Annotated in this window: 105 protein-coding genes, 3 tRNA genes and 2 riboswitches (1 of these 110 cut by a window edge); of the genes, 71 read left to right on the top strand and 37 right to left on the bottom strand. The window is 71.1% G+C overall.

The window, feature by feature from the left end; all coding sequences use genetic code 11:
- On the top strand, positions 1 to 612 hold the 3' portion of the coding sequence (locus AB0L89_RS35430) for a YqgE/AlgH family protein (protein WP_365150690.1). 24 nt of this gene lie to the left of the window's left edge; the window shows 612 of its 636 coding nt (coding positions 25–636); the start codon falls outside the window, past its left edge; the stop codon is at positions 610 to 612.
- On the opposite strand, the gene AB0L89_RS35425 is transcribed toward AB0L89_RS35430, so the two are convergent.
- Positions 585 to 1,496, bottom strand: coding sequence for a LysR family transcriptional regulator (locus AB0L89_RS35425; RefSeq protein ID WP_365150687.1), 912 nt, complete (start codon positions 1,494 to 1,496; stop codon positions 585 to 587). The genes AB0L89_RS35430 and AB0L89_RS35425 overlap by 28 nt on opposite strands.
- A gap of 111 nt (positions 1,497 to 1,607) precedes the next feature.
- Here AB0L89_RS35425 and AB0L89_RS35420 point away from each other — a divergent pair, with 111 nt between their 5' ends.
- The 7 genes from AB0L89_RS35420 to AB0L89_RS35390 all read left to right on the top strand — a co-directional run bounded on the left by AB0L89_RS35420 (position 1,608) and on the right by AB0L89_RS35390 (position 11,008).
- Positions 1,608 to 2,789, top strand: a complete 1,182-nt coding sequence (locus AB0L89_RS35420; RefSeq protein ID WP_365150684.1) for an MFS transporter — start codon at positions 1,608 to 1,610, stop codon at positions 2,787 to 2,789.
- A 15-nt stretch (positions 2,790 to 2,804) separates the two neighbouring features.
- Positions 2,805 to 3,104: a DUF3039 domain-containing protein gene (locus AB0L89_RS35415; protein ID WP_079036916.1), complete on the top strand. Its 300-nt coding sequence runs from the start codon at positions 2,805 to 2,807 to the stop codon at positions 3,102 to 3,104.
- A 99-nt stretch (positions 3,105 to 3,203) separates the two neighbouring features.
- The gene (locus AB0L89_RS35410; protein ID WP_365150681.1) at positions 3,204 to 4,829 is read left to right on the top strand and encodes a beta-N-acetylhexosaminidase; all 1,626 of its coding nucleotides are present in this window, start codon (positions 3,204 to 3,206) and stop codon (positions 4,827 to 4,829) included.
- Between the two features lie 364 nt (positions 4,830 to 5,193).
- A complete protein-coding gene (locus tag AB0L89_RS35405) occupies positions 5,194 to 6,099 on the top strand; it encodes an FAD binding domain-containing protein (protein WP_365150678.1) in 906 nt (301 codons plus the stop codon).
- The gene (locus AB0L89_RS35400) at positions 6,096 to 8,114 is read left to right on the top strand and encodes a 2Fe-2S iron-sulfur cluster-binding protein (protein WP_365150675.1); all 2,019 of its coding nucleotides are present in this window, start codon (positions 6,096 to 6,098) and stop codon (positions 8,112 to 8,114) included. The genes AB0L89_RS35405 and AB0L89_RS35400 overlap by 4 nt, the downstream gene beginning before the upstream one ends.
- Positions 8,111 to 10,408 carry a molybdopterin cofactor-binding domain-containing protein gene (locus AB0L89_RS35395; protein WP_365150672.1) on the top strand — a complete coding sequence of 766 codons (2,298 nt, stop codon included), beginning with the start codon at positions 8,111 to 8,113 and terminating at the stop codon, positions 10,406 to 10,408. The genes AB0L89_RS35400 and AB0L89_RS35395 overlap by 4 nt, the downstream gene beginning before the upstream one ends.
- Before the next feature lie 42 nt (positions 10,409 to 10,450).
- Positions 10,451 to 11,008 carry an AAA family ATPase gene (locus AB0L89_RS35390; RefSeq protein ID WP_365150669.1) on the top strand — a complete coding sequence of 186 codons (558 nt, stop codon included), beginning with the start codon at positions 10,451 to 10,453 and terminating at the stop codon, positions 11,006 to 11,008.
- A 4-nt stretch (positions 11,009 to 11,012) separates the two neighbouring features.
- On the opposite strand, the gene AB0L89_RS35385 is transcribed toward AB0L89_RS35390, so the two are convergent.
- Together AB0L89_RS35385 and AB0L89_RS35380 are read right to left on the bottom strand one after the other, a co-directional pair.
- Positions 11,013 to 11,882 (bottom strand): hypothetical protein, encoded by an 870-nt coding sequence (locus AB0L89_RS35385; RefSeq protein ID WP_365150666.1) that lies wholly within the window; start codon positions 11,880 to 11,882, stop codon positions 11,013 to 11,015.
- A 184-nt stretch (positions 11,883 to 12,066) separates the two neighbouring features.
- Positions 12,067 to 12,138: transfer RNA gene (locus tag AB0L89_RS35380), tRNA-Cys, on the bottom strand.
- A 188-nt stretch (positions 12,139 to 12,326) separates the two neighbouring features.
- Between AB0L89_RS35380 and AB0L89_RS35375 the strand changes: the two genes are divergently transcribed.
- From AB0L89_RS35375 to AB0L89_RS35350, 6 genes are all read left to right on the top strand, one after another.
- Positions 12,327 to 12,995, top strand: a complete 669-nt coding sequence (locus AB0L89_RS35375; RefSeq protein WP_365150663.1) for a 1,4-alpha-glucan branching protein — start codon at positions 12,327 to 12,329, stop codon at positions 12,993 to 12,995.
- Positions 12,996 to 13,084: 89 nt separating this feature from the next.
- Positions 13,085 to 13,690, top strand: coding sequence for a DinB family protein (locus tag AB0L89_RS35370; RefSeq protein WP_365150660.1), 606 nt, complete (start codon positions 13,085 to 13,087; stop codon positions 13,688 to 13,690).
- 99 nt (positions 13,691 to 13,789) lie between these two features.
- Entirely contained in the window at positions 13,790 to 15,250 is a 1,461-nt protein-coding gene (locus AB0L89_RS35365) for an MFS transporter (protein WP_365150657.1), read from the top strand.
- A 134-nt stretch (positions 15,251 to 15,384) separates the two neighbouring features.
- Complete coding sequence (locus tag AB0L89_RS35360; RefSeq protein ID WP_365150654.1) at positions 15,385 to 17,184, top strand: DEAD/DEAH box helicase; 1,800 nt, start codon at positions 15,385 to 15,387, stop codon at positions 17,182 to 17,184.
- Between the two features lie 345 nt (positions 17,185 to 17,529).
- The gene (locus AB0L89_RS35355) at positions 17,530 to 18,171 is read left to right on the top strand and encodes a helix-turn-helix domain-containing protein (RefSeq protein ID WP_055702359.1); all 642 of its coding nucleotides are present in this window, start codon (positions 17,530 to 17,532) and stop codon (positions 18,169 to 18,171) included.
- A gap of 37 nt (positions 18,172 to 18,208) precedes the next feature.
- Positions 18,209 to 19,009: a S16 family serine protease gene (locus AB0L89_RS35350; protein ID WP_365150650.1), complete on the top strand. Its 801-nt coding sequence runs from the start codon at positions 18,209 to 18,211 to the stop codon at positions 19,007 to 19,009.
- Between the two features lie 168 nt (positions 19,010 to 19,177).
- On the opposite strand, the gene AB0L89_RS35345 is transcribed toward AB0L89_RS35350, so the two are convergent.
- From AB0L89_RS35345 to AB0L89_RS35320, 6 genes are all read right to left on the bottom strand, one after another.
- Positions 19,178 to 19,780: a helix-turn-helix domain-containing protein gene (locus AB0L89_RS35345; protein WP_365150647.1), complete on the bottom strand. Its 603-nt coding sequence runs from the start codon at positions 19,778 to 19,780 to the stop codon at positions 19,178 to 19,180.
- Between the two features lie 81 nt (positions 19,781 to 19,861).
- Positions 19,862 to 20,830, bottom strand: coding sequence for a glycine betaine ABC transporter substrate-binding protein (locus AB0L89_RS35340; RefSeq protein WP_365150644.1), 969 nt, complete (start codon positions 20,828 to 20,830; stop codon positions 19,862 to 19,864).
- Entirely contained in the window at positions 20,827 to 21,690 is an 864-nt protein-coding gene (locus tag AB0L89_RS35335) for an ABC transporter permease (RefSeq protein ID WP_365150641.1), read from the bottom strand. The genes AB0L89_RS35340 and AB0L89_RS35335 overlap by 4 nt, the downstream gene beginning before the upstream one ends.
- Complete coding sequence (locus tag AB0L89_RS35330; protein WP_365150638.1) at positions 21,687 to 22,982, bottom strand: betaine/proline/choline family ABC transporter ATP-binding protein; 1,296 nt, start codon at positions 22,980 to 22,982, stop codon at positions 21,687 to 21,689. Before AB0L89_RS35330 ends, AB0L89_RS35335 begins: the two co-directional genes overlap by 4 nt.
- Positions 22,975 to 23,622: an ABC transporter permease gene (locus tag AB0L89_RS35325; RefSeq protein ID WP_365150751.1), complete on the bottom strand. Its 648-nt coding sequence runs from the start codon at positions 23,620 to 23,622 to the stop codon at positions 22,975 to 22,977. Before AB0L89_RS35325 ends, AB0L89_RS35330 begins: the two co-directional genes overlap by 8 nt.
- Positions 23,623 to 23,714: 92 nt before the next feature.
- Positions 23,715 to 24,185, bottom strand: coding sequence for an Lrp/AsnC family transcriptional regulator (locus tag AB0L89_RS35320; RefSeq protein WP_365150635.1), 471 nt, complete (start codon positions 24,183 to 24,185; stop codon positions 23,715 to 23,717).
- A gap of 121 nt (positions 24,186 to 24,306) precedes the next feature.
- Here AB0L89_RS35320 and hppD point away from each other — a divergent pair, with 121 nt between their 5' ends.
- Positions 24,307 to 25,455 carry a 4-hydroxyphenylpyruvate dioxygenase gene (hppD, locus tag AB0L89_RS35315; RefSeq protein WP_365150632.1) on the top strand — a complete coding sequence of 383 codons (1,149 nt, stop codon included), beginning with the start codon at positions 24,307 to 24,309 and terminating at the stop codon, positions 25,453 to 25,455.
- Between the two features lie 34 nt (positions 25,456 to 25,489).
- On the opposite strand, the gene AB0L89_RS35310 is transcribed toward hppD, so the two are convergent.
- Positions 25,490 to 26,998 carry a tetratricopeptide repeat protein gene (locus tag AB0L89_RS35310; RefSeq protein ID WP_365150629.1) on the bottom strand — a complete coding sequence of 503 codons (1,509 nt, stop codon included), beginning with the start codon at positions 26,996 to 26,998 and terminating at the stop codon, positions 25,490 to 25,492.
- 107 nt (positions 26,999 to 27,105) lie between these two features.
- Between AB0L89_RS35310 and AB0L89_RS35305 the strand changes: the two genes are divergently transcribed.
- Positions 27,106 to 28,476 carry an FAD-linked oxidase C-terminal domain-containing protein gene (locus AB0L89_RS35305; protein ID WP_365150626.1) on the top strand — a complete coding sequence of 457 codons (1,371 nt, stop codon included), beginning with the start codon at positions 27,106 to 27,108 and terminating at the stop codon, positions 28,474 to 28,476.
- A 100-nt stretch (positions 28,477 to 28,576) separates the two neighbouring features.
- On the opposite strand, the gene AB0L89_RS35300 is transcribed toward AB0L89_RS35305, so the two are convergent.
- A complete protein-coding gene (locus AB0L89_RS35300; RefSeq protein ID WP_365150748.1) occupies positions 28,577 to 29,050 on the bottom strand; it encodes an SsgA family sporulation/cell division regulator in 474 nt (157 codons plus the stop codon).
- Positions 29,051 to 29,316: 266 nt separating this feature from the next.
- Here AB0L89_RS35300 and AB0L89_RS35295 point away from each other — a divergent pair, with 266 nt between their 5' ends.
- Together AB0L89_RS35295 and AB0L89_RS35290 are read left to right on the top strand one after the other, a co-directional pair.
- A complete protein-coding gene (locus tag AB0L89_RS35295; RefSeq protein ID WP_365150623.1) occupies positions 29,317 to 30,906 on the top strand; it encodes an RDD family protein in 1,590 nt (529 codons plus the stop codon).
- 75 nt (positions 30,907 to 30,981) lie between these two features.
- Positions 30,982 to 31,692 (top strand): RDD family protein, encoded by a 711-nt coding sequence (locus AB0L89_RS35290; RefSeq protein ID WP_365150620.1) that lies wholly within the window; start codon positions 30,982 to 30,984, stop codon positions 31,690 to 31,692.
- Between the two features lie 83 nt (positions 31,693 to 31,775).
- On the opposite strand, the gene AB0L89_RS35285 is transcribed toward AB0L89_RS35290, so the two are convergent.
- Entirely contained in the window at positions 31,776 to 32,057 is a 282-nt protein-coding gene (locus AB0L89_RS35285; RefSeq protein ID WP_365150617.1) for a hypothetical protein, read from the bottom strand.
- Positions 32,058 to 32,529: 472 nt separating this feature from the next.
- On the opposite strand from AB0L89_RS35285, the gene AB0L89_RS35280 reads away from it, so the two are divergent.
- Both AB0L89_RS35280 and AB0L89_RS35275 read left to right on the top strand, forming a co-directional pair.
- On the top strand, positions 32,530 to 34,944 hold the full coding sequence (locus tag AB0L89_RS35280; RefSeq protein WP_365150614.1) for an immune inhibitor A domain-containing protein: 2,415 nt from the start codon (positions 32,530 to 32,532) through the stop codon (positions 34,942 to 34,944).
- Between the two features lie 147 nt (positions 34,945 to 35,091).
- Positions 35,092 to 35,421, top strand: a complete 330-nt coding sequence (locus AB0L89_RS35275) for a hypothetical protein (RefSeq protein ID WP_365150611.1) — start codon at positions 35,092 to 35,094, stop codon at positions 35,419 to 35,421.
- A 55-nt stretch (positions 35,422 to 35,476) separates the two neighbouring features.
- On the opposite strand, the gene AB0L89_RS35270 is transcribed toward AB0L89_RS35275, so the two are convergent.
- Both AB0L89_RS35270 and AB0L89_RS35265 read right to left on the bottom strand, forming a co-directional pair.
- Entirely contained in the window at positions 35,477 to 36,061 is a 585-nt protein-coding gene (locus AB0L89_RS35270) for an isochorismatase family protein (protein ID WP_365150608.1), read from the bottom strand.
- Positions 36,062 to 36,210: 149 nt separating this feature from the next.
- Positions 36,211 to 37,539, bottom strand: coding sequence for a nicotinate phosphoribosyltransferase (locus AB0L89_RS35265; RefSeq protein WP_365150605.1), 1,329 nt, complete (start codon positions 37,537 to 37,539; stop codon positions 36,211 to 36,213).
- A 92-nt stretch (positions 37,540 to 37,631) separates the two neighbouring features.
- Between AB0L89_RS35265 and clpS the strand changes: the two genes are divergently transcribed.
- The 10 genes from clpS to AB0L89_RS35215 all read left to right on the top strand — a co-directional run bounded on the left by clpS (position 37,632) and on the right by AB0L89_RS35215 (position 45,604).
- Positions 37,632 to 37,946 carry an ATP-dependent Clp protease adapter ClpS gene (gene clpS, locus AB0L89_RS35260; protein WP_365150602.1) on the top strand — a complete coding sequence of 105 codons (315 nt, stop codon included), beginning with the start codon at positions 37,632 to 37,634 and terminating at the stop codon, positions 37,944 to 37,946.
- 118 nt (positions 37,947 to 38,064) lie between these two features.
- Positions 38,065 to 38,667: a DUF2017 domain-containing protein gene (locus AB0L89_RS35255; protein WP_365150599.1), complete on the top strand. Its 603-nt coding sequence runs from the start codon at positions 38,065 to 38,067 to the stop codon at positions 38,665 to 38,667.
- 341 nt (positions 38,668 to 39,008) lie between these two features.
- Entirely contained in the window at positions 39,009 to 40,502 is a 1,494-nt protein-coding gene (locus AB0L89_RS35250; RefSeq protein WP_365150596.1) for an amino acid permease, read from the top strand.
- Between the two features lie 99 nt (positions 40,503 to 40,601).
- A complete protein-coding gene (locus AB0L89_RS35245; protein ID WP_365150593.1) occupies positions 40,602 to 41,024 on the top strand; it encodes a M67 family metallopeptidase in 423 nt (140 codons plus the stop codon).
- Positions 40,988 to 41,150: riboswitch (cobalamin riboswitch) on the top strand. Its footprint overlaps the gene before it by 37 nt.
- A 42-nt stretch (positions 41,151 to 41,192) precedes the next feature.
- Positions 41,193 to 42,164 carry an ABC transporter substrate-binding protein gene (locus AB0L89_RS35240; RefSeq protein ID WP_365150590.1) on the top strand — a complete coding sequence of 324 codons (972 nt, stop codon included), beginning with the start codon at positions 41,193 to 41,195 and terminating at the stop codon, positions 42,162 to 42,164.
- 104 nt (positions 42,165 to 42,268) lie between these two features.
- A complete protein-coding gene (locus AB0L89_RS35235; RefSeq protein ID WP_365150745.1) occupies positions 42,269 to 43,273 on the top strand; it encodes an iron ABC transporter permease in 1,005 nt (334 codons plus the stop codon).
- Positions 43,270 to 44,064: an ABC transporter ATP-binding protein gene (locus AB0L89_RS35230; protein WP_365150587.1), complete on the top strand. Its 795-nt coding sequence runs from the start codon at positions 43,270 to 43,272 to the stop codon at positions 44,062 to 44,064. The genes AB0L89_RS35235 and AB0L89_RS35230 overlap by 4 nt, the downstream gene beginning before the upstream one ends.
- A 66-nt stretch (positions 44,065 to 44,130) precedes the next feature.
- Positions 44,131 to 44,235: a putative leader peptide gene (locus tag AB0L89_RS35225; RefSeq protein WP_363251067.1), complete on the top strand. Its 105-nt coding sequence runs from the start codon at positions 44,131 to 44,133 to the stop codon at positions 44,233 to 44,235.
- Positions 44,236 to 44,359: 124 nt separating this feature from the next.
- Positions 44,360 to 44,638, top strand: a complete 279-nt coding sequence (locus AB0L89_RS35220; RefSeq protein WP_055696941.1) for a MoaD/ThiS family protein — start codon at positions 44,360 to 44,362, stop codon at positions 44,636 to 44,638.
- Positions 44,639 to 44,650: 12 nt separating this feature from the next.
- The gene (locus AB0L89_RS35215) at positions 44,651 to 45,604 is read left to right on the top strand and encodes a cysteine synthase (RefSeq protein WP_365150582.1); all 954 of its coding nucleotides are present in this window, start codon (positions 44,651 to 44,653) and stop codon (positions 45,602 to 45,604) included.
- Between the two features lie 49 nt (positions 45,605 to 45,653).
- On the opposite strand, the gene AB0L89_RS35210 is transcribed toward AB0L89_RS35215, so the two are convergent.
- Positions 45,654 to 46,115 (bottom strand): type II toxin-antitoxin system PemK/MazF family toxin, encoded by a 462-nt coding sequence (locus AB0L89_RS35210; protein ID WP_365150579.1) that lies wholly within the window; start codon positions 46,113 to 46,115, stop codon positions 45,654 to 45,656.
- 221 nt (positions 46,116 to 46,336) lie between these two features.
- On the opposite strand from AB0L89_RS35210, the gene AB0L89_RS35205 reads away from it, so the two are divergent.
- On the top strand, positions 46,337 to 47,089 hold the full coding sequence (locus AB0L89_RS35205; RefSeq protein ID WP_365150575.1) for an MBL fold metallo-hydrolase: 753 nt from the start codon (positions 46,337 to 46,339) through the stop codon (positions 47,087 to 47,089).
- 4 nt (positions 47,090 to 47,093) lie between these two features.
- On the opposite strand, the gene AB0L89_RS35200 is transcribed toward AB0L89_RS35205, so the two are convergent.
- The 3 genes from AB0L89_RS35200 to AB0L89_RS35190 all read right to left on the bottom strand — a co-directional run bounded on the left by AB0L89_RS35200 (position 47,094) and on the right by AB0L89_RS35190 (position 50,950).
- Positions 47,094 to 47,999 carry a hypothetical protein gene (locus AB0L89_RS35200; RefSeq protein ID WP_365150572.1) on the bottom strand — a complete coding sequence of 302 codons (906 nt, stop codon included), beginning with the start codon at positions 47,997 to 47,999 and terminating at the stop codon, positions 47,094 to 47,096.
- An 88-nt stretch (positions 48,000 to 48,087) separates the two neighbouring features.
- Entirely contained in the window at positions 48,088 to 49,353 is a 1,266-nt protein-coding gene (locus AB0L89_RS35195; RefSeq protein ID WP_365150569.1) for a PTS transporter subunit EIIC, read from the bottom strand.
- Between the two features lie 283 nt (positions 49,354 to 49,636).
- A complete protein-coding gene (locus AB0L89_RS35190; RefSeq protein ID WP_365150566.1) occupies positions 49,637 to 50,950 on the bottom strand; it encodes a PTS transporter subunit EIIC in 1,314 nt (437 codons plus the stop codon).
- Between the two features lie 225 nt (positions 50,951 to 51,175).
- Here AB0L89_RS35190 and AB0L89_RS35185 point away from each other — a divergent pair, with 225 nt between their 5' ends.
- The 4 genes from AB0L89_RS35185 to rdgB all read left to right on the top strand — a co-directional run bounded on the left by AB0L89_RS35185 (position 51,176) and on the right by rdgB (position 53,498).
- Entirely contained in the window at positions 51,176 to 51,409 is a 234-nt protein-coding gene (locus tag AB0L89_RS35185; protein ID WP_055553187.1) for a glucose PTS transporter subunit EIIB, read from the top strand.
- 177 nt (positions 51,410 to 51,586) lie between these two features.
- A complete protein-coding gene (rph, locus tag AB0L89_RS35180) occupies positions 51,587 to 52,336 on the top strand; it encodes a ribonuclease PH (protein ID WP_365150562.1) in 750 nt (249 codons plus the stop codon).
- A gap of 126 nt (positions 52,337 to 52,462) precedes the next feature.
- Positions 52,463 to 52,858, top strand: a complete 396-nt coding sequence (locus tag AB0L89_RS35175; RefSeq protein ID WP_365150559.1) for a hypothetical protein — start codon at positions 52,463 to 52,465, stop codon at positions 52,856 to 52,858.
- Between the two features lie 34 nt (positions 52,859 to 52,892).
- The gene (gene rdgB / locus AB0L89_RS35170; protein ID WP_365150556.1) at positions 52,893 to 53,498 is read left to right on the top strand and encodes an RdgB/HAM1 family non-canonical purine NTP pyrophosphatase; all 606 of its coding nucleotides are present in this window, start codon (positions 52,893 to 52,895) and stop codon (positions 53,496 to 53,498) included.
- Positions 53,499 to 53,565: 67 nt separating this feature from the next.
- On the opposite strand, the gene AB0L89_RS35165 is transcribed toward rdgB, so the two are convergent.
- From AB0L89_RS35165 to bcp, 3 genes are all read right to left on the bottom strand, one after another.
- Positions 53,566 to 53,649: transfer RNA gene (locus AB0L89_RS35165), tRNA-Leu, on the bottom strand.
- Positions 53,650 to 53,719: 70 nt separating this feature from the next.
- Positions 53,720 to 55,216 (bottom strand): glycine betaine/L-proline transporter ProP, encoded by a 1,497-nt coding sequence (gene proP, locus AB0L89_RS35160; protein ID WP_365150553.1) that lies wholly within the window; start codon positions 55,214 to 55,216, stop codon positions 53,720 to 53,722.
- A gap of 122 nt (positions 55,217 to 55,338) precedes the next feature.
- Positions 55,339 to 55,806, bottom strand: a complete 468-nt coding sequence (gene bcp, locus AB0L89_RS35155) for a thioredoxin-dependent thiol peroxidase (protein WP_365150550.1) — start codon at positions 55,804 to 55,806, stop codon at positions 55,339 to 55,341.
- Positions 55,807 to 55,961: 155 nt separating this feature from the next.
- Here bcp and AB0L89_RS35150 point away from each other — a divergent pair, with 155 nt between their 5' ends.
- The 3 genes from AB0L89_RS35150 to AB0L89_RS35140 all read left to right on the top strand — a co-directional run bounded on the left by AB0L89_RS35150 (position 55,962) and on the right by AB0L89_RS35140 (position 57,219).
- Entirely contained in the window at positions 55,962 to 56,288 is a 327-nt protein-coding gene (locus AB0L89_RS35150) for a DUF3618 domain-containing protein (protein ID WP_365150547.1), read from the top strand.
- Positions 56,289 to 56,365: 77 nt separating this feature from the next.
- Entirely contained in the window at positions 56,366 to 56,710 is a 345-nt protein-coding gene (locus AB0L89_RS35145; RefSeq protein ID WP_365150544.1) for a co-chaperone GroES, read from the top strand.
- A 68-nt stretch (positions 56,711 to 56,778) separates the two neighbouring features.
- Positions 56,779 to 56,850, top strand: a riboswitch (guanidine-III (ykkC-III) riboswitch).
- 48 nt (positions 56,851 to 56,898) lie between these two features.
- Positions 56,899 to 57,219, top strand: a complete 321-nt coding sequence (locus tag AB0L89_RS35140; RefSeq protein WP_365150541.1) for a multidrug efflux SMR transporter — start codon at positions 56,899 to 56,901, stop codon at positions 57,217 to 57,219.
- A gap of 18 nt (positions 57,220 to 57,237) precedes the next feature.
- On the opposite strand, the gene AB0L89_RS35135 is transcribed toward AB0L89_RS35140, so the two are convergent.
- On the bottom strand, positions 57,238 to 59,517 hold the full coding sequence (locus AB0L89_RS35135) for a transglycosylase domain-containing protein (RefSeq protein WP_365150742.1): 2,280 nt from the start codon (positions 59,515 to 59,517) through the stop codon (positions 57,238 to 57,240).
- A 736-nt stretch (positions 59,518 to 60,253) separates the two neighbouring features.
- Between AB0L89_RS35135 and AB0L89_RS35130 the strand changes: the two genes are divergently transcribed.
- The 4 genes from AB0L89_RS35130 to AB0L89_RS35115 are packed head-to-tail and all read left to right on the top strand — an operon-like array spanning position 60,254 to position 63,684.
- Positions 60,254 to 61,075, top strand: a complete 822-nt coding sequence (locus tag AB0L89_RS35130) for an ABC-2 family transporter protein (RefSeq protein WP_365150538.1) — start codon at positions 60,254 to 60,256, stop codon at positions 61,073 to 61,075.
- Positions 61,068 to 61,907 (top strand): ABC transporter permease, encoded by an 840-nt coding sequence (locus tag AB0L89_RS35125; RefSeq protein ID WP_365150535.1) that lies wholly within the window; start codon positions 61,068 to 61,070, stop codon positions 61,905 to 61,907. Before AB0L89_RS35130 ends, AB0L89_RS35125 begins: the two co-directional genes overlap by 8 nt.
- 6 nt (positions 61,908 to 61,913) lie before the next feature.
- The gene (locus AB0L89_RS35120) at positions 61,914 to 62,879 is read left to right on the top strand and encodes an ABC transporter ATP-binding protein (RefSeq protein ID WP_365150532.1); all 966 of its coding nucleotides are present in this window, start codon (positions 61,914 to 61,916) and stop codon (positions 62,877 to 62,879) included.
- A 10-nt stretch (positions 62,880 to 62,889) separates the two neighbouring features.
- Positions 62,890 to 63,684, top strand: a complete 795-nt coding sequence (locus AB0L89_RS35115) for a DUF1707 domain-containing protein (RefSeq protein ID WP_365150529.1) — start codon at positions 62,890 to 62,892, stop codon at positions 63,682 to 63,684.
- Between the two features lie 49 nt (positions 63,685 to 63,733).
- On the opposite strand, the gene AB0L89_RS35110 is transcribed toward AB0L89_RS35115, so the two are convergent.
- Complete coding sequence (locus tag AB0L89_RS35110; protein WP_365150526.1) at positions 63,734 to 65,056, bottom strand: SGNH/GDSL hydrolase family protein; 1,323 nt, start codon at positions 65,054 to 65,056, stop codon at positions 63,734 to 63,736.
- Between the two features lie 358 nt (positions 65,057 to 65,414).
- Between AB0L89_RS35110 and AB0L89_RS35105 the strand changes: the two genes are divergently transcribed.
- Together AB0L89_RS35105 and AB0L89_RS35100 are read left to right on the top strand one after the other, a co-directional pair.
- Complete coding sequence (locus AB0L89_RS35105; RefSeq protein ID WP_365150739.1) at positions 65,415 to 66,797, top strand: DUF445 domain-containing protein; 1,383 nt, start codon at positions 65,415 to 65,417, stop codon at positions 66,795 to 66,797.
- 203 nt (positions 66,798 to 67,000) lie between these two features.
- Complete coding sequence (locus AB0L89_RS35100; RefSeq protein ID WP_365150523.1) at positions 67,001 to 67,435, top strand: hypothetical protein; 435 nt, start codon at positions 67,001 to 67,003, stop codon at positions 67,433 to 67,435.
- Here AB0L89_RS35100 and AB0L89_RS35095 read toward each other — a convergent pair.
- From AB0L89_RS35095 to AB0L89_RS35075, 5 genes are all read right to left on the bottom strand, one after another.
- A complete protein-coding gene (locus AB0L89_RS35095; RefSeq protein WP_365150520.1) occupies positions 67,432 to 67,737 on the bottom strand; it encodes a hypothetical protein in 306 nt (101 codons plus the stop codon). The two genes, AB0L89_RS35100 and AB0L89_RS35095, sit on opposite strands and share 4 nt — an antisense overlap.
- 450 nt (positions 67,738 to 68,187) lie before the next feature.
- Complete coding sequence (locus AB0L89_RS35090) at positions 68,188 to 69,249, bottom strand: hypothetical protein (protein ID WP_365150517.1); 1,062 nt, start codon at positions 69,247 to 69,249, stop codon at positions 68,188 to 68,190.
- Positions 69,246 to 69,578 carry a hypothetical protein gene (locus tag AB0L89_RS35085; RefSeq protein WP_365150514.1) on the bottom strand — a complete coding sequence of 111 codons (333 nt, stop codon included), beginning with the start codon at positions 69,576 to 69,578 and terminating at the stop codon, positions 69,246 to 69,248. The genes AB0L89_RS35090 and AB0L89_RS35085 overlap by 4 nt, the downstream gene beginning before the upstream one ends.
- Positions 69,579 to 69,934: 356 nt before the next feature.
- On the bottom strand, positions 69,935 to 70,132 hold the full coding sequence (locus tag AB0L89_RS35080; protein ID WP_365150511.1) for a DUF397 domain-containing protein: 198 nt from the start codon (positions 70,130 to 70,132) through the stop codon (positions 69,935 to 69,937).
- The gene (locus AB0L89_RS35075; protein WP_365150508.1) at positions 70,129 to 70,977 is read right to left on the bottom strand and encodes a helix-turn-helix transcriptional regulator; all 849 of its coding nucleotides are present in this window, start codon (positions 70,975 to 70,977) and stop codon (positions 70,129 to 70,131) included. Before AB0L89_RS35075 ends, AB0L89_RS35080 begins: the two co-directional genes overlap by 4 nt.
- A gap of 176 nt (positions 70,978 to 71,153) precedes the next feature.
- Here AB0L89_RS35075 and AB0L89_RS35070 point away from each other — a divergent pair, with 176 nt between their 5' ends.
- Positions 71,154 to 71,840, top strand: coding sequence for an ATP-binding protein (locus tag AB0L89_RS35070; RefSeq protein WP_365150505.1), 687 nt, complete (start codon positions 71,154 to 71,156; stop codon positions 71,838 to 71,840).
- On the opposite strand, the gene AB0L89_RS35065 is transcribed toward AB0L89_RS35070, so the two are convergent.
- Both AB0L89_RS35065 and AB0L89_RS35060 read right to left on the bottom strand, forming a co-directional pair.
- Positions 71,837 to 74,995: a DUF3427 domain-containing protein gene (locus AB0L89_RS35065; protein ID WP_365150502.1), complete on the bottom strand. Its 3,159-nt coding sequence runs from the start codon at positions 74,993 to 74,995 to the stop codon at positions 71,837 to 71,839. The two genes, AB0L89_RS35070 and AB0L89_RS35065, sit on opposite strands and share 4 nt — an antisense overlap.
- Before the next feature lie 242 nt (positions 74,996 to 75,237).
- Entirely contained in the window at positions 75,238 to 76,275 is a 1,038-nt protein-coding gene (locus AB0L89_RS35060) for a hypothetical protein (RefSeq protein ID WP_365150499.1), read from the bottom strand.
- A gap of 120 nt (positions 76,276 to 76,395) precedes the next feature.
- Between AB0L89_RS35060 and AB0L89_RS35055 the strand changes: the two genes are divergently transcribed.
- From AB0L89_RS35055 to AB0L89_RS35030, 6 genes are all read left to right on the top strand, one after another.
- The gene (locus tag AB0L89_RS35055; RefSeq protein ID WP_365150496.1) at positions 76,396 to 77,211 is read left to right on the top strand and encodes a class E sortase; all 816 of its coding nucleotides are present in this window, start codon (positions 76,396 to 76,398) and stop codon (positions 77,209 to 77,211) included.
- An 11-nt stretch (positions 77,212 to 77,222) separates the two neighbouring features.
- Positions 77,223 to 77,435 carry a DUF3311 domain-containing protein gene (locus AB0L89_RS35050; RefSeq protein ID WP_365150493.1) on the top strand — a complete coding sequence of 71 codons (213 nt, stop codon included), beginning with the start codon at positions 77,223 to 77,225 and terminating at the stop codon, positions 77,433 to 77,435.
- Positions 77,432 to 78,982 (top strand): sodium:solute symporter family protein, encoded by a 1,551-nt coding sequence (locus AB0L89_RS35045; protein WP_365150490.1) that lies wholly within the window; start codon positions 77,432 to 77,434, stop codon positions 78,980 to 78,982. The genes AB0L89_RS35050 and AB0L89_RS35045 overlap by 4 nt, the downstream gene beginning before the upstream one ends.
- 149 nt (positions 78,983 to 79,131) lie before the next feature.
- Positions 79,132 to 79,452: a DUF6412 domain-containing protein gene (locus tag AB0L89_RS35040; RefSeq protein ID WP_365150487.1), complete on the top strand. Its 321-nt coding sequence runs from the start codon at positions 79,132 to 79,134 to the stop codon at positions 79,450 to 79,452.
- Positions 79,453 to 79,587: 135 nt separating this feature from the next.
- Positions 79,588 to 80,337, top strand: coding sequence for a YidC/Oxa1 family membrane protein insertase (locus tag AB0L89_RS35035; protein WP_365150736.1), 750 nt, complete (start codon positions 79,588 to 79,590; stop codon positions 80,335 to 80,337).
- Between the two features lie 115 nt (positions 80,338 to 80,452).
- Positions 80,453 to 81,310 carry a fumarylacetoacetate hydrolase family protein gene (locus tag AB0L89_RS35030; protein WP_365150484.1) on the top strand — a complete coding sequence of 286 codons (858 nt, stop codon included), beginning with the start codon at positions 80,453 to 80,455 and terminating at the stop codon, positions 81,308 to 81,310.
- A gap of 55 nt (positions 81,311 to 81,365) precedes the next feature.
- Here AB0L89_RS35030 and AB0L89_RS35025 read toward each other — a convergent pair whose 3' ends face one another.
- The gene (locus AB0L89_RS35025) at positions 81,366 to 81,833 is read right to left on the bottom strand and encodes a heme-degrading domain-containing protein (protein ID WP_365150481.1); all 468 of its coding nucleotides are present in this window, start codon (positions 81,831 to 81,833) and stop codon (positions 81,366 to 81,368) included.
- Positions 81,830 to 82,927: a Gfo/Idh/MocA family oxidoreductase gene (locus AB0L89_RS35020; protein WP_365150478.1), complete on the bottom strand. Its 1,098-nt coding sequence runs from the start codon at positions 82,925 to 82,927 to the stop codon at positions 81,830 to 81,832. Before AB0L89_RS35020 ends, AB0L89_RS35025 begins: the two co-directional genes overlap by 4 nt.
- A gap of 68 nt (positions 82,928 to 82,995) precedes the next feature.
- On the opposite strand from AB0L89_RS35020, the gene AB0L89_RS35015 reads away from it, so the two are divergent.
- From AB0L89_RS35015 to AB0L89_RS34955, 13 genes are all read left to right on the top strand, one after another.
- Entirely contained in the window at positions 82,996 to 84,129 is a 1,134-nt protein-coding gene (locus tag AB0L89_RS35015; protein WP_365150475.1) for an ROK family transcriptional regulator, read from the top strand.
- A 381-nt stretch (positions 84,130 to 84,510) separates the two neighbouring features.
- A complete protein-coding gene (locus AB0L89_RS35010; protein WP_365150472.1) occupies positions 84,511 to 85,434 on the top strand; it encodes a hypothetical protein in 924 nt (307 codons plus the stop codon).
- 73 nt (positions 85,435 to 85,507) lie between these two features.
- A complete protein-coding gene (locus AB0L89_RS35005) occupies positions 85,508 to 86,308 on the top strand; it encodes a GntR family transcriptional regulator (protein ID WP_365150469.1) in 801 nt (266 codons plus the stop codon).
- Positions 86,309 to 86,446: 138 nt separating this feature from the next.
- Complete coding sequence (locus AB0L89_RS35000) at positions 86,447 to 87,571, top strand: TIGR03364 family FAD-dependent oxidoreductase (RefSeq protein WP_365150466.1); 1,125 nt, start codon at positions 86,447 to 86,449, stop codon at positions 87,569 to 87,571.
- Between the two features lie 5 nt (positions 87,572 to 87,576).
- Positions 87,577 to 88,269 carry a phosphonatase-like hydrolase gene (locus AB0L89_RS34995; RefSeq protein ID WP_365150463.1) on the top strand — a complete coding sequence of 231 codons (693 nt, stop codon included), beginning with the start codon at positions 87,577 to 87,579 and terminating at the stop codon, positions 88,267 to 88,269.
- A complete protein-coding gene (locus tag AB0L89_RS34990) occupies positions 88,269 to 89,321 on the top strand; it encodes an ABC transporter ATP-binding protein (protein WP_365150460.1) in 1,053 nt (350 codons plus the stop codon). The genes AB0L89_RS34995 and AB0L89_RS34990 overlap by 1 nt, the downstream gene beginning before the upstream one ends.
- Complete coding sequence (locus tag AB0L89_RS34985; RefSeq protein ID WP_365150457.1) at positions 89,314 to 90,249, top strand: 2-aminoethylphosphonate ABC transporter permease subunit; 936 nt, start codon at positions 89,314 to 89,316, stop codon at positions 90,247 to 90,249. The genes AB0L89_RS34990 and AB0L89_RS34985 overlap by 8 nt, the downstream gene beginning before the upstream one ends.
- Positions 90,236 to 91,033 carry an ABC transporter permease subunit gene (locus AB0L89_RS34980; RefSeq protein ID WP_365150454.1) on the top strand — a complete coding sequence of 266 codons (798 nt, stop codon included), beginning with the start codon at positions 90,236 to 90,238 and terminating at the stop codon, positions 91,031 to 91,033. Before AB0L89_RS34985 ends, AB0L89_RS34980 begins: the two co-directional genes overlap by 14 nt.
- A 51-nt stretch (positions 91,034 to 91,084) precedes the next feature.
- Positions 91,085 to 92,170: a 2-aminoethylphosphonate ABC transporter substrate-binding protein gene (locus tag AB0L89_RS34975; RefSeq protein ID WP_365150451.1), complete on the top strand. Its 1,086-nt coding sequence runs from the start codon at positions 91,085 to 91,087 to the stop codon at positions 92,168 to 92,170.
- Positions 92,171 to 92,328: 158 nt separating this feature from the next.
- Entirely contained in the window at positions 92,329 to 93,822 is a 1,494-nt protein-coding gene (locus AB0L89_RS34970) for an alkaline phosphatase family protein (protein WP_365150447.1), read from the top strand.
- Positions 93,823 to 93,893: 71 nt separating this feature from the next.
- Entirely contained in the window at positions 93,894 to 94,673 is a 780-nt protein-coding gene (locus AB0L89_RS34965; RefSeq protein ID WP_365150444.1) for an HAD-IIA family hydrolase, read from the top strand.
- Between the two features lie 122 nt (positions 94,674 to 94,795).
- Entirely contained in the window at positions 94,796 to 95,341 is a 546-nt protein-coding gene (locus AB0L89_RS34960; protein WP_365150441.1) for a hypothetical protein, read from the top strand.
- Between the two features lie 16 nt (positions 95,342 to 95,357).
- Complete coding sequence (locus tag AB0L89_RS34955) at positions 95,358 to 96,023, top strand: class F sortase (RefSeq protein WP_365150438.1); 666 nt, start codon at positions 95,358 to 95,360, stop codon at positions 96,021 to 96,023.
- A 286-nt stretch (positions 96,024 to 96,309) separates the two neighbouring features.
- On the opposite strand, the gene AB0L89_RS34950 is transcribed toward AB0L89_RS34955, so the two are convergent.
- Positions 96,310 to 97,068 carry a GAF and ANTAR domain-containing protein gene (locus tag AB0L89_RS34950; RefSeq protein ID WP_365150436.1) on the bottom strand — a complete coding sequence of 253 codons (759 nt, stop codon included), beginning with the start codon at positions 97,066 to 97,068 and terminating at the stop codon, positions 96,310 to 96,312.
- A gap of 158 nt (positions 97,069 to 97,226) precedes the next feature.
- Here AB0L89_RS34950 and AB0L89_RS34945 point away from each other — a divergent pair, with 158 nt between their 5' ends.
- On the top strand, positions 97,227 to 98,258 hold the full coding sequence (locus tag AB0L89_RS34945; RefSeq protein ID WP_365150433.1) for a glycoside hydrolase family 6 protein: 1,032 nt from the start codon (positions 97,227 to 97,229) through the stop codon (positions 98,256 to 98,258).
- A gap of 135 nt (positions 98,259 to 98,393) precedes the next feature.
- Here the strand turns inward: AB0L89_RS34945 and AB0L89_RS34940 are convergent, their stop codons facing one another.
- From AB0L89_RS34940 to AB0L89_RS34925, 4 genes are all read right to left on the bottom strand, one after another.
- Positions 98,394 to 100,331 carry a kelch motif-containing protein gene (locus tag AB0L89_RS34940; protein WP_365150430.1) on the bottom strand — a complete coding sequence of 646 codons (1,938 nt, stop codon included), beginning with the start codon at positions 100,329 to 100,331 and terminating at the stop codon, positions 98,394 to 98,396.
- On the bottom strand, positions 100,328 to 102,322 hold the full coding sequence (locus tag AB0L89_RS34935; RefSeq protein ID WP_365150427.1) for a glycosyltransferase family 2 protein: 1,995 nt from the start codon (positions 102,320 to 102,322) through the stop codon (positions 100,328 to 100,330). Before AB0L89_RS34935 ends, AB0L89_RS34940 begins: the two co-directional genes overlap by 4 nt.
- Positions 102,323 to 102,623: 301 nt before the next feature.
- Positions 102,624 to 103,337 (bottom strand): FadR/GntR family transcriptional regulator, encoded by a 714-nt coding sequence (locus AB0L89_RS34930; protein ID WP_365150424.1) that lies wholly within the window; start codon positions 103,335 to 103,337, stop codon positions 102,624 to 102,626.
- Positions 103,338 to 103,426: 89 nt separating this feature from the next.
- Positions 103,427 to 103,500, bottom strand: a tRNA-Lys gene (locus AB0L89_RS34925).
- Positions 103,501 to 103,720: 220 nt separating this feature from the next.
- Here AB0L89_RS34925 and AB0L89_RS34920 point away from each other — a divergent pair.
- From AB0L89_RS34920 to AB0L89_RS34895, 6 genes are all read left to right on the top strand, one after another.
- Complete coding sequence (locus AB0L89_RS34920; protein WP_365150421.1) at positions 103,721 to 105,097, top strand: peptidoglycan-binding protein; 1,377 nt, start codon at positions 103,721 to 103,723, stop codon at positions 105,095 to 105,097.
- 157 nt (positions 105,098 to 105,254) lie between these two features.
- On the top strand, positions 105,255 to 106,445 hold the full coding sequence (locus tag AB0L89_RS34915; protein ID WP_365150418.1) for an SPFH domain-containing protein: 1,191 nt from the start codon (positions 105,255 to 105,257) through the stop codon (positions 106,443 to 106,445).
- Positions 106,429 to 107,088, top strand: coding sequence for an AAA family ATPase (locus AB0L89_RS34910; RefSeq protein WP_365150415.1), 660 nt, complete (start codon positions 106,429 to 106,431; stop codon positions 107,086 to 107,088). Before AB0L89_RS34915 ends, AB0L89_RS34910 begins: the two co-directional genes overlap by 17 nt.
- 85 nt (positions 107,089 to 107,173) lie before the next feature.
- On the top strand, positions 107,174 to 107,776 hold the full coding sequence (locus tag AB0L89_RS34905) for a lytic polysaccharide monooxygenase (RefSeq protein ID WP_365150412.1): 603 nt from the start codon (positions 107,174 to 107,176) through the stop codon (positions 107,774 to 107,776).
- Between the two features lie 161 nt (positions 107,777 to 107,937).
- Complete coding sequence (locus tag AB0L89_RS34900) at positions 107,938 to 108,405, top strand: DUF3592 domain-containing protein (protein ID WP_365150409.1); 468 nt, start codon at positions 107,938 to 107,940, stop codon at positions 108,403 to 108,405.
- Between the two features lie 58 nt (positions 108,406 to 108,463).
- Entirely contained in the window at positions 108,464 to 110,125 is a 1,662-nt protein-coding gene (locus AB0L89_RS34895; protein WP_365150407.1) for an AMP-binding protein, read from the top strand.
- Positions 110,126 to 110,365: the final 240 nt, after the last annotated feature.

Raw genomic sequence — 110,365 nt, 5'->3', positions numbered from 1 at the left:
GGGCGGCTGCTCGTGGCCACACCGGCCCTGGCGGACCCGAACTTCGACCGCGCGGTCGTGCTGCTCCTCGACCACGACGAGGAGGGCTCGCTCGGCGTGGTCCTGAACCGCCCGACCCCGGTGGGCGTCGGCGACATCCTGGAGGGCTGGGGAGAGCTGGCCGGTGCGCCGGGCGTCGTCTTCCAGGGCGGTCCCGTCTCGCTGGACTCGGCGCTCGGGGTCGCGGTGATCCCCGGCGAGGAGGCCCCGCCCCCCGCCCGGCGCCGCACCGGCGCGGGCGATCCCGGCCCCGGGCCCCGGCTCCGCTCCGGCCGGGGCGATCCGACCGGATTCCGCCGGGTGCACGGCGCGATCGGCCTCGTCGACCTGGAGGCCCCGCCGGAGCGGCTCGCCCCGGCGCTCGGCTCGCTGCGGATCTTCGCCGGGTACTCGGGCTGGGGTCCGGGCCAGCTGGAGACCGAACTGGCCGAAGGTGCCTGGTACGTGGTCGAGTCCGAGCCGGGTGACGTCTCGTCGCCGGATCCGGAGCGGCTGTGGCGCGCGGTGCTCCGGCGCCAGCGCAGCGAGCTCGCGATGGTGGCGACCTACCCGGACGACCCGTCGATGAACTGACCCGACCGGTCGGCGAGGGCGAGATAGCGCTCGGCCAGCGGGTGCGCGTCCCTGGCCGGTACGGCCAGGTGGACGGCGACGGACGGCGCGTTCTTCAGGCGTACGCGGCGCAGGGACGGGTGGGAGTGCCGGCGGGCCACCGGTTCGGGGGCCACGCCCACCCCATGGCCGGCCGCGACGGCCTCCAGCCATTCGTCGACGTTGTCGGCGGTGCAGGCCAGGCGCGGGCGCCGCGCCGCGGGCCACAGCTCGGGGCGGGTCGTGCCGGTGACGGTGTTCACCACCAGGGGCAGGTCCGCCAGCTCCGCCCAGTCGACCACGCGCCGTCCCGCCAGCTCCGCCGCGCCGCGGGCGACGACCGCGACGCGGGGCTCGCGCGGGAGCGGCCGGGCGTGCACCGCGGCGCCGGGCGGGAGGTCGCCCCGGACGACCGCGACGTCGCAGGCGCCCGTGGCCAGGCCCGCGAGCGGCGCGTCGCGCCGGACCAGGCGGACGCCCGCGCCGGTGGCCGCCTTGAAGGCGGTGGTGAGCGGGACGCAGACCTCGGGCAGGACCGAGGTGAAGCCGAGCCGGAGCAGGGGCGGTTCGGTGCCCGCCGCGGTGCGCAGGGTGGCGTCGACGCGCGTGAGGAGCGGGGCGAGGTCGTCGCGCAGGCGGCGCCCGGCGTCGGTGAGCTCGACGCGGCGGGTGGTCCGCTCCAGCAGCCTGGTCCCGAGGCTCTTCTCCAGGGCGCGCACGGTGCGGGTCAGCGCGGGCTGGCCGATCCGGAGCCGGTCGGCGGCGTGCGTGAAGCTCAACTCGTCGGCGACGGCGAGGAATCCCCGCAGGTGCCGCAGCTCGACGCCGTCGGGGACCGCCGGTCCCTCATCCCTCACGTGATCCATGCCGCCCCAGCATAAGTGCACTCCGCGGGCATTTCCCCGGCAATCCGGAGGCTGCCTACGTTTCTTGCTCCGCCGGGCACGGCGGAGCGAGAGACGAGGGAGTGGAACGCTGTGCGCAAGGTGTGGCTGTTGATGCTGGGGGCCTTCACGCTGGGGCTCGATGCCTATGTGATGGCCGGATTGCTGCCGGTCGTCGCGGACGACCTGGGGACCACCGTCTCGCTCGCGGGACAGATGGTCACCGTCTTCACCCTCGCGTACGCGGTGAGCGCGCCGCTCGTCGCGGGGATGGCGTCGGGCGTGCGCCCCCGCACGCTCATCGTCGCCGCGCTCGGCGTCTTCACGCTGGGCAACGCCCTGACCGCCCTCGCGCCGGGGCTCGCGGTGCTGCTGCTCGCCCGCGCCGTCGCGGGCGTCGGGGCCGGGGTCTACTCCGCGCTGTCCACCGCGGCGGCCGCCGCCCTGGTGCCGGGGGAGCGGCGCGGCCGGGCGCTCGCCCTGGTGATGGGCGGGATGAGTTCGGGGACGGTGCTCGGGGTGCCGCTGGGCGTGCTGCTCGCCGAGGGCGCGGGGTGGCGCGCCACGATGTGGGGCGTGACCGCGCTCGGGGCCCTCGCGCTCGTGGGGCTCGCGGTGTGGCTGCCCGCGGTGCCCGCCGATCCGCCGGTGCCGGTGCGGGCCCGGCTCGGCGCGCTCACCGACCGGGGCGTCGTGCCCGTCGTCGGGGTCTCCTTCCTCGCGGCCGTCGCGAGCCTCGGCCTCTACACCTACCTCGCGCCCGTCCTGGAGTCCGCGGGCGGCGTGGGGGAGGGCGACGTCGCGCCGTACCTCTGGGCCTGGGGCGTCGGCGGGGTGCTCGGCAGCGTCCTCGCGGGTCCGCTCGTGGACCGTACGGGCAAGGTCGTCACGATCGTCACCGGGCTGCTCGTGGCCGTGATCGTCGCCGAGGGGGCCCTGCCGCTGCTCGGCGCCGCCGCCTTCCCCGCGCTCGTCGTCTGGGGCGCCGCGGGCTGGGCGTTCCAGGTCCCCCAGCAGCACCGCCTGCTCGCCCTGCGCGCCGAGCGCGGCACGGTCGCCCTCGCGCTCAACAACTCCGCGCTCTATCTGGGCAGTGCGGTCGGTTCGGGCGTGGCCGGAGCGGCCCTCGCGGCGGGGCTCGCGCCGCGCGACCTGCCGTGGGCCGCGGCGGCGGTGGCGGCCCTGGGGCTGGTGCTCCACCTGGTGGCGACGCGACGAGGAGGTGCCGGGGGCGCGCTCCCCGACACGGCCGCTGCCGGGACGCGCCGGGCGTGAGTACCCTTGGCCGTTATGAGCACTCTTGAGCCCGAGCCCGAGCGCGGGGCAGGTACGGGGACCCTCGTAGAGCCGACGCCGCAGGTGTCGCACGGTGACGGCGACCACGAGCGCTACGCGCACTACGTCCAGAAGGACAAGATCATGGCGAGCGCGCTCGACGGCACGCCCGTCGTCGCGCTCTGCGGCAAGGTGTGGGTCCCCGGCCGCGACCCGAAGAAGTACCCCGTCTGTCCCATGTGCAAGGAGATCTACGAGTCCATGGGCGCCGGCGGCGACAAGGACAAGGACGGCGGCAAGGGCGGCAAGAAGTAGTCCCTTTCGCCCTCTTGTGAGACCTCTTCGCCCGAGGGGCGTTGCGCCTGCCGCAACGCCCCTTTTGCGTTGCGCAATCGCGTGACAGCCTCTGTTTTCATGACCTTTGAGCACCTCATCCCGGCGCCCGCACGCGCCGAGGCCCTGTCTGGTTCCTCCTTCGTCACCGGCCCGTCGACCACCCTGTGGGCGGGCCCCGGCACCGAGTCCACCGCCCGCTGGCTGCGCGCCACGCTCGGTGCCGCGCTCGGTCTGCCGCTCGCCCCCGCCGCCGAGGGCGCGGCCGGCTCCGTCGCCCTGCGCGTCGACGGCTCCCTGGACCCTGAGGCGTACCGCCTCACCGTCGACGGCGACCGCGTCGAGATCCGCGGCGGCGCGCCCGCCGGCGTCTTCTGGGGCGCCCAGACGTTCCGTCAGCTGCTCGGTCCCGAGGCCTTCCGCCGCGCCCCGCTGCGGCCCGGCGCCGAGCACCCCGTCCAGGCGGGCGTCGTCGAGGACGCGCCGCGCTTCGGCTGGCGCGGCATGATGCTCGACGTGTCGCGGCACTTCATGCCGAAGGAGGGGGTCCTGCGCTACCTCGACCTGCTCGCCGCGCACAAGCTCAACGTCTTCCACTTCCACATCACCGACGACCAGGGCTGGCGCGTGGAGATCAAGCGCCACCCCAGGCTCACCGAGGTCGGCTCCTGGCGGGCCCGCACCAAGTGGGGCCACCGCGCCTCGCCGCTCTGGCTGGAGCACCCGCACGGCGGCTACTACACGCAGGACGACATCCGGGAGATCGTCGCGTACGCGGACTCCCTGCACATCACCGTCGTCCCGGAGATCGACATCCCCGGCCACTCGCAGGCCGCCATCACCGCCTACCCGTACCTCGGCAACAGCGACGTCGTCGACACCGAGGCGATGACGGTCTGGGACAGCTGGGGGGTCAGCCCGAACGTCCTCGCGCCCACCGAGGACGTCCTCCGTTTCTACGAAGGGGTCTTCGAGGAGGTCCTCGACCTCTTCCCGTCCACCTTCATCCACGTCGGCGGCGACGAGTGTCCCAAGGACCAGTGGAAGGCCTCGCCGACCGCCCAGGCCCGCATCAAGGAACTCGGTGTCGGCGACGAGGACGGGCTCCAGAGCTGGTTCATCAAGCACTTCGACACCTGGCTGACCGCGCGCGGGCGGCGGCTCATCGGCTGGGACGAGATCCTGGAGGGCGGCCTCGCCGAGGGCGCCACCGTCTCCTCGTGGCGCGGCTACCAGGGCGGCATCGACGCGGCCAAATCCGGCCACGACGTCGTCATGTGCCCCGAGCAGCAGGTGTACTTGAACTTCCGCGAGGACGGCGGCCCCGACGAGCCGATGCCCATCGCCTACGTCCGCACCCTGGAGGACGTGTACCGCTTCGAGCCCGTTCCCGCGGAGCTCACCGGGGCGGAGGCCGCGCACGTGATCGGCACCCAGGCCAACGTCTGGACCGAGGTGATGGAGAACCAGGACCGCGTCGACTACCAGGTGTTCCCGCGGCTCGCCGCCTTCTGCGAGGTGGCCTGGCGCGAGCTGCCCGCCCCGGCCGAGCGGGACTTCGCGGACTTCGAGCGGCGAATGACCGGGCACTACGCGCGACTTGACGCCCTCGGCGTCGACTACCGTCCGCCGAGCGGCCCGCTGCCCCGCCACCAGCGGCCGGGCGTGCTCGGACGCCCGATCGAGGGGCCGCCCCCGAACGTGTGAGGTGACCGGCCGGAGCGCGCTTCCGGCGGCCCGCGCCGGGAGTGCGGGCCGCCGGAAGCGGCGCGAAGGAGTGCGCGGGGCACCGGTCGGCGGAAGCCGCCCGGGCATCACCGTAGAGGGGCAATTCCCGCCGACCGGTGAGCGCGTGCGAAAACGGCACATCCCCCTGGTCTGCGGACGAATGCCTCCTAGCGGACCCCCGCGTCGGGGCCAGGGGAAGATGTGCCAGAGTTGCCACGTCCGGGTTGTGAGCACGTACCGTACGGCGGAACAGGCGTAACGGTGACACGTCGCGAACGGCGAGCACCTCACGTACGCGTCGTACGCGAGGTACGCGGCCGGGCATCGGGAAGGGGCAGCCGGTTTGACCACGCACGCACCGCGGGCGGCACAGGCACCGCAGTCGGTGAAGCTGCCCGCCACGCTCGACGAGGCAGTGGCGGCACTCGCCGCCATGCCCGCCGCCGTGCCCGTCGCCGGCGGCACGGACCTGATGGCCTCGGTCAACTCGGGACAGCTGCGCCCCGCCGCCCTCGTCGGCCTCGGCCGCATCAGCGAGATCCGCGGCTGGCAGTACCAGGACGGCCACGCGCTGCTCGGCGCCGGTCTCACCCACGCCCGCATGGGCCGCCCCGACTTCGCCGCGCTGATCCCCGCCCTGGCCGCCGCCGCGCGCGCCGCGGGACCGCCCCAGATCCGCAACGCGGGCACCCTCGGCGGCAACATCGCCTCGGCCGCGCCCACCGGCGACGCGCTGCCCGTCCTCGCCGCCCTGGAAGCCGTCCTGATCGTCGCGGGACCCGGCGGCGCCCGGCGCGAGGTCCCCGTCTCGCACCTGCTCGCGGGCATGGAGATGCTCCGCCCCGGCGAGCTCATCGGCTTCGTGCGCGTGCCGCTCCTGCACGCCCCCCAGGTCTTCCTCAAGGCGACCGGGCGCACCGGCCCCGGCCGGGCCGTCGCCTCCGTCGCGCTGGTCCTCGACCCCGCGCGGCGCGGGGTGCGCTGCGCGGTCGGCGCCATCGCGCCGATGCCGCTGCGGCCCCTGGAGGCCGAGGAGTGGGTGGCCTCGCTGATCGACTGGGACGGCGAGCGGGGCAGCCTGGTGCCGGAGGCGGTGCACGCGTTCGGCGAGTACGTCGCCGCCGCGTGCATCCCCGAGCAGCCCCCGGCGGCCGACGGCACCGAACAGCCGCTGCCGCCCGCCGTACTGCACCTGCGGCGCACCGTCGCCGCGCTGGCCCGACGAGCACTGGGGAGGGCGCTGTCGTGAGCGACGACCGGCACGATGAGAGCACGGCCAACGGCGGTGGCTGGCAGCCGCACCCGCAGGGCGAGTACGACTCGGACGCCACGGCGTTCGTGCAGCTCCCCGAAGGCATGCTGGACACCCCGCTCGCCGCGCCCGGCCACGGCTATGTGCCGCCGCAGATAACGGTCACCCCGACCACCGCCGACGCCACCGACCCCGCCGCCACGGGCGCGTGGGTCATGCCGCCCGAGGTGACGGGGTCGGCGGACGGCGGGCGCGCGGTGCGCTGGCCCGACCCGGACGCCGCGCCGGCGCACCCCGTGGCGCACCGGCCGGCCGAGAGCCAGGAGTACGACCCGCGGGCGACCGGCCAGTGGAGCTTCGCCGAGGCCGAGGCCGCGGAACAGGCGTACGGGCAGGAGTACGGCCAGGGGCACGGTCACGCTCACGGGCACGGGGGCGCGGCGCCGTCGTCCGACGTGACCGGGCAGTGGTCGATCCCGGTGGCCGACGGCGATCTTCCGGACGAGTCGGGCGAGTTCACGGCGTCGTCGCTCGCCGTGCAGTGGGGGCGTACGCCGCCCGCGACGCTGCCCGGTGGCGCGCCCGCGCCCTGGGCGACCGAGGCGGGCGCGGGCGCGCCCTGGGGCGTACAGGCCCCGGAAGAGGACGTGACGCACGCGCGGGAGACCTATCCCGAGAGCCCGGCGGCCCCCGCCCCCGTGGAGGAGCGTCCGGAGAGCCGCTTCGAACAGACCACGCTGCTGCGGGCGATCACGGTGCCGTCGCCGTCCGAGGAACGGCCGGTCGAGGAGCGGCCTGCCGCCGAGGGCGTCGAAGGCGCCCCGGGCGTCGAGGCCGTCGAGGAGCCGGTGGCGGAGTCCGCCGGGGAGGCGCCGGAGGCGCACGCGGCCCCGCAGGCCCTTGAGGCGCCGGTGGCGCATGAGGTCCCGCGGGCCCATGAGGCCCCGGAGCCGGTGGTGCACGAGGCGGACACGGTGGCGGAGCCCGTCGAGTCCGCCGAACCGGGCCAACACGTCGAGCACGCCGAGCACGTCGAGTCCGTCGCGGAGCTCGTCGAGGTCCCCGAGTCCGTGGAGGCGCCGGACGCGCCGGACGCGCCGGACGAGGCGGACGAGGCGGACGACGCGCCCGTGGCCGCAGAAGCGGTCGCCGAAGCGGCCGTCGAGGTGGCCGTCGAGGCGGTCGCCCCGCACGCCGTCGAGACCCCCGGGCCCACCGACCTCGCCGAGGCCCCCGAGCCCGGCGTGTCCGCTGAACCCGGCGAGGCCGAAGAGACCGGTGACCCGGGCGAGCCCGACCCGGCGGAGGCCCTCGCGGCCACCGGGCCCGCTCCCCTCCACGACGACCACCCCCTCGTCTCCTACGTCCTGAGCGTCAACGGCACCGACCGTCCCGTCACCGACGCCTGGATCGGCGAGTCCCTGCTCTACGTCCTGCGCGAGCGCCTCGGCCTCGCCGGGGCCAAGGACGGCTGCTCGCAGGGCGAGTGCGGGGCGTGCAACGTCCAGGTGGACGGCCGTCTCGTCGCCTCCTGCCTGGTTCCCGCGGCCACCACCGCGGGCAGCGAGATCCGCACCGTCGAGGGCCTGGCCGTCGACGGGCAGCCCTCCGACGTGCAGCGCGCGCTCGCCGCGTGCGGCGCGGTGCAGTGCGGCTTCTGCGTGCCCGGCATGGCCATGACCGTGCACGACCTCCTGGAGGGCAACCCCGCCCCCAGCGACCTGGAGACCCGCCGCGCCCTGTGCGGCAACCTCTGCCGCTGCTCCGGCTACCGCGGGGTGCTCGACGCCGTGCGCGAGGTCGTGGCCGAGCGCGAGGCGTCCGCCTCCGCCGAGCCCGCGGCGCAGGACGGCCGCGCCGACGAGGCGCGCATCCCGCACCAGGCGGGACCGGGCGCCGGGGGCGTCCACCAGCACGCGCACGACGGTACGTACGACGCGGGACACGGCGGCGGATACGACGCACCCGAAGGACCGCAGGGCCCCTACGGCCAGGACGGAGGCCAGGCGTGAGCAGCGAGGCCACCACCGCGACCGCGTCCGACCCGCAGGGCCCCGAGCAACTGCCGCACGGCATCGGCTCCTCGCTGCCGTCGGCCGAGTGCCGCGCCAAGACCGAGGGCACCTTCCCGTACGCCTCCGACCTGTGGGCCGAGGGCCTGCTGTGGGCGGCGGTGCTGCGCTCCCCGCACGCGCACGCGCGCATCGTGTCGATCGACACCACCCACGCGCTGGAGATGCCGGGCGTCCGCGCGGTCGTCACCCACCAGGACGTCCCGGGCGAGGTGCTGCACGGCCGGGGGGCGCCGGACCGGCCGGTCTTCGCCTCCGACGTCGTACGCCACCACGGCGAGCCCATCGCCGCGGTCGCCGCCGACCACCCCGACACCGCGCGCATGGCGGCCGCCGCCGTCATCGTCGAGTACGAGGTGCTCGAACCGGTCACCGACCCCGAGAAGACCTTCGAGGCCGAACCGCTGCACCCCGACGGCAACCTGATCCGGCACATCCCGCTGCGGCACGGCGACCCGGAGGCGGCGGGCGAGCTCGTCGTCGAGGGCCTGTACCGCATCGGCCGCCAGGACCCGGCGCCGATCGGCGCGGAGGCCGGCCTCGCCGTGCCCCGCCCGGACGGCGGGGTCGAGCTGTACACCGCCTCCACCGACCCGCACGCCGACCGCGACCGCGCCGCCGCCTGCTACGGCCTGTCGCGGGACCAGGTCAAGGTCGTCGTCACGGGCGTGCCCGGTGCGAGCGCCGACCGCGAGGACGCGAGCTTCCAGCTCCCGCTCGGCCTCCTGGCGCTGCGGACCGGCTGCCCGGTCAAGCTCACCGCGACCCGCGAGGAGTCCTTCCTCGGCCACGCCCACCGCCACCCCACGCTGCTCCGCTACCGCCACCACGCGGACGCCGAGGGCCGCCTGGTCAAGGTGGAGGCGCAGATCCTGCTGGACGCGGGCGCGTACGCGGACACCTCCTCGGAGGCGCTCGCCGCGGCCGTCTCCTTCGCCTGCGGTCCGTACGTCGTGCCGAACGCCTTCATCGAGGGCTGGGCGGTGCGCACGAACAACCCGCCCTCCGGGCACGTCCGGGGCGAGGGCGCCATGCAGGTGTGCGCCGCGTACGAGGCCCAGATGGACAAGATCGCCAAGAAGCTGGGGATCGACCCGGCCGAGGTGCGGCTGCGCAACGCCATGGCGACGGGCGACATCCTGCCCACCGGCCAGACCGTGACGTGCCCCGCCCCGGTGGCCGAACTCCTCGCCGCCGTACGGGACTTCCCGCTGCCCGAACTGCCCAAGGACACGCCCGAGGAGGACTGGCTGCTGCCCGGCGGTCCCGAGGGCGCGGGGGAGCCCGCCGCGGTGCGCCGTGGTGTCGGCTACGGCCTCGGCATGGTGCAGCTCCTGGGCGCCGAGGGCACGGACGAGGTCTCCACGGCCACGGTGCGGGTCCAGGACGGCGCGGCGACGGTGATCTGCGCGGCCGTCGAGACCGGTCAGGGCTTCACCACCCTGGCCCGCCAGATCGTCCAGGAGACGCTCGGCATCGACGACGTGCGGGTCGCGCCGGTCGACACCGACCAGCCGCCCGCGGGACCGAGCTGCCGGGGCCGGCACACCTGGGTGTCGGGCGGCGCGGTGGAGCGCGCGGCGAAGATGGTCCGCACCCAGCTGCTCCAGCCGCTGGCCCACAAGTTCGGCATGTCCACCGAGCTGCTCCAGATCACCGACGGCAAGATCACCTCGTACGACGGGGTCCTCTCCACGACCGTCACCGAGGCGATGGACGGCAAGGAGCTGTGGGCCACGGCGCAGTGCCGCCCGCACCCGACCGAGCCGCTCGACGAGGCCGGTCAGGGCGACGCGTTCGTGGGCATGGCGTTCTGCGCGATCCGCGCGGTGGTCGACGTCGACATCGAGATCGGTTCGGTCCGGGTCGTCGAGCTGGCCGTCGCCCAGGACGTCGGCCGCATCCTCAACCCCGCCCAGCTGAAGGCCCGCATCGAGGCGGGCGTCACGCAGGGCGTGGGCGCGGCCCTCACGGAGAACCTCCGCACGCCGCGCGGCCTGGTCCGCCACCCGGACCTCACGGGCTACGCCCTGCCCACCGCCCTGGACACCCCCGACATCCGCATCGTGAAGCTGGTCGAGGAGCGGGACGTCGTCGCGCCGTTCGGCGCGAAGGCGGCCAGCGCGGTCCCGGTCGTGACGTCCCCGGCGGCCGTCGCCTCGGCGGTCCGCGCGGCGACGGGCCGCCCGGTCAACCGCCTCCCGATCCGCCCGCAGGCCGCGGTGGCCCAGTAAATCCAGGAGCGCCCGGGACGGCGGCGCTGGCACGATGAGGTCATGACCACAGGTACCTCTGATCCCGCCGGTGTCGTCGTCATCACCGGCATCATGGCGTCCGGGAAGTCCACGGTCGCGCAGGCGCTGGCCGAGCGGCTGCCGAAGGCCGCGCATGTGCGGGGCGACGTGTTCCGCCGCATGGTCGTCTCGGGCGCGGTGCCGTACGAGCCGGGGGCGGGCGGCGAGGCCGAGGCCCAACTCCGTTTGCGGTACGGCCTTTCGGCGTCGACCGCCGACGCCTACGCCGCGGCGGGGTTCACCGCGATCGTCCAGGACGTCGTCCTGGGCGAGGAGTTGAAGGGGTACGTGGAACTCCTGCGCACCCGCCCCCTGTACGTCGTCGTCCTCGCCCCGCGCCCCGCCGCGGTCGCCGCCCGCGAGGAGGGCCGCGGCAAGACGGGGTACGGCGCGTGGACGGTCGAGGACCTGGACACGGCCCTGCGCGAGCAGACCCCGCGCATCGGACTCTGGCTGGACAGCTCGGAGTTGACGGTCGATCAGACGGTGGACGCGATCTTGGAGCGGCTGGGGGAGGCGCGGGTGGACGCGCCCTCCTGAGCGGTCACCAGATGCCGTCCTCCGGGACGCTTCGGCCGGCCGTGCGCGTCAGGACCGGGGTCACGGCCAGCAGACCGGCGTCCTCGGGGTGGACCAGGGTCGGGTACAGGACCTGGGGGACCGGCGGCCGGTGGGCGCCGCCGCCGGGGCGGGGCAGGGTCGTGTGCCAGTGCAGCATGAACCGGAGACCCTGGCTCCGGCGGTCGGCCGCCGCCAGGGGGTGCGGGGCGCCCCGGGGTTCCTCGGCGTCCCCGGAGTCCCCGGCATCCGGGGCGTCCGTGCTCAAGCCGTCGGGGGAGGCGGGTCCGGGCGGCCCGGTCAGCGGCGGAGGCGGCGGCAGGGCCGGGGACGCCGTGTTCCGGACGATCTGCTCCCACTCGGTCTGGGGGTAGCCGAACACGCGGCACGTCCACGTCCGTATGCCGCCAGCCTCGCGGCACACGAGGTCGGCGCGGATCTCCAGCAGCCCGCTGAGCCCGGCCGGCGCCAGGAGTCTCAGATGCCGCATCGCGGTCGGCCCGGTGTGCAGCCAGAGGAGGGTGCCGTCCTCGGAGCCGCCGATGACGTGTGCCGGTTCGTGGTTGAGGTGGACGGTGACCTTCGCCTCGTCCAGGTCGGCGCCCGCGGTCTGCTTGATGACGGCGATCACTTCGAGGGCGTCGCCCTCGCTCTCGCGGACGTCGGTCTCCTGGACGATGAACCGGGGGCAGTCCGCCTTGTCCCGCTCGTCCCTGGCCAGGTCCCGCTGCTCGCGCTGCGCCGCCAGCTGGGCGTCGGTCGCCTGCTTGGCCACCCGGGCCTGCCACCACGCGATGGCGACCGCGCCGCCGGCGACGGCGGAGTTCGCCGCTGTGATGTAGTCCCCAGCCTCCACCCGGCCACCTCTCACCCACCGTTCCCACGCGCCGCCCCGAGGCCATTGTGGCGTCGGAACGACCCGAGGGTCCGGCCAACCGGCGAGTCGTGCACGGAAGTTGGAGCGGCGCGGGGAGTGAGGGAGCGTCACGACGAGCAGGGGGCGGTCCCGTGAAGGACCGCCCCCTGCTCGCCGTAACCGGAGGCCGTGGCGGGAATCGAACCCGCGTAACTGGATTTGCAGTCCAGCCCCTGAGCCATTCGGGCACACGGCCGAGTCGTCGCCGTTTCACCGACCGCCGACCTGACTCCTCGAACGTATCGGGGCCCCGGCCGGGGGCTCAAGGGATCACCGGGTGGTGCAATGGGACTGCCATGCGGCGTTCATGAAGCGGCGCCGCCGGCCCGACGCATCGGACAGGATCCGCCGAGCGGGATCCACAGGTGAGGAGAGATCTCCGGCATGGCCGTCATCCACCAGACCACCCTCAGGCCGACCAAACTGGAACTGCTGGACGCCTGGCTTCCCGCGCGCCCCTGGTACCGAGGCGGCGCGGACCGGCCGCGGCTGGCGAAGGCCGGCGGATTCCGGCTGGACGATCCGGCGGGCGAGGTCGGCATCGAGGTCATGGCGGTCACCGACACCTCCGGCGCCGCGCCGGTCACCTATCTCGTGCCCCTGACCTACCGCGGCGCCCCGCTGGACGGCGCGGAGCACGCCCTCGTCGGCACCATGGAGCACGGGGTGCTGGGGCGCCGCTGGGCCTACGACGGCTGCCACGACCCCGTCCTCGTCGACCGGTTCCTCGCCCTCGTCGAGGGGCGGACGCGGGCCCAGGACCAGAACGTCACCGACGCCGTCGACCAGGACGTCACCGTCTCCTGGACCGGCGAGGACCCCGCCTCCGCCGTCCTCGCCGCCGACGCCGTCACCGTCACCGAGGACGAGGAGGGCACCGAGCTGACCGCGCCGCGGGGCGCGGTCCTCCGCCTCCAGCGGGTCCTGCGTCCCGCTCCGGACGGTGCGTCCGCACCGCCGCCGGGCGCGGCCGGCCATGTCGCCGGGGCATGGCGGCTGCCCGACGGCACCCGAACCCGGGGAATGTTCGCCGTGCTGCGCGCGGACGGCTGACGACGGGGCCAACTAGGACAAGAACTGGCCTAGTTGCCTTCTAGCGTGGTGTTCCACCGGCCGAGCGGCACGAAGGGAAGGCGGACACCATGCCCGAGACCAGGACCACCGAAGAGACCGAAGAGGCCACAGAGACCACAGAGGCCACAGGGATCGAAGAGGCCGAAGAGGTCGACGTGCAGGCCGCCGACGGCGAGCGCGCCGATCTGCTGGCGGCGCTCGCCGGGCACCGGACCATGCTGCGCCACACCGTCCGCGACCTCACCGACGAGCAGGCCGGGCTGCGCACCACCGTGAGCGAGCTGTGCCTGGGCGGCCTGATCAAGCACGTCACGTCGGTCGAGAGGGTGTGGACGGAGTTCATCCGGCTCGGCCCGGCCGCCCTCGGCGGCGTGACCGACATGACCGAGCAGGACTGGGCCCGCCGGGCCGACGAGTTCCGGATGCTGCCCGGCGAGACGCTGGCGGGCGTGCTCGACGCCTACGCCGAGGCCGCCCGCCGCACCGACGAGGCGGTCGGCGCCCTGCCGCACCTCGACGTCACCCACCCCTTGCCGGACGCCCCGTGGTCCGAGCCCGGCGGACGCTGGTCGGCCCGCCGGACGCTGCTGCACGTCATCGGCGAGACCGCCCAGCACGCGGGCCACGCCGACATCATCAGGGAGTCCCTGGACGGCGGCCGCAGCATGGGCTGAAGGGGGGGCTGCGCCCCGTGAGGCGTACGACCAAGGGACCAGAAGGTCACCGCCTCCGGACAGGGGTCACCGCGCGGAATGCCCCTTACGCTGGCCGACATGACCGCCCTGGAACCCGGTGACACCGACGTCACTCCCGCCGCACCGCCAGCGCCGCCCGAGGCTCCCCGGGGCGGAGTCCTGAGCAAACCCCACCGCGCCCTCAGCATCGGCATCGTCTCCGTCGTCCTGCTCATCGCCTTCGAGTCGACGGCCGTCGGGACCGCGATGCCCGTCGCCGCCCGCGAGCTGGACGGCGTCTCGCTGTACGCCTTCGCCTTCTCCGGGTACTTCACGACCAGCCTCTTCGGCATGGTGCTCAGCGGGCAGTGGGCGGACCGGCGCGGTCCGCTCGGGCCGCTCGCCGCGGGGATCTCGCTCTTCGCGGCGGGGCTGCTGCTGAGCGGCACCGCGGGGGCGATGTGGCTGTTCATCCTGGGGCGGGCCGTGCAGGGCCTCGGCGGCGGCCTGGTGATCGTCGCGCTGTACGTCGTCGTCAGCCGCGCCTACCCCGAACACCTCCGTGCCTCGATCCTCGCGGCCTTCGCGGCGAGCTGGGTCCTGCCCTCGGTGGTGGGTCCCCTGCTCTCCGGGACCGTCACCGAACACCTCGGCTGGCGCTGGGTGTTCGTCGGCATCCCGGTCCTCGTCGTCGCGCCGCTCGCCCTCGCGCTGCCCGCGATCCGGCGGACCGCCGCGGGCCCCGTGGACCCCACCGCGCCCGCCGAGGCCTTCGACCGGCGCCGCATCCGCCTCGCCCTCGGCATCTCGCTGGGCGCCGGGCTCCTGCAGTACGCGGGCCAGGACCTGAGCTGGTTCTCGCTGCTGCCCGCGGCGGCGGGCGCGGCGCTCCTGGTGCCCGCCGTCCTCGGCCTGCTGCCCCGCGGCACCTACCGCGCCGCCCGCGGGCTGCCCTCCGTCGTCCTGCTGCGCGGCGTGGCCGCCGGGTCGTTCATCGCCGCCGAGTCCTTCGTGCCGCTGATGCTCGTCACCCAGCGGGGGCTGAGCCCCACCCTGGCCGGGCTCTCGCTGGCCGTGGGCGGCGCGACCTGGGCGCTCGGCTCGTACGTCCAGTCGCGGCCCCGCATGGAGCCCCACCGCTCCCGGCTCGTGGCCCTCGGCATGGTGCTCGTCGCGGCGGCCATCGCCACCGCGCCCACCGTCCTGGTCGAGGCCGTGCCCGTGTGGATCGTCGCGGTCGCCTGGGCCTTCGGCTGCTTCGGCATGGGCCTGGTCATCGCCTCCACGAGCGTGCTGCTGCTGCGCCTCTCGCCGCCCGCGGACGCGGGGTCCAACTCCGCCGCCCTGCAGATCTCGGACGGACTCTCGAACGTCCTGCTCCTCGCCGCGGGCGGCGCCGCCTTCGCCGCGCTGGGCGGCGGCACGGTGGGCGCGGCACACGGGGCGGGCGGGGCCGCGGGCTCCCATCCGGAGGCCTTCGTCGCCGTCTTCCTGCCCATGGCGGCGGTCGCCCTTGCCGGGGCCTGGGTGGGCACGCGGCTCAAGGAACGCACGCGCTGAGGCGGCACCCGGGGCGGATGTGAGACCCGTCGCACCCGTCTCCGGCACCGCCTCGATCTCACCGGTACGTCAACCCGTCACCGGTAAGGTGGCCCGGTTGTCGTACGTACCCGAGACGTCAAAACCCGGAGACCGTGACTACCACCAGCGCCGCCGCCACCTCCTCCCACCACCTCTCTCCCGCCTTCCCCGGCCGTGCCCCCTGGGGCACCGCCAACAAGCTGCGTGCCTGGCAGCAGGGCGCGATGGAGAAGTACATCCAGGAGCAGCCGCGAGACTTCCTCGCCGTCGCCACCCCCGGCGCCGGCAAGACGACCTTCGCGCTCACGCTCGCCTCGTGGCTGCTGCACCACCACGTCGTGCAGCAGGTCACCGTGGTCGCGCCGACCGAGCACCTGAAGAAGCAGTGGGCCGAGGCGGCCGCCCGTATAGGCATCAAGCTCGACCCCGAGTACAGCGCGGGACCCCTCAGCAAGGAGTACCAGGGCGTCGCCGTGACCTACGCCGGTGTCGGCGTACGCCCGATGCTGCACCGCAACCGCTCCGAGCAGCGCAAGACCCTCGTCATCCTCGACGAGATCCACCACGCCGGGGACAGCAAGTCCTGGGGCGAGGCGTGCCTGGAGGCCTTCGAGCCCGCCACGCGCCGCCTCGCGCTCACCGGCACGCCCTTCCGGTCCGACACCAACCCGATCCCCTTCGTCACCTACGAGGAGGGCAACGACGGCATCCGGCGCTCCTCCGCCGACTACACCTACGGCTATGGCAGCGCGCTCGGCGACGGCGTCGTGCGGCCCGTCATCTTCCTCTCGTACTCGGGCAACATGCGCTGGCGCACCAAGGCCGGCGACGAGATCGCGGCCCGGCTCGGCGAGCCGATGACCAAGGACGCCGTCTCGCAGGCCTGGCGCACCGCCCTCGACGCGCGCGGCGAGTGGATGCCGAACGTCCTCAAGGCCGCCGACAAGCGGCTCACCGAGGTCAGGAAGGCCATCCCCGACGCGGGCGGCCTCGTCATCGCCTCCGACCAGGACTCCGCGCGCGCCTACGCCAAGCTGATCCGCGAGATCACCGGGACCAAGGCGACCGTCGTCCTCTCCGACGACACCGGCGCCTCCCAGCGCATCGACGACTTCAGCGGCGGCACCGACCGGTGGATGGTCGCGGTCCGGATGGTGTCCGAGGGCGTCGACGTGCCGCGCCTGGCGGTCGGCGTGTACGCCACCACCATCTCGACGCCGCTCTTCTTCGCGCAGGCCGTCGGGCGCTTCGTGCGGTCGCGGCGCCGCGGCGAGACCGCGTCCGTCTTCCTGCCCACCGTCCCCGACCTGCTCGGCTTCGCCAACGAGATGGAGGTCGAGCGCGACCACGTGCTCGACAAGCCGAAGAAGGAGGGGGAGGAGGACCCCTACGCCGAGTCCGAGGCCGAGATGGACGAGGCCAACAAGCAGCAGGACGAGGACACCGGCGAGCAGGAACAGTTCTCCTTCGAGGCGCTGGAGTCCGAGGCGGTCTTCGACCGGGTGCTCTTCGACGGCGCCGAGTTCGGCATGCAGGCGCACCCGGGCAGCGAGGAGGAGCAGGACTACCTCGGCATCCCCGGTCTCCTGGAACCCGACCAGGTGCAGATGCTGCTCCAGAAGCGGCAGGCCCGGCAGATCGCCCACAGCAAGAAGAAGCCCGACGAGGAGGCCGATCTCCTCGAACTGCCCGCCGAGCGGCGCCCGGTCGTCTCCCACAAGGAGCTCCTCGGGCTGCGCAAGCAGCTGAACACGATGGTCGGCGCGTACGTCCATCAGAGCGGCAAGCCGCACGGCGTGATCCACACCGAGCTGCGGCGCACCTGCGGCGGGCCGCCGAGCGCGGAGGCCACGGCCGGACAGCTGCGGCAGCGGATCGAGAAGGTCCAGGAGTGGGCGACCCGGATGAAGTGAGCGGGTCCCTTCCGGCGAAGTGAGGGGGTTCCCTCCGGCGTGAGCGGGGCGTTCCGGGTGCGGAGGTGGTGTGCAAAGGTCGTGCACGCCCCCACACGGGCGCCCGCCGCGTAACGGGGCAATGGGGGGCGCTAGGGGCGTCGCCGTGCCCGGATTCTGGACGAAGTCTTCCGCTGAGCGGGACGGCCTCGCTACTGTCCCCGCAACGCACACGCCCCGTGGCAGCGCCGCCGCGGAGCGCAGCCGGTGTTCCGACCGGCGGCCTCTGACGCGCGTCGCCCACGGGACCGGCGGCGCAACCGCCGCGTAGGGGGGCCGCCGACCCTCACCTAAGGAGTGGGCGTCGTGACCGCGGAGACTTCCCAGACGCTCGACCGAGGACTGCGCGTCCTCAAGCTGCTGGCCGACACCGACCATGGCCTCACGGTCACCGAGCTGTCCAACAAGCTCGGCGTGAACCGCACCGTGGTCTACCGCCTGCTCGCCACGCTGGAGCAGCACGCCCTGGTCCGCCGCGACCTCGGCGGCCGGGCCCGCGTGGGCCTCGGTGTGCTGCGGCTCGGCCGCCAGGTGCACCCGCTGGTGCGGGAGGCCGCGCTGCCCGCGCTGCGCTCGCTCGCCGAGGACATAGGCGCGACGGCGCACCTGACCCTCGTCGACGGCACGGAGGCCCTCGCGGTGGCGGTGGTCGAGCCCACGTGGACGGACTACCACGTCGCCTACCGCACCGGCTTCCGCCACCCCCTGGACCGCGGCGCCGCGGGCCGCGCCATCCTCGCGGCGCGCCAGGGCCTGGTGACCGACCCCGGGTACGCGCTCACCCACGGCGAGCTGGAGGCCGGCGCCAGCGGGGCGGCGGCCCCCCTGGTGGGCGTCACCGGCATAGAGGGCAGCGTCGGCGTGGTCATGCTCGCGGACTCGGTACCGGAGCGGGTGGGGCCGAGGGTGGTCGACGCGGCACGGGAAGTGGCGGACGCCCTGCGCTGAGGCGAGGCCGCTGATCGAGTCACGTTAGATTGATCCTGTGTTCTCTCGTCTCACGCGCCTCCAGGCCGTCGCCGTCTGCGCGCTCCCCGTGGTGACCCTGCTCGCCGTCGCGGGGTTCGCGCCGTTGCCGTTCGCCGTGGCCCAGCCCGGCGGCACGACGAACGTCCTCGGGGACCACGACGGCAAGCCGGTGCTCACCATCTCCGGCGCGCCCACCCGGCCCACGACCGGTGAGCTGCGCATGACGACGATCGTCGCGACGGGTCCGCAGCTGGACGTGTACCTGGGCGACGTGATCGACGGCTGGTTCCGCACGGACCGCGCGGTGATGCCGAAGGACTCCGTCTACCCGGTCGGCGACAACGAGAAGGAAGTCGAGAAGCACAATCTCGGCGACATGAGGAAGTCGCAGGACGACGCCACGAAGGCGGCGCTGGCCTATCTGAAGGAGAACGGCGTCGACGGCACCGACAAGGTGGACGTCAAGGCCGACCTCGGCGACATCGGCGGCCCGAGCGCGGGCCTGTTCCTCTCGCTCGGGATCATCGACAAGCTGGACGGGAACGGCAGCGGCGGCGACCTCACGGGCGGCCGCACCATCGCGGGCACCGGCACGATCAAGGCCGACGGCAAGGTCGGCCCGGTCGGCGGTGTGTCCATGAAGACGCAGGGCGCGCGGCGCGACGGCGCGACGGTCTTCCTGGTCCCGAAGGCGGAGTGCAAGGACGCGCGGGCGGAGCTGCCCGAGGGCCTGCAGCTGATTCCCGTCACGACACTGTCGGGCACGGTCGACTCGCTGCGGGCCCTGGAGAAGGGCGAGAAGGTCCCGAGCTGCTGACGTCGACGAGACGCAGTCCCAACTCGACGAGGACCCAGCCGAGTTGCGTGCGCAGCTGAGCACGGGGGAGTCGTACGGGCGCCTCCTGCCGTAATTCCTCGGCGCGGTCGTGATGCAGCATCAGGTGTACGTCGGGGTGCATGTCGTGCTCCTCTCGGGGGTCGTCTCTCAGGTGTCGTCGGCGTTCGTCGGCCGGGTCGGGAAGACGTGGGAGTGGACGCGCACCTGGGCCGCGTCCGGCGTTCCCGCGTCCGGCGCCAGCGCGCGGTAGCTCTCGATGAGTTCGCCGACCCGGTGGCTCAGCTCGGCGGCGAGCGCGGGCGTCAGCGTCAGGGTGAAGTCGCTGGTGTCCGCGGCCTCGTCCCACTCCTGCGACCACTCGTGCCGTGTGGCGATCCAGGTGGTCACCTCCTGCGAGCGCTGCGCGGCGTACTCGTACAGGAGGGTGCTGAGCGCGCCCTGCACCTCCGGGTCCCGGTCGCGGATGAGGTCCTCGTCGGTCCTGGTCCCCTGGTGTGCGGAGCGCCACCACCGCTCCCGGCCCTTGCCGCGCTCCGGATCGTCCTCGACGAAGCCGTACTCCGCGAGCTGGCGCAGGTGGTAGCTGGTCGCCCCGCTCGACTCGCCCAGGCGCGCGGCGAGTTGGGAGGCGGTCGCCGGGCCTTCGAGCCGCAGCGAGGAGAGCAGGCGCATCCGCAGGGGATGCGCGAGTCCGCGCAGCGAGCGGGGGTTGAGGCTGTGGACCTTGCGGGGCGACTGCGGCTCTTCCATGCCCTCACCGTAGCCATGCAAAGACTCCGTTGCAACGGTTTCTTTGCAACGGAGTCTTTGCGGCCGACTGCCGCCGCTCGCCTACTCCTTGACGAACCCCTCCTGGATCAGCCAGTCCTTCGCCACCTCGTGCGGGTCCTGGCCCTCCACGTCCACCTTGGAGTTGAGGTCCTGCGCCACCGTGTTGTTCAGCTTCTTCGTGATGGGGTCCAGGACCTCCGCCATCTCCGGGTACTTCTCCAGGGACTTGCTGTTGATCTCCGGGGCCGCGTTGTAGTTGGGGAAGAAGTGCTTGTCGTCCGCCATGACCGTCAGGTCCATCGCCTTGATGCGGCCGTCGGTCGTGAAGACCTCGCCGTACGTGCACGACCCCTTGGACGCCTGCGTGTAGATGATGCCGGTGTCCATCTTGGTGATGTTGGAGGACGGGATGCTCATCCCGTACGCCTTCTGCATGCCGGGCAGCCCGTCCTCCCGGGAGGAGAACTCGCTCTCCACGCAGAGCGTGACCGCCTTCGGGTCGGACTTGGACAGGGCCGCCACGTCCGAGAGCGTCTTGGTCCGGTACTTCGCCGCGTTCTTCTCGTTCATCGCCAGCGCGTACGTGTTGTTGAGCGCGGCCGGCGGCAGCCAGGTGACGCCGTTCTTCAGGTCCGCCTCGCGCACCGCCTGCCACTGCTTCTGCGGGTCGTCGATGGGCTCGGTGTTGCCCTGGTACGTGATCCAGGCGGTGCCGGTGTACTCGTACATGGCGTCCGCGTCACCGCCCTTGACTGCCTCCCGCGCGCCGATCGACCCCTGGATGCCCGTGCGGTCGAGCACGTCCGCGCCGGCGGCCTCGAAGGCGATGCCCATGATCGCGCCGAGGATCAGCTGTTCGGTGAACTCCTTGGACGTGACGGTGAGATCGGCGCCCTTGAGGGGCAGGCCCCGGCCGATCGAGCCGGGCTTGACGTCGTCCACCATCGGGCTGCCGCTGGTGAGCCCGCACCCGGCGACCAGCGCGGCTCCCAGGACGCCGACGACCGACGTGCGCAACGAGACCCTCATGACCGCACCTCCAGGCCGCGCGGGCGCAGGACCAGTTCGGCCAGCGAGGCCAGCCAGTCCACCAGGAGCGCGAGCGCGATCGTCAGGATCGAACCGAGCATGAGGACGGGCATCCGCTGGTTCGTCATGCCCGTGGTGATCAGGTCGCCGAGGCCGCCGCCCCCGCCGAACGTGGCGAGGGTCGCCGTGCCGACGTTCAGGACGAGCGCCGTGCGCACGCCCGCGAGGATCAGCGGTACGGCCAGCGGGAGCTCGACCCGCGTCAGCACCCCCAGCGGCGACATGCCGATGCCGCGCGCCGCCTCCAGGAGGGTCGGGTCGTTCGCCTTCAGGCCCGCGATCGTGTTGGACAGGACCGGCAGCACGGCGTAGATGATGATGCCGATCAGGGCCGCCTTCTCGCCGATGCCGAGCCAGATCACCAGGAGCGCGAGCAGGCCGATCGCGGGCGTCGCCTGGCCGATGTTGGCCAGCGCCATCGCGACCGGGGCGGCCCTGCGCAGCCGCCCGCGGGTCAGCAGGATGCCCAGCGGGATCGCGATGATCAGCACGAAGAAGGTGGAGATCGCGGTCAGCTGGATGTGCTGGCGAAGGCGCAGCCACACGTTGCCGTTCGCCAGCGCGTTCTTGGAGATCGAGTCCAGGTCGGCCTGGTGGAACCACCACCACGTCAGGAGCAGGATCACCGCGAGCACGGCCGGCAGGAACGTGAGCCGCTGCCAGGTGACCCGGCGCTCCTTGCGGTCCGGCGTGGCCGGGGGAGGGGCCTCCTGCTCGCCCTCGCCGACGTCGCGGAAGGCGAGTCCCTTGACCTCGTGCTCGCCCTCGGGGCGCGTGTCCTCGCGCGGGGACGGCCTCATGCCTTCGCCTCCCCGCCGTCGCCCTCCTGCTCCTGGTGGGTCAACCGGGCGCGCTGCTCCTCCAGTTCGTGCTGGTGCTCGACGGCTTCGAGGCGGTCGGCCTCCAGCATCTCGTGGACGGAGTTCATCAGCGTCTCCATGTCGACGACGCCCGTGTACTCGCCGCGCCGCCCGGTCACCGCGACCCGCCCCGCGTTGTCCGTGAGGACCGCCTCCAGGGCGTCGCGCAGGGTGGCGTCCCGGGTGACCGTGTCGTGGACGAGGGTGCCCGCGCGGGCCAGTGAGCCCTTCGCGCGCATCAGGTCGCCGCGCCGCAGCCACTTGTAGGGGCGCCCGCGCTTGTCGAGCAGGAGCAGTTCGTTCGTACCGCCCGCGCGGAGCTTGTCGAAGATGTCCTGGAGCGGGTCGTCGATCGTCACCGTCGGCACGTCGGCGATCTCCACGTCGCGTACGCGCGTGAGGTTCAGGCGCTTGAGCGCCGCGCCCGCGCCCACGAAGCCCGAGACGAAGTCGTCGGCGGGGTTGGTGAGGATCGCCTCGGGGGTGTCGAACTGCGCGATGTGCGAGCGCTCGCGGAGCACCGCGATGCGGTCGCCGAGCTTGATGGCCTCGTCGAAGTCGTGCGTGACGAAGACGATCGTCTTGTGCAGCTCGTGCTGGAGCCGGATCAGCTCGTCCTGGAGGTGGTCGCGGGTGATGGGGTCGACGGCGCCGAACGGCTCGTCCATCAGCAGGACCGGCGGGTCGGCCGCCAACGCCCTTGCCACGCCCACGCGTTGCTGCTGGCCGCCGGAGAGCTGGCGCGGATAGCGGCCGTGGAACTCGCCCGGGTCGAGCCCCACCAGGTCGAGCATCTCCTCGACCCGCGACTTGATGCGGGACTTCGACCAGCCCACCATCTTCGGGACGAGCGCGATGTTCTGCGCGACCGTCATGTGCGGGAAGAGGCCGGAGGACTGGATCGCGTAGCCGACCTTGCGGCGCAGCTTCACCGGGTCGATGTCGGTGACGTCCTCGCCGTTGATGCGGATGCGGCCGCTGGTCGGCTCGATCAGCCGGTTGATCATCTTCAGCGTGGTGGACTTCCCGCACCCCGAGGGGCCCACGAAGATGACGATCTCGCCCGCCTTGATCTCCATGTTCACGCTGTCCACGGCCGGGTCGCCGCTGCCCGGATAGCGCTTGGTGAGGTTCTCCAGCTCGATCGTCGCGCCGGAGGTGGTCGCCGAACCTGCGGCGGCCCGCCCGGCGGCCTCGTCCGTGCTCGCGTCGGTGGCGGTGGTCTCAGACACGGATACCCCTCGGAATCGTCAGCCGGCCGATCAGGACGTACGCGGCGTCGAAGAGCAGCGCCAGGACGATGATCCCGAGCGTGCCCGCGAGCACCTGGTTGAGCGCGTTCTTGCTGCCGAGCGAGCCGATGCCGCGGAAGATCTCGTTGCCGAGGCCGGGCCCCGACGCGTACGCGGCGATGGCCGCGATGCCCATCAGCATCTGCGTGGAGACGCGGATGCCGGTGAGGATCGGCGGCCAGGCGATCGGCAGCTCCACCTTGAAGAGCCGGGCGAGCCGGGACATCCCGATGCCCTTCGCCGCGTCGACGAGCGAGGGGTCCACGCCCCGCAGTCCGACGATGGCGTTGCGCACGATCGGCAGCAGCCCGTACAGGGTCAGCGCGATGACGGTCGGCGCCACCCCCAGGCCCACGACCGGGATCAGCAGACCGATCATGGCGAGCGAGGGGACGGTCAGGATGGTGGAGGTCGCGGTCGTGGCGAGATTGCCCGCCCACTCGCTGCGGTACGTGAGGACGCCGATCAGGACGCCGATGACGGTGGCGACGACCATGCACTGGAAGACGGCGCTGGCGTGCTGGTACGCGTCCGTCAGCAACTGTTGGTGACGGTTGCCGAGGTAGTCCCAGAAGTTCACTGAAGTGCTCACCTCGTCTTTCCGAAGGGTCTCAGCGGTCGTGGACTCGGGTCGGCGGTCGGCTCTCGTGCGCGCGGGTCGGCGGCCCTGCCTCAGGGGTCCTCGGACGCCTGCTCCACCAGCGGGATGATCCGCAGCGGGACGGGGTTCTCCATGACGATCGCCGTGGAGGCCCGGACGATGCCATCAAAACCCACCACCCGGTCGATCACACGCTGGAGATCCGCGTTCGACCGGGCCACGAGGCGGCACAGCATGTCGCCGTGGCCCGTGATGGTGTGCAGCTCGAGGACCTCGGCGACCGACGTCAAATGCGCCCGTACGTCCGCCCCCTGGCCCTGTTTGATCTCCAGCGTCGCGAAGGCCGTCACGGGGTAGCCGAGCGCCGCCGGATCGACCTCGGGCCCGAAGCCCCGGATGACTCCATTGGACTGAAGCCGGTCCATGCGCGCCTGCACCGTGCCGCGCGCGACGCCGAGCCTGCGGGACGCCTCAAGAACCCCGATACGCGGCTCCCGCGCCAGGAGCACGATGAGTCTCCCGTCCAGATGATCGATCGCCATGACGCCTCCGTGATGGTCATGATGTACAGATAGCCCGCCCATCCTGGCCAGTGCCTGGACAGATTGACCACTGAAAACGCGAACTATTGCGCACCTTGTGGATCGGCGGGAGCCTCGGGACATGACTGAGACCACCACCCACACCACCCCCGACACCGCGCGCGAGGCCGACCCCTTCCCGGTCAAGGGAATGGACGCGGTCGTCTTCGCCGTGGGCAACGCCAAGCAGGCGGCGCACTACTACTCCACCGCGTTCGGCATGAAGCTGGTCGCCTACTCCGGACCGGAGAACGGCAGCCGCGAGACCGCGAGTTACGTGCTCACGAACGGCTCCGCCCGCTTCGTCCTCACCTCCGTCATCAAGGCCTCCACCGAGTGGGGCACCTTCCTCGCCTCCCACGTCGCCGAGCACGGCGACGGCGTGGTCGACCTCGCCATCGAGGTGCCGGACGCGCGGGCCGCGTACGCCTACGCCGTCGAGCACGGCGCCCGCGGGATCACGGAGCCGTACGAGGAGAAGGACGAGAACGGCACGGTCGTCCTCGCCGCCATCGCCACGTACGGCAAGACCCGCCACACCCTGGTCGAGCGCACCGACTACGACGGCCCTTACCTGCCCGGTTTCGTGACCGCGAACCCGATCGTGGAGCCGCCGGCCAAGCGGACCTTCCAGGCCATCGACCACTGCGTCGGCAACGTCGAGCTCGGCAAGATGAACGAGTGGGTCGGCTTCTACAACAAGGTCATGGGCTTCACGAACATGAAGGAGTTCGTGGGCGACGACATCGCGACCGAGTACTCGGCGCTGATGTCCAAGGTCGTCGCGGACGGCACCCTCAAGGTGAAGTTCCCGATCAACGAGCCGGCCATCGCCAAGAAGAAGTCGCAGATCGACGAGTACCTGGAGTTCTACGGCGGCGCGGGCGTCCAGCACATCGCGCTCGCCACGAACGACATCGTCGAGTCCGTGCGCACCATGCGCGCGGCGGGCGTCCAGTTCCTGGACACCCCCGACTCGTACTACGACACCCTCGGCGAGTGGGCCGGTGAGACCCGCGTGCCCGTGGAGACCCTGCGCGAGCTGAAGATCCTCGTCGACCGCGACGAGGACGGCTACCTCCTGCAGATCTTCACCAAGCCGGTCCAGGACCGCCCGACCGTCTTCTTCGAGATGATCGAGCGCCACGGCTCCATGGGCTTCGGCAAGGGCAACTTCAAGGCCCTGTTCGAGGCGATCGAGCGCGAGCAGGAGAAGCGCGGCAACCTCTAGGCGCCGTCGATCGCGGGCTGCGACCGGCTCGTCCTCAATCGCCGGACCGGCTCGGATTCCCCGGACCCGTCCGGCGATTCGGCGTCCCGGTCCGGCCGCGGGCCGGTGGGGGCTGGTCGCGCAGTTCCCCGCGCCCCTGACGGGGCGCCGCCTTACGCGGTGTCACCGGCCGGGGCGCGTACATCTGGGCGGGCCCACCCTCCGGTGGGTCCCCCAGCGCCGCCAGCGCGGCCTTCGCGGCGGGCACGCCCAGCGGCGAGAAGGAGGGGTTGATGCGCAGCGCCTCGCCCAGATGGCGCCGCGCGGCCCCGTAGTACCCGAGCTCCCGCTCGATCTGCCCCCGGTGGAAGGCGAACAGCGCGCTGCGCGGCCCCTTGTCCATCGCCTTCGTGACGAGCTTGAGGCCTGCCTCGCCGTCCCCGGCCCGGTGCATCGCCCAGCCCAGCGCGTCCGCCGTCTCCGGGCTGCCGTGCCGCTTGTACTCCGCGGTGAGCCGCTCCACCGCCGCGCCCGGATCCCCGTGGTCGGCCTCGAAGAGCCCGAGGACCCGCTCGTTGTTGACGCCGCCCGCGCCCTCCTCCTTCACGCGCGTGCGCAGCAGGTCGTACTGCGCCTTCGCCGCCGGACCCAGCCGCAGCGACTCGTACAACTCGCCCAGCTCCAGGGCGTACTGGGGCAGCGGCTGCCGGGCGAGCGCCGAGCGGTAGGCGTGCAGCGCCTCCGAGGAGCGGCCGAGCGCGGCCAGGGCGCGGCCCCGGCCCGCCAGCGCGGGATGGTGGTCGGGGTCGGCGGCCAGCGCCGCGTCGTCATAGCGCAGCGCCTCCGTCGGCTCGCCCCGCTCCCACGCCAGCTCCCCGACCCGGAACAGGCACGCCGCCTTCTCCGCCGGGGCCTCGGCGAGCGCGGCGGCGTCGGTGAGCGTGGCGTTCGCGTCCTCGCGCCAGCCGCGGTCGCGGTATACCTGCCCGGCCCGTGCCATCACCGAGGGGCCCGAGCCCAGCTCCTGGAGGGACTCCAGGGCCCTGCCGACGCCCTTCGCGTCGCCGAGCCCGCTGTAGGCGTCGATCAGCGCGGGGTACGAGGTCCAGCGCTTCGGCGCGGACTTGGCCGCGCGCTCGCCCCACATCTTCCCGGCCCGGAAGTCGTGCCGGGCGTTCGCCAGCGCCGCGAGCCCCGCGAGGGCCTCCGCGTTGCCCTCGGGCCGTGCCTTCAGCGATGTGCGCAGCGCGTTCTCCGCCTTCGGGTAGGCCGCGGCGTCGGCGGTCCGTACGCCCCGTGCGACGTACGCCGAACCGAGCACGGCCCAGGACTGGTCGTCGCCGGGGTGCGCCCGCAGATGCGCCTCGCGCTCCGCGATGAGCGCGGTCAGGTCCGGCAGGGCGGCTGGCGCGCCCGCGCCCACGGCCGCCATCGCCCGCCCGGCGGGCCCGAGTACGGGCGGCGCCGCGTCCTTGTCGTCCGAGGGCAGCAGCACGAGGAGGCCGCCGAGCACCACGCTCCCCGCGACGGAGCCGATCAGCACACGCTTCACCGAAGGCTTCATGGACCTCACTGTGCGTCAGGCACTTCAATACGAAGAGCACATCCCGGCATGTGGAAGGGCGTCGCACACGGGTTCACACCGATGGCCCCGGGTGCGAGGCTGTGATCATGAGCCGCACCCTCATCGAACGCCTTCAGGAGGGCCTCCCGGCCGAGGCGGTCCTCACCGACCCGGACGTCACCTCCTCGTACTCCCACGACATGGCGAGCTTCTGCGAGGCGGGCACCCCCGCCGTCGTGGTCCTGCCGCGCACCGTCGAACAGGTCCAGCACGTGATGCGCACGGCCACCGAGCTGCGCGTCCCGGTCGTCCCGCAGGGCGCCCGCACCGGCCTGTCCGGCGCCGCGAACGCCAGCGAGGGCTGCATCGTCCTGTCCCTGGTCAAGATGGACCGCATCCTGGAGATCAGCCCCGTCGACCGGATCGCGGTCGTCGAGCCGGGCGTCGTCAACGCCACGCTCTCGCGCGCGGTCAACGAGCACGGCCTGTACTACCCGCCGGATCCCTCCAGTTGGGAGACGTGCACCATCGGCGGGAACATCGGCACCGCCTCCGGGGGCCTGTGCTGCGTGAAGTACGGGGTCACGGCGGAGTACGTCCTCGGGCTCGACGTCGTCCTCGCCGACGGACGGCTCATGAGCACCGGCCGCCGCACCGCCAAGGGCGTCGCCGGATACGACCTGACCCGGCTGTTCGTGGGCTCCGAGGGCAGCCTCGGCATCGTCGTGCGCGCGGTCCTCGCCCTCAAGCCGCAGCCGCCTCAGCAGCTGGTCCTCGCGGCCGAGTTCGCCTCGACGAAGGCGGCCTGCGACGCGGTGTGCGCGATCATGGAGGGCGGCCACGTGCCGTCCCTGCTGGAACTGATGGACCGTACGACGGTGAAGGCCGTGAACGCGCTCGCGCACATGGGCCTGCCGGAGACCACCGAGGCGCTGCTGCTCGCGGCCTTCGACACCGCGGACCCCGCGGCCGACCTCGCCGCCGTCGGCGCGCTCTGCGAGGCGGCGGGCGCCACCCAGGTGGTGCCGGCCGAGGACGCCGCCGAGTCCGAACTGCTGCTCCAGGCACGACGGCTCTCCCTCACCGCGCTGGAGGCGGTCAAGGGCACGACGATGATCGACGACGTGTGCGTGCCGCGCTCCGGGCTCGCGGACATGCTCGACGGCGTCGAGCGCATCGCCGAGAAGTACGACCTGACCATCGGGGTCTGCGCGCACGCGGGCGACGGCAACACCCACCCCACCGTCTGCTTCGACGCGGCGGACCCCGACGAGGGCCGGCGTGCCCGCGAGTCCTTCGACGAGATCATGGCCCTCGGCCTGGAGCTCGGCGGCACCATCACCGGCGAGCACGGCGTCGGGGTCCTCAAGAAGGAGTGGCTGGCACGCGAGATCGGCCCGGTGGGAGTGGAGATGCAGCAGGCCGTCAAGGCGGCCTTCGACCCGCACTCACTCCTCAACCCGGGCAAGCTCTTCTGAGTCCGTCTCCGTATCCGTCGCTCTCCGTCCCGCTCGCTCCTTCCCCGTCTCCGCGTCCGTCTCCTGACCGGCTCCGCGCTCGCCCCCGTGGCGGCGGAGCTCACTCACCGTCCTTGGACTCGTCCGAGGGCCACGGGTCGCGCAGCCACAGGTCGTCGGCCGGGGTGGGGGCGAGCAGCTCGGCGAGGCCGTCGTCGATGCCGAGCTGCTCGGACTCAGAGCCCGGAGGGACCACCCGCAGCGTCCGCTCCAGCCAGGCGGACACGGCGGCGGCCGGCGCCTCCAGGAGGGCGTCGCCGTCGGGCGAGCTGAGCGCCATCAGGACGACGCTGCGCCCCTCCACCTTGGTCGGCCAGACGCGCACGTCGCCGTGGCCGCACGGCCGGAACACCCCCTCCACCAGGAGCTCACGGGCGAACGTCCAGTTCACCGGGTGCTCGGAGCCGATGTGGAAGGCGATGTGGACGGCGTAGGGGTCGTCGGTGCGGTAGGTGAGGCGGGCCGGGACGGGGATGGCCCGCTCCGGCGACAGGACCAGCTTGAGCTCCAGCTCGCGTTCCACCACGGAGTGCATCACGTTCTCTTCCTTTCGTCGTGGGGCCCTGGGAGCGGACCCGTACGAGTGGAGAGCGCGAGATCGCCGGAGCATTACGCGGGTTCGGGAAAATTTCTTCACGGGACTTCGCGGCGGCGCCCGGGAGGGGGTGCGCGGGGCGCCGGGGATGTGTGGGGAGCGTGCCCGGAAAGTGGTCCGAAGGGCGGGACCCGCCCGGTGGGACACGCCGGTCTGATAGATGTGGAGCCTCCAGTAGACCCCCGAGCAGATACGGGACGACGGACATGAGCGCCCCAACTCCGGCCCCAGGCGACGACCGGCCGCGCGAAGGCTACTACCCCGACCCGTCCATTCCCGGATATGTCCGGTACTGGAACGGTGCCGCCTGGGTCCCCGGTACGAGCCGTCCCGCGCCGTCCGACGGCGAACCGCTGCCGGCCCCGCCCGGCGCGGGCTCCGGAGCGGGCGCGGGGGCCGCGGGGCCGCCCGCCGTGGAGGAGACGGGCCCGCACTTCTTCGACGAGGACCCGCGTCCCGACCAGGGCGGGCAGGCCGCGCAGCCCGAACCGGCCGACCAGCACGGCGCCCGGCCCGAGCCCGCCTCCGCCTGGCAGGCCGACGCCGCCCGCCAGTCCGGCCTCGGCGGCGAGCAGGAGCGCCGGGTGTCCTGGGGCTCCCCGCCGGGCCAGGGCGCCGACCCGCGCGTGCCCAGCGACGCCGCGCCCCGCGCGGAGGCCGCCCCCGCGGCCCCGGAGCCCGGGGCCGACGACAGCAACCCCGGCACCGTCGCGATCCGTGCCATAAGGCCGGGCACCCCGCAGCCGTCCGCCGCGCAGCCGGGCACCGAGAAGCCCGCCGGCACGCCCCCGGCCGCCGCGCAGCCGACGCCCTCGGGCGAGGGCACCGTGACGTTCCGCCGGCCCACCGGCCCGGTGCGGCCCTCGGCGTCCGCCCCCGCGGCCCAGAAGCCCGGCGGGCAGGCCACGCCCGCCGCATCGGCCGGCACCGACGGCACCATGGCGATCCGCGCGATCCGCCCCAAGTCCGGGCAGCGGGGCGCGCAGACCGCCGCCGCGCAGACCTCCGTACCCCCGCAGACCGCCGCACCGCAGCAGCCGCCCGCCGCCGCGCAGCCCCAGCCCCCGTCGCAGCCCCAGCCGGGTGCCGCGCCCGCGCAGCCCGCCGTGCCGCAACAGGGCGGCCCGCCCGCGCCCGTCACCACCGGGCCCGGCGGCGGCTCGCCCTCCTGGGCCCAGCAGGTCCACCAGCTCGCGCAGTCACCGGCCGCGCCGCCCGCAGGACAGCAGGACGAGGGGCAGCCCGTCGTGCCCTGGAAGCCGGTGGCCGAGGACCCGTTCCTCGCGGTCGCGCAGGCCCAGGCCGCGGCCCGTCCCGCCGGGCTCGGCAGGCGCCTCGCCGCACGGCTCGTCGACACCGTCGTGCTCGCCGCCGTCACCGGCGCCGCCGCGCTGCCGCTCGGCACCCGGGCCGCCGACCACATCGACGGCAAGATCGACGCGGCGAAGCTCTCCGGCGAGCAGACCACCGTCTGGCTCCTCGACGGCACCACGGCCGGCTACCTCGGCATCATCCTCGCCGTCCTGCTGCTCTTCGGCGTCGTGTACGAGGCGCTGCCCACCGCCAAGTGGGGCCGCACCCTCGGCAAGAAGGTGTGCGGCATCGAGGTGCGGGACATCGAGGAGCACGAGGCTCCGGCGTTCGGGGCGGCGCTCAAGCGCTGGCTGGTGTACAGCGTGCCGGGCGTCCTGGTGATCGGCGTCGTCGGCGTGCTCTGGTGCGTCTTCGACCGGCCGTGGCGGCAGTGCTGGCACGACAAGGCGGCGAACACCTTCGTCGCGGTGAGCGCCGGGTGACCCGGACGGCCGCCGGGTAACCCGGTCAGCCGCTCGCCGGATGCGGAGCGGGGGCCGTCGCGGTCGACTCGGGCCATGAGCACCGAACCGCCGCAGTACCCGCCGCCGGACGACGACCCGTTCAAGAAGCAGCCGCCGCAGCCTCCGCAGGGCGGCGGGTCCCCCTACGACACCCCGCCCCCGGGCGGCGGCTCGCCCTACGGCAGCCCGCCCCCGGGAGGCGCCGCCCCGCCGCCCGGCGGAGGTGATGGTTCCCCTTACGGCGCGCCGCCCCCGCCCTATGGGGGCGACCCCTACGGCGGTGGACAGGGCGGCTACGGCGGAGGGGATCCCCTCGCCGGAATGCCTCCCCTGGCCGACAGCGGAAAGCGTGTGCTCGCCCGCATCATCGACATGATTCTGGTGGGCATCGTCGTCAGCCTGCTGTCGTGGCTCTTCGGCACGGCCGAGTACGACATCGACCCGGACAAGGTGAACACGGGCAAGTCGTTCGGCCAGTCCCTGGTGGCCGCCGTGCTCTACATCGCGTACGACACCTTCATGGTCTCCAAGTCCGGGCAGACCCTCGGCAAGAAGTGGCTGGGGATGCGCGTCGCGAACCTCAACGACGGTGCCACGCCGAGCATGCAGACCGCGCTCGCCCGCGCGGCCGTGCTCTGGCTGCCGTTCGCCTTCTGCTGCGCCTGCATCTGGACGGCGATCAGCGGCGGCTGGAGCTTCTTCGACAAGCCGTACAAGCAGGGCCTGCACGACAAGGCCGCCAAGACGGTGGTGGTCAGCGTCTGACAGGTGCTGGTCCGGGGGTCACCCGGACATGGCGGCGTTCTTGCGTCCGGCGGGCTCGTGATCCACGGGCCCGCCGGTTCGTGTCACGGACCCGCGGGTTCGCGCACGGACTCGGCGAGGACGGCGCGCTGCGCCGGGACGCGGTCCTGCGCGCGGGCGGGCCCCGACGACGCGCGGGCGGCCGTGGGGGCCGGCCTCGGCAAGGGGACCGTCATGGCGACGAGTAAGCCGAGGCCCAGCGCGGCAAGGGCTATCACCATGATTCCCACGCCTGAGCTCGTCTGGGAGAGAAGCAGCATGGCGAGCGTGGAGAAGACGACGGTCACGGCGCCGTAGGCGATCTGCGCGGCGGTCGGACGAGGCATGGGACGAGGCATGACGGGATCCGTCCTCGGGACAGCAGATGGTGATCTGGTCATTTGCGAATCAAAGGGTCCCCGACGGCGACGACTTGGGATGTGTCGCCTCGCGCTGTGGCGCACCGTCGATTGGCTTTGTTCCATTGACTCTATTCCGCTGTCTGCCCGACGGGAACGAGCGGTAAGCGTGACCTTACCCACGGTGCCGGAGCACAGGGGGCGCACGGGTTCATGACGTCCACCAAGTGGACGGTGTGGCGCGCCTGTTGACCTTCTCCATGGGGGAGTGACCCACGTCCGGATAGCGGACCTCGGGGTCTGCATAGTGCACTTGGCCTGTTCAAGTCAAGGTCTGTCTTTTCTCCCGTACTTCCGGTCGAATGTCGTCACTTGTGACGCGTACATCGCGCGCGGACCTCCTCCGACCGGGATCTCGGTCCGGCCATTTTCGCGCGGGCGCGGGGGAGGATCTCATCAAGTGACAGCCAGAACACGGACGTTCAGAGCCACCGCGGTGGCCGTGGCGATGGCCGCGGCCGCCGCGATGTACTCGGCGGCGACGGCGACGGCCGACACCGGCACCTCGGGCGGGGCACCGGCGGTCGACCGCCAGGACCCGTCGAGGACCAAGGCCCAGGTCGACCACGATCTGGACGGGCCGTTCAGCAAGCAGCAGGCGCAGCAGCGCAAGGCCGCCCTGCAGCAGGTCGTCGCGGGCGACGCCAAGGTCCAGAAGAAGGGCGCCTCCAAGGTCGTCAAGCTCGACGACAAGAAGTACGTCGAGCTGGGCCGGGAGAAGACCGACAAGATCTTCACGATCCTGGTGGAGTTCGGGGACAAGGTCGACGACACGACCATGTATGACCCCGACGGCCCCGAGGGCCCGGAGCAGCCGGTCAAGAAGTACGGCGGCAAGCCGGGACCGCTGCACAACAAGATAGCCAAGCCGGACCGTGCGAAGGACAACAGCACGGCCTGGCAGAAGGACTACGACCAGAAGCACTTCCAGGACCTGTACTTCGGGAAGGGCAAGGACTCCAAGGGCAAGCAGAAGGAGTCCCTGAAGACCTACTACGAGAAGACCTCCTCGGGCCGTTACTCGGTCGACGGTGAGGTCTCCGACTGGGTCAAGGTCGACTACAACGAGGCCCGTTACGGCTCGAACTACTGCGGCGACACCAACTGCCCGAACGTCTGGGACGCGGTCAAGGACGGCGTGACCGCCTGGGCCAAGGACCAGAAGGCCAAGGGCCGCACGGACGCCCAGATCAAGACGGACCTCGCCAAGTACGACCAGTGGGACCGTTACGACTTCGACGGCGACGGCGACTTCAACGAGCCCGACGGCTACATCGACCACTTCCAGATCGTCCACGCGGGCGAGGACGAGTCGGCCGGCGGCGGTGCCGAGGGCGAGAACGCCCTGTGGGCGCACCGCTGGTACGCCTACGGCAACGACGCGGGCAAGACCGGCCCCTCGAACAACAAGGCCGGCGGCACCCAGATCGGCGACTCGGGCATCTGGGTCGGCGACTACACGATGCAGCCGGAGAACGGCGGCCTCGGCGTCTTCGCCCACGAGTACGGCCACGACCTCGGCCTGCCCGACCTGTACGACACCTCGGGCAAGGGCGACAACTCGGTCGGCTTCTGGTCGCTGATGTCGGCCGGTTCCTGGCTCGGCACCGGCAAGGACGCCATCGGTGACCTGCCGGGCGACATGACCGCCTGGGACAAGTTCCAGCTGGGCTGGCTCGACTACGCCAAGGCCAAGGCGGCGACGACGTCCGAGCACAAGCTCGGCGTCTCGGAGTACAACACCCGCCACCGCCAGGCGCTCGTCGTCGACCTGCCGAAGAAGTCCGTCACCACCACGGTGACCAAGCCCACCGAGGGCGCCAAGCAGTGGTGGAGCGACCAGGGCGACGACCTCAAGAACACCCTGACGCGCCCGGTCGACCTGACCGGCAAGTCCAAGGCCGAGCTGTCCCTGGACGGTTGGTGGGACATCGAGGCCAACTACGACTACCTCTACACCGAGGTCTCGACGGACGGCGGCGCCAACTGGACGCCGATCGACGGCACCGCGGACGGCAAGCCGATCACCCGTGACGCCGGCGACAAGCCCGCGTTGACCGGCGCCTCGGCGAAGTACAAGAAGCTGGTCTTCCCGCTCGACGCCTACGCCGGCAAGAAGATCGACGTCCGCTTCCGCTACTCCACCGACGGCGGCGCGGGCGGCAAGGGCTTCGCGGCCGACGCCCTCGCGGTCACCGCGGACGGCACCAAGCTCTTCGAGGACGGTGCCGAGGGCGACGACAACGGCTGGACGGCCAAGGGCTTTTCGCGCATCGGCGAGTCCTTCACCAAGAAGTACGACCAGTACTACCTCGCCGAGAACCGTCAGTACGTCTCCTATGACAAGACCCTGAAGGTCGGCCCGTACAACTTCGGCTTCTCGAAGTCGCGTCCGGACTGGGTCGAGCACTACCCGTACCAGACCGGCCTGATGGTCTGGCAGTGGGACACCTCGCAGAAGGACAACAACACCAGCCAGCACCCCGGCCAGGGTCTGATCCTTCCGGTCGACGCGCACGCGAAGCCGCTGAAGTGGACGGACGGCACGCTCCTGCGCAACAAGATCCAGCCGTTCGACGCGCCGTTCAGCAAGTACGCGACGGACAAGCTCACGCTCCACAACGCGGACGTGGCGCTGAAGGTCAAGTCCCAGAAGGGTGTCTCGGTCTTCGACGACCGCAAGGGCACCTACTGGTACAAGGAGAACCCCACGGGAAGTGTCAAGGTCACTGACACCAACACTCAGATCAAGATCATCAAGCAGCCGAAGGATGGCTCCTCGATCACGGTCCAGGTGGGTCCCTCGACGAAGTAATTAGCGTTATCGCAGGTCAAGCCATGATCGGCCGTCGCCCTCTAGCGGGCGGCGGCCGATCGTGTTTAGGTGCTGGCTGTGGATTTCTTATTGACGCGGGGTCCGGCCAGGGATCTCGTGCGATGTCTCACGGGGGTGTGACGAAGCATGTCCGCAGGAGGTTTCTGCAAGCTGCCGAACGGCAGCGTGGTGGTGGCGCTGACCCTGCCGAACCCGTCGCCGGGCGGCGGCACGGTCCGCATGATCGTGCACGCCGTGAACCGGGCGAGGGCCCTGACCAGGCTGCGCAATCTCGGCCTGCGGGCGGTCTACCTGCGCGGCAACAGCCAGCCGCCGACCCCGGACGAGGTCACGGCGGTGCTGCACCACCCGGACGGCCTGATATGGCGGACGGCACCGGACGACGCGCGGGAGCTGTGGCACCCGATCAGGGCGCTGAAGAGACAGGGCGGGAGGGCCAGCCCTTCCTGGACGTGAGATCCGGCCCCTCCGGCGGGTGAGGAGCGGGGCCCGGGGCGGAGCCCCGTGGCGGTCAGACGACCGGCTTCCCGGACAGCTCCACACCGGCCGCGCGCAGCTCGTCCAGCGCCCGCTCGGTGGTCTCCTCGGCGACGCCTGCGGTGAGGTCGAGGAGCACCTGGGTGGTGAACCCCTCCCGCGCCGCGTCCACCGCCGTGGCCCGCACGCAGTGGTCCGTCGCGAGCCCCACCACGTCGACCTCCGTGATCTCCCTGGCCCGCAGCCACTCCGCCAGGGAGACGCCGTTCTCGTCGACGCCCTCGAAGCCGCTGTACGCCGCCGCGTACGCCCCCTTGTCGAAGACCGCGTCGATCGCGCCGGAGGCGACCGCGGGGGCGAAGTTCGGGTGGAAGCCGATGCCCTCCGTGCCCGCCACGCAGTGCGGCGGCCAGGAGTCGACGTAGTCGGGGTGGTCGGAGAAGTGCGAGCCGGGCTCGATGTGGTGGTCGCGGGTGGCCACGACGTGGCGGTAGCAGGCCGGGGCCTGGCCGATCAGCTCGGTGATGGCGGCGGCGACGTCCGCGCCGCCGGCGACCGCGAGGCTGCCGCCCTCGCAGAAGTCGTTCTGCACGTCTACGACGATCAGTGCGCGGCGCATGGTCGGTGTCCTTCTCCTGGGAGACTTCGAGCGTAGAGACTTCAAGTATGGGTCGGGAAGGGGCGGTTGAAGCACCCGGCCGGAGCACCGCGCCGCGCCGGGCGTCGGTTCACACGGACTCGGCCGGGTTCACTCCCAACCGGCCCGGTTCACGCGTACTCGGTGGGAATGACCGCTTCGCCCCGGGACAGCTGGGTCGCCGAGAGCGGCAGGCCGGCGCGGGCGGCGGCGTGCCGGTCGCGCACCGCGTCCAGCGGCTCGCGGGCGACGACCTCGCCGCCCTTGACCAGCTCGACCAGGAGCTGCCGGTCGGCGAGGTCCGCGGGGACGGGCCCGGTGCCGATCACCTCGGCCTCGGCGACGCCCTGCGCGTCGGTCCGCCGCGCGGCCCACTTGCGGCCGCCCATGGAGGACTTCGCGCCGAGCGACTTCTTCGCGACCGGCTCCAGGGGAGCCTTGGGGTCCGCCGAGTGGGCGCGGGCCACCAGCTTGTAGACCATGGAGCAGGTGGGGTGCCCGGACCCGGTGACGAGCTGCGTGCCCACGCCGTACGCGTCCACGGGCGCCGCCGCGAGCGAGGCGATGGCGTATTCGTCCAGGTCGGAGGTCACGACGATCTTCGTGTCCGTGGCGCCGAGGTCGTCCAGCTGCTGGCGCACCCGGTGGGCCACGAGCAGCAGGTCGCCGGAGTCGATGCGCACGGCGCCCAGCTCGGGCCCGGCGACCTCGACGGCCGTGCGGACGGCCTCGGCGACGTCGTAGGTGTCCACGAGCAGGGTCGTGCCGCGGCCGAGCGAGTCGACCTGGGCGCGGAAGGCGTCGCGCTCGTTGTCGTGCAGGAGCGTGAAGGCGTGGGCGCTGGTGCCGACCGTGGGGATGCCGTAGCGGAATCCCGCGGCCAGGTCCGAGGTGGTCGCGAAGCCGCCGACGTAGGCGGCGCGGGAGGCGGCGACGGCGGCCAGCTCGTGGGTGCGGCGGGCGCCCATCTCGATCAGCGGACGGTCGCCCGCGGCCGAGGACATGCGCGAGGCGGCGGCCGCGATGGCGGAGTCGTGGTTGAGGATGGAGAGGATCACGGTCTCCAGGAGCACGCACTCCGCGAAGGAGCCCTCGACGCGCAGGAGCGGCGAGCCGGGGAAGTAGACCTCGCCCTCGGGATAGCCCCAGATGTCGCCGCTGAAGCGGTATCCGGCGAGCCATTCCAGGGTGGCCTCGTCGACGATGGCGCGCTCGCGCAGGAAGCCGAGGACGCCCGCGTCGAAGCGGAAGTTCTCGACGGCGTCCAGGACCCGTCCGGTTCCGGCCACCACGCCGTAGCGCCGCCCCTCGGGCAGTCTGCGGGTGAAGACCTCGAAGACCGAACGCCGGTCGCCCGTGCCCGCCTTCAGCGCGGCCTGCAGCATCGTCAGCTCGTACTGGTCCGTGAAGAGCGCTGTCGACGGAACATCCACCGGCAGGCCAAGGTCCGCTGTGTTCATACGAGGGATGCTACCCCGCATCTCGTCACTCTGACGATTTCAATGGCGTCCACGGGAGGCCATTTGTGCGAGGCCCCCCTCGGGGTGGCAGCATGGGGCGTGTGAGTACGGCTCCCGCAGAGATCACCCGACCGGAATCGGCCGAAGAGACGTTCACGGCCCCCGAGCCGGACGTCCCCTGGATCACGCTCGTCCACAACGACCCGGTGAACCTGATGAGCTACGTGACGTACGTGTTCCAGACGTACTTCGGGTACTCGAAGGACAAGGCCACGAAGCTGATGATGGACGTGCACCACAAGGGCCGCGCGGTCGTCTCCAGCGGCACGCGCGAGGAGATGGAGCGCGACGTGCAGGCCATGCACGGGTACGGGCTGTGGGCCACCCTCCAGCAGGACCGCAAGTAGCGTCCCACCGGGCGGCGCCCGCCCGGGGAGCGGCCCTCACCGGGCGGCCCCCGTGGAGCGGCGCCCACCAAGCAGCGCCCGCCGAGCGGCGGACGGACCGGAAGCAGCGACTCAACTGATGCCAGGACACTTCGAACCGATTCCCGGGGGCGGCGCCGCCGTCGCGCTCGACGAGGTCGAGATCTCGATCATCCGTTCCCTCGCCGTGCAGCTCCTGGAGCTGATCGGTCCGGGCCCCGGGGGCGAGGCCTCCGACGACCCGCTCGCGGAGCTCTTCGCGGAGGGGCCGAGCGAGCCGCCCGCCGATCCGGTGATGCGGCGCCTGCTGCCCGACGCCTACGGCGGCCCGGAGGGCGCGGAGGGCGCCGGCGACCCGGATGAACTGCGGGCGTATTCGGCCGAGTTCCGCCGTTTCACGGAGAACGACCTGCGGGCCAAGAAGCGCGACGACGCCCTGGTCGTGATCCGCTCGCTCGACTCGATGGCGTCCTCGGGCGAGGGCGGAGCTGTCCTGAAACTGTCGGTCGAGGAGTCCCGGCACTGGCTCGGGGCCCTCAACGACCTCCGGCTCGCGATCGGCACGCGTCTCGACGTCACCGACGAGGAGGACGCGGAGCTGCTCTTCCGCCTGCCCGACTCCGACCCCCGCAAGCCGATGGTGATGGCGTACCTGTGGCTCGGTGGACTGCAGGAGACGCTGGTGGGGACGTTGCTCGGCTGAAAATGGGTGCAACGGACACCTTTTGTTCAGCCGGCGGGTCGTTCGCTCAGCGGATGCTCAAATCCGGATAACGATCGCGTCACTTCATTGCCCGCGTTTATTGCGTCAAGGGAATTTTGTCCGCTTCTTCCTGTGGTCTGCGCCACAAGTGGCTCATTCCCTCGCTCTGGTCACCGTGATAAATCTTCACGACCGCTCGGTGACGCCACCCATGTCGCCGAGGGCGCTCGGGCCGGCAGACCGCCGGTAGCACTCCATTCCATATCCGGGGGGATCAGGACCTGATCCGCAGCCACAACGCAGATGTGCGGGCGCGGATCAGCATGGAGAAAGGCGTCACCATGACCTCAGTGCAGGTCGAAGAGCACCACGACGGCAATGAGGCCGTGCACGCCGCCGGCCAGTCCGGCGACGGCGAGGGGTACCAGCGCGGGCTCGGCGCCCGGCAGATCCAGATGATCGCGATCGGCGGTGCCATCGGCACCGGCCTGTTCCTCGGCGCGGGCAAGGCCATCCACAAGGCCGGACCGAGCCTCATCCTGGCGTACGCCATCGCGGGCCTCGTCATCTTCTTCATCATGCGGGCGCTCGGCGAGCTCCTCATGTACCGGCCCGTCTCCGGCTCCTTCTCGGAGTACGCGCGGGAATTCATGGGCCCGTTCTTCGGATTCGTGACCGGCTGGACGTACTGGCTCTTCTGGGTCGTCACCGGCATCACCGAAGTCACCGCGGCCGCCCAGTACATGCAGTACTGGACCCACGACTCATTCCCGCAATGGGCGTACGCGCTGGTCTTCACCGTCATCCTGTACGGCGCGAACCTCATCTCCGTGAAGCTCTTCGGTGAGCTGGAGTTCTGGTTCTCGATGGTCAAGGTCACCGCGATCATCGGCATGATCCTGATCTGCCTCGGCATCCTCACCATCGGCTTCTCCGACGCCGGCGAGACCGCCTCCGTCAGCCACCTGTGGAACGACGGCGGCTTCTTCCCGAACGGCATCGGCTCCACGCTGATGACCCTGCAGATCGTGATGTTCGCCTTCCTCGCCGTCGAGCTGGTCGGCGTCACCGCGGGCGAGTCCAAGGACCCGAAGACCGTCCTGCCCAAGGCCATCAACACCGTGCCGTGGCGCATCGCCGTCTTCTACGTCGGCGCGCTCATCATGATCCTCTCGGTCGTCCCGTGGACCTCCTTCAAGCCCGGCGTCTCGCCGTTCGTGAAGGCCTTCGAGGAGATGGGTCTCGGCGTCGGCGCCGCGATCGTGAACTTCGTGGTCCTCACCGCCGCGCTCTCCTCCTGCAACTCCGGCATGTACTCCACCGGCCGCATGCTCCGCGACCTGGCGATGAACGGCCAGGGCCCGAAGTTCTTCACGAAGCTCACGAAGAACGGCCTGCCGCTCATCGGCACCACGGTCTCCGCCGGCTTCATGCTGTTCGGCGTCTGGATCAACTACCAGTGGCCGGGCGAGGCGTTCAACTACGTCGTCTCCTTCGCGACCATCTCCGGTATGTGGGCCTGGATCATGATCCTGTGCTGCCAGATCCGCTACCGCCGCAAGGCCGACCGCGGCGAGCTGCCGCAGTCCACCTTCCGGGCCCCGGGCGCGCCGTTCACCAGCTGGTTCGCCCTCGCCTTCATCGGCATGGTCATCGTGATGATGGGCGTCGACAAGGACGCGCGGATCTCGCTGTACGCCGCTCCGGTCTGGGCCGCGATCCTGACGGTCGCCTACCTGTTCCTCAAGCGCCGCAACCCGCAGGCCGCCGCGTTCAGCAAGCGCAAGACGGGTGTCGTCCTCGACGCCGCCGAGGCGCCGGCCGACCGGAAGTGACCTTCCCCGTGACCTCTCCGTAGAGGCCGCTGTCCAGCATTCGGGCCCGCCCGTACCACCCTTCGGTACGGTGCGGGCCCTCTGCTTATCCTGGCTGCCATGCTGACCATCACCCAGGCGCTCCACGACCAGATCGTCGCGCACGCGCGGCAGGACCACCCCGACGAGGCGTGCGGCGTGGTCGCGGGGCCGGTGGGCACCGGCCGCCCCGAGCGGTTCATCCCGATGCTGAACGCCGCGCGCTCGCCCACGTTCTACGAGTTCGACTCGGGTGACCTGCTCAAGCTGTACCGCGAGATGGACGACCGCGACGAGGAGCCGGTGATCGTCTACCACTCGCACACGGCGACCGAGGCCTACCCCTCGCGCACCGACATCACGTACGCCAACGAGCCCGGCGCGCACTACGTCCTGGTCTCCACGGCCGACACCGACGACGCGGGCCCCTTCCAGTTCCGCTCCTTCCGGATCGTCGAGGGCGAGGTCACCGAGGAAGAGGTGCAGGTCGTCCAGGCATACTGACCCGGACAACCTTGAGGCGGCAGGAGCCAGGAAGCCGGTGCGAACCCGGCACGGTCCCGCCACTGTGACCCCACCCCTTCGCCGGGGCGGGGGAGTCAGGAACTGACCTGCCGCCTTCTCCACGCAACGCAGGGGACGCGGAAATCCCCTGGAGGAGGCAGTTCAGCCATGTCCCGCCGTCACACCGGCATACGCGCGCTCGCCGCGGCCACCCTGCTCGTCCCGCTCGCCGCGTGCTCGTCCTCCGACGCAGGCTCCGACGGCGAGCCCGCGGCCAAGGCCGCCGGATTCCCGTACACCGTCACCAACTGCGGTGTGCGGACGACGTACGACGCACCCCCCAAGCGCGCCGTCACCATGAACCAGCACGCCACCGAGGTGATGCTGGAACTGGGCCTCAAGGACCGCATGGCCGGTACCGCCTACCTCGACGACAAGGTCCTGCCGCAGTACGCGAAGGCCTACAAGTCGGTCCCGGTGCTCGCCAAGGAGTACCCCTCCTACGAGAAGCTGCTCGCCGCCAACCCCGACTACGTGTACGGCGGTTACGCCAGCGCCTTCCTCGCGGGCGACGGCCGCAGCCGCGCCGCGCTCGCCAAGTCCGGCATCGAGACCCGCCTCAACGTCGAGGGCTGCGCCAAGAGCCCCGTCTCCATGAAGGACGTCTACCGCGAGGTCCGCGAGGTCGGCTCGACCTTCGGCGTGCGCGACCGCGCCGACGCGTGGGTGCGCGGCGCCGAGCGCGAACTCGCCGCCACCGCCGAGAAGGCGAAGGGCAAGAAGCCCGCCAAGGTCTTCGTCTACGACAGCGGCGACAAGACCGCGTTCACGGCGGGCGGCCGCGGCATCGGCAACGACATCATCGAGCGGGCGGGCGGCCGCAACGTCTTCGCCGACGTGGACAAGTCCTTCAGCGACGCCTCCTGGGAGTCGGTCGTCGAGCGCGGGCCCGAGGTCATCCTGATCCTCGACTACGGCGCCACGAGCGTCGCCCAGAAGAAGAAGCGCCTCCTCGACGACCCGGTCCTCCAGGACGTCCCGGCGATCAAGAACAAGCGCTTCGCGGTCCTGCCGCTGTCGGACACGGTGACAGGCGTACGAGCACCGGAGGCGGTGAGGAAGCTGGCGGCGCAGCTGTGATCCGGACCCAGACAACGAACCCCGGGGACATCAAGCCCGTCCGGCGATCGAGGACGAGCCCGAAGGGCGATCGACGGAGGTCGAAGGGGCAGCGCCTCTTCGTCCTGGCGGTCCTCACCGCAGCCCTCGCGGCAGCGACGGTCGCAGGGCTCGCGCTCGGCTCCGTCCGCATCCCCCCGGGCCAGGTCGTCGAGATCCTCACGGGACGGGCGGAACCCTCCCCGTTCCGCACCATCGTGCTGGACGTGAGACTCCCGAGGATCATCCTCGGGGCGACCGTGGGCGCCGGCCTCGCGGTCATCGGCACCGTCCTCCAGGCCCTCGTCCGCAACCCGCTCGCCGACCCGTTCCTGCTCGGCGTCTCCTCGGGTGCCTCCGTCGGCGCGGTCGTGGCGATCGTGCTCGGCGGTGTCTTCGGCCTCGGCGCGAGCCTCGCGACCACCGTCACCATCCCGGCCGCCGCCTTCGTGGGCGCGCTGATCTCGCTGGTCCTCGTCTACGCCCTGGCCAGGGGCGGCGGCGGGGGATTCGCCACCGGCCGCCTGATCCTGTCCGGGGTCGCCGTCTCGTACATCCTGACCGCCCTGACCAGCCTCATCCTGGTCACCGCCGACAGCGCCGACCACCTCAAGGAAGTCCTGTACTGGACGCTCGGCGGCCTCGGCAGCGCCCGCTGGAACATGCTCGCCCTGCCCGGCGTCGCCCTCGTCCTCGGCACCGCCCTCCTGGTCGCCCTGGCCCGCCCCCTCGACCTGCTGCTCGCGGGCGAGGAGGGCGCCACCGTCCTCGGCCTGGACACCGCCCGCTTCCGCGCCGGCGTCTTCGTCCTCGCCTCGCTCCTGACCGGCGTCCTCGTCGCCTACAGCGGGGCCATCGGCTTCGTCGGCCTGATGGTGCCGCACGCCGCCCGCATGCTGGTCGGCGCCGCGCACCGCGCGCTGCTGCCGGTCGTGGCGCTGATGGGCGCCGTCTTCCTGGTCGTCGCCGACCTCGCGGCGCGCACGGTCGCCGCCCCGCAGGACATCCCCGTCGGCGTGCTGACCGCGCTGACCGGCGGCCCGTTCTTCCTCTGGCTGCTGCGGCGGCGTACCGAAGGAGTCCCGGCATGACCCGGCCGCAGCCCGCCGGCGCACTGCGCACCGAGAACCTCTCGTACGAAGTGGACGGACGCGCCCTCGTCGACGGCGTCGACCTCACCGCCGCCCCCGGCGAGACCGTCGGCGTCGTCGGCCCCAACGGCAGCGGCAAGACCACGCTGCTGCGCTGCGTCTACGGCACGCTGCGCCCCACCCGCGGCCGCGCCCTCCTGGACGACGAGGACCTGCACACCATGACCCCGAAGGCCCGCGCCCGGCGCCTGGCCACGGTGCCGCAGGACGGGCAGGGCGCGTTCGAGCTCACCGTCCGACAGGTCGTCGCGATGGGCCGCTCCCCGCACAAGCGGTTCTGGGAGGCGGACACGGCCGCCGACGAGGAACTGGTCGAGGCGGCGCTCGCCCGCGTCGGCGTCGCCGACCTCGCCCACCGGGCCTTCCCCTCGCTCTCCGGCGGCGAGCGCCAGCGCGCCCTGGTCGCCCGTGCCCTGGTGCAGGAGCCCACCCTCGTCGTCCTGGACGAGCCCACCAACCACCTGGACATCCGCTACCAGCTCGACATCCTCACCCTGGTACGGGAGTTGGGCACGACGAACCTCCTCGCCCTGCACGACCTGAACCTCGCCGCGTACTACTGCGACGTCCTGTACGTCCTGGACGGCGGCCGGCTCGTCGCCTCGGGCGCCCCGAAGGACGTCCTGACGCCCGAGCTGCTCGCCCGTGTCTACGGCGTGACGGCCGAGGTCAGCACCCATCCCGTCACCGGCGCCCCGACCGTCGTCTATCTCCCTCCGACCGCATCCTGAACGGAATCCGTCCGGTATCTGAGATCACATTCCAGGACCCGGACCGGGAATCGATACGATGACCGCATGGTTCCCCATGACGTGAGCGAAGAGACGCCGAGCGCACTGCTGCTCGTTGCGCGGCTGCACGTCGACCTGTGCCGCCTCGCCAGCGCGATCTGTTCCCGCTGAACCGTTCCGCCGCACGGCCGTGGGCCGCGGCGCCGTACCCGCGTACGACCACGCACCACCCGCACGACAGCGCCGCCGCGCGCCCGCCACCTGCACTTCTCGACTCCCGACAGGAGCCCTCAGCATGGCCATCGAGGTCCGCATCCCGACCATCCTCCGCACCTACACCGACGGCGAGAAGGCCGTCCAGGGCAGTGGAGACACCCTCGCCGAGCTCTTCACCGACCTCGACTCGCGGCACGCGGGCATCGCCGAGCGCATCGTGGACGACGGCAAGCTGCGCCGCTTCGTGAACGTGTACCTGAACGACGAGGACGTCCGCTTCCTGGACGGCATCTCCACCAAGCTCGCCGACGGCGACAGCGTCACGATCCTGCCGGCCGTCGCCGGCGGCATGCGCTAGGCCCGATCCCGGATGCCTCGCTACGACTCCCCGCTCGCCGCGGTCGGCAACACGCCGCTCGTCCGCCTGCCCCGCCTGTCCCCCTCGGAGGACGTCCGCATCTGGGCCAAGCTGGAGGACCGCAACCCGACCGGCTCCGTCAAGGACCGGCCGGCCCTCCACATGGTCGAACAGGCCGAGAAGGACGGCCGGTTGACGCCCGGCTGCACGATCCTGGAGCCGACCTCCGGCAACACCGGCATCTCGCTCGCCATGGCGGCGAAGCTCAAGGGCTACCGCATCGTGTGCGTCATGCCGGAGAACACCTCACAGGAGCGGCGCGACCTGCTCGCCATGTGGGGCGCCGAGATCATCTCGTCCCCGGCGGCGGGCGGCTCCAACACCGCGGTCCGCGTCGCCAAGGAGCTCGCCGCCGAGCATCCGGACTGGGTGATGCTCTACCAGTACGGCAACCCCGACAACGCCGGCGCCCACTACGCCACGACCGGCCCGGAGATCCTCACCGACCTCCCCTCGGTCACCCACTTCGTGGCGGGCCTCGGCACCACGGGCACGCTCATGGGCGTGGGCCGCTACCTGCGCGAGCACAAGCCGGACGTCAGGATCGTCGCCGCCGAGCCGCGCTACGACGACCTGGTCTACGGCCTGCGCAACCTCGACGAGGGCTTCGTCCCCGAGCTGTACGACGCCTCGGTGCTCACCACCCGCTTCTCCGTCGGCTCGGCGGACGCGGTGACCCGCACCCGCGAACTCCTCCAGCAGGAGGGCATCTTCGCGGGCGTCTCCACGGGCGCGGCGCTCCACGCGGCGATCGGCGTCGGCAGGAAGGCGGTCAAGGCGGGGGAGTCCGCGGACATCGTCTTCGTCGTCGCCGACGGCGGCTGGAAGTACCTGTCCACGGGCGTCTACACCGCGGCCACCACGGAAGAGGCCATCGAGACGCTCCAGGGCCAGCTCTGGGCGTAGGGCTCAGGACGCCGGACGGGCCGATCTCCTCGGCCCGTCCGGCGTCCGGCTATCCCGCCAGATACCTGACCTGATCCCAGAGCACGGGGTCCACGACCCCCGCCCTGCGCCGGAAGTCCCACAGCGGCACGTCCCGCAGCTCGTCCGTCTCCAGGAAGCTCGGCCGGCCCTGTGTGTCGCCCACCGACCCCGGCGGCAGCGGGATCACGCCCGCGCGCTCGTCGTGGTACTTGCTGGTGATCTTCGCGACCAGCGCGGTCTCCCCGCGCACGGCCAGCACCAGACAGGGCCGGTCCTTGCCGCCGGGCCCGTCCTCGTAGGGCACCCTCGCCCACCAGATCTCCGCAGGCCGCGGCGCGGGCAGCCGCCGCCGGGGCCCCCTCGGCGGCCGGGCCCTGCCCGGCGGCCGGGTGCTCCGCTTCCGGGGCCCGCGACCCCAGCCGTCCACCAGCGTGACGACCAGTGCGAGCACCACCACGGCGGCCAGCGCGAGCCACCAGGACGTGTCCATACGCACGACGGTACCGGCGTACGCCCCCCGCCGCCCACCGCATCCCGGGCGCCCCACGAGCCCCCCGAACCGGTGACACCGCAGGTGAGTTCCCCCACAACGGCCCGCGACGGAGGAGCGACCAGGCCTTTTGCGCCTTACGCTCGACGCACCGCACAGCCACTTCCCCGCCCTCCTGGGCTCTTCTGTCAGTCACCTGCCAGCGCGGAGGTTCCAGCTTCATGAAGCTCACCGTCGTCGGCTGCTCGGGCTCGTTTCCGTCCGCGGACTCGGCCTGCTCGAGCTACCTCGTCGAGGCCGACGGCTTCCGGTTGCTGCTCGACATGGGCAATGGCGCCCTCGGCGAGCTGCAGCGCCACATCGGTCTGTACGACCTCGACGCGATCTTCCTCAGCCATCTGCACGCGGACCACTGCATCGACATGTGCGCGTATTTCGTGGCGCGCTACTACCGGCACGAGGGCGGCCGCTGCGCGCCCATCCCGGTCTACGGCCCCGAGGGCACCGAGCAGCGTCTGACGACCGCGTACGCCGACACGCCATCGGCGTCCTCGATGAGCGAGGTCTTCGACTTCCACACGGTCAAGCCGGCGTCGTTCGAGATCGGCCCGTTCTCCGTGCGCACCGAGAAGGTGTGCCACCCCGTCGAGGCGTACGCCATCCGCGTCGAGCACGGCGGGAAGTCCCTCACGTACTCCGGGGACACCGGACCCTGCGACGTCCTGGACGAACTCGCCGCGGACACCGACCTGTTCCTGTGCGAGGCGGCCTTCACGCACGGCAAGGAGAACATCCCCGACCTGCACCTGAACGGCCGCGAGGCGGGCGAGTCCGCCCGGACCGCGGGCGCAGGAAGGTTGCTGCTGACCCACATCCCGCCGTGGACGGACCCGCAGGTGAACCTCGCCGACGCGCGGACGGCCTACGCGGGCCCCACGGCCCTCGCGGCGCCCGGCGCGACGTACGAGATCTGAGGGCTCAGGCCGTGCGGTGCCCGCGGCCGCCCAGCGCCATCCGGTTCCAGGTGTGGCGGCGGCCGCGGATCGCGACCGAGTAGTCGTACATGACCTCCGGGTCGCACATCCCCGGCAGGAACGAGTCCCCGAAGTGGTGGGCGTCGATGCCCACCTCCTTCGCGGTCAGCGCGAGCTGGGGCACCACGTTCGCGTGGCTGCCCTCCTGGCTGGTGCCGATCGCGCCCATCACCACCGCGCCCGCGTCCTGCACGGCCGCCACCGCCTCGGCGGCCAGCTCCTTGGTGACGCCCGGCAGCGTGCCCGGCAGGGGCATCACGACACCGTCCGCGCCCGCGTCCACCAGACCCGTCAGCCGCTCCACCGTCACCCGCTCCGGGTGGCCCGCGTGGTGCATCTTGCCGCTCCACAGCGCCACGTCGTCGCCGAGCCCGGACCGCAGCTCCTCGGTGACCCGCGCGAGGCCCTCGTAGGAGCCGCCGGTGCCCGGGTTGGCGGTCAGGCAGAGCATCGCGGCGCCCATGTCCACCAGCCGCTTGGCGTACTCGGGCCTGGCGCGGCGGATCTCGGGGACGTCGCCCGGCTCCAGGTTGATGCCGACGGGCCGGCCGATGTACGCGGCGAGGTCGGCGATCGAGGTGAAGGTGCCGAGGCCCGGCAGGTCCAGCCGCTCGCCGTCCCAGGCGCGCTCGATGAGGTTCAGTACGACGATGTCGGCGCCGAAGGCCGCGACGAGCTCGGCGTTGTGGACGCCGGGCATGCCCGGCATCGGGATCAGGGCGGCCCGGTCGGCGAAGACCTCGGCGACCATGGTGCGGCCCTCGGCGGCGGCGACGGAGGCGGTCAGGTCGCGTCCGCGCAGAGCGGAGAGGCGTTCGCGGTCGAGGTCGAGAATGCGTTCGGTCGTCATACCTCGACCGTAAGCCGCAGAACATGACGAAGCCCCGCGCCGTTGGTACCAACGGCGCGGGGCTTACGTCCCCACGTGCGGGCGGAGGCTACTTGGCCTCCGCCTTCTGGAGCTCGGCGAGCTCCTCGTCGGACTCGCGGCCCGGCGTCGGGAGGTTGAACTTGGTGATCGCGAAGCGGAAGACCACGTAGTAGACCGCCGCGAAGCACAGGCCGACCACGGCCAGGCCGATCGGCTTGGTGGCCGCGCCGAAGTTCAGCGCGTAGTCGATGAAGCCGGCCGAGAAGCCGAAGCCGTCCTTCATGCCGAGCGCCCAGGTCAGGGCCATGGAGACACCGGTGAGCACCGCGTGGATCGCGTACAGGACCGGCGCGATGAACATGAAGGTGAACTCGATGGGCTCGGTGATGCCCGTGACGAACGCGGTGAGCGCGAGCGAGAACATCATGCCGCCGACGACCTTGCGGCGCTCGGGACGGGCGCAGTGCGTGATCGCGAGGCAGGCCGCGGGGAGGGCGAACATCATGATCGGGAAGAAGCCGGTCATGAACTGTCCGGCGCTCGGGTCACCGGCGAGGAAGCGCGGGATGTCGCCGTGGGCGCCGTTGTAGTCGCCCGCCTGCCACCACGGGAAGGAGTTCAGGAGGTGGTGCATGCCGATCGGGATCAGCGCGCGGTTGGCGACACCGAAGATGCCCGCGCCCGCGGCGCCCGAACCGACCAGCCACTCGCCGAAGTTGTGCAGACCGGCGCCGAGGACCGGCCAGATGAGGCCGAAGACGATGCCGATGACCAGGCCCGCGAAGGACGACAGGATCGGGACGAGGCGGCGGCCGCCGAAGAAGCCCGCCCAGTCGGGCAGCTTGGTCCGGTAGAACTTCTGGTAGAGCAGGGCCACGACGATGCCCATGACCACACCGCCGAGCACACCGGCGTTGACCGGGGCGGCGTTCTCGACGATCTTGCCGTCGACGACCGACTGGACCTTCGGGAGGTTGCTGTCGGTGAAGGTGGCGAGCACCTTCTGGAAGACCAGGTAGCCCGCGACGGCCGCGAGGCCGGTGGAGCCGTCGGACTTCTTGGCGAAGCCGATCGCGATGCCGACGCAGAACAGCAGCGCGATGTTGTCGATGATCGCGCCACCGCCCGCCGCCATGTAGGTCGCGATCTTGGTGATCCAGGTCGGGAAGGAATCCCGGCCCAGCATGTCGTCGGCGCCGAGCCGCACGAGGAGCGCGGCGGCGGGCATCACGGCGACCGGCAGCATGAGGCTGCGGCCGATCCGCTGCAGCACGGCCATCACGCCGGCGCCCTTTTTCTTGTCGGCCGCGGGTGCGGCACTGGCCGTGGACACAACTTCCTCCAGGGGGTACCCCCGGCCGGAGGCTGGGGGAGGGCAAGGCGCCGCCTGGGGACAAGGAAGTGGGGGACGGCGGCGTCTCCGGGGGACGCGGCGAGAACGCCGCGTGGTCTACACCAATTAGTGGTGTAGACCTGTTGTAGCACGGTGAAGGTGGCATAAGGAACCTGCGATTCCTGTGGCCTGAGCCATATCCGGAAATGGCAGACCAAAGGCCCCCGGAACCGAGGTCCGAGGGCCTTGCGGAAGGGGCGGGGAGGCGGTCCCGCGCCGGGCTCTACGCCTTGGTCTGCTCCGCGTCCAAGGCCTCTGCCTCCTCCTCCGGTTCACGTCCCGGGGTCGGCAGATTGAACTTCGTGATGACGAAGCGGAATACGACGTAGTACACCGCGGCGAAGCACAGACCGATCGGAATGATCAGCCATGGCTTGGTCGCCAGACTCCAGTTGATGACGTAGTCGATCAGTCCCGCGGAGAAGCTGAAGCCGTCCTTGACGCCCAGCGCCCACGTCACCGCCATCGACACACCGGTGAGCACCGCGTGCAGCGCGTACAGCAGCGGCGCGATGAAGAGGAAGGAGTACTCGATCGGTTCGGTGATGCCCGTGACGAACGACGTCAGACCGACCGAGAGCATCATGCCGCCGACCACCTTGCGGCGCTCCGGGCGCGCGCAGTGCGTGATCGCGAGGGCCGCGGCGGGCAGCGCGAACATCATGATCGGGAAGAAGCCCGAGGTGAACTGGCCCGCCGTCGGGTCGCCCGCCAGGAACCGGTTGATGTCACCGTGGACGACCGTGCCGTCCGCCTTGGTGTAGTCGCCGAACTGGAACCACACGAAGGTGTTCAGGAACTGGTGCAGGCCCACCGTGAGCAGCGCGCGGTTGGCGACGCCGAAGATGCCCGAGCCCAGCCAGCCGAGGTCCACCAGCCACTTGGAGAAGCTGGTCAGCGCGTCACCGATGGGCGGCCAGATCCACACGCAGATGCCGGCGAAGATCAGGCCGACGAAGGCCATGATGATCGGCACGAGCCGGCGGCCGTTGAAGAAGCCGAGCCAGTCGACCAGCTTCACGCGGTGGTAGCGCTGCCAGAACCAGGCGGCGAGCAGGCCCATCACGATGCCGCCGAACACCCCTGGATTCTGGTACGCGGCCTGCGCCACCGTCCCGTCCTCGGCGACGCACACCCCGCTCCACATGCCCGCGCCGCCGAAGGTGGTGTCCGCGGGGCAGTCGTCGGGGAAGGCGCGCAGGACCGCGTAGTAGACGAGGAAGCCGGCGACCGCCGCGAGCGCCGTGGAGCCGTCCGACTTCTTCGCCATGCCGATCGCGACGCCGATGCAGAACAGCAGGGGCAGGCCGAGCGAGGAGTCGAGCAGGGAGCCGCCCGCCGCCGCGAAGACCTTGGCCACGTTCGTCCAGCCCAGGCCGTCGTCGCCGAACACGTCGGGCTGGCCGAGCCGGTTGAGGATGCCCGCTGCGGGCAGGACCGCGATGGGCAGCTGGAGGCTGCGGCCCATCTTCTGGAGGCCTTGGAGCAGGCCGTTCCACCACTTCTTCTGCGGCACCGCTGCGGCGTCGGAACTCATCGGCGTCCCTCCCGGAACAAGCCAGGTTTGGCGGTCGTTGAAAACTGGTGTAGACCAGTTGCGGAACGGGTGGGAGTGCCGGCCGGTGGGGGACGGCACCTTGATCGTCATCATTGGGCACGACTGCCGTAACCGCCCGCGAAGATGGTCCAACCGTGCGTTACCGTGACAAAGCGGACCTACGGTGCGTCGAGGCCGCATCCTTTAAAAGCAGGGAGAAACACCATGGCCAGCAAGGCTGAGAAGATCGTTGCCGGGCTCGGCGGCATCGACAACATCGAAGAGGTCGAGGGCTGCATCACCCGCCTCCGCACCGAGGTCAAGGACCCCGCCCTGGTCGACGACGCCGCCCTCAAGGCCGCCGGCGCCCACGGCGTCGTCAAGATGGGCACCGCCGTCCAGGTCGTCATCGGCACGGACGCCGACCCGATCGCCGCGGACATCGAAGACATGATGTGAGTGACTGACCCACGCTCACGCCGAGGGGCCCCGTCCTGACCACAGGACGGGGCCCCTCGGCCGTGAGTGACCAGCCCGTCCGGCGATTGAGGACGAGCGCGCAGCGCGACGAGAAGGACTGCGGCCGCCGTCTCGGGGGCGGCCATCCGTGCGTCGCGCAAAGGCTAGGCTCAACGCATGTCCTCAACGCCCCGCATCGACGGTCGCACCCCCGAACAGCTCCGCCCCATCACCATCGAGCGCGGCTGGAGCAAGCACGCCGAGGGCTCCGTCCTCATCTCCTTCGGCGACACCAAGGTCTTCTGCACGGCCTCCGTCACCGAAGGCGTCCCGCGCTGGCGCAAGGGCAGCGGCGAAGGCTGGGTCACCGCCGAGTACTCCATGCTGCCGCGCTCCACCAACACCCGCGGCGACCGCGAGGCCGTCCGCGGCAAGATCGGCGGCCGCACCCACGAGATCAGCCGCCTCATCGGCCGCTCGCTGCGCGCCGTCATCGACTACAAGGCCCTCGGCGAGAACACCATCGTCCTGGACTGCGACGTCCTCCAAGCCGACGGCGGCACCCGCACCGCCGCCATCACCGGCGCCTACGTCGCCCTCGCCGACGCCGTCACCTGGGCCCAGGGCAAGAAGCTGATCAAGCACGGCCGCAAGCCGCTGACCGACACCGTCAGCGCCGTCTCCGTCGGCATCGTCGGCGGCGTACCGCTGCTCGACCTCCGCTACGAGGAGGACGTGAAGGCCGACACCGACATGAACGTCGTCTGCACCGGGGACGGCCGCTTCGTCGAGGTCCAGGGCACCGCCGAGGCCGAGCCCTTCGACCGCAAGGAACTCAACGCGCTGCTCGACCTCGCGGTCGGCGGCTGCGAGGAGCTCGCCGCGTACCAGCGCGCGGCGCTCGACGGCACGCTCACCACGCCGTAGTCACGCCGGTCGCAACCGACAGTCACCGGTAGAGGCAACCAACAACCCCCTGACGGGCGTTGTTAGGAGTACGGGCGCGCGGGCAGAACCGTGCGCCCGTCCGCACCCCTGGGGAGGGACCGAACCATGGCCGCGCGCCACCGTCGTATCGCCACCACCGTCGCCGCATTCCTGATCGCCGTACCGGCCGGCGTCGGACTCATCGGCTGCAGCGCCGTCGACAAGGCGCTCGACTGCGTACAGACCGCAGACACCATCGCCGACAGCGTCACCGACCTGCAGCAGGCCGTCGAGAACGCCGGCGACAACCCGGCCGAGGCGGACAAGGCGCTCGACGACATCGGCAAGAACCTCGACAAGATCGGCGACAAGACCGACAACACCGACATCAACAAGGCCGTCGACGACCTCGACAAGGCCGTGGACAACGTCCGCGACTCCATCAAGAACGGCGACGCCACCCCGGACGTCAGCCCGGTCACGGACGCCGCGGGCGAACTGACCAAGGTCTGCACGCCGTGACGGACGCGGGTCGCGCCCCCGGGATACTGGGGGCATGACCCGCCTCATCCTCGCCACCCGCAACACCGGCAAGATCACGGAACTGAAGGCGATCCTCGCCGACGCAGGACTCGCCCACGACCTCGTCGGCGCGGACGCCTACCCCGAGATCCCCGACGTCAAGGAAACCGGCGTCACCTTCGCCGAGAACGCCCTGCTCAAGGCACACGCCCTCGCCAAGGCCACCGGCCTGCCCGCCGTCGCCGACGACTCCGGCCTCTGCGTGGACGTCCTCGGCGGCGCCCCCGGCATCTTCTCCGCCCGCTGGGCCGGCCGCCACGGCGACGACCAGGCCAACCTCGACCTGCTCCTGGCCCAGCTCGGCGACATCGCCGCGGAACACCGCGCCGCCCACTTCGCCTGCGCCGCGGCCCTCGCCCTCCCCGACGGCACGGAACGCGTGGTCGAGGGCCGCCTCCTCGGCACCCTCCGCACCACCCCCGCCGGCACGGGCGGCTTCGGCTACGACCCGATCCTCCAGCCGGAGGGCGAGACGCGCACGTGCGCGGAACTGACGGCGCCGGAGAAGAACGCGATCAGCCATCGCGGGAAGGCGTTCCGGGAGCTGGTGCCGGTGGTGCGGGAGTTGTTGGGTTCCTGACGCCGCCCAAGGCGTGGCACAGACATGACGAAGGGCGCCCCGAGGGGGCGCCCTTCGTCATGTCCAGTGCGGCCGGAGGGACTCGAACCCTCACGGGAGTTACCCCACTGGGACCTAAACCCAGCGTGACTGCCAATTCCACCACGGCCGCGCGCAGGGCCCATCGTAATGGCCGGGGTGGGGCACCTCGTCGGCGCGTCGGCGGCTCGCCGGAGGGCGGTTCAGAACTTCGGCGCCGGAGCCTGGGACTCCACCATTTCCGCTGCTTCCTCCTTCGTCTCCACCGACGGAGGGGAGCCCGCCAGGGGCTTCTGGGCCGTTTCCTTCAGGCAGGCGACCGCGATGATGCCGACCAGGGCCGCGGCCATCGAGTAGTACGCGGGGATCATGTCCGTGCCCGTGAGGCTGATCAGGGCCGTGATGACCAGGGGGGCCGTGCCGCCGAAGAGGGAGGCGGAGAGGTTGTAGCCCACCGAGAGGGAGCCGTAGCGGACCGAGGTGGGGAAGAGGGCCGGGAGCGTCGCCGACATCGTGCCGAGCAGGCAGACCAGGGAGAGGCCGAGCAGCAGCATGCCGGCGGAGACCGCGAGCAGGCTGCCCTGCTTGATCAGCAGGAACGCCGGGACGGAGAGGACCAGGAAGCCCACCATGCCGGTCATCAGGAGCGGCTTGCGGCCGAAGCGGTCGGAGAGCTTGCCGACCTGGGTGATGATCAGCATCAGGACGACCATCGTGCCGATGAGGATCAGGAGGCCGTGGGAGTCGTCGTAGCCGAGTTCGTCGGAGAGATACGTCGGCATGTACGAGAGCAGCATGTAGTCGGTGATGTTGTACGCGCCGACCAGGGCGATGCACAGGAGCAGCGTCGGCCAGTACTCGCGGAAGATCTTCGCGAGGTCGCCCTTGGCCGTGGACTCCACGCCGGAGGCGCCCTCGGAGGCGGAGTGGTAGGTCTCGTCCTCCAGCTTCTGGAAGGCGGGCGTCTCGTCGAGGCGCAGTCGCAGGTAGAGGCCGACGAGGCCGAGCGGTCCGGCGACGAGGAACGGGATGCGCCAGCCCCAGGACTCCATGGCGTCCGAGCCGAGCGCGCTGTTGAGGATGAGGACGAGGCCCGCCGCGCCGGTGTAGCCGGCGAGGGTGCCCATCTCCAGGAAGCTGCCGAAGTAGCCGCGGCGCTTGTCGGGCGCGTACTCGGCGATGAAGGTGGAGGCGCCGCCGTACTCGCCGCCGGTCGAGAAGCCCTGGACCAGACGGAAGAAGATCAGCAGGACGGGGGCCCAGAAGCCGATCGAGGCGTAGGACGGGATCAGGCCGATGGCGAGCGTGCCGATCGCCATCATGATCATGGTCAGCGCGAGGACCTTCTTGCGGCCGATCTTGTCGCCCATCGGGCCGAAGACCATGCCGCCGATGGGGCGTACCAGGAACGACACGGCGAAGGTCGCGAAGGACGAGATCAGCTGTGCCGTGTCGTTCCCGGACGGGAAGAACACGTGGCCGATGGTGACGGCCAGATAGCTGTAGATGCCGAAGTCGAACCATTCCATGGCGTTGCCGAGCGAGGCCGCCTTGACCGCCCGTTTCACCGCGGCCTCGTCCGTGACCGTGATGTCGGTGCGCCGCAGCGGTGGATTCCTGCGGCGTTTCACGGCCCGGAACAGGGCGCGATGGCGTTTGACCGCCTCGGCGTCGGCCTCGGTCTCTTCGTGGGCCGCCATGGAGTGGATCCTTTCGTTCTTCGGGCATGTTCCCCGGGATCACTTGCTCCAAGATGGCCATTGCAAACGAAAGGCCCCCGGGAGGGGGCCTTCGTCACAGTGGGTCCGCGGCGGCGCGTGGGTCAGATGCCGAGGTCCCTGATGATCTTCGCCACGTGGCCGGTCGCCTTCACGTTGTAGAAGGCGTGTTCGACCTTGCCCTCCTCGTCGACGACCACGGTCGAGCGGATGACGCCGGTCACGACCTTGCCGTACAGCTTCTTCTCGCCGAAGGCGCCGTACGCCTCCAGGGTCTCCTTGGAGGGGTCGCCGACCAGCGTGACCTTGAGGTTCTCCTTCTCGCGGAACTTCGCGAGCTTCTCCGGCTTGTCGGGGGAGACGCCGATGACGTCGTACCCGGCGGCCGTGAGCGCGTCGAGGTTGTCCGTGAAGTCGCAGGCCTGCTTGGTGCAGCCGGGGGTGAGCGCGGCCGGGTAGAAGTACACGATGACCTTGCGGCCCTTGTGGTCGGCCAGCGAGACGTCCTTGCCGTCGGCGTCGGGCAGGGTGAAGGCGGGGGCGGTGTCGCCGGGCTGGAGTCGCTCGCTCATGTCTCTCGGTCTCCTCGCGAGGGGGGGGCAGTGACGGTCACGAGCGTAATGGGGGTGCCGTGGGGTGCGGTGACCGTGAAGCTGACAGACTGTGGGGCAACAGACTGTGGGTCACACGTTCACTCACTCTCGGATACGACCACGGAGGCAGCGCGGTGTCGGATGCGGATGCCAGGACCCCTGCGCAGATCGAGGCGGACATCAAGCGCCGGCGCGACCAGTTGGCCGAGACGCTCGACGAGATCGGGGTGCGGGTCCACCCGAAGACGATCGTCGGCGACGCGAAGGCGAAGGTCGTCGCGAGCGTGGACAACTCACTGGGCCGGGCGTACGTAGGGGCGAACCGCTTCGTCTCGGACGTCAGGGGACAGCTCGTCACGGAGGACGGTTCGCCCCGTATCGAGCGCATCGTCCCGGTGGCCCTCGTGGCCGTGGGCCTGGTGGGGCTCCTCGTGGTGAGCTCGCGGCGGCGCGGCGACTGACCCCGTCCGGCGGGGGAGTCGTCACGGCCGCCGACCCGGGAGCCCACGGTTCCCGCCGGGACAGGTAGGTTCGGGGCGTGAGCGAGAAGACCCACCACGACGACAAGCTGCCCATTCGCATGCTGCACGACCGCGTGCTCGTGCGGCAGGACACCGGCGAGGGCGAGCGGCGCTCCGGCGGCGGCATCCTCATCCCCGCGACCGCGGCCGTGGGCCGGCGGCTCGCCTGGGCCGAGGTGGTCGCGGTCGGGCAGAACGTCCGTACGGTCGAGCCGGGCGACCGGGTCCTGTACGACCCGGAGGACCGCGCCGAGGTCGAGGTGCGGGGCGTGGCCTACGTCCTGATGCGCGAGCGCGATCTGCACGCCGTGGCCGCCGACCGGTTCGAGGGCTCCGAGGACTCGACGGGCCTGTACCTGTAGTCGGCGGTACGCCCGCAGTCGGCAGTACGCGCGGAAGGGGCTGGTGACCATCGTCACCAGCCCCTTCCGCGTGCCCTTTGCTACCTTGGAGGGACCCCGACGAGACGCGCCGTACCGGGATTCCGCAAAGACGACGCACCCCCTTTCAAGCAACGCGTGCGCGCGTTCCGTGTGTCGGAGGTGCCGTCATGGCCTGGGTTCTGTTGATCGTCGCCGGTCTGCTCGAGGTCGGCTGGTCGATCGGGATGAAGTACACCGACGGATTCACCCGGCTGTGGCCCAGCGTGTTCACGGGCGCGGGCATCGTCGCGAGCATGATGCTGCTGTCGCACGCCGCCAAGACGCTGCCCATCGGTACGGCGTACGGCGTGTGGGTCGGCATCGGCGCGGCCGGCGCGGCGGTGCTGGGCATGGTGATTCTGGGTGAGCCCGTCACCGCCGCGCGGATCTTCTTCGTCTGTCTCCTGCTCGTGGCCGTGGTCGGCCTGAAGGCGACCTCCGGCCACTGACGCCCCCCGGAGGGGGCGCTAGCCGTCCGTGAGGCCGCCCAGCGCACCCCCGTCCGTGGCGCCGCCCTCGGTGGTCGTGCCGCCGCCTCCCGTATCGGTGCCGCCGCCCGTCGGGCCGCCTTGGGTGGCGCCCCCGTTCGTCGCCCCGCCGTCCGTGGCGCCACCGTCCGCGGTGCCTCCGGTGGCCTGGCCGCCGGTCTGACCACCCGTCTGGCCGCCGGTCTGGCCGCCGTTCTGCCCGCCGGTGTCCTGGCCCCCGGTGGTCGCGCCGCCGTCGTCCTGGCCGCCGGTCGTGGTGCCGCCGGTGTCCTGGTCACCCGTGGTGGCACCGCCGTCCGTGGTGCCGCCGGTGTCCTGGTCGCCCGTGGTGGCGCCGCCGGTGGCCGGGTCGGGCACGACCGGCACGTCCGCGCCCTGCTCCAGCTCAAGATCGAAGTCCTTGACCGGCTTGCCCTCCAGGGCGGCCTTGGTGAACTGCGCCCAGACGCGCGCCGGGTAGGCGCCGCCGTTGATGCGCTGCTCGCCGAGGGCGCCGTACAGCGGGGTGTGCGCGCCGGTGTCCGGGTCCTGGCCCATGACGGCGACGACGGTGGCGAGGTCGGGGGTGTAGCCCGCGAACCAGGCCGCCGTGTCGTTCTCGGCGGTGCCGGTCTTGCCCGCGGCCGGACGGCCCGCGCCCTGCGCCGCCGTGCCGGTGCCGCCCTGGACGACGCTCTGGAGGATCGACGTGGTGGTGTCGGCGGCCTCGCGGGACACGGCCTGCTTGGTGTCCTTGCCCGGCAGCTCGACCTCCTCGCCGTTCTTGGTGATCTTCTCGACGATCGTGTACGTGCCGTGCTTGCCGTGGTTGGCCAGCGTCGCGTACGCCTCGGTCATGTCCAGGACGCTCGCGGTGGACGGGCCGAGCGCGATGGAGGGGGAGGCGGTGAGGTCGGGGGTGCTCTCCGGGACGCCGAGGGCGATCGCGGTGTCCTTGACCTTGTCGGAGCCGACGTCGACGGCCATCTGCGCGTACACCGAGTTCACGGACTTGTCGGTGGCCTGGCTGACGGTGATGTCGCCGTAGTTGACCTGGTCCTCGTTCTCGGGCGCGTACAGCCCGCCGCTCCAGCCCTGCACCGGACGCTTGTTGGTGCCGTCGTAGACGGTGTTCGGGGTGATCGTGCGGCCGTCCTGGGTGACCGAGCCGTTCTCCACCGCGGAGGTGAAGACGAACGGCTTGAAGGTCGAGCCGACCTGGTAGTCACGCCGCGTCGCGTTGTTGACGTACTGCTTCGTGTAGTCGATGCCCCCGTACATCGCGACGACCTTGCCGGTGGCCGGGTCGATGGAGGCGCCGCCCGCGCGGACGTTGCGGTCGACCTTGCGGGCGCCCTTGTCGACCTTCGACATCACCTGGTCCTCGACGGCCTCCTTGAAGGCTTCCTGACGGTCCTTCTGGAGCGTCGTGGTGATGCGGTAGCCGCCCTTGGCCAGCGTCTCCTCGTCGATGATCTTGTTGGACGTGAGGTAGTCCTCGACGGCCTTGACGACGTAGCCGCGCTGCCCGGACAGGCCCGCCGCGCCCTTGGCCTCGTCGGGCATCGGGAACTTCATGCCCGCCCGCTCGGACTTGCTGAGCCAGCCCTCCTTGACCATGCCGTCCAGGACGTAGTTCCAGCGGCCGGTGGCGCGGGACTTGTTCTCGGGGTGGGTGGCGACGTCGTACGCGTTGGGGGAGTTGAGCAGCGTCGCGAGGTAGGCGCCCTGGCCGACGGAGAGGTCCTCGACGTCCTTGCCGTAGTAGGCCTGGGCGGCGGCCTGGACGCCGTAGGCGTTGCGGCCGAAGTAGCTGGTGTTCAGATAGCCCGCGAGGATGTCGTCCTTGCTGACCTCGCGGTCCAGCTTGATGGAGATGAAGAACTCCTTCACCTTGCGGGTGACCGTCTGCTCCTGGCCCAGGTAGTAGTTCTTCACGTACTGCTGGGTGATGGTGGAGCCCGACTGCTTGCCCTTGCCGGTGACGGTGTTCCAGGCCGCGCGGATCATCGCCTTCGGGTCGACCGCGGACTCGCCGTAGAAGTCGCGGTCCTCGGCGGCGAGCACGGCGTGCTGCACCTTGAGCGGGATCTGCTTGAGGGGCACCTTCTCGCGGTTGACCTCGCCGTCCCGGGCGATCTGGGTGCCGTCGGAGTACAGGTAGACGTTGCTCTGCTTGGTCGCGGCGGCGTTCGCCGGCGGGATGTCGACCAGCATGTAGCCCGCCATGAAGGCGCCGACGCAGAGCAGGATCAGCAGGACGAAGCCGCCGAGGACCATGCGCCAGGTCGGGAAGATCCGCCGCCAGCCCTTGCGCTTGGGGCGCTTGGGCTTCTTCGGCTTCTTCCCGCCGGTGCCGTCCGAGCCGCCGGTGCCGTCCCCGCCGCCCGTGCCGCCCGTGCCGTCCGGGCCACCTGTACCGCCCGCACCGCCCGCGCCCGCCGCACCGGCCCCCGCGCCCACCGCCGCGCTCCCGGCGGCGGCTCCAGCCGCCCCGGCGCCCGCCTGGGGCACGGAGCCCGCCTCAGCCGCCCCGGCACCCGCCTGAGGGGCCCCAGCGCCCGCCTGGGGCGTCCCGGAGGCCGTCTGCGGGGCTCCGGCGGCTCTCTCCGGCGTCCCGGAGCCCGCCGAGCCCGCGGGCTCCGCAGGCGCCGCGGAAGCCGGGTCCGCCGTCTTCGCCGTCTCCGCCCGCTCCGCGGCCGCTCCCCGCGCCGGTCCCTTCGCCCCCTCGGCCGGGTCCTTGGGGGTGCCGGCGGGCGTGTCCTGCGGCTCCCTGGGCGTCCAGCCCTGGTGCCCGGCAGGATCCTGCTGCTGCGGCTCGTCGCTCATCTCTCGCGGAACTCCCGGTTAGCGTCGTACGTCCAGTACGCCTCGTAAACCCCATTGCACACCGTCGCCACACCCCTTCGTGATCAGGCACGCGCCCCGGCGCCGAAAATGCCTGGCACGAGCGACACCGATCGCACTACGCTCCGTCGCTTTGGTCCGATTCGGGACGAGGCTCACTGTGAAAGGGATGCTCGTGCGTACAGGACGGTTCCGTTTGTACGCGGCCGTCGCCGAAGGGGGCTTCCGGAGATACGCGACGTACCGGATCGCGACGGCGGCCGGGGTGTTCACCAACACCGTCTTCGGGCTCATTCTCGCCTACACCTATCTCGCGCTCTGGGACGAGCGGCCGGGCCTCGGCGGCTACGACCAGTCCCAGGCCCTCACCTACGTGTGGCTCGGGCAGGGACTGCTCACCGTGATGGCGCTCATGGGCGGCGGCTTCGAGAACGAACTGATCGAGCGAATCCGCACCGGCGACATCGCGATCGACCTGTACCGGCCCGCCGACCTCCAGGCCTGGTGGCTGGCGGCCGACCTGGGCCGGGCCGCGTTCCAGCTCCTCGGCCGCGGAGTCCTGCCGATGGTCTTCGGCGCGCTCGTCTTCGACCTGACGCTGCCCCCGGACGCGCTGCGCTGGGTGGCGTTCCTGCTCGCCGTGGTGCTCGGCGTGCTGGTCAGCTACGCGACCCGCTTCCTGGTCGCGCTCGCCGCGTTCTGGCTGATGGACGGCGCGGGCGTGACACAGATCGCGATGCTCGCGGGCAGCTTCTTCTCCGGGATGCTGCTCCCGCTGAACGTCTTCCCGGGCGCCCTCGGCGAGCTCGCCCGCGCGCTGCCCTGGTCGGCGCAGCTCCAGGTGCCGGCGGACGTCTTCCTCGGCACGTACACGGGCGCCGGGCTGCTGCGCGCGTACGCCTTCCAGATCGGCTGGGCGGCGGCGCTGCTCACGGCCGGGCGCCTCCTCCAGGCGGTCGCCACGCGACGGGTGGTGGTCCAGGGTGGCTGAGTCGCTCGGGGAGCCCGGCCCGTCCCGCGTGCGCGAAGGGCTGCGCGCCTACCGGCTGATCTCCGCCATGTGGATCCGCTCCCTCATGGCGTACCGCATGTCGTTCGCGATGACCGCGCTCGGCAACTTCGCGGTGACCGCCTTCGACTTCGTGGCGATCCTGCTGATGTTCTCGCAGGTGGACCGCCTCGGCGGCTACGCGCTGCCCGAGATCGCGTTCCTGTACGGCGTCTCGTGCACCGCGTTCGGGGTCGCGGACCTCGCCATCGGCTCCATGGACCGGCTCGGCCGGCGCGTGCGCGACGGCACGCTGGACACGCTGCTCGTGCGGCCCGCCCCGGTGATCGCGCAGGTCGCCGGGGACCGGTTCGGGCTGCACCGGATCGGCCGCGTCACCCAGGGCGCGCTCGTCCTCGGGTACGCGCTCGTGGCCGTGGACGTCGACTGGAGCGTGGTCAAGGTCCTGATGGTGCCGCTGATGCTGGTGTGCGGCGCGGTCATCTTCGGGTCCGTGTTCGTGGCGGGCGGGGCCTTCCAGTTCGTGGCGCAGGACGCCGCCGAGGTGCAGAACGCCTTCACGTACGGCGGCACGACGCTGCTCCAGTACCCGCCGACCGTCTTCGCCAAGGAGCTGCTGCGCGGCGTCACCTTCGTGCTGCCGCTCGCCTTCGTCAACTGGCTGCCCGGTCTGTACGTGCTGGGGCGGCCCTATCCGCTGGACCTGCCGCGGTGGGTGGCGTTCACGCCGCCGCTGGTGGCGGTCTGCTGTCTCGCGCTGGCCGGTCTGGCCTGGCGCGCGGGCCTTCGTTCGTACCGCAGCACAGGGAGCTGAACTGCCGTGGAACCAGACCTCATCGAGCTCGACGGCGTGGAGAAGGTCTTCGACGTACGCAAGAAGACCGGGTTCCTGCGGCGCGAGCGGCACCAGGTGCGGGCCGTCGACGGGATCTCCTTCACGGTGCCGCGCGGCGAGATGGTCGGCTACATCGGGCCCAACGGCGCCGGGAAGTCGACGACGATCAAGATGCTGACGGGCATCCTCACGCCGAGCGGCGGACGGCTGCGCGTCGCGGGCATCGACCCGTCCCGCGAGCGCACCCGCCTGGCCCGGCGCATCGGCGTCGTCTTCGGGCAGCGCACGACGCTGTGGTGGGACCTGCCGCTGATCGACTCGTACCGCCTGATGCACCGCATGTACCGGATCCCGGACCGGCGCTTCGCCGAGAACCTCGACCGGTGCGTCGAACTCCTGGAGCTCGGCGCGCTGTTGGACGTCCCCGTGCGTCAGCTCTCGCTGGGCCAGCGGATGCGCGGCGACATCGCGGCGGCGCTGCTGCACGACCCGGAGGTGCTGTACCTGGACGAGCCGACGATCGGCCTCGACGTGATCAGCAAGGCGAAAGTCAGGGGCTTCCTGCGGGGCCTGAACGCCGAGTCGGGTACGACGGTCCTGCTCACCACGCACGACCTGACCGACATCGAGCAGCTGTGCAAGCGCGTGATGGTGATCGACCACGGGCGGCTGATGTACGACGGCGCGCTGGCGGGGCTGCACGAGGCGGGGGAGAGCGAGCGCACCCTCGTGGTGGATCTGGAACGTGAACTTCCGCCGATCGAGGCCGAGTCGGCGCGGGTGGTGAAGGTGGAGGGCCCGCGCCAGTGGCTGGCCTTCCCGGCAGCGGAGTCGGCCGCTCCGCTCGTCGCGCGGATCGCCGAGCGGTACCCCATGGTCGATCTCTCCGTCAGGGAACCGGACATCGAGGCGGTCATCGCCAAGATGTACGCGGAGAAGCCGACCTCGTAGGCTGCACTGTATGAGCGAAGCTGCATCCTCCGGCGGGACACCCCCCGAACTCCCCGGCGCCGACCTGCGGGCCTCCGACGCCGACCGCGAGCGGGTCGCCGAACAGCTCCGGGACGCGATGGCCGAGGGCCGTCTGGACATGACGGAGTTCGAGGAGCGCCTCGACGCGACGTACAAGGCGCGTACGTACGGCGAGTTGGAGCCGATCACCCGCGACCTGCCGTCGCACGCCGCCGCCAAGGTGTCCATGGTGAAGCACCCGGTGGACGAGGACTCCAGCGCCATCGACTGGGCCCAGCGCATGGTGACCGGCGAGCCGTCGTCGGTCGGCGGCTTCGCCATCTGGAGCGGCTTCGGCCGCAAGGGCGGCTGGACGGTCGGCCGGGTCTTCACCGCGTTCGCGATGTGGGGCGGCGGCGAGATCGACCTGCGCGAGGCGTACTTCGCCTCCCCCGACGTGGAGATCCGCTGCTTCACGATCATGGGCGGCATACAGGTGATCGTGCCGCCGGAGATGAACGTGGTCGTCAAGGGCTTCGGCATCATGGGCGGCGTCGACGACCAGGCGACCGGCGAGGGCACGCCCGGCTCGCCCCGCGTGGTCGTCAAGGGCTTCGCCCTGATGGGCGGCGTGGGCGTGGACCGCAAGATCCGCAGGATGGAGAAGCTGCGGATCAAGGAGGAGCGGCGCCAGGCGAAGCTGGACGCCCGGGAGGAGCGCCGCGCGGCGCACTGGGAGCGCGCCGAGAGGCACCGCCTGCGCCACGAGGACAGGCACCGCCTGGAGCGCGGGGACCGGGACTGAGGGACGGCCGGTCAGGGGCGCGGCGCGGACACCGCGCCCCGGCGGCGCCTCAGAGCTCGGCCGCGGCCGAGCCCTTCAGGTGGGACAGGTTGAACGTCTCCGCCATCCGCCGGTACCCCGCGTCCGAGGGGTGCAGGTGGTCCCCCGAGTCGTACTGCGTCCGCAGCTTGCGGGGGTCGTACGGGTCGCGCAGCGCCCGGTCGAAGTCGACGTACTCGTCGAAGACCCGGCCGGAGCGGATCTGCTCGTTCACCGACTGGCGGACGGCCTCCAGACGGGGCTCGTAGCCGCGGTGGCCGCCGAACGGCATCAGCGTCGCGCCGACCACGCGCAGCCCGCGCGTGTGGGCCTGGCGGGTCAGCTCGCGCAGGCCCTCGACGATGCGGTCCGGGTCGTTCTGGTGCGGGTTGCGCAGGATGTCGTTGACGCCGAGCGCTATCACGACGGCCTTGACGCCGGTGCGGTCCAGGACGTCGCGGTCGAAGCGGGAGAGGCCGGACGGGTTGGCGGCGGGCCGGCCGCGCCCGTCGGACAGGATGCGGTTGCCGCTGATGCCCTGGTTCACGACGCCGTAGCGAGGCGCGCCCGACTCGTCGCGCAGCCGGTCGGCGAGGACGTCGGTCCAGCGGCGGTTGGCGCCCATCGTGGACGAGATGCCGTCGGTGATGGAGTCGCCGAAGACGACGACGGTGCCGTCCGTCTCGTTGCTGAGCACGTCCACCGCCGAGAGGTAGCGCCAGAACGGGCTCTGCTCGGTGTACGCGGCGCCGCTCTGGTCCTCGGTGCGGTCGCCGTCGGCCACGTAGCTGATCTGGCGCGCGTGCGGGTGGTAGGTGACCGGGCCCGACGGGGTCGGCGAGTACGTGGTGATCAGGAGGTCGGCGTCGTGCGGGACGCGCAGCCGGGCCGCGTCGCTCATCACCTGGGCGCCCGGCGGGATGACCACCGAGGTGTTGCCGTTGAAGGTGAGGCGGCGCAGCGTGCCGGGCGCGGCGGCCGGGTCGTTCGTGGCGGAGGCCAGGGCGACCGAGGCGTGCGTGACGCTCAGCGGCGTGGTGCCGTAGAGGTTGGAGAGGGTGATGCGGGCGCTGGTGCCGCCGACGCTCGTGTGCACGACGTTGCGGATGGAGCGGCCGGCGAACCCCTTCTGCGCCGTGCCCGGTTCGGCGCCGGCGGGCGAGGCCGCCCAGGAGCCGACCCAGGTGCCCGACGAGGCGGGCGCGGCGGAGTTGCGCGGCGTGCGCGGACCCGCGCTGATGGTGTCCTTTGAGCCGTCGTCGGTGCCTGAGACACCGAGGTATATGGCGGCGGAGACCACCACTATGACCGCGAGGACCGCGGCGAGAAGGGCATAACCGTGACGCTTGGTCATGCGGGCTCTTTCTCCTCGGGCAGGGGGAGCTCCGAGGCTCCGGTGTGATCACCCCATGATGCGTCATGGGCCGTGAGGCGGCCGACACTGCCCCCCTCCGTCCCATGAGACGCCGGGAACTTGTCGTCCGTTCCAGGAGTCCGTCATGAAGGGGCGTACGACACACCACGCGGGGACAATGCGGATGAGGACGAGGCGAACGGGCCAGGTGAAGTGAGTGGAAAGCACAAACGCGGAGGAAGCGACTGAACCGGGCAACGGGGACGACCGTCAGCATGCCCGTGAAGTTCGCTCTTCAAGCGGCGCCCCGTTCGGAGCAGACGGATCCCCCAATGGCGCAGAGGGGGGCGATGGCGCGCTGAGTGGCGGCGACGCCTCGGGAGGCGGCGCGCGGGGCGGCAAGGGCCCGCGCGGTGGCGGTGGCGGTGGCGCGCCGGGCGGCGGTCCGAGCGGTCCGGCGGGCCCGGTCGGCCCCGGCGGCTTCACCTACAGCGCCGCCGACGAGGAGAAGCGCCGCGGCGTCCGCCGGATGAAGATCACGGCGACGGGACTCCTCGTCTTCGTCGCCCTCGTCTACGTCCTGGCGAAGTGGGCGCAGAACTCCGGCGCCGGTGCCTGGGCGGGGTATGTCGCCGCCGCGGCCGAGGCCGGCATGGTCGGCGCGCTCGCCGACTGGTTCGCCGTCACGGCGCTGTTCCGCCACCCGCTCGGCCTGCCCATCCCGCACACGGCGATCATCCCGAACAAGAAGGACCAACTGGGCGCCTCCCTCGGCGACTTCGTCGGGGAGAACTTCCTCTCCGCCGACGTCGTGCGCGGCCGTCTGCACGCCGTCGGCATCGGCGGCCGCCTCGGCGCCTGGCTCGCCGAGCCCGCGCACGCCGACCGCGTCACCGCGGAGCTCGCCACGGCCCTGCGCGGCGCCCTGACCGTCCTGCGCGACTCCGACGTGCAGGCCGTCGTCGGCGAGGCCGTCACGCGCCGCGCCGACGCCCAGGAGATCGCCCCCGGCATGGGCAAGATGCTGGAGAAGGTCGTCGCGGACGGCGGCCACAAGCGGGTCGTCGACCTCGTCTGCGTACGCGCCCACGACTGGCTCGTCGAGCACGCCGACTCGGTGATGGACGCGGTGCAGGGCGGCGCGCCCGGCTGGACCCCGCGGTTCGTCGACAAGAAGGTCGGCGAGCGGGTCTACAAGGAGCTGCTCCGCTTCGTCACCGAGATGCGGGACATGCCCGAGCACCCCGCGCGCGGCGCCGTCGACCGCTTCCTGTCCGACTTCGCCGCCGACCTCCAGTCCGACTCGGACACCCGCGCGCGCGTGGAGCGCCTCAAGCGGGAGATCCTCGCGCGCGGCGAGGTGCAGGACCTGATCGCCTCGACGTGGTCGGCGGTGCGTTCCATGATCGTCGCCGCCGCCGAGGACGAGCGCAGCGAGCTGCGCCTGCGCGTGCGGGCCTCGCTGCTCTCGCTGGGCGCGCGGATGGCGACGGACGGCCGGCTCCAGCAGAAGGTCGACGGCTGGGTGGAGGGCGCGGCGGTCTACGTGGTCACGACGTACCGCGACGAGATCACCTCGCTCATCACCGACACCGTGGCGGGCTGGGACGCCGAGCACACCTCGAAGAAGATCGAGGCGCACATCGGCCGGGACCTCCAGTTCATCCGGATCAACGGCACGGTGGTCGGCTCCCTGGCGGGGCTCGTGATCTATACGGTGTCGCGGCTGCTGGGGGCGTAGGGGGGGCGGGGCGTGGGGCACCGTCGTCCGGGGGATCGCGGGGCGCCTCTCCGCGGTGGGCGCGGCGGCGAAGGCGACCGGGGGCGCACGCACGAGCCGCGCCCGAACCTGAGTACGCATACTCTGTCGCCCCGACAGCCAGGGAAGGCACCGTCGACCTCATGCCCACACCCACACCGACATCCGCACCCATACCCACGCCCATGAAGAAGGCGAAGGCGCTGCTGACCCCTCTCCCGAAGAGCAGGCCGCTGCCGAGGTACGCGACACGCCTGCTGGGCGCCGCGCTGGCGGCGACCGCGTACGTGGTGTGTCTCCCCTGGGACCTGCGCAACCGCCCCGAGGCCCCGGGCGCGATCGACGAGACGTCCCCGGTGACGGCCCTGGGCCTGACGGCGCTCACCCTCGCCCTTGCGGCGCTGGCGGCCTACTCCGGCATCCGGGACCGCCCGGTCTGGACCCTGCTGACGGTGGCGGCCCCACCGTCGACGCTGCTGTTCGTCTCCCTCGACACCCACCCCACGCCGGACGCGGACGCGTGGCAGGTGGCGTGGGCGTCCTTCACGCTGGTCATGGGGGCGGGGGCGCTGGTGGTGGCGTGGCTCGCGGACCGGGCCACGAGAGGCCCGCTGTCCTAGCCCTGCCGCCGGTCCACCAGCACGTACGACGCGGCGGCGACGGCCCCGGCGACCCCGAACACGGCGGGCCAGGCGCCGACCTTCTTGGCGAGCGGATGCGACCCGGCGAACGCGGCGACGTAGACGCCCCCGAGTGCGGCAGCGGTCTTCCCGCCGGCGGCCTTCCGCCACTGCTGCCCGGCGGCGGCCCCCGCCACGGCGAGCACGGCCCCACCGAGGGGCCGCTTCTTGGTGAACCGGGCGGTGGCGTACCCGCCGATGAGCCCAGCGGCGGCTATGGGGGCGGTGGAGATGCGGGGCATGAGGCCTCCCGGCGTAGGCGATGGGTCATCCACAGCTGTGCCTGCGGATCCGCAGCCGAGATTACGCCGCCCCTCTCAGGAGCGGTCAGAGTGGTACCGGCTGGGCATAACAGGACAGCCGCCGCGCCAGTCAGCGCCCCAACCGGTCGACAGCCGCTTGACGAGACCGGACGTGCCCGACGAAGCGGAACGCGCCCACCCACGACGGGCAGCCGCCACCCACCCGGCACCCCTGACCTGCGAGGGCGTGGCCCCACCTCTCCGGCCTGCTCGCTTGCTTCTCCCTCGCGCTGGAACGCCTTGAGTCAAGGGTGAAGCGAAGCGCAATCGGCGAAGCCGACGCGCAGCGCAGCGGAGCGCCCTTTACTCAAGGCGTGGAGGCGCGACCATGGCCAAGAAGCGAGTGGGCTTACGGCACTTCGCGGCCGAGCGTGCGCTCTGTCGCAACTGCTAGCTACTCAGAGCTGGGCACTCCGCACAGGGGAAGCTCGGGGCTACAGTGCCGCCGCCCGGTGCACGTCGTTCACCCTGGAACTCTGAGAAGTCTCCCGTTTCGTTGCGGTAGATGACGCCCACGTTGTGTTCATCGAGGAGTTCTCGAATGTCCGCGTCGGGGAGCTCAGGTGAGAGAACCATGAGCCGGAGTGGCTGGCTGTGCTCCATCAGTCGTAGATATCTACTGAGGTCCAAGAGCTGCGCCAGCGCGTTCCTGACCGCCTCGCGCGACGTACTGCCCGCTGTTTCGTAGAGAGTGTTGTCGCTTTCATCGTAAAGGTCACTGATGAGGCTGTATGTCTTGTCTTTGATCTCTACCTGTAGACGGCCGACTGAGTGGCCCGCATCGGTCAACCGGCTCTCGTAGCTCTCGCTCAACTCATCACGCCGCTGCGCGACAACTTCATCGGGCGTGAGGTTGCGGTGCTGGTTTCGCTGCTTACGTTGAGCCCTGGCTAGGCGAGTTGCTTCCCTGGCGCGAAAGAAGATGGGCCGGGTCGCTTTCGCCCTGGGCAGTGTGTGACCGTCGGAGCGATAGAACTCGCCGGTCGGGCGTAAGCGGAAGACGATGACGCTTCGGTCCTCCTGGTTCTCATCGCGAGCCTGTCGCAGTTGGTACGGTTCGCGTTCATCAACCTCGAAGGGGCCGATGTAGCGATGCGTCCGAGCGCCGGATCCCTGAACCTTCCCGTCAGCGATGAACAGATGGAGGGTGCGTCCACGTGCGGCGTGATCGAGCACAGCGGAGTTGCCCTTGCCGTAGAGCCCTCCAAAGGTCTGGTGACCTTTCGTGCCTGCTCCGGTGTACGCGAAGAGGGGGCCGAGGTCATCCTCTTCGGCAAGCCATCCATCGCGGTAGCCGTACGGCTCACCAGCTTTGATGTCAGAGAAGAGGACAACGGTCTTCTTGGACTCTGATGGACATATCCCGCCTTGAGGGCTCCCTCCTAACTCCTGACGGATCTCCGCACGCGTACGGACATCTCCGGGGCTGATCGTGAGGGCGGATGTCGTCATGCTGTAGAGGCTAGTCCGCCTGATCGACACGAGCCCTTGGGGGCCAACCAGCTTGTCAGCATTGCGCTTTGGCAGATCACTCGCAGCGAGGGACGATACGGGGTATGGATCAGGGAGTGGCTGCGGTGCTGGCGGCTGGCGTTGGGATTGTTGCGGCGGTTGCCGGCGCGATCGCTGGTGGAGCATTGTCCTTGCGAGCGGCAAAGTTCGGCGGAACAAGTGCAGTTGAGGCAGCGCGCCTGCAAGTTGAAGGTCAGGCCGTTGCCGAGCACCTTCAGTGGGTGCGAGGGCAGCGACAGCAGGCTTACGGGCGGCTGCTTGACGCTCATTCCGCGGTCGAGGACACACTGGCGCGAGCGGCACCCGGCATACGGGCGGGTGGGCGGCTATCGGATGACGCGCGCGATGAGCTCAGGGATCGCAGCCTGGCCTTGCAATCATGTACGAGGCAGCTCGCCCTATGGGGGCCAGAAGAAGTGATTCGCCTCGCGAGTGACGTGACGGTGAGCACGCTCGAGGCGACGCAAGCCCTCAGGTTGGCGCAGGGCGGCCGTTCTCCTGCTCCTGGACGGCAGAGTCCAGAGTGGGCCCAGTGGGAACGAGCGAGCCGCGAGATGACGCAGGCGCACTCAGCCTTCCTCGACCGGGCTGGAGCGATCATCCGCGACCCCAGCCAATCAATCGTTTAGCCAAGGTTTCCTGACTGAATCGCTCCCGCGAATATCTTCCAAGTGGGAGGGCTCATGGTGATCTGAGGGCCTAGAGGCGCCTTGGAGTCTCGTACAGCTACTACAGAAACGTCGGTTGCGACCTCGACGCACTCTCCACCCATGCCGTTGCTGTAACTGCTCCTGCGCCACTGCACACTTGGGGTGAGCGTCATTGGGAATGCTCCTCCAGAACTCTCTTGATCAGCAAGCCTGATCGCTGCGGACTCAGAGCTAGCGCACGAAGATGGTCGAACGCCTTCGTGTAGAGGGCCACATCCGTGGGGTGCTCGAGATAGACGGAGTCTGTCAGCCCCTCCCGGTACACCACGTCAGGGTCCTCCTGCTCCGGAAAGCCGAGGACGGTGAACGCCCCTGTCGTGGGGTAGGCGCCCGCATCGAACGGCAGGACCTGGATCGTCACGTTCTTCAACTTCGCGATTTCCAGCATACGTTCGAGCTGCCCCGCCATGACCTGTCGGCCTCCCACCATGTGCATCAGCGCGCTCTGGTGCACGACAGTCCACACGTCGGGCGCGCTCTCACCCGCCAAGAGGTCCTGACGCCGCATGCGTACGTCGACCATGCGCTGAATCTCATCGGCGGTGTGGTCGACCCAGGCGCGGCTCTGCTCCGAGGCGTAGTCAGGGGTCTGGAGAAGCCCAGGAACGAACTCGCTGTGGTAGCTGCGCAAGCTGGATGCGGCTTGCTCTAGGCCCACGTACACGGAGAACCACGAAGGCACCGCATCTCCATGGGCGTGCCACCACCCCTTGGTCTTTGACTCCTTGGCCAAGGACTTGAGGAGGTCGCGCAGGTCATCGGGTGTTCCGTAGAAGCGACACAGTGCGTCGACGTCAGACGGCTGTACCCGTCCTTGCCCTGTCTCCATGCGGTTGACCTTCGAGCTGCTCCAGTCCAGCTCCTTGCCTACGTAGCTGCAAGTGAAGCCGTTCTCCTCGCGGAGCTTCTTGAGCTCGATCGCCAGTCGGCGACGGCGGGCGGTTGGGGAACCAGCCATGTCAAACCCTCCTGCGGTAGCGGGTGTTCCATCTCATCGGAAGTGGGGCGGATGGCCAATCACTCCTTAGAGGGAATCTCGATATGCACGTTGCACGAAGGGATGCGCACTGAGAATCTCTCACTGTGGGTGATCGTGGTGACGCAGCGCGTGTGGTGCGCGGGAAGTAGGTAGCGATGATCTATGCGAATGAATGCGCCCGGCGGGAGCCCTGGGTGCAGCGCTTCTCGGCTGAGCCTCATGAAGTAGCGGGTCTTCGACGCACGTTGAAGCTGCGATTGACCCTTTGGGGTCTGCCGGATGTGGTTGAAGCAGCCCAGATCTGCGTTGCGGAGTTGGCGTCAAACGTCATTCGTCACGTGGGGGAGGGCACGGCCGTGTGCCTCACGGTGGCCGTCCGGGGCGCCTATCTGCGCATCGAAATGCGTGACTCCGACGCCCGGGCACTTCCGACACTCCTGGACGCCGCCCCCGAAGCGGAGTCGGGGCGAGGGATGGCCGTCGTCGACGCAGTGTCCAAGCAACGCTGGGGGGTCATTCTCTGCGGTGACTCAAAGACCGTGTGGTGCGAGGTCGAGACGGGAGCAGGAATTGCCGATGTAGTGGCCGACAGCCCGAGAGTGGCACGAGCAGCGGAGCACCTGCTGCTCTATGGCGGTGGGCGTCCAGGGGCGGTGTCTGGTTCAGGTCGAGTGGGTGTCGCAGTAGCGGAGGAGGTGGCGATCGATCTGATCGCCGACCTCCTTCACTGGCTCCAGGCGCATGGTTGCGACCCTGACGATGCGCTAGACCGGGCGCAGATGCACTTCGAGGCGGAGAGCGGCTTCGAAGGGGCGGTCAGCATCCTCGCCCAGGAGGATTAGTTCGACGCGATCGCTGAGTACGTCCACACATCGGCCGGCATCTCCTGGTCGAGCTCCCACGTGATCGCCATGGGCTTGCTTCCTGTGTGGGACACATAGCGGGCAGGCCCAAGGAGCATCCAGGGCGCGGGGCCACCGATATCGGTGTTCTTGTACCGGCGAACGAAGAGCAGGATGTGGCTGCCGCGCTGTACGTGCTCGCGATACCTGAGACCGGTCGTGGATTCCTCGTCAGTTGTGCTCTGTGACTCCCAATGGAACCTCGTCGGGCTCATCGCGTAGTCCTTGTACCGGACCGAGGGCGAGAAGTCCTTCTCGTCCTTCTCCAGCGTGATGAGCAGCGCATCGGAGTTGACCTCCTTGGCGTCGACTACTCCCTGCGCGAAAGATCCCGGCATCTGGCCGCCGAAGCGGGCCACCCCGAGTGCGGCAAGGATCTCGGAACGGTTGTAGGAGCTGTGGATTTTCAAGGGGACGCCGCTGTGCGGGCCTTCCAGCGGGATCGGGAAGTGATCCGCGGTAGCAAGGCAGTGGTCGAGCACTTGGTGGAGCTCCTCGCGGACAGCCTTGTGTCTGCGCAGAGCCGTCAGTCCCTCCTGGTAGGTAGCGTAACCACCGGCCTTGTCCCAGAAGTTGAAGAACAACATGCGAGCGTAACCCTGCTCCAGCGGTGACAAGCTGTCGTACAGCGGAGCGTCGTCGGCGAGGAGCCGTTGGTACACCTCGATGCGCTCCTGGTCATCTACGTGAAGGAATGAAGGGATGCGCTTCAGCAACCCCAACTCACCTTCTGGAGCTGCGTCGGTAAGCAGGTCAGCACGGCGCAGTAGGCCGGTCCACGAGTTGCCGTTTCCGCCGCGGTAGAGCTCCTTGATCTCGCGGCCGCTCTCCTCTAGGTAGGTGGACAGGCGGTGCTCACCGTAGGCAGAGACTTCTCGGGCTAGCGCGCCCACGTTGACGTTGATCTGGTCTTTGATGTTCTTGATGATGGTTTGCTTGGCCTTGGCTTCCAAGATGATCTGGCAGCCCGATGGGAGCAGGGGGAAGTCGTTGCTCAGGTTGTCGAGCAGGCGCTTTCGGGTGAGGTTGGTCAGGGCGCGGAACTGATTCTCGAAGCGGAACTCTTTGCGGTGCTGCCCGATGAAGTCGAGCACCGTGAGGACGGCCTTGTCTTCGGTGCGACGAAGTCCTCGCCCCAGCTGTTGCAGGAAGACGGTGGCGCTCGCCGTGGGGCGGAGCAGGAGCAAGGTGTCGACGTCAGGGATGTCGAGGCCCTCGTTGAAGAGATCGACAGAGAAGATCACCTGAACCTTCCCGGTCTTGAGGTCCATGAGGGCTTGCTCTCGCTCATCACGTCGGCTCTCTCCGGAGAGGGCGATGGCGTTGAGTCCGGCCCTTTTGAAGTAGTCAGCCATGAAGTGCGCGTGCTTGACCGAGACGCAGAACCCAAGGGCGCGCATGGAGCTTGGAGAGCCGATCTTCTCCTTGACCGCCTTCACTACAAGCCGTGCGCGTACGTCATTCCCGGTCAAGACGTTACTGAGGGAGGTCGAGTCGTAGGAGCCTCGCTTCCACTCCACGGAGCTCAAGTCGGTGTTGTCGCTGATCCCGAAGTAGTGGAACGGGCTGAGCAAGTCGTTCTCCAAGGCCTCCCACAGCCGCATTTCGGCCGCAATGTGCCCTTCGAAGAACTCATCCTGGATGTTCTTGCCGTCCATGCGTTCGGGTGTCGCGGTCAACCCAAGCAACTCACCGGGTGTGAAGTGGTCGACAATCTTGCGATAGGTAGGAGACGTTCCGTGATGGAACTCGTCGATAACAATGACGTCAAAGTGGTCAGGGGAAAGTCGTTCCAGTACGCGGGAGTTAAGTGACTGAACGCTAGCGAAGACATGTGTCCAGTCCTTTGGGATCTCTCCGCTGTGGAAGGGCTCGCCAAAGTTGGCGTCATTGAGTACACCCTGATATGTCCGCAGGGACTGGTCCAAGATTTCTTTGCGATGAGCGACAAAGAGGAGACGCAGGTCGCGCCCAGCCTGACGGCGAAGTCGTTTGTAGTCGAGCGCTGCCATGACGGTCTTGCCCGTTCCCGTCGCGGCGACGAGGAGGTTGCGGTGACGGCCGCGGATCAAGCGCTCGACTTCCAAGCGCTCCAACATGTCCTTCTGGTGCGGGTAGGCGGTGACTTCAAGTCCGGAGAGAGTGATGGTGTTCCTTCCAGTTCCCTGGGTGCGTCCGCTCGCTTGAGCCAGTGCGCCGTCTAGGCGGTCTGCATCGTCCTCGGGGCAGTACGGCTCGAATGCGGGCTCGCTCCAGTAGGAGTCGAACGTTGCTGCAAACTTCCGCAAGACGGCAGGCGTAGCGACTGAAGACATGCGTACGTTCCACTCGAGGCCGTCCAGGAGCGCTGACTTGGAGAGGTTGGAGCTGCCTACGTAGGCAGTTTCGTATCCACTGTTGCGCCGGAAGAGCCAGGCTTTCGCATGCAGTCGTGTCGACCGAATCTCGTAGTTGACCTTGACCTCGGCGCCAAACTCATTGACTAGGCGATCCAAGGCTTGCCGCTCTGTTGCTCCGATGTAGGTGGTCGTGATCACGCGGATGGGAGTGCCGCGATCGCGGGCGGCTCGCAGGGACTGTTCGAGCACGCGGAGGCCGTGCCATTTCACGAACGCACAAAGGAGGTCAATGTGATCTGCTGTGGCAATCTCGGCGCGCAGCTCAGAGCCGAGGCTGGGGTCTTCTGGAGAGTTGGTGAGTAGGGAGGCTTCGGAGAGGGGAGTCAACGGGCGCAAAGCAAAGGCCCCAGGTGCTTCCTGCTCGGCGAGGGCGATGAGTTGGCGCGGGCCGTCGGCGATGAGCTCGGCTGCCAGCTCCTTGCCGCTATCGCTGGCAAGCTCAGTTGATTCCAGTGCTGCCATCAGCGCGTTAGCTGCACGAACTCGTTGACCATGTGGCAACTGGAGCAGCCTTTGCCCAATGACCTCACCTAGGTGGCGGGCCAGGACGTGTGGCGCGGAATCGGAGCTGACCTCAGCATCGATGGTCTTCCAACCAGCAGCTTCAAGATGCTCTATGTCGTCCTGGAGCCCTTGGGTGATGAGTTTCTCGTAGACACCAGCTACTGGCCGCTCAACACCCCACGACTCCACCATGCTGACTCCCTTGACCGCCGAAACCGATGTGGCTCCGTTCTAGCAGGAGTCGTTGACGGTCGATGCTTGAGCATCGAAGCTTGCAACTCTGAGATGTGCGCGAGATCAGGTCCAGAATTGGCTGTATGTCGACGAAGTATGTCCGGAGCTGAGTGGCTCGAATAGCAAGGCCTTGAGGTTGGCCCGGGCGCCTCCAGAGGCAGATGCCCGTCCCGGGCCCGGGCCCGGAACCGCGACGGCCGTCAGGCGCCGCCCCCATGGCACCCCGCATAAGCCACCCCCGACCCACACCAACAAACCCCGCCCGCCTCCGGCGGCCACCCCTCCGCGCGCCCCCGTGCCGCCAGCGTCGTCGCGTACTGGGGGAGGAGGGACGAGTCCTCCGGGGACGTGCCCTCCGAGGCGGCGAAGGCCTCGTAGGACGGGACCGTGCCCGTCACGATGCCGAGGTTCGGGGTGCCCGAGGCCGCGAGTTCGCGCAGGGAGGACTCTATGGTCCTCAAGTGCGCCTCGTGCGAGGGGTATTCGGAGGACAGCGACGGGTACGCCGTCAGGAGTTCCGTCAGCTCCGTGGCCGGCCAGTGCAGGATCGCCACCGGGAAGGGGCGGGAGAGCGCCTCGCGGTACGAGCCCAACTCCGCCTGGATCCGGGCGATTTCCGCCCGCAGTTCCGCCGGGTTCTCCGAGCCGAGCAACCAGACCCGCTTCGGGTCGTGGAGTTCGTCCAGGGAGACCGAGGCCGTCGAGACGTGGTCCGCCAGCGCGTCCCAGTCGTCGTGGTCCGCGCCCAGGAGGCGGCGTACGCGGTGGCGGCCGAAGAGGAGCGGGTGCGTCGTGTACGGGGGCTCCGCCGTCTCCGCGGGGAGCAGAAGCGTCACTGCTTCCGTGAACGTGGCGTGCGCCTGTTCCAGCTCGTCGTGGGCCTCCAGGGCCTCCGCCACGATCACCCAGGGCGCCGGCTCCCGCGGGGCCGCCGTGCGCACACCCTCGATGATCGCCCGTGCCTCCGCCTCGTGGCCGTACTCCCAGAGGTTCGCCGCCTTCAGCGCGCGGATCAGGAGCGGGGCGGACGGGGGCTGCGGGGCCGAGGACGACAGCAGGTGGTCGTAGAGCGTCGTCGCGCGGTCGCGCTCACCGGCCAGTTCGAGGTGGGCCGCGGCCTGGAGGAGGAGCTGTTCGGTGTCCTCCGGGTACAGGTCGGCCGTGCGCTCCAGGCGCGCGGCTTCGGCGATGTGGTCGACGTCGACGTGGTCGGCAGCAGCAGGCTTGTCGGGGCGCATACGGGACACCGTACTGCCGAGAGGGCCCTGGGCAGGAGGGGCGGTTGGGTGCCGTTCCGCCATGGATACTTCCGCCCCCAGCGCCTATCCTCCCCGCGGCCGTCGGTCGAAGGGGGCTTCGTGCGGGATCGCGTACCGGTCGTACAGCAGGGGCGTCCCCCTCGGCGGTCCACCGCCGCGCGGGCCCTGTGGCACGGCGCCGAAGTCGCCGTCACCCTCGGGCTCGTCCTCCTCCTGCTCGTCGCCCATCAGCTGTGGTGGACCAACCGGCAGGCCCGCGCCGCCGCCGAGGAGAAGGTGCGGGCCCTGGAGGAGGAGTGGGGCGGGCCCACAGCAGGGTCGGGGTCCGGTTCCCGTGGCGATACCGCACCCGCACCCGGGGCCGGGGCCGACGCCGACCCCGGGCGCGACTCCAGGTCCGGGGCGGACTCCGGCGCCGCCCGCCCCCGTGGCGCCGGCCCCACCCCTTCGCCCCCACCCCACTGGGACCAGGCCTACGCCGTCCTCCGCATCCCCCGCATCGGCATCCGCGTCCCCGTCGCCGAGGGGATCAGCAAGAGTGCCGTGCTCAACCAGGGGTACGTCGGGCACTACCCCCGCACCGCCCAGCCCGGCCAGGCCGGGAACTTCGCGCTCGCCGGGCACCGCAACACGCACGGCGAGCCGTTCCGGTACATCAACCGGCTGCGGGACGGGGACGAGCTGCGGGTCGAGACCAGGGACGCGGTCTATACGTACGTCGTGGACAAGGCGCTGGACCGGACCTCGCCCCGCGACGGCGGCGTCATCCGGAGCGTGCCGCGCAGCGAGGTGCGCAAGGGGTACGGGTACAGCGAGCCGGGATTCTACATCACCCTCACCACCTGCACCCCCGAGTACACCTCGAAGTATCGGCTCGTGGTGTGGGGACAGCTTCGGTCGATGCGACCTCGATAAGGTCGTCGTTCGTGATCCTTCGACGACCCCATCTGCTGTGGCTGCTCGGCCCCTTCGTGCTCTATGTCGGGGCCCTGCCTCTCGCCAATCGCGTACGGCCCGTCGTCCTCGGGCTGCCCTTCCTCTTCTTCTGGCTGCTGGCCGCCACCCTGCTCACGCCCCTGTGCGTGTGGCTCGCCCACCGGGGGGACCGCAAGCTCAGGAACGGGGGCCGGAGCTCATGAGTGACGGAGCCGTCGCCACCACCGTCTTCGGCGTCTTCATGGCCGCCACCGTCGCCCTCGGCCTCGCCGCCGTCCGCGGGCGCGGGCGGCAGGGCGGGATCGCCGAGTGGTCCGTGGGCGGGCGCAGCCTCGGGGCCGTCTTCATCTGGGTGCTGATGGCGGGGGAGGGGTACACCAGCTTCAGCTATCTGGGGGCCGCGGGCTGGGGGTACAACTACGGCGCGCCCGTCCTGTACGTCGTCGCGTACATGTCCTGCGGATACGCCGTGGGGTACGTGGTCGGGCCCATGCTCTGGGCCTACGCCCGGCGGCACGGCCTCGTCAGCATCTCCGACATGGTCGCCCACCGCTACGACCGGCCCTGGCTCGGCGCCGGGGTCGCGCTGCTCGTGACGGTGTTCCTGCTGCCGTACATCCAGTTGCAGATCACGGGCATGGGCGTCGTCGTCTCGACCATCTCCTACGGCGCGATCAGCCTCAACTGGGCGTACTTCATCGGCTTCGCGGTCACGACCGGGTTCGTGGTGGTGAGCGGGCTGCGCGGAAGTGCCTGGGTGTCGGTCCTGAAGGACGTACTCGTCATCGGGACGCTCGGATTTCTCGCCGTCTATGTGCCGGTTCACTATTTCGACGGGTACGGGCCGTTCCTGGACCGGATCGTCGCGGAGAAGAGCGACTGGCTGACGCTTCCCGGGAGCGGGGGGAGTGCCTATGGCGAGGCCTGGTTCGCCACCACCTCGCTGCTCAACGCGCTCACCGTCGTCATCTTCCCGACGACCGTCGCCGGCTACCTCGGCGCCCGCAGCGCGGACGGGCTGCGCCGCAACGCCATCTGGCTCCCCGCCTACAACGTGCTGCTCTTCGTGCCCATGCTGCTGGGCATGGCCGCGCTCTTCGTCGTGCCCGGACTGGTCGGGGCCGAGTCCAATCTGGCGCTGTTCAAGCTGGTCGTGGATTCGCTGCCCGCGTGGGGCGTCGGCGTGATCGGGGTCGCCGCCGCGCTCTCCTCCATCGTGCCCATGGCCGTGTTCATGCTGGTCATCGGGACGATGTGGGGCAGCAGCGTGCTGTCGCTGCTGCCCCGGTGGCGCTCCCCGCAGCGGCAGAAACTGGCCTCGCAGGCCGTGGTCGTCGTCGCGGGCGCGCTCGCCCTGGCGCTGACGTACGGGGCGCCCAACACGCTCGTGCGGCTCTCGCTCATCTCGTACGAGGGGATGGCGCAGCTGGTACCGATGCTGCTCCTGGGTCTGGTGTGGCGGAAGCTGACGCTGGCCGGGGCGCTCAGCGGGCTCGTCGTGGGGGTCGGGATCGTGTGCGGGCTCGTCTTCAGCGAGAACGATCCCGTCTTCGGCGTGAACGCGGGGATCGTCGCGCTCGCCGTGAATCTGGCGGTGGCGCTCGCCGTGTCGTACGGGGTGCCGCACGCGGGTACCGCCGACCGCGCGGACACCCGGCCGGACGAGGACGTACTCGCGCGCGACCCCCTCGACGAGGAGGTCGTCCCCGCCGACGCCGACGTCGACGCCTCCGCGGGAGCGGCACGCTGACCGCGGCCACCGGGGCGGGGCCCACCGGGTCGGGGCCCGCCGGCTTCTTCAGGCGGTGGCGGCCCATCCTGTATAAACGTCAGTAGGACAAGTGCCGTGTGCACCGATCGACGTGCGCCGGCCCGCGGGACCGAGGAGAGGAGGAGCGCATGCACGACCTGATCCGCAGCTGGAAGGCCGCCGCGCGCCCCGCCCTGCTCCTGCTGTTCCTCCTCGTCGAGGTCGTCCTCGTCGACACCGGCAGCCTCACCGCCGCGGTCGCGCTCGCCGCCACCGCCGCCGCGGGCTCCGCGCTCACCGTCTGCTCCCTGCTCGCCGCGCGCTCCGCGCCCGCCGTGCCGCGTACGCGCGTCCGCACGGCCATCCGCGACCGGGAGCGGCGCACCGCCTTCCTGCCCCAACGCGACCCCGACGCCAAGGGCCGCAGGCGCCCCCGAGCACCCGGCCGTCCCCTCCCGACGGCCGCGTAGGGGCACGCGCAGCACATCGCCCGACCCTCTCGCGGTTCGTCACGCCGACGCGACGTCATTCCGTACGTCGCCCTCTCTTCCGGCACGACGAAACCCTCGGAGGGCTTCTCCATGTCCGATCTCTTCTCCGCCTTCATGTCCGTGTTCGCGGGGCTCGTCGAGCACCTGGCCGACCTGCTCGACCCGCTCTTCCAGGCCTCGGCGACGGCCGCGGCGATCGTCCTGTTCACCGCGTGCGTACGCCTCCTCGTCCACCCGCTCTCCCGTGCCTCGGCCCGCGGCCAGAAGGCGCGCGCCAAGCTCTCGCCGCAGATCGCCCAGCTGCGCAAGAAGCACGCCAAGAACCCGGAGAAGCTCCAGCAGGCCGTCCTCGAACTGCACCGCAAGGAGCAGGTGTCGCCGCTCTCCGGCTGCCTGCCGAGCCTCTTCCAGCTGCCGGCGTTCTTCCTGCTCTACCACCTCTTCTCCAACACCAGCATCGGCGGCGAGAAGAACACGCTGCTCGACCACACCCTGTTCGCCGCGCCCCTCGGCGGGCGCTGGACGGACGCGCTGGCCGACGGCGGGCTCTTCGGGGCGCAGGGCGTGGTCTACCTCGGCCTGTTCGCGCTCGTCGCGGCGGTCGCCACCTTCAACTTCCGGCGCACCAAGCGGCAGATGGCGGCCACGCCCCAGCCGGGCGCCGGTGACCAGCAGGTGCCGGGCATGGCCGCGATGACCAAGGTGATGCCGCTGATGTCGTTCATGACTCTGTTCACGGTGGCCGTGGTGCCGCTGGCCGCCGCGCTGTACGTGGTGACCAGTACGACCTGGAGCGCGGTGGAACGTGCCGTGCTGTACCGGGACATGCCGAACGCGGCGGGGGCGCTGGCTACCGCCGGGTAACGGTCCAGTACGTGAACCGGGTATTGCATACCGCACGCCGACCTTGGACGATCGACCAAACCTCCGATGGCCGCAACCCATCGGCCGGGCCACGCTCGACCAAGGGAGACAGACCATGAAGCTGCTGCGAGTCGGTACGGCAGGGGCGGAGCGCCCCGCGCTGCTCGACGCCGAGGGGACCCTGCGGGACCTGTCGGGGGTCGTCGCCGACATCGACGGCGAGGTCCTTGCCGACGCCGCCGCGCTCGGCCGGATCAGGGCCGCCGCCGACCGCGGTGACCTGCCCGTTCTCGACGCGGATGGGCTGCGTGTGGGCCCGCCGGTGGCGCGCGTGGGCAAGGTGGTCTGCATCGGGCTCAACTACCACGACCACGCCCGCGAGACGGGCGCCGAGCCGCCCGCCGAGCCCGTCGTCTTCCTCAAGGCGGCGGACACGGTGGTCGGCCCGGACGACACGGTGCTCGTGCCGCGCGGCTCGGTCAAGACCGACTGGGAGGTCGAGCTCGCCGTGGTCATCGGACGTACGGCGCGCTATGTGGAGTCGCGGGAGGAGGCGCTGGCGCACGTGGCGGGGTACGCCGTGGCGCACGACGTCTCCGAGCGGGAGTTCCAGATCGAGCGGGGCGGCACCTGGGACAAGGGCAAGAACTGCGAGACGTTCAACCCGCTGGGCCCCTGGCTGGTCACCGCGGACGAGGTACCGGACCCGCAGGCGCTCTCCCTCAAACTCTGGGTCAACGGCGAACTCCAGCAGGACGGCACGACCGCCGACCAGATCTTCCCGGTGGCGGAAGTGGTGCGCTACGTGAGCCAGTTCATGAGCCTCCACCCGGGCGACGTCATCAACACCGGCACTCCGGCGGGCGTGGCGATGGGCAAGCCCGAGCCGAAGCCGTACCTGCGGGCGGGGGACGTCGTGGAGCTGGAGGTCGAGGGGCTGGGGCGGCAGCGGCAGGAGCTCAAGGGGGCGTGACGCCGAGGAGCGCCGCCCTCAAGGGGTGGCGCTCCCGGGCGTGTTCACCCTCGCGTCAGCCCGCGACGAACCGCTCCAGCGCCTCCACCACCAACGCGTGGTCCGCCACCTGCGGCAGGCCCGACACCACCACCGTGCCGATCACCCCGGCGCCCTCGACCGTGATCGGGAACGCGCCGCCGTGGGCCGCGTACACGTCCGGGTCCAGGCGGGAGGAGGCCTCGAAGGTCGTGCCCTTGGCACGGAAGCGGGAGCCGACGAGGTACGAGGAGCAGGCGTAGCGCTCGACGACGCGGCGTTTGCGGTCGATCCAGGCGTCGTTGTCCGGGGTGGAGCCGGGCAGCGCCGCGTGGAAGAGCTGCTGGCCGCCGCGCCGGATGTCGATCGCCACCGGGGCGCGGCGCTCGCGGGCCAGGTCCACGAGGAGCGTGCCGAGCGCCCACGCGTCGTCGTGCGTGAAGTGAGGGAGCGTCAGGCGGGCTTCCTGGGCCTCCAGTTCGGCGATCGAAGGTGCCTCGCTCACAGCGTCACCGTCACACCGTCGCGGGCCGAGCGGCGGGCCGCCTCCAGGACGTCGAGGGCCGCGGCGGCCTCGTGCGCGGTGACGGGGTTCTCGCCGGCGCCGCGCAGGGCGTCGGCGATCGCCGCGTAGTACGCGGGGTAGTCGCCCGGCAGCGTCGGGAGCGGGCGCCCGCCGCCCGTCAGGGGCGACTCGCCGGAGCCGACCCGGCCCCACATCGACTCCGGTTCCACGCCCCAGGGGGCGTCGGGCGCGGGGCGCCTCCCGTCGCGCAGGGCCGCCTCCTGCGGGTCCAGGCCGTACTTGACGTAACCCGCCTGGGAGCCGAGGACCCGGAAGCGCGGGCCCAGTTGGGCCGTCGTCGCGCTCACGTACAGGTGCGAGCGGACGCCGTTGGCGTGGGTCAGCGCGATGAACGTGTCGTCGTCGGTCTCCGCGCCGGGGCGCCGCACGTCCGACTCGGCGTACACGGCGGACGCGGGGCCGAAGAGCGCGAGGGCCTGGTCGACGACGTGGCTGCCCAGGTCGTAGAGGAGACCGCCGATCTCCTCGGGGTCGCCCGACTCGCGCCAGCCGCCCTTCGGCCGCGGGCGCCACCGCTCGAAGCGGGACTCGAAGCGCCATACGTCGCCCAGCTCGCCGTCGGCCAGCAGCTGCCGCAGCGTGCGGAAGTCGTTGTCCCAGCGGCGGTTCTGGAAGACGGACAGGAGCAGGCCGCGCTCGTCGGCGAGGGCCGCCAGCTCGCGTGCCTCGGCGGCCGTGCCCGCGATCGGCTTGTCCACGACGACCGGCAGGCCCGCCTTGAGCGCGGCGGTGGCGAGCGCCACGTGCGTCTTGTTCGGGGAGGCCACGACGATCAGGTCGAGCTCGTCCGCGCGCTCCCACAGCTCGTCCGCCGACGCCGCGCAGCGCAGTCCGTCGCCGAACTCGGCGCGGGCCCGGTCCTGCCGCTCGGGGTTCGACGTGACGACCGTGTCGAGCGCGAGGCCCTCGGTCGCGGCGATCAGCGGGGCGTGGAAGACGGAGCCCGCCAGGCCGTACCCGATGAGGCCGACGCGGAAGGGGGAGGTGGGGGTGCCGGGGCCTGTACCAGTCATGCCGTCCACTTAAGCAACGGTGTTGCCAAAGTGCAAGCGGAAGGGACAATGGCCCCGTGGAGTCGTACGTGAACAGGGCCAACACCGGAGCGAACCTGCCGGCGCTGCGCGGGCACAACGCCGCGCTCGTGCTCGATCTGCTGCGCGCGGCGGGTGCGGCGGGCATCAGCCGCCTGGAGCTCGCCGAGCGCACCGGGCTCACCCCGCAGGCCGTCAGCAAGATCACCGCGCGGCTGCGCGCCGAGGGGCTGGCCGCGGAGGCGGGGCGCCGCGCCTCGACGGGCGGCAAGCCCCGCACCGTCCTGCGCCTGGTCCCCGACGCGGGCCACGCGGTCGGCCTCCACCTGGACCGCGACGAGCTGACGGCCGTCCTCACCGATCTGACCGGCGCCGTCGTCGCCGAGCGCCGCACCCCGCTGGCCTTCGGCGCCGGTGCCGACGCGGTGGTCGGGGCGGCGGCGGGGGAGGTGCGGGAACTGGTGGCGGCGCTCGGCGCGGACGCGGGGCGGGTCTCCGGGGTCGGCGTCGCGCTGCCCGGTCCCCTCGACCACGCCGCGGGGGTGCTGCACCGGGTCACCGGGTTCCCCGCGTGGGACGGGTTCGGGCTGCGGGACGCGCTCGCCGGGCGGCTCGGCCTGCCCGTCGTGGTGGACAAGGACACCAACGCCGCCGCCCTCGGCCTCGCCCTCGCGGGCACCGCCGACTCCTTCGCGTATCTGCACCTGGGCACCGGACTCGGCGCCGGGCTCGTGCTCGGCGGCGCGGTGCACCGGGGCGCCCGGACCGGGGCCGGGGAGTTCGGCCACCAGGTGCTCCAGCTGGACGGGCCGCCGTGCGAGTGCGGTGACCGCGGCTGCGTCGAGGCGCTCTGTCTCGCGGCCGTCGCCCGGGGCGACCTCGGGGAGGCCGCGCGGGTCCTCGGCACGGCCGCGGGGAACCTCGCGGGGCTGCTCGACATCGACCGCGTGCTGCTCGGCGGGCGGACCGTCTTCGCCGCCGCCGACCTCTTCGTACGCGAGGTCGGCGCGGTCGTCGCCGCGCGCGTGCGGCGCGGGGGCGGGGGAGTGGAGGTGCCGGTGGCCCTCGCCGCCGGCGGGGAGCGGGGGGTCGCGGAGGGGGCGGCCCAACTCGTCCTCGCGCCGCTGTTCGGACGTGCGGCGGTGGCGTTTCCCGTGCGGAGCAACGAGCAGAAAATCGGCTGATCGGGGGGACTTGGGCGGCTGATCGGTCCCGTCGGGCGGTGGCGTCGCGGTCCGCTCGCGCGCGCGTGGCAGGGTCTCTGGCCATGACCGGTGGATCTCCGCCGCCCTTGCCGCGCCGTGGTGGGACGGGGGTGGGGTGGGGGTGCCGGCCGGTCGGTACGTGTCCGTCCGTCCGTCCGCTCGTCGGCTGGTCCGCTCTTCGGCCCGTTCGCCGATCTGCTTCCGGCCCGTTCACCGATCCGCTTTCGGCCCGTTCACTGACCTGTTGCCGGCCCGTTCACCGATCCGCTTCCGCCCCGCTTACTGGTCCGCTTCCGGCCCGTTCACTGTCCGCTTCCGGTTTCTGTTCCGCTCCGGTCCTTCTGCTCGCAAAGGTCTCCCATGCGACTCCGCAGTCCCCTCGCCTTCGGCGTCACCGCAGCAGCCGCCTCCGCCCTCGTGGCCGCCGTGGCCGCCGTGACGGGGGCACCCGCGGTGGCGGCGGAGGCGGGCGGGGCTCCGGGCGGGCAGGTCTGCGTGGTGAACGGCCGCTTCGGAGCCGTCGGCGAGCGCCCGGCCTGCGGCACGGGTGCCTCGGCGGCGGGCGGCCTCACCCCGGCGTACCAAAGGAGATCGTCCGCCACGGCGACCACCACCGGCACGCGCCCCGCCGCGAACCGCCCCGCAGCGAACCGCCCCACCTGCGCCCCCGCCGACAGTGCCGACTTCCCCCTCGACACCCGGATCCAGAAGGGCCCCGCCGCCTACCACCCCGGCGGCGCCCCCCGGCCCTGGACGATCGAGCTCACCAACACCACCGGCGAGCCCTGCCGGAACATCCACCCGATCCTCGTCCTGGTCGACCGGAAGCAGACGCTCCGGCCCCGGCAGATCCGGCTGGAGTTCCACGACGGGGCGCGCTGGCGGCCGGTGCCGTTCGAGGAGACCGACCAGGACGAGCACATCGGCGTCTTCGACGACGGCTTCGCCGGGTTCACGGTCGGTGCGGGGCGGACCGTCGGCGTCAAGGTCCGCCTCGCCTTCGCCCCCGGCGCGCGGGCCGACCACGTCGTCGCCTCCGCCGCGCTCGTGCAGCGCCGGGGCGACGACGGCGACTGGGTCGGCGAGTCCAACGACTACCCGTTCGACATCGTGGCGGCGCCTCCCGGCACCGGGACCGGGAAGCCGCTCCCTCCCCGGCAACTCGCGCAGACGGGCCCGGGGGTCACGCGTGCGCTGGGGGTGACCGCAGGCGCCCTCGTCCTCGTCGGCGGCGCCCTCGTGGCGGGAGCCCGGCGCGTTCGGCCCGCAAGGTCTGGCCGCTAGCCCTCTGGAGCCCTCTGTCCGAGGACACCCGTCGTTCACCTGCGTGTTCACGTACGTCTGCGAACATCCCCGGGTGGACAACCCGAACCCCGCACACCCCGCCGCCCACCTGCTCGACCAGGCGCCGGGCGCCCCCATCCGCTCCGGCATCCCGGAGCACGGCCGCATCCCGAAGTACTACGCCGTGAAGGCCAGGATCGCCGTCCTGATCGAGGAGTTGGGGGACGGGCAGCCGCTGCCCACCGAGCGGGATCTCGCCGAGCGGTACGAGGTGGCGCGCGAGACCGTGCGGCAGGCGCTGCGCGAACTGCTCCTGGAGGGACGGCTGCGCCGGCAGGGCCGCGGCACCGTCGTCGCGGGCCCCAAACTGGAGCAGCCCCTGTCCCTCGCGAGCTACACCGAGGGCGTGCGACGGCAGGGACGTACGCCGGGGCGCAACCTCATCTCGCTCGACCGCTTCCCGTGCCCGCCCGCGCTCGCCGCCGAGATCGGCGCCGCCGTGGGCGAGCCCGTCTGGCACATGGAGCGGGTGCTGCTCGCCGACGACGAGCGGGTCGGCCTGGAGAGCACCTACGTCTCCGTGGCGCGGGTGCCGCGGCTCGACGACGACTTCGAGCCGGACTCGTCCTTCTACGCGTACCTGCGCGACGCGCTCGGCATCTCCTTCGGCGACGCCGACGAGCGGATCGAGACGGTGCTCGCGACCCCGCGCGAGGCCCTGCTCATCGGGACGCCGCCCGCGCTGCCCATGCTGCTGATGCACCGTCTTTCGCGGGACACCTCGGGCCGCCCGCTGGAGCGGGTCCGCACCCTCTACCGGGGCGACCGGTTCTCCTTCACCACGCACCTGGGGAGCGCGGACCCGGCCGGCTGAACCTCCTCCTCGCGTACGCCGGCCGACGCACGGTGATAACGGAAACGTAACGGGTCTAGGCCAAGCTTGGGTGCCCGTTCACCGTCCCGTTGCCCACCAGCCCCGCGCGGGTCACCCACCCCCAGGAGCGTTGCCGCCGTGAGAGTCATCGTCGTAGGAGCCGGCGTGGTGGGAACCATGCACGCCTGGCACGCAGTGGAACGCGGCCACGAGGTCGTACAGATCGAGCGCGAGAGCGAGGCCCGCGGGGCGTCGCTGCGCAACTTCGGCCAGATATGGGTGAGCGGCCGGGCGGGCGGCGAGGAGCTGGACACCGCCCTGCGCGCCCGCGAGCTGTGGGAGGGCATCGGCGCACGCGTGCCGGGCCTCGGCTTCCGGGCCAACGGCTCCCTCACCCTCGTGCGCAACGAACGCGAGCACGCCGTCGCCGAGGCCGCCCTCGCCCGCCCCGACGCCGCCGCCCGCGGCTACAAGCTGCTGACCGCCGAGGAGGCGCGCGCCCTCAACCCGGCCCTGCGCGGCGAGTTCGGCGCGGCCCTGTGGTGCGAGCGGGACGCGGCGGTCGAGCCCCGCACCGCCCAACTCCGGCTCAGGGAAGCCCTGCTGGCCTCCGACCGCTACACCTTCCTGCCGGGCCGCGAGGTCCGCGAGGTCGTCGGCGCGGGCGCGGTGCGCGACGACCACGGCGACGTGCACACCGGTGACGTCGTCGTCCTCGCCACCGGCGCCTGGCTCGGCGGCCTCGTCCGCGAACTCGCGGGCCCCGACCTGCCGGTGCGCCGCGTACGGCTTCAGATGATGCAGACCGAGCCGCTCGGCGAGCCGCTCACCACCTCCGTCGCCGACGCGGACAGCTTCCGCTACTACCCGGCGTACCGGTCGCCCGCGCTCGACGAGCTCAACGCCGGGCAGGCCCAGCGGCCGACCGCCGCCGCGCACAAGATGCAGCTGCTCATGGTGCAGCGCAAGGACGGCGGCCTGACCATCGGCGACACCCACGAGTACGAGCACCCCTTCGCCTTCGACACCGTCGAGGACCCCTACGACCACCTCACCGAGGTCGTCGAGGGCTTCCTCGGACGGCCGCTGCCGAAGATCCGGCGCCGCTGGGCCGGGGTGTACGCGCAGTGCGTCGACACCAGCCGGGTCGTGCACCGCCAGCAGGTGAGCGAGGGCGTCTGGCTGGTCACCGGACCCGGCGGGCGCGGCATGACCTGCTCGCCCGCGATCGCCGAGAAGACCGCCGACGAGTTGGGATGGTGAACGAGATGACCACGCACCGCACGGGCCTTGTCGTCCTGGACATGGCCGGGACCACCGTCGCCGACGGCGGCCTGGTCGAGCAGGCCTTCGCCGCCGCCGCGCGCGAACTCGGCGTCGAACCGGACTCCGCGGACCACGCCGCGAAGCTGGAGTACGTGCGCGCCACGATGGGCGAGTCCAAGATCTCCGTCTTCCGGCACCTGTTCGGCGAGGAGACGCTCGCACGGCAGGCCAACACCGCCTTCGAGAAGGCGTACGGCGCGCTCGTCGACGGCGGCCGGATCGCGCCGATCCCCGGCGCGCGGGAGGCCGTCGAGGAGCTGCGCGCCGACGGCAGGACCGTCGTCCTGACCACCGGATTCGCCCGCGTCACCCAGGACGCCATCCTCGACGCGCTCGGCTGGCGCGACCTGGTCGAGCTGACGCTCTGCCCGGCCGACGCGGGCGGCCGGGGCAGGCCCTACCCGGACATGGTGCTCAGCGCCTTCCTGCGCACCGGCGCCGTGGCGGGCGTCCAGGAGATCGCCGTCGTGGGCGACACGGCGTACGACATGAAGAGCGGGGTGCGGGCCGGGGCCGGTGTCGTCGCCGGGGTGCTCACCGGCGCCCACGGCGACGCGGCGCTGCGCGAGGCCGGCGCCACGCACGTCCTCGGCTCCGTCGCCGAACTCCCCGCCGTCCTCAGGGGAGTCGGCTGATGGGCAGCGGGATCCGCTTCGACCGCGTCTCGGTCGCGTACGGCGGGCACACCGTCCTCGACTCGCTCGACCTGACCGTCGAGCCCGGCGAGGTGATGGCCCTGCTCGGGCCCTCCGGGTCCGGCAAGACCACCGCGCTGCGGGCCGTCGCGGGCTTCGTGCGGCCCGCGTCGGGGCGGGTGTTCATCGGGGACCGCGACGTCACCGGGCTGCCACCGCACCGGCGGGGCATCGGGATGGTCGTCCAGCAGTACGCGCTCTTCCCGCACATGCGGGTCGAGGACAACGTCGCCTTCGGCATGAAGGCGCAGAAGGTGGCCAAGGGCGAGATTCCCGGGCGGGTCGCCGAGGCGCTGGAGATGACCGGCATGGCGGCGTACGCGAAGCGGTTCCCGCGCGAGCTGTCCGGGGGACAGCAGCAGCGGGTGGCCATCGCGCGGGCGCTGGCCATCCGGCCGGGCGTGCTGCTGCTCGACGAGCCGCTGTCCGCGCTCGACGCGCAGCTGCGGTCGGGGATGCTGGCCGAACTCGCCCGGCTGCACCGGGAGTTGCCCGACGTGTCGATTCTGTACGTCACCCATGACCAGGTCGAGGCGCTGACTCTGGCGGACCGCATCGCCGTCATGGACCGGGCGCGGCTCCAGGACTGCGGGACTCCGCAGGAGCTGTACCGGGCGCCCCGGACGGAGTTCACGGCCTCCTTCGTGGGCAACGCGAATCTCCTGCCGGTGACGGTGGGTTCGGGGGGTGTCTCATTCGGCGGCACCGAGATCGAGGTCGACACGGGAGGCGCGGGGGCCGGGGCGACGGCCACCTTGTGCGTGCGGCCGCACCTGGTGGGCCTCGGGGAGGGACCCAACCCTCTGCGGGGGACGGTCTCCGAGGTCCAATGGCGGGGCGCCACACATCGGTTGTACGTGGATGTGGGCGGGGAGCGGGTGAAGGCGGACGTCCGCGAGCTCCGTACTCCGCCCGGCATCGGGGACCCCGTGACCCTGCACTTCGCGCCCGAGGACGCGGTGCTGCTGTCCGCGGGGGTGACCGATGGGTAGTCCCGGTGAGCGCCTCCTTGAGGACGGGCCCGCGACGGGGGCCGTGCCCACCCGTTCCGCCGTGCGGAACGCCTGCCCACAGCAGGAACGGGAGCGGTCCGTGGCCCGTCAAGTCCCCCGGTTCGTCTGGGCCCTGCCCCCTGTCGCCCTCCTCTCCCTCTTCTTCCTCTATCCCCTTCTCCTCGTCGTCCAGCAGTCCGTGCGGCCCGACACGGGTGGGACCTCGCTCCAGCCCTACTCCGACGTCTTCGCCTCCGAGGCCTTTCGGGAGGCTCTGGGGACCACCGTGTGGCTCGCGGTCGGGGCGACCGTGGGGTGTCTCGTGCTCGGGTTCGCGCTCGCGCTGATCATCGCCTTCGTACCGTTCCCCGGCGGGAAGGCCGTGTCGAAGTTCATCGACGTCTTCCTCTCCTTCCCGTCCTTCCTGATCACCCTCGCCCTGCTGTTCGTCTACGGGACGAAGGGCATGGCCAACGGCCTGTGGACGGACGCCACCGGGGCCGCCGAGGGGCCCTTCCAGTTCCTCACCACCCCGTGGGGCGTGCTGCTCGCCGAGATCACGTACTTCACGCCGTTCGTGATGCGGCCGCTGCTCGCCGCCTTCTCCCAGATCGACACCGCGCAGATCGAGGTCGCCTCCAGCCTCGGGGCGAGGCCCGCCCGCATCGTGCGGCGCGTCATCCTGCCCGAGGCGCTGCCCGCGCTCGCCGCCGGCGGCAGCCTCGTCCTCGTCATGTGTCTCAACGAGTTCGGGATCGTCCTCTTCACGGGGGCCAAAGGCGTCACGACGCTGCCGATGCTCGTCTACAGCAAGGCGATCCTGGAGTCCGACTATCCGGCCGCCTGTGTCGTCGCCGTCGTCAACATCGCGATCTCCGTGGGCCTCTACGGCCTCTACCGGGTGGTGAGCCGTCGTGTTGGTGCATAGCCGCAAGGGCAAGTGGGCCACCTGGGTCCTCTTCTTCGCGCTCTTCCTGCCGCTGTTCGCGCTGCCGCTGCTCGTGATCCTCGCGGCCTCGTTCTCCGCGCACTGGTCGGGGGCCTTCCCCTCCGGGTTCACCGCCGAGCACTACGCGTCCGCCACCCGCGGCGAGTCCCTCCAGGCGCTCACCACCAGCCTGCTGACCGCCGTCGGGGCGAGCCTGCTCGCGCTGACCGTCGGATCCTGGGCCGCGCTCGCCGCCGCCTCCCTCAAGAAGGGCGGCAAGAGGCTGCTCGACGCGCTGTTCATGCTGCCCGTCGCCGTGCCGTCCGTGGTCGTCGGGCTCGCGGTGCTCGTCGCGTTCTCCAAGCCGCCGATGATCCTCAACGGCACGCGCTGGATCGTGATCCTCGCGCACACCATTCTTGTCACGGCGTTCGCCTACCAGTCGGTTTCGGCTGCCATCGTGCGTCTCGACCCGGCGTACGAACAGGCCGCCGCATCCCTCGGCGCCCGGCCCTCGTACGTCCTGTGGAAGGTGAAGCTGCCGCTCCTGCTGCCGTCCCTGAACGCGGCCGCCGGGCTCTGCTTCGCGCTCTCCATGGGCGAGCTGAGCGCCACGATGATGCTCTACCCGCCGGACTGGATGCCGCTTCCCGTGCGGATCTACGCGGCCACCGACCGCGGTTCCACCTTCACCGGTGCCGCCGTCGCGGTGGTCCTGATGGCGGCCACGCTGCTCGTGCTCTTCGCCGTCTCCCGCATCCGCACCCGCGCCTCCTATCGCTGAACCGCCCCTTCCCCCGAGGCTCTCCGAGTTCTTCAAGGAGTACGAAACGTCATGTCCCGCCTTACCCGCGTCCGTCACGTCCGCACGATCGCCGCCGTCGGCGGAAGTCTCGTCCTCGCCGGTTCCCTCACCGCCTGCGGCGGCAGCTCCGCCGCGTCCGACGACAAGGTCGTCACCGTCTACAGCGCCGACGGCCTCAAGGGCGAGAACGGCGACGGCTGGTACGACCGGGTCTTCAAGGACTTCACGAAGAAGACCGGCATCAAGGTGAACTACGTCGAGGGCGGCTCCGGCGAGATGGTGCAGCGCGCCGTCCGCGAGAAGTCGAACACGCAGGCCGACGTCATCATCACGCTGCCCCCGTTCATCCAGCAGGCCGACGAGAAGGGCCTGTTGCAGGCCTACAGGCCCAAGGGCTCCGAGGAGGTCGACGGCGCCGACAAGGCCGCCGACGGCAAGTGGACCTCCGTCGTGAACAACTACTTCGGCTTCATCTACAACAAGAAGGAGCTGGCCGGCGGCAAGGCCCCCAGGACGTGGGAGGACCTGACCGAGGGCACGTACAAGAACAAGGTGCAGTACTCCACGCCCGGTGTCGCGGGCGACGGCACCGCCGTGCTCATCAAGGCGATGCACGACTTCGGCGGCAAGGAGCCGGCGATGGCGTACCTGAAGAAGCTCCAGACCAACAACGTCGGCCCCTCCGCCTCCACCGGCAAGCTCGCGCCCAAGGTCGACAAGGGCGAACTCCTCGCCGCCAACGGCGACGTCCAGATGAACTACGCGCAGTCCAAGGACATGCCGAACCTCGGCATCTGGTTCCCGGCCACGAAGAAGAACCCGGACAGGCCGACCACCTTCGCGCTGCCGTACGCGGCGGGCCTGGTCAGCAAGGCGCCGCACGACGCCAACGCCAAGAAGTTCCTCGATCACCTGCTGAGCCAGGAGGCGCAGCAGCAGGTCAGCGAGATCGGCGGCGGCTTCGCGGCCCGCAAGGACGTCAAGGCCACCGACGCCAACGCGGTCGCCCTCGACAAGATCGTCGACGGTGTGGAGGTCTTCGAGCCGGACTGGGCCGACATCTCGAAGAACCTTGCTTCGTACGTGGAGGACTGGAAGTCGGCCACGGGCAGCTGAGCGTTCACCCTTCGGTCCAAGTGTTCATCCCGAGAGTCCTGTTCGCCGCGTCGGACCGTACGGAAAGATAGCGGAAAGATAACGGGTCTGGTCCCAACGCCCCTGGAGATCCAGGGGCGTTGGTGTGCGCTCCACCCCACGCCGCATTGGAGGATCACGTGTCGAAACCCCTCTCCCGCCGCTCCCTGCTCCTGGGCGCCGCCGTCGCGACCGTCGCCGCCGGACCGCTCGCCGGTGCCGCGCGCGCCGCCGCCAGGACGCCCAAGGTCCTGGTCATAGGCCTCGACGGCGCCCTGCTGAACAGAATCAAGGACGCCGACACCCCCACCCTCAAGGGCCTGATGGGCGCGGGCCTCACCGCGCCCAGCGCCCTCTACGCCCAGCCGCTCGCGCCCACCTCGTCCGGGCCCGGCTGGTCGACGCTCATCACGGGCGTCTGGCCCGACAAGCACAAGGTCGTCAACAACGAGTTCACCGGCCACCAGCTCGCGAAGTACCCGGACTTCATGACCCGGATCGAGGCGGCGAAGCCGTCCCTGCGGACGTACGCCGTGGCGTCCTGGGCGCCGATCACCGACACCATCTTCTCCGCGAAGGTCGACGCCCGGGTCTCCACGCCGGCCGCCGAGTACGACGCGGGCACCACCTCGCGCGCGGTCGCCGAGGTGCGGAACGGCAACCCCGACGCGGTCTTCGTCCAGCTCGACAACGTCGACCACGCCGGGCACGCGAGCGGCGCGGCGAGCCAGGCCTACCTGGACGCGCTGCACGGCGTCGACACCCAGGTCGGCCAGATCCTCGCCGCGGTGAAGTCCCGTGCCACGTACGGCGCCGAGGACTGGCTCGTCATGATCACCGCCGACCACGGGCACACCGACGCGGGCGGCCACGGCGGCTCCACCTGGGCCGAGCGGCAGACGTTCATGATCGCCACGGGCGGCACCGTCACCGCGGGATCGGTCCGTCACGACGTCCGCATGCCCGACATCGCCGCGAGCGCCCTCGCCCACCTCGGCATCGCCCTCGACCCGGCCTGGGGCCTGGACGGCCGCCCGGTCCAGCAGCCGACGCCCGACGACTTCGACGCCCTGCGGTCCGAGCTGACCGGGCCGGTCGACGAGACCGGCATCGGCTCCGGCGTCCTCGGCTTCACGCACACACCGCCGAGCGGCTGGAGCGTCGACAACACCCGGATGGGCACCGGCGGCGTCACCGAGTGGCGCGGCTGGTCCTTTACCACGGACGAGTTCTGGACGAAGGCCGAGCGCGACCAGCGGCGCGAGAACAACATCCGCGCGCGGGGCGTCTTCGCCGTCGCCGACGGCGACGAGTGGTCCGACAAGTCCTTCTCGGGGACCTTCGACTCGACGCTGGTCAGCCCCGCGTACGAGGTGACGGGCGGCCGGCGGGCCACGCTCACGTATACGACGTACTACCGCCAGGAGGCGCCGCAGAAGGGCGAGGTGCTCGTCTCGTACGACGGCGGGGCGCCGGTCGCGGTGCGGACGTACACGGCGGACACGCCGTCCGTCGTCGAGACCATCGCCCTCGACGTGCCCGCGGGAGCCCGGAAGGCTCAGGTCCGCTTCCGGTACACCGGGGGCAACAACTGGTACTGGACGATCGACGGGGTCAAGATCACGACTTCCTGATTAGGCTGGGGGCGTCGGCACAGCGCTGTCCCGGCGCCCCAGGCAACCCGTACACCGCAGGAGTGCACCCCATGGCAGAGCGCAAGCCCATCGAATCGTGGCTCACCGACATGGACGGCGTGCTCATCCACGAGGGAGTGCCGATCCCCGGCGCCGACGCCTTCATCAAGAAGCTCCGCGACTCGGGCAAGCCCTTCCTGGTCCTGACGAACAACTCCATCTACACCGCGCGCGACCTCCAGGCCCGGCTGACCCGCATGGGCCTCGAAGTGCCGGTGGAGAACATCTGGACCTCCGCGCTCGCCACCGCGAAGTTCCTGGACGACCAGCGCCCCGGCGGCACGGCGTACGTCATCGGCGAGGCGGGCCTGACCACGGCCCTGCACGACATCGGGTACGTCCTGACCGACCACGCCCCCGACTACGTGGTCCTCGGCGAGACCCGCACGTACTCCTTCGAGGCCATGACCAAGGCCGTCCGGCTCATCAACGGCGGCGCCCGCTTCATCTGCACGAACCCCGACGAGACGGGCCCCTCCACCGAGGGCCCGCTGCCCGCCACCGGCGCCGTCGCGGCGCTGATCACCAAGGCGACGGGCAGGACGCCGTACTTCGCGGGCAAGCCCAACCCGCTGATGATGCGGACCGGGCTGAACGCGATCGGGGCGCACTCGGAGACGAGCGCGATGATCGGCGACCGCATGGACACGGACGTCCTCGCCGGCCTGGAGGCGGGCATGGAGACGTTCCTGGTCCTCACGGGTCTGACCTCCCGCGCCGACATCGACCAGCACCCGTTCCGCCCCTCGAACGTCGTGGACTCCATCGCGGACCTGGTGGACCGCATCTAGTCCCTGTCCGGGCCGGCCGCGGGCGCGGCCGGCCCCTGCGGGAGGGGCGGGGTACCCGTTTGCCCCGTATCAGGATGCGGACATGCTCACCGGGCGTGAATCTCGGATACAGGAGGTTCACGATGCGTATACGTTCCCTTGCTGTCCGTGGGGCAGGAGTGGCCGTCGTCCTGGCGGTCGGGATGCCCCTCGGTGTGGCCCAGGCCCACGACGACGGTTCGGTGCGGGCCACCGTCACCCCGGGCAGCGCGGCGCCCGGCGCCACCGTGGAGGTGAGCGTCACGGGCTGCGACGGCACGACCGGGTCGGCCGGCTCGGGCGCGTTCGAGGGCGACGCCCAGCTCACCGGCCGTGACGGCGGCAAGTACTCCCTCAACGGCAGCGCCCGGATCCGCCACGGCGTCGCGGGCACCTACGACGTCACCGTCAACTGCGACGGCCACCCCCACCAGGGCGCGGGCACCGTCCACGTGATCCGGCACCACCCGGACCCGGTCTCCCCGGTACGGGCCGGAGGCGGCGGCACCGCGCAGCTGACCTCGGCCGCCTCCGCCGAGGCCGCCGAGGCGGGTCCCGGCACCCGGCACGCCGTGATCGGCCTGGTCCTCGCCGGCGTCGCCGCCGTCGCCGTGGCCTTCCGCAGCGTCCGCCGGCGCCGCTCCGAGTGACGGGCGGGGACGGGTCATGTCCGGCGGTGAGCGCTCCTCCGGTTCGGGGCGGCTGCTGACCGGCGCCGCCTGGGCGGTCCTCCTGGTCGGCCTGTGGCTGTGGGGCAGCGACGCCGTGGACCTGCGCGGCGGCCTGTCCGCGCCCACGACGGGCGACGCGGCGGCCGTCGGCCGCCCCCTCGGCGTCGAACTGCCGCCCGCCCACGCACCGCTGGCGCCCGCGCGCCCGCACCGCGTCGACGTGCCGTCGCTGAAGGTGCGGGCCCCGGTCGCGGCCCGCGGCCTGGACGCCGAGGGCGCCATCGACCCGCCGCCCTTCGAACAGCCGGGCACCGTCGGCTGGTACGGCGGCGGCACCCGCCCCGGCGCACCCGGCGCCGCCCTCTTCGTCGGCCACGTCGACACCGAGACCAGGCCCGCCGTCTTCTACGACCTCAGCGCGGTGCGCCCCGGCGAGAAGGTGAAGGTGGCCCGCGACGACGGCACCGTCGCCGAGTTCACCGTGGACGACGTCCAGGTCATCACCCGCGACCGGTTCGACGCGGGGAAGGCGTACGGCCCGCGCGAGAAGGGCCGCGCGGAACTGCGCCTGATCACCTGCGGCGGCACCTTCGACAAGGCGACCCGCACCTACACGGCGAACGTGGTCGTCTCGGCGTACCTCACGGGCGTCGCCCGCTGAACCTCCGGGGCCACTACCTGGCCCGGTCGACGGCCCGCTCCCCCCGGAGCCGCCGACCGGGCTGGTCCTCGACCGCGCGCGCACGAGCTGCGGGAGGAACCCGGCGCCGGCGCGGGAGGTGCGGGGACCATTCCGAAGCGCGGAATGGCCTACAAGGCCGGGGGCTTGGGCCGTGCAACAGACTCTAGAACGAATGGGCGCGCGGGCCTAGAGGGGGACGGCACTCGAATGACGCCAAGTCGTCACTCCCTCTCGCTCCGTGATCGCCGCAGGTGACGCGGGATGCTCAGGAAGGTTTGGACCTGTCGCCCCGCAGAGTTTCGCCGTCGATCGAGCCCTTGATCACCTGGGTCGCGACCAGGTCCATGACCTGCCGCTCCCGGCGCGCATAGCGCCGCAGCACCTCGAACGCCTCGTCCAGGTCGATGTCCCAGCGCTCGGCGAGTATGCCTTTGGCCTGTTCGATTCGGATGCGGCTGTCCAGTGCGGTCTGGAGTTGCCGGGACAGGGTCCGGTACTCGGAGTGAGCGCGGTGATTGCACAGGCCCACCGCGGCGGCGCGCGCGAGCGCCTGCGCGATCCGCAACTCCCGTTCCGACGCCACCGCATGATGCCGCTCGGGCACGAAGACGTTGAGGACGCCGAGCACCCGGCCGCCCCGGCTGATCGGCACCGCGTACGTCCCCGCGACGCCGTGCTTGTCGGCCTGCTCGGCGAACTCGGGCCAACGGGCCCCCGCGCCCTCGGAGTCGATCCGCACCGGAGCCACCGTCTCGCCGGAGCCGAAGCTGTCCACACACGGGCCGCCGCAGCACTGCACCTCCAACAGGTGACGCACCGCGTCCTGTTGACCGCTGCACGGCACCAGGCGCACGGGCTCGTCCCCGCCGGTGTACATCACCCCGGCGCTCAGGGCGCCGAGCAGCTCGACGGAGCGGTCCGCGAGCCACGTCAGATAGCGCTCGGGGTCGAAGTCGTCGGCCAGGGTGTCCGCGGTCTCCACCAGGACCTCCGCAAGCCGCAGTTCGCTGTCGCGGTCCCGCATGCCCCATCCACCTCCAGTCCCCGCGCCCTGCGCCTACCCCGCGCGAGCGGGCTGTAACAGCTCTCCTACAGCTCCTTGCGGCACTACGGGCGGGCCTCGTGGGCAGGGAGTGCGTATGCCAGGATTGGGAAACGGACAGTGCACCCAAGGGGGAGTGGATGTACCGCAAAGGCACCGGCCGTGGGCACGGTATCGCGGCCAGGGGGGTGAGGACGGGAGTGGCGCTCGCGGGGGCCGCGCTGCTCCTCTCCGCGTGCTCCTCCGGGGGTGACTCGGACGGCGACACGTCGAGTCCGCCGGTCGAGCAGCAGCCCAAGGGCAAGGACCCGTACTGGGTCAATCCGGACGGCAACGCGGCCAAGCAGGTCGCCGCGTACGACAAGGACGGCAAGAAGGACGACGCCGAGCAGATCCGGAAGATCGCCGAGCAGCCGGTCGCCGAGTGGATCGTCCCGGAGAACGCGGAGGACCAGGCGCGCGGCTTCACCGAGGCCGCCGAGAAGGCCGACCGCGACGCGCTCCTGGTCGTCTACAACATCCCGCACCGCGACTGCGGCCAGTACTCCGGCGGCGGCGCGGCCGACGGCAACGCCTACCGCGCCTTCATCGACCAGGTCGCCAAGGGCATCGGCGACCGCCACGCCACGGTGATCCTGGAGCCGGACGCGGTCCTGCACATGGTCGACAACTGCACGCCCGAGCAGTTCCACGAGGAGCGGTACGACCTCCTCAAGGGCGCCATCGGCAAGCTCAAGTCCCTGAAGAACACCAAGGTGTATCTGGACGCGGGCAACGCGGGCTGGAAGAACCCCGACTCGCTCTGGGAGCCCCTGAAGTGGTCCGGCGTCGAGCAGGCCGACGGCTTCTCGGTGAACGTCTCCAACTTCCAGACCACCGAGGCCAGCACGGAGTTCGGCAAGACGCTCTCGGCGAAGATCGGCAACAAGCCGTTCGTCATCGACACGGCGCGCAACGGCAACGGTCCCTACACCAAGGGCAAGGACCCCTGGTGCAACCCGCCGGGCCGCGCGCTCGGCGAGGCGCCGACCACCAAGACGAGTGACCCGCTCGTCGACGCGTACCTGTGGATCAAGCGGCCCGGCGAGTCCGACGGGACGTGCCGGGGCGGCCCGAAGGCGGGCGAGTGGTGGCCCGAGTATGCGCTCGGGCTCGCGAAGGCGTCCCGGTAGGGGCGCGGCGAACTGCGCGATCAGCCCACGAAAAGCCGCAGTCGCGTCTGCCGGGTTACTGAGCAGACGCGACTGCGGCTTCGTTGTGGTTGCTCGCGCAGTTCCTCGCGCCCCTGAAGCGCCCTCCGGGCGCCCCTAAGGCACCCGCACCCACTGCGCCTTGCTGGGCGTGCCCTGGTCGTCCGTCACGAAGAGCATGTACCAGCCGGACTCGACCAGGCTGCGGTTCGTCGGGACGGTCACGGTGACCGAGTCGTCGGACTTCTTCAGGTCGAGCGCGATCGACGTCTGGTCGATGTCCGTGACGTGCGTGGACGCGCTCGGCTTGATGAGGCGGGCCGTCTTGATGGACGACGCGTGCTGGGTCGCGAACGTCCCCGAGCCGCCCCGCTGGATCGTCTTCGGGCCCTTGCCGAGGCTCGGCTGCGAGCCGTGGTAGAGGTACGGCGGCGTATAGATCTCGATGCGCTGCTCGAAGACGCCCGGCTTGGTGTTGGCCTTGTCGGCGTAGAGCGAGTCGGAGCCGAAGAACATCACGCGGCCGTCGGGCAGCAGGATCGAACCGGAGTGGTAGTTGCGGCCCACGACGGGGTCCGCGACCCGCTTCATCTCACCCGACTTGGCGTCGTAGATCCGCGCCTGGTGGATGTTGGAGTCGCCGCGCCCGCGGTAGTCCTCGGAGCCGCCGGAGATCAGCACGGTGTCGTCGGGCAGCGTCGAGATCTGCGGGTAGCGCGTGCCCTTGTCCAGCTCGGGGCCGTCCGTGAACTTCGGTGCGTCCGCCTTCAGGTCGACGACGCGGGTCTTCTTGCTGGACTCCTTGGACTCGCCGACCCCGCCGCCGCCGACCACCATGTACTTCTGGTCCTGCGCGGGCGGCAGCTCGACCGTGCCGGAGGTCTCCATGAGCTTCTGGTCGCTCAGGCCCGGGATGCCCTGCCACTTGTTGGTCTTCAGGTCCCAGATGCCGGGCTTGCGGCCGACGTCGTCCGGGCCGTACCCCGCGTTGGAACCGGAGTAGAAGAGCTTGCCGTCGGCCATCTGGAAGATCGCCGGGTACGTCGGGAACTGCCGGATCCCCTTGGTGTACGTCCACTTCTTGGTCTTCGGGTCGTACACCTCGTTCTTGCCCGGCACCAGCTGGCCGATCTCGTCGAGGCCCGAGGTCGAGAGGATCTTGCCGTCGGTGAGCGTGGTCAGCGTGGGGTACCAGCGCGCCTCGTTCATCGGGTCGACCTTGATGTACCGCTCGGCGACCGGGTCGAACTCGAAGGTGTCCTTGATCCCCTGGAAGTCCTTCTTGTCCAGGGCCAGCTTCTGCGCCATGCCGTAGACGTTTCGGGTGTCGGCGCCCTTCAGGCCCTGGATGCGGTAGTTGTCCTGGGTGCCCGTCTCGTACTTGGCGCCGCTCTTCTGCGCCTCCACGTAGACCCGGCCGAGGCCCGGCTCGGTGCGCAGGAACTCGCCGGTCTGCTTGTCGAAGACCTTCTTCGCCTTCTCGACGAGCAGGCTGTCCTGGGAGACGAACGTCTTGCCGTTCTTCTTGCCGGTGAACTTGGTGCCCGCGGGGATCGTCTTCGGCTCGTCCGGGTCCTCGTTGTGGACGATCATCAGGCCGCCGGCCTTGGTGATGTCGCCCTTCAGCTTCTCGTAGCGCTGGGTGCCGCCCGCGATCAGCAGATTGCCGTTGCCCAGCTGGGTGTGGCCCGTGCAGAAGAGGTCGGTCGGCGTCGGGATCTTCTTGATCGTGTTCTTGACCGGATCCCACAGCCGGGTGTCGAACTTCTTCTTGTCGAAGTTGGCCTGGTTGTTGCCGGACCCCGCGACGAGCAGGACCTTGCCGGTGTGCAGGAGGGCCGCGTGGATCGTGTTCTGGCGGTACTCCTCGGGGAAGTTCACGACCTCCCAGTGGCCGTTGTCCGCCTTGTACTCCGGCTTGTTGATCTTGTAGTCGTGGTACTTCTCCGAGCCCACGCGCCAGAGCCACGGGCCGTTCATCCCTGCCAGCGCAAGGACGACCGCCGCGCCTATCGCGATGCGGCGGGCGCGGCGGCGGCTGGAACGGTCTTTCATTTCTTACGTCCCCCAAGGGAAATCTGCATGGTCTGGTCGGGCGCGGCCCAGCTGGGCTTCTGCTGCGGGGCGTGCGGGGCCGTGTGCCCGCCCGGCGGGGCCGGGTCGGCCTGCGGCAGCTGAGCCGTGGCGTCGCGCTGCTGCGGAACCATCGTCTCCGCTCCCTGCGCCGGTGCGGTAGGCCCGGATTGCGCCCCTGGCTTGGACTTCTTCCTGTCCTGCCGCATGCCCCAGCGCCACGCGAAGATCGGCGCGGCCGTGATCAGCAGGGCGAAGGTGGCCCAGGTGATCATCGCGGGGTGGGAGTGCCCGTACATGAACGAGGCCGCCATCGAGGCCCCGAAGACCAGAATGAAGAACAGGTGGATCCGGAACGTCCCGAACAGCGTGTCGGGGCTGGCCGAATCGCCCTTGGGGGTCACCACGAACTTGCTCTTGCGGCGCAGCGCGGCGTCCATCAGTGAGCGCGCGTAGACCGGGGCCGAGAGCGCCGACATCACCATGCCCGCCACACCGCCGGAGCCCTCGGGCTCGTGCGGGGAGACGTTGTGCCTGCGGTTCCAGATGTAGAGGCCGATCTGGAGCGCGGAGGCGTTGCCGTACAGCATCAGCCAGATGGTCGGGTCGATGTTCACGCCGGACGCGCCGAGGCCCAGGAACAGCGCGCAACTGAGCGCCGCCAGGATCCAGTTCATGGCGGACATCGGGTAGAAGATGACCATCATCGTGTAGTTGAAGAGACGGCCCGGGGGCAGCGAGAACGGTGCCTTCCAGAACTGCTTGAGGATCGTCTCGTACGTCCCCCGCGACCAGCGCAGCTGCTGGGTGAAGAAGTCCGTCCAGGCGTTGGGGCCCTCGCCGACCGCGAGCACGTCCGGCGTGTAGACCGACTTCCACTTCTTGCCGGTCCCCGGGTTCGTCGCGCGGTGGATCTCGAAGCCCGTCGCCATGTCCTCGGTGATCGAGTCGTACAGACCGCCGATCTGCTTCAGGGCCTTGATGCGCACGGCGTTGGACGTGCCGACGAACATCGGGGCGCCGTAGGCGTTCCCGGCGCGCTGGATCAGCGCGTGGAAGAGGAACTGCTGCGACTCGGCGGCCTTGGTGACGAAGTTGTCGTAGTTGCCGTAGACCTGCGGGCCGATGACGAAGCCGACGTTCTCGTCGCGGAAGAAGCCGAGCATCCGCTCCAGGTAGTTCGGCATCGGGACGTGGTCGGTGTCCACCGACGCGAAGTAGTCGTAGTCGTCGCCGTGCGCGTCCAGCCAGGCGTTGTAGTTGCCGTGCTTGGTCTTGGCGCGGTGCGGTCCCTTGGCCATGTTCCACTTCGCCACGCCCTTGCGGGAGAAGTGGTGCACGCCGAGCCGCAGGCAGACCTCCTTGACCTCAGGGTCGTCACCCTCGTCCAGGAGCCAGACATGCATCAGACCGCGGTGACGGATCTTGACCGCGGCCTCCAGGGTCTTCGTCACCATCTCGATCGGCTCCTTGCCGGGCACGAACGAGGTGAGGAAGGCGACTCTGGTGCCGGTCTCGGGCACCACCGGGATCGGGTCGCGGGCGACGAGCGTCGCGTGCGCGTTGGACAGCACGTTCATGCAGCGGAAGAACTCGATCAGGCCGATCGAGACCAGCATGACGACGTCGAGCACCGGCAGCCATTCGTTGGCCACGTAGTCCCGCTCGGTCCAGTGTTCGGGCTGCAGGAGCCAGCCCAGCAGGATCAGGGAGAGCAGCGGTGCCGCGCCCAGCATCAGCGCGGCACGTATGCGGTGCGGTTCCTGCGAGAGCAGCGAGCGGTACTGCACCTTGTACGGCTTGCTCGGGTCGGGCTGGGTCAGCGGCCCGGCGAGTCTGCTGTAGTGCTCGTAGTCGTACCGCGGCAGCGTCTTCTTGATCCTCCGGAACCCGCCCGTCCGGTGCGACGGCACCCGCAGCTGGGTCGTCTGTGACGGGTCGTTGTGCCGCGCGCCCGTCGGCGTCGACGTCATGAGTCATCCCCCCGCGCGCGGTCCCCCGCGCGTTCGTTGGTCCTTCCGCCCGCTCAAGTCCCCCTGTAGACCGTCACGAGCGCATCAGTGGCAGGCCACCGTCCCCTTAGACAGGGAACGACGGTCTTCCGGTTGCATGATGCCCCCCTCGGCATCGCTTCATGAACGGGACCCCCGTCCCTGCCCCGCCGCGGACCGGACGGGTCCCCAACTGCCCCGTATCGTCCGCCTCATGAGAGCCAATGGCTCCAGGACAGGGTTCTACGCCGCACAGCATGATCGCAAGGGCGAAACAAGGTGTTTACCGGTCATACGAGCGATTTGGGGCAACCATTGGGGTGGGCGGGGTCAGGCGGGTGCGAATGTTGCCGAAGTGTTCCCGTATGGCCCGCTCCGCCCTGAGAACGTCGCCCGACCGCACCGCATCCAGGATTTCGCGGTGCTGACGGCAGGTGATCTTCGGATCCTGCGGTACGGCCACCAGATCGGTGCGGACTCGGTGGAAGGCGTCCCAGAACGCCTCCAGGACCTCGCCGAGCAGCCGGTTGCCCAGGCAACGGTAGAGCGTGGCGTGGAACGCGCGGTCCGTCTCGGCGCGCACCTCGCCGCCGACGGGCGCCGCCTCCGCGTCCATCCGGTCCACCAGCGCGTCGAGTTCGGCCAGGTCGGCCGGGGGGATCCGGCCGGCGAGGCGCGCGATGAGCCCGGTCTCCACGGCCTCCCGCAGCTCCAGGAGCTGGCGCAGGCTGTCCTCGCCGCGGTAGTGCCCGGCGACGGTGCGGAAGGTGAGGCCCTCAATCATCGGCGCCATCGACATCGGGCCGACATAGGTGCCGAAACCGTGCCGGATCTCGACGATGCCCATGGCCTGAAGCGCCTTCAGTGCCTCTCGCACGGAGTTCCGGCTGACGCCCAGGCGCTCCATCAGCTCGGGCTCGGTCGGAAGGGAGGCCCCGGAGGGCAGCCGCTGATCGATGATGAGCTTCTTGATCCGCTCCTGGATGTCGCGCGCCATGGCGCAACGGTAGCGGTACGCGTGCGGGCTCCGGCCCCGGTCGGGCACGACGAAGGCCCCCCGCGTGAACGGAGGGCCTTCGCTGTCTGTGCGCCGCCAGGGACTCGAACCCCGGACCCGCTGATTAAGAGTCAGCTGCTCTAACCAACTGAGCTAGCGGCGCCTGCTGACCCGGAGAACTCTACCGGACGTCCGGGGGTGCTCCTGACCACCCGGCGTCCGGCCGGTGCCCGCGGGGGAGCCCCGGGCCGCCCCGCGGGAGTTCCCGGCGCGCGGCCCGATCCATCATTCGGACCGTCAACATGCGGTATCCCGGGACAGTTGAGAAACTGACGGACGTGCAGATGCGAGGACATTCTTTTCCGGGGTGTGAGGGGAATCGCATGGAGGATGCTCCGGTATTCGAGGAATTCGACCCCGAGAGCGACTGCGACTGCCCCGGCTGTATTCACCGGCGCCGGACCATGGCCCACGGCCTTCCGCTGCGGCTCGGCGGCCATCCGGGGGCGCACGGCGCGCGCCGCGCCCTGGTCCTCGCCGCGGCGGCCGGCACGGTGCTCGGCGGCCAGGCGCTGCCCGCGGTGGCATCCGCGCAGGTCGAGGGCGTTCCGGCGCGGCCGGTGGCGGGTCCGGGAGGCGACGGGCCGGGCACGCCGCAGGGGGGTGCGAGCCCGCTGCACGGTCCGTCCGGGCGGCCGGCGAAGGCTCCCGCGACGACGCCGGCCAGGACGACGTCCGGCCCGGCGTACCGGTCGACCACCCGGGCGGCGATCATCAACCGGGCCAAGAAGTGGGTCGCGGCGAAGGTGCCGTACAGCATGGAGAAGTACTGGTCGGACGGCTACCGGCAGGACTGCTCGGGCTTTGTCTCGATGGCCTGGAACCTCGGCGGCAATGAATGGACGGGCAGCCTGGAGAAGTACGGGGTCCGTATTTCCCGGGACCGGCTCCAGCCCGGCGACATTCTTCTCTTCCACAATCCGGCGGACCCCACGAACGGTTCGCACGTGACGATTTTCGGCGGCTGGACCGACTACACGCACACGCATTACCTCGCCTACGAACAGGCCCGCCCGCACGCCCGCAGACAGGCCACTCCCTATGCCTACTGGTCCAACGGGGACCGCTATCTGGCCTACCGCTTCAAGGGTGTGACGGGCGGCACTCCGGGCGGCTCGGGATCGGGCTCCGCCTCGACGCGGTACCCGGGCGCGGGGTCCTTCGGCCCCGGGGCGGACAACGCCCACGTCACGCGGCTCGGCAAGGCCCTGGTCGCCCGGGGCGGCAAGCGCTTCTACCGGTCGGGTCCCGGCCCGCGCTGGAGCGACGCGGACCGCAGGGCCACGCAGGCCTTCCAGCAGGCGCAGGGCTGGCGGGGCAAGGACGCGGACGGGCTGCCGGGCCCGACGACGTGGTCGTACCTGATGAAGGGGAAGGGCCGGGACATCCCGGAGGCGGGCTCGGGCTCGGGCTCGGGCTCGGGCGGCGGCTCGTCGGTCGACGGCGGGAAGGGCACCGGCGCCCCGGCGTACCCGGGCCGGGGGATCTTCCGCCCCGGCCAGTCGCACGCGGCGATCGAACGGCTCGGCCGGCAGCTGGTGAAGAAGGGCTTCGGCACGTACTACGAGCGGGGTCCGGGCCCGCGCTGGAGCGAGAGCGACCGGCGCAACGTGGAGGCGTTCCAGCGGTCCCAGGGCTGGCGGGGCGCGGCGGCCGACGGGTATCCGGGGCCGGAGACGTGGCGGCGGTTGTTCCGGTGAGCGGGAGGCCGGGGGCGGGGGTGAGGCCCGGGCGCGAACGTGCCGGGGTCAGCAGGGTGGCCCGGTCACGCGGGTGGCCCGGGGCAGGTCCGGGAACCGGTCACGGCCGTGACGCGGGCACGAACGAGATCGAGGCACGAATGACGCGGAGGCACGGATGAGTGCGACGGCAGCTTCACAGCCCCAGTCCCCGCAGTCCGACGGGGCACCCGAGCCGGGCGGCGCGCGGCCGTCGCGGGTGATCCAGAGCGAGGCCACCACCGAGATCCCCGTCCACCTCCTCTTCCGCGACGACCCGGACGACGCGACGGGCGTACCGCTGTCGCCCGCCGTGGTGCGCCGCCGGCAGGGGACGGGCGAGCAGCCCAGGGCCACGCGCAGGCCCGCCCCCGTGACCTCGTCCCTCACCTCCGCGCACGCCGAGCCGGTCGCGCGGCCCGTGCCCGACGTCGACCCCGCCCTCGTGGAGCGGCGGGCGCGGGTGCTGCCCGGGATCGTCGGGGTGCTCGGCGGCTGCGCGGGCGTCGCTGGGTGTGCGCTGTCGTTCTGGTGGGCGGGCGTGCTGCCCGAGCCCGTGGTGCGGATGGCGGGGCTGCCCGGGTACGGCGGTGCGGGGCTCGGGGCCGAGCAGTGGGCCTCGCTCGCCGGGTCGGGGGCGCTCGGGCTCTTCGGGTTCGGCGGTCTCGCCCGTGGCCGGGTCGGCCGGGCCTGGGTGCTCAGCCTCTTCGGGCGGTACCGCGGCACGGTCCGCCGTACCGGACTGCTCTGGGTGAACCCGCTACTGCTGCGCCGCCGGGTCGACGTGCGCCTGCGGCACTGGCGGAGCGAGCCGATGGCGGCCGTGGACCGCTGCGGGGTCGCGCTCCGCGTCGTCGTGCTCGTCGTGTGGCGGGTGAGGGACACCGCGCGGGCGACGCTCGCGGTCGAGGACCACCAGGAGTATCTGCGCCAGTGCGTGGAGGCGGCCACGGCGCGGGTCCTGTCCCGGCTGCCCGCCGACGCCTTCCACGACGAGGCCCCCACCCTGCGCGACGCCGAGGCGGTCGGCACCGCGCTGACCCGGGCGCTCGCGGCGGACGCGGGGGCGGTGGGCATCGAGGTGTTCTCGGTGCAGCCGACCCGTATCGAGTACGCGCCCGAGGTCGCCGCCGTGATGCAGCGCCGCCGGGTCGCCGCCCTCGACGCGCGCCACCGCGACACCGTGCTGACCTCGGTGGTCGACTCGGTCGAGGACACGGTGGCGCGGCTGACCACCCGGGGCCTGGTGGAGCTGGACGACTACGAGCGCAAGGCCCTGGTGAAGGACCTGACGGTGGCGTTCTATACGGGCCATGGAGAACACCGATGATCACGGCACCGCGCCCCTCGGCCGCCTCGCGGCCGACGCCTGGCGGCTGACGGAGGGCGTCCCGCGCGCCGTCCTCGGCATCGCGGGCCCGCCCGGCACCGGCAAGTCGACGCTCGCGCGGGCCCTGGTGGAGCGGCTCGGGGCGGGCGCCGCGTATCTGCCGCTGGACGGGTTCCATCTGTCCAACGACCAGTTGGCGCGGCTCGGTCTGACCGCGCGCAAGGGGTCGGAGCCGAGCTTCGACGTGGCGGGGTACGTGGCGCTGCTGCGCCGGGTGCTCGACGACCGGGCGCACGACATCTACGTACCCGACTACGACCGCACGCTCCACGAGCCGGTCGCCGCCCGCCACCTGGTCGCGCCCGCCGCCCGTCTCGTGATCACCGAGGGGAACTACCTGGCCTGCGACCTGCCCGGCTGGCGTGCGGCGCATGCGCTGATGGGGGAGTGCTGGTATCTGGACACACCGGGTCGTATCCGCCAACAGCGTTTGGTGGAAAGGCAGTTGGCGGGCGGCCGGTCGCCGCGGGCGGCGGCGGAGTGGGTCGCGACGAACGACGGCCCCAACGGTGAACTCGTGGAGACGTCCCGCGGGCGATGCGGACGGATCCTCTCCATCATTGGTATGGACATGTTCAACTAACGGCAATAATCTGAGGCTTGGTCTAGACCGCAGTGCGCGCACGTCCCACGGAACTCCCCATGTTCAGCAGGAGCAGGAGCGGCACATGCGAAACAAGAAGATGTACGCGGCCCTGGTCGGCCTCGGCACCGTCGGCGCGTTCGCGCTCTCCGCCGGTGGCGCGAGCAGCCACGGCTACACGGATCTGCCGGCCAGCCGCCAGATCAACTGTGCCAAGGGCGTGGTGACCAACTGCGGCTCCATCCAGTACGAGCCACAGAGCGTCGAGGGCCCCAAGGGCTTCCCGGCCGCGGGTCCGGCCGACGGCAAGATCTGCTCGGCGGGTATCGCGGGCTTCGACCAGCTCAACTCGCCCAAGGCGCCGAACGGCGGGGCCTGGCCGACCACGAAGGTCAGTGCCGGTCAGAACTACAGCTTCCGCTGGCAGTTCACCGCGCGGCACCGCACCACCGACTTCAAGTACTACATCACCAAGCAGGGCTGGGACGAGAGCAAGCCGGTGACCAGGGCCGCCCTGGAGACCACGCCGTTCCTCAACGTGCCGTACAACAGCCAGCAGCCGCCCGCGACCCTGTCGCACAGCGGCACGATCCCCGGTGGCCGCAGCGGGCACCACGTGATCGTCGCGGTCTGGACGGTCGCGGACACGACGAACGCGTTCTACGCCTGCTCGGACGTCCAGTTCTGACGCCATGACACCCCATCGGAACCGGGCTTCCCCCTCGGTTCTGAGCACCCCTTGAGGATCTTCCCCCCGCCCCACGGGTAGGTTCTGCGCACGCCGTGCACGACCTCACGGCGTGCGCGGAGCCGTGCCTGTGCGGTCCGCACCGAGATCGGGGGATCCTGATGGAGTTCATGTTCTACGCCGTGGCCACGCTCATCGCCGTGATGCTGATAGTCGGCGCGGTGCGGCTGGTCAAGCGGTCCGGCGAGCTCGACCGGGCCTGGCGCAGCGGCCTCACGGCCCAGGCGCGCTGCCTGCGGGCGTACACGACGACGCGGGGTGGCGGCGGCAACAGCCACGTGACCACGACGCTGCACCACGTCTACGAGTTCACGACCCTCGACGGCCGCTACGTCCGTTTCGAGGAGGAGCACGGCCCCGCGACGACCGTCGAGGGCGACCTCGTCACCGTGCACTACGAGGCCGCTCGCCCCGAGGCGGCGACGGCCCAGGCGCCCCGGCCCTACGCGCTGACGGCGGGCACGTTCGGCCTGCTCTGCTTCCTCGGCGTCATGCTGGTGCTCTGCATCTACTTCATGGTGTCGGTGAACGACATGTTCGCCGACGACGTGTACAGCGACCTTCCCTGACGCCCGATCCGGCGCACACCCTCCACATCTGACGAGCCGTCAATTATGGTGCGCGGCCATGGAGAGCACCGGGAACACGGTCGCGGAACTCGTACGGGCGCGGTGGGGCGACCACCGCACCGGCCTGCGCTTCACGGGCGGGGAGCTGACCCACCACCAGGTGGCGGCGGGCGCGGCGGCCAGGGCCGCGCTGCTCGCCGACCTGCTGCCCCGCGGGCGCGAGCCGCACATCGGCGTACTGCTCGACAACACCCCCGAATATCCCCTGTGGCTGAGCGCCGCCGCGCTCGCGGGCGTCGCGGTGGCCGGCATCAACCCCACCCGGCGCGGCACCGAACTGGCCCGCGACATCGTGCACACCGACTGCGGGATCCTCGTGACCGAGCGGCGCCACCTTCCACTGCTCGACGGCCTCGACCTGCCCGGCGTACGCGTCCTGGTGACCGATACGGACGCGTACGCCGCGCTCCTCGCGCCCTACGCCGACGCGGAACCGGAGATCGCGCGCACGGCGGGCCCCCGCAGCCGCATGCTCCTCTACTTCACCTCGGGATCCACGGGCGCGCCCAAGGCGGCGATCTGCACCCAGGGGCGCCTCGCGGCGGCCGGGGCCTCACTGGTCGCGCACTTCGGGATCAAGGACTCGGACACCCACTACGTCTGCATGCCGATGTTCCACGGCAACGCGGTGATCGCGGACTGGGCGCCGGCGCTCGCGGCGGGGGCGGGGGTGGCGCTGCGCGCCCGCTTCTCGGCGTCGCGGTTCCTGCCGGACGTCAGGGAGTTCGGGGCGACGTACTTCACGTACGTGGGGCGGGCCGTGCAGTACGTCCTGGCCACGCCCGAGGGGCCGGACGACCGGGACAACCCGCTGCGGATCGGGTTCGGGACCGAGGCGGGGGCGGTGGACGCGGCGCGCTTCGAGGAGCGGTTCGGGGTGCGGCTCGTCGAGGGCTACGGGTCCTCCGAGGGCGGGGCGGCGATCCAGCGGACGCCGGGCACGCCCGACGGGGCGATCGGCCGGGCGGCGCCCGGGGACGACCTCGCGGTGGTCGACCCCGGGACGGGGCGGGAGTGCGAGGCGGCGCGGTTCGCGCCGGGTGGGCGGCTGGTGAACGGGGCCGCCGCGATAGGGGAGTTGGTGAACCGTGGGCCCAGCCCCTTCGAGGGGTACTGGCGCAACGAGGCGGCGCAGGCCGAGCGGGTGCGGGACGGGTGGTACTGGACCGGTGACCTCTTCTACCGGGACGGTGAGGGGTACCTCTACTTCGCGGGGCGGGCGGACGACCGGCTGCGGGTCGACAGCGAGAATCTGGCGGCCGCGATGATCGAGAACATTCTCGCGCGGTACGAGGGGGCGGTGGCGGTCGCCGTGTACGCGGTGCCGGATCCCGTGGCGGGGGACCAGGTCATGGCGGCGGTGGCTCCGCCGGAGGGGGCGGGATTCGATCCGCTCCTCTTCGCGGAGTTCCTCCTCTCCCAGGAGGACCTGGGGACGAAGATGGCGCCTCGGTTCGTGCGGGTGGTGGAGCGGATGCCGGTGACGGCGACGAACAAGGTGGCGCGGTCGGTGCTGCGGGCGGAGGGGTTCCTCCGGGGCGGGGATCCCGTCTGGTGGCGGCCCCCCGGCGCGGGCGCCTTCCGCCGCCTCACCCCGTCCGACGTCACGTCGCTCCTCGCGGGGTACCGGGCCCGGGGGCGGGAGGCCTTGCTGACGTGAACTGGCCGGGGGCCCTGCGCGGTTCGGCTGCGCCGGGCCGGGGCCACGGTCATCGCCGCCCGGCACCGGGGTTCTGCCCCGCCTGCGCCGGGGCTGGGGCCACCTTCATCGCCGCCCGGCCCCGTCAGCTTCCCGGCGCTCCGCGCCGGGTCTTCCCCACCCACCCACCCGTTTACCCCGCACCGCCCTGCGGGACCGGCTGCGCCGGGGCTGGAGCCACACTTGTCGCTGCCCGGCACC

The sequence above is a fragment of the Streptomyces sp. NPDC052114 genome, assembly GCF_040680155.1.
Classification (GTDB): Bacteria; Actinomycetota; Actinomycetes; order Streptomycetales; family Streptomycetaceae; genus Streptomyces.
The sequence above is the reverse complement of the archived record's forward strand: the minus strand, read 5'-3'. Positions and strand labels throughout refer to the sequence as shown.

What these genes read in the sequence shown, in the direction of transcription:
- AB0L89_RS35425 (WP_365150687.1), bottom strand. Translation starts at nt 1,496, where the DNA reads ATGGATCACGTGAGGGATGAGGGACCGGCGGTCCCCGACGGCGTCGAG.
- AB0L89_RS35415 (WP_079036916.1), top strand. Translation starts at nt 2,805, where the DNA reads ATGAGCACTCTTGAGCCCGAGCCCGAGCGCGGGGCAGGTACGGGGACC.
- AB0L89_RS35410 (WP_365150681.1), top strand. Translation starts at nt 3,204, where the DNA reads ATGACCTTTGAGCACCTCATCCCGGCGCCCGCACGCGCCGAGGCCCTG.
- AB0L89_RS35390 (WP_365150669.1), top strand. Translation starts at nt 10,451, where the DNA reads ATGACCACAGGTACCTCTGATCCCGCCGGTGTCGTCGTCATCACCGGC.
- AB0L89_RS35375 (WP_365150663.1), top strand. Translation starts at nt 12,327, where the DNA reads ATGGCCGTCATCCACCAGACCACCCTCAGGCCGACCAAACTGGAACTG.
- AB0L89_RS35370 (WP_365150660.1), top strand. Translation starts at nt 13,085, where the DNA reads ATGCCCGAGACCAGGACCACCGAAGAGACCGAAGAGGCCACAGAGACC.
- AB0L89_RS35365 (WP_365150657.1), top strand. Translation starts at nt 13,790, where the DNA reads ATGACCGCCCTGGAACCCGGTGACACCGACGTCACTCCCGCCGCACCG.
- AB0L89_RS35345 (WP_365150647.1), bottom strand. Translation starts at nt 19,780, where the DNA reads ATGGAAGAGCCGCAGTCGCCCCGCAAGGTCCACAGCCTCAACCCCCGC.
- AB0L89_RS35340 (WP_365150644.1), bottom strand. Translation starts at nt 20,830, where the DNA reads ATGAGGGTCTCGTTGCGCACGTCGGTCGTCGGCGTCCTGGGAGCCGCG.
- AB0L89_RS35335 (WP_365150641.1), bottom strand. Translation starts at nt 21,690, where the DNA reads ATGAGGCCGTCCCCGCGCGAGGACACGCGCCCCGAGGGCGAGCACGAG.
- AB0L89_RS35320 (WP_365150635.1), bottom strand. Translation starts at nt 24,185, where the DNA reads ATGGCGATCGATCATCTGGACGGGAGACTCATCGTGCTCCTGGCGCGG.
- hppD (WP_365150632.1), top strand. Translation starts at nt 24,307, where the DNA reads ATGACTGAGACCACCACCCACACCACCCCCGACACCGCGCGCGAGGCC.
- AB0L89_RS35310 (WP_365150629.1), bottom strand. Translation starts at nt 26,998, where the DNA reads ATGAAGCCTTCGGTGAAGCGTGTGCTGATCGGCTCCGTCGCGGGGAGC.
- AB0L89_RS35305 (WP_365150626.1), top strand. Translation starts at nt 27,106, where the DNA reads ATGAGCCGCACCCTCATCGAACGCCTTCAGGAGGGCCTCCCGGCCGAG.
- AB0L89_RS35300 (WP_365150748.1), bottom strand. Translation starts at nt 29,050, where the DNA reads ATGCACTCCGTGGTGGAACGCGAGCTGGAGCTCAAGCTGGTCCTGTCG.
- AB0L89_RS35295 (WP_365150623.1), top strand. Translation starts at nt 29,317, where the DNA reads ATGAGCGCCCCAACTCCGGCCCCAGGCGACGACCGGCCGCGCGAAGGC.
- AB0L89_RS35290 (WP_365150620.1), top strand. Translation starts at nt 30,982, where the DNA reads ATGAGCACCGAACCGCCGCAGTACCCGCCGCCGGACGACGACCCGTTC.
- AB0L89_RS35285 (WP_365150617.1), bottom strand. Translation starts at nt 32,057, where the DNA reads ATGCCTCGTCCGACCGCCGCGCAGATCGCCTACGGCGCCGTGACCGTC.
- AB0L89_RS35275 (WP_365150611.1), top strand. Translation starts at nt 35,092, where the DNA reads ATGTCCGCAGGAGGTTTCTGCAAGCTGCCGAACGGCAGCGTGGTGGTG.
- AB0L89_RS35270 (WP_365150608.1), bottom strand. Translation starts at nt 36,061, where the DNA reads ATGCGCCGCGCACTGATCGTCGTAGACGTGCAGAACGACTTCTGCGAG.
- AB0L89_RS35265 (WP_365150605.1), bottom strand. Translation starts at nt 37,539, where the DNA reads ATGAACACAGCGGACCTTGGCCTGCCGGTGGATGTTCCGTCGACAGCG.
- clpS (WP_365150602.1), top strand. Translation starts at nt 37,632, where the DNA reads ATGGGGCGTGTGAGTACGGCTCCCGCAGAGATCACCCGACCGGAATCG.
- AB0L89_RS35255 (WP_365150599.1), top strand. Translation starts at nt 38,065, where the DNA reads ATGCCAGGACACTTCGAACCGATTCCCGGGGGCGGCGCCGCCGTCGCG.
- AB0L89_RS35250 (WP_365150596.1), top strand. Translation starts at nt 39,009, where the DNA reads ATGACCTCAGTGCAGGTCGAAGAGCACCACGACGGCAATGAGGCCGTG.
- AB0L89_RS35245 (WP_365150593.1), top strand. Translation starts at nt 40,602, where the DNA reads ATGCTGACCATCACCCAGGCGCTCCACGACCAGATCGTCGCGCACGCG.
- AB0L89_RS35240 (WP_365150590.1), top strand. Translation starts at nt 41,193, where the DNA reads ATGTCCCGCCGTCACACCGGCATACGCGCGCTCGCCGCGGCCACCCTG.
- AB0L89_RS35230 (WP_365150587.1), top strand. Translation starts at nt 43,270, where the DNA reads ATGACCCGGCCGCAGCCCGCCGGCGCACTGCGCACCGAGAACCTCTCG.
- AB0L89_RS35225 (WP_363251067.1), top strand. Translation starts at nt 44,131, where the DNA reads ATGGTTCCCCATGACGTGAGCGAAGAGACGCCGAGCGCACTGCTGCTC.
- AB0L89_RS35220 (WP_055696941.1), top strand. Translation starts at nt 44,360, where the DNA reads ATGGCCATCGAGGTCCGCATCCCGACCATCCTCCGCACCTACACCGAC.
- AB0L89_RS35215 (WP_365150582.1), top strand. Translation starts at nt 44,651, where the DNA reads ATGCCTCGCTACGACTCCCCGCTCGCCGCGGTCGGCAACACGCCGCTC.
- AB0L89_RS35210 (WP_365150579.1), bottom strand. Translation starts at nt 46,115, where the DNA reads ATGGACACGTCCTGGTGGCTCGCGCTGGCCGCCGTGGTGGTGCTCGCA.
- AB0L89_RS35205 (WP_365150575.1), top strand. Translation starts at nt 46,337, where the DNA reads ATGAAGCTCACCGTCGTCGGCTGCTCGGGCTCGTTTCCGTCCGCGGAC.
- AB0L89_RS35200 (WP_365150572.1), bottom strand. Translation starts at nt 47,999, where the DNA reads ATGACGACCGAACGCATTCTCGACCTCGACCGCGAACGCCTCTCCGCT.
- AB0L89_RS35190 (WP_365150566.1), bottom strand. Translation starts at nt 50,950, where the DNA reads ATGAGTTCCGACGCCGCAGCGGTGCCGCAGAAGAAGTGGTGGAACGGC.
- AB0L89_RS35185 (WP_055553187.1), top strand. Translation starts at nt 51,176, where the DNA reads ATGGCCAGCAAGGCTGAGAAGATCGTTGCCGGGCTCGGCGGCATCGAC.
- rph (WP_365150562.1), top strand. Translation starts at nt 51,587, where the DNA reads ATGTCCTCAACGCCCCGCATCGACGGTCGCACCCCCGAACAGCTCCGC.
- AB0L89_RS35175 (WP_365150559.1), top strand. Translation starts at nt 52,463, where the DNA reads ATGGCCGCGCGCCACCGTCGTATCGCCACCACCGTCGCCGCATTCCTG.
- rdgB (WP_365150556.1), top strand. Translation starts at nt 52,893, where the DNA reads ATGACCCGCCTCATCCTCGCCACCCGCAACACCGGCAAGATCACGGAA.
- proP (WP_365150553.1), bottom strand. Translation starts at nt 55,216, where the DNA reads ATGGCGGCCCACGAAGAGACCGAGGCCGACGCCGAGGCGGTCAAACGC.
- bcp (WP_365150550.1), bottom strand. Translation starts at nt 55,806, where the DNA reads ATGAGCGAGCGACTCCAGCCCGGCGACACCGCCCCCGCCTTCACCCTG.
- AB0L89_RS35140 (WP_365150541.1), top strand. Translation starts at nt 56,899, where the DNA reads ATGGCCTGGGTTCTGTTGATCGTCGCCGGTCTGCTCGAGGTCGGCTGG.
- AB0L89_RS35135 (WP_365150742.1), bottom strand. Translation starts at nt 59,517, where the DNA reads ATGGTCCTCGGCGGCTTCGTCCTGCTGATCCTGCTCTGCGTCGGCGCC.
- AB0L89_RS35130 (WP_365150538.1), top strand. Translation starts at nt 60,254, where the DNA reads ATGCTCGTGCGTACAGGACGGTTCCGTTTGTACGCGGCCGTCGCCGAA.
- AB0L89_RS35115 (WP_365150529.1), top strand. Translation starts at nt 62,890, where the DNA reads ATGAGCGAAGCTGCATCCTCCGGCGGGACACCCCCCGAACTCCCCGGC.
- AB0L89_RS35110 (WP_365150526.1), bottom strand. Translation starts at nt 65,056, where the DNA reads ATGACCAAGCGTCACGGTTATGCCCTTCTCGCCGCGGTCCTCGCGGTC.
- AB0L89_RS35100 (WP_365150523.1), top strand. Translation starts at nt 67,001, where the DNA reads ATGAAGAAGGCGAAGGCGCTGCTGACCCCTCTCCCGAAGAGCAGGCCG.
- AB0L89_RS35095 (WP_365150520.1), bottom strand. Translation starts at nt 67,737, where the DNA reads ATGCCCCGCATCTCCACCGCCCCCATAGCCGCCGCTGGGCTCATCGGC.
- AB0L89_RS35090 (WP_365150517.1), bottom strand. Translation starts at nt 69,249, where the DNA reads ATGACGACATCCGCCCTCACGATCAGCCCCGGAGATGTCCGTACGCGT.
- AB0L89_RS35085 (WP_365150514.1), bottom strand. Translation starts at nt 69,578, where the DNA reads ATGAGCGTCAAGCAGCCGCCCGTAAGCCTGCTGTCGCTGCCCTCGCAC.
- AB0L89_RS35080 (WP_365150511.1), bottom strand. Translation starts at nt 70,132, where the DNA reads ATGACGCTCACCCCAAGTGTGCAGTGGCGCAGGAGCAGTTACAGCAAC.
- AB0L89_RS35075 (WP_365150508.1), bottom strand. Translation starts at nt 70,977, where the DNA reads ATGGCTGGTTCCCCAACCGCCCGCCGTCGCCGACTGGCGATCGAGCTC.
- AB0L89_RS35070 (WP_365150505.1), top strand. Translation starts at nt 71,154, where the DNA reads ATGATCTATGCGAATGAATGCGCCCGGCGGGAGCCCTGGGTGCAGCGC.
- AB0L89_RS35065 (WP_365150502.1), bottom strand. Translation starts at nt 74,995, where the DNA reads ATGGTGGAGTCGTGGGGTGTTGAGCGGCCAGTAGCTGGTGTCTACGAG.
- AB0L89_RS35060 (WP_365150499.1), bottom strand. Translation starts at nt 76,275, where the DNA reads ATGCGCCCCGACAAGCCTGCTGCTGCCGACCACGTCGACGTCGACCAC.
- AB0L89_RS35045 (WP_365150490.1), top strand. Translation starts at nt 77,432, where the DNA reads ATGAGTGACGGAGCCGTCGCCACCACCGTCTTCGGCGTCTTCATGGCC.
- AB0L89_RS35040 (WP_365150487.1), top strand. Translation starts at nt 79,132, where the DNA reads ATGCACGACCTGATCCGCAGCTGGAAGGCCGCCGCGCGCCCCGCCCTG.
- AB0L89_RS35035 (WP_365150736.1), top strand. Translation starts at nt 79,588, where the DNA reads ATGTCCGTGTTCGCGGGGCTCGTCGAGCACCTGGCCGACCTGCTCGAC.
- AB0L89_RS35030 (WP_365150484.1), top strand. Translation starts at nt 80,453, where the DNA reads ATGAAGCTGCTGCGAGTCGGTACGGCAGGGGCGGAGCGCCCCGCGCTG.
- AB0L89_RS35020 (WP_365150478.1), bottom strand. Translation starts at nt 82,927, where the DNA reads ATGACTGGTACAGGCCCCGGCACCCCCACCTCCCCCTTCCGCGTCGGC.
- AB0L89_RS35010 (WP_365150472.1), top strand. Translation starts at nt 84,511, where the DNA reads ATGCGACTCCGCAGTCCCCTCGCCTTCGGCGTCACCGCAGCAGCCGCC.
- AB0L89_RS34995 (WP_365150463.1), top strand. Translation starts at nt 87,577, where the DNA reads ATGACCACGCACCGCACGGGCCTTGTCGTCCTGGACATGGCCGGGACC.
- AB0L89_RS34990 (WP_365150460.1), top strand. Translation starts at nt 88,269, where the DNA reads ATGGGCAGCGGGATCCGCTTCGACCGCGTCTCGGTCGCGTACGGCGGG.
- AB0L89_RS34985 (WP_365150457.1), top strand. Translation starts at nt 89,314, where the DNA reads ATGGGTAGTCCCGGTGAGCGCCTCCTTGAGGACGGGCCCGCGACGGGG.
- AB0L89_RS34975 (WP_365150451.1), top strand. Translation starts at nt 91,085, where the DNA reads ATGTCCCGCCTTACCCGCGTCCGTCACGTCCGCACGATCGCCGCCGTC.
- AB0L89_RS34965 (WP_365150444.1), top strand. Translation starts at nt 93,894, where the DNA reads ATGGCAGAGCGCAAGCCCATCGAATCGTGGCTCACCGACATGGACGGC.
- AB0L89_RS34960 (WP_365150441.1), top strand. Translation starts at nt 94,796, where the DNA reads ATGCGTATACGTTCCCTTGCTGTCCGTGGGGCAGGAGTGGCCGTCGTC.
- AB0L89_RS34955 (WP_365150438.1), top strand. Translation starts at nt 95,358, where the DNA reads ATGTCCGGCGGTGAGCGCTCCTCCGGTTCGGGGCGGCTGCTGACCGGC.
- AB0L89_RS34950 (WP_365150436.1), bottom strand. Translation starts at nt 97,068, where the DNA reads ATGCGGGACCGCGACAGCGAACTGCGGCTTGCGGAGGTCCTGGTGGAG.
- AB0L89_RS34945 (WP_365150433.1), top strand. Translation starts at nt 97,227, where the DNA reads ATGTACCGCAAAGGCACCGGCCGTGGGCACGGTATCGCGGCCAGGGGG.
- AB0L89_RS34940 (WP_365150430.1), bottom strand. Translation starts at nt 100,331, where the DNA reads ATGAAAGACCGTTCCAGCCGCCGCCGCGCCCGCCGCATCGCGATAGGC.
- AB0L89_RS34935 (WP_365150427.1), bottom strand. Translation starts at nt 102,322, where the DNA reads ATGACGTCGACGCCGACGGGCGCGCGGCACAACGACCCGTCACAGACG.
- AB0L89_RS34930 (WP_365150424.1), bottom strand. Translation starts at nt 103,337, where the DNA reads ATGGCGCGCGACATCCAGGAGCGGATCAAGAAGCTCATCATCGATCAG.
- AB0L89_RS34920 (WP_365150421.1), top strand. Translation starts at nt 103,721, where the DNA reads ATGGAGGATGCTCCGGTATTCGAGGAATTCGACCCCGAGAGCGACTGC.
- AB0L89_RS34915 (WP_365150418.1), top strand. Translation starts at nt 105,255, where the DNA reads ATGAGTGCGACGGCAGCTTCACAGCCCCAGTCCCCGCAGTCCGACGGG.
- AB0L89_RS34910 (WP_365150415.1), top strand. Translation starts at nt 106,429, where the DNA reads ATGGAGAACACCGATGATCACGGCACCGCGCCCCTCGGCCGCCTCGCG.
- AB0L89_RS34905 (WP_365150412.1), top strand. Translation starts at nt 107,174, where the DNA reads ATGCGAAACAAGAAGATGTACGCGGCCCTGGTCGGCCTCGGCACCGTC.
- AB0L89_RS34900 (WP_365150409.1), top strand. Translation starts at nt 107,938, where the DNA reads ATGGAGTTCATGTTCTACGCCGTGGCCACGCTCATCGCCGTGATGCTG.
- AB0L89_RS34895 (WP_365150407.1), top strand. Translation starts at nt 108,464, where the DNA reads ATGGAGAGCACCGGGAACACGGTCGCGGAACTCGTACGGGCGCGGTGG.